The organism is Streptomyces sp. CA-106110 (assembly GCF_050936285.1).
In the GTDB taxonomy this organism is placed as follows: Bacteria; Actinomycetota; Actinomycetes; order Streptomycetales; family Streptomycetaceae; genus Streptomyces.
Genome location: NZ_JBNJNB010000002.1, coordinates 1 through 115,343, shown reverse-complemented (window position 1 = coordinate 115,343; position 115,343 = coordinate 1). Strand labels below are relative to the sequence as shown.

Below are 115,343 nucleotides of genomic sequence, written 5' to 3'. Positions count from 1 at the left end.
TGTGCGGATGCGGTCGCATCCTCGGTAGCCGCCGTCACCGGACAGCCGGGGGTGGTCTCGAGGCAGTGTTGTGGCGAGAGTTTCGCGGAAGACGACCACATCGTTGCGGTTTGCGGGCCAGGCGTCCCCGACGGCGACAACCCGCCTGTCGCGGGCCCGGCAGAGGATCTGCACGTTCACGCTGCGCCGGTAGTTCTTGCTCTTCGCAGTGCGCTGCTGGTCGTGGACAGGGATCAAGGTGCTGTCGACGACCCGCAATTCACAACGGTCGGCGGGCCGGGGGTCCGAGGAGCTGGGCGAGGGGTGCAGCGAGCCGCGTCATGACCCGGTGGGCGGCGGCGTGGGAGATGCCGAAGAGGGATGAGGCGACCCCCGTGGTGTGGACACTCTGACAATGGATCTTGCAGATCCGAGGGAAGGTGTCCTGGTGGGACGTAGGTCTCCGTATCCGGTGGAGTTCAGGAACGATGCCGTCGCGCTGTACCGCGCGGCGGGCGGGAAGCGCACGTATGCGGCGGTCGCGGCGGATGTCGGGGTGACCGGCGAGACCCTGCGGAGCTGGGTGCGCCAGGCCGACGAACACGCGGGCCGCGATCACGGGCGCGGCGAGCAGAGCGCGGAGAGCCGGGAGGAGGAACTGGCCCGGCTGCGCGCGGAGAACGGCCGGCTGCGCAAGGCAGAGAAGGAATGGGAACTCGAGCGGGAGATCCTGCGTCGGGCAGCCGCCTATTTCGCGAAGGAGATGAAGTGAAGACCCCTCCCCAAGCTCTGCGAGCAGGGGATACCCCATGCTGGGACTTCGTCTCCGCCCACGCAGAAGTCTTCGGCGTTCAGCGGATATGCCGGGTCCTGCAGGTCTCGCGCTCGGGCTACTACCGGTGGCTCGCCGGCGCGAAGGCCCGTCGAGAGCGGCAGGCCGCCGACGACGCCCTGCTCGTGGAGATCCGCGAGATCCATACCGAGCACAAGGGCACCTACGGAGTCCGGCGCATCCATGCCGAGCTGCGCGGCTTCGGGCACACCATCAACCGCAAGCGCGTCGAGCGCCTGATGCGCCGGCACGGTATCGAGGGCCGGCACCTACGGCGCCGCAAGCGCACCACGGTCCCCGACCGGCTTGCACCACCGGCCCCGGATCTCGTCCAACGCAAGTTCTCCGCCAGGCAGTTGAACGAGAAGTGGTACGGCGACATCACATACGTGCAGGTCGGCGGGACGTGGCTGTATCTCGCCTGCGTCATCGACATCTGTTCACGCCGGGTGCTCGGCTGGTCGATGGCCACTCACATGCGCACGGAACTGGTCATCGACGCCCTGGAGATGGCCGTGGCGACCCGCGACGGCCACGTGGACGGGGTGATCTTCCATGCGGACAGGGGCTCGCAGTACACATCGGCCGCGTTCGCGCAGGTCTGCGACGGTTTCGGGATCCGCAGGAGTATGGGCCGGGTCGGCTCGAGCTACGACAACGCCCTCGCCGAGTCGTTCTGGCAGGGACTCAAAAGGGAGACGATGCACCAGAGGCTGTTCTTCACGATGCGTCAGGCGAGGCTGGAGATCTTCCAGTGGCTCACCTACTACGTCCGCAGGCGCCACAGCGCCCTCAACTACCTCTCGCCAGTCGAATTCGAACAACAGTAGCAGAGAGCACGTAAACTCACACTCGCAGCATGAACCCCCATGTCCACACTCCGGGGGACGCCTCAGTTATCCGCGGCGCCCCACGCCCGAGGTCAGGCAAGCGGTCCGTAGCGGCGACCACTCATCAGCACGCCAGAACTGACAGGCCCGTCAGGCAACGGGAGTCGCAGATCGGCGAATCGAGCGCGAGACCCGTGCCTTCCGCCGGGAAACCAGCAGCACCGGTCTCGACCGGGCTTTCCGCCTGACCTGCCGATGAACCACTGAGCGGCCGACTCATACACCGCTCATGAAGACGTGAACCAATACCTAGGTAATCGACATCGCTCCCTTGGCAGCCGAAGTCATGTGACGGATGACCGGGACGGCCGCCCGCACCCCAGTATTGAGGCGTCGGTCGAAGCGGGGCGGACGGCGTGAAAGCACGCCGCCGTCCGTCGGCGGAAGACGACCAGGTTCACCTCAGGGGAAATTCCTGTGAACCCGGCTTCGACGCCTGCCCTTCGCGACTTCCAGTGAACTCAGAAAGTAAGGAAACCAACATGTCTGCCATTTCCGGAGACCAGGCGATCCGGCCGTTCACGTTCGAATTCTCCGACGCGGAGCTCGAGGACCTGCGTGCGCGGATCAAGGCGGCGCGGTGGCCCGAGAAGGAGACCGTTGCGGACCAGTCGCAGGGCGTGCAGCTGGAGACGATGAAGGAGCTCGCGCGGTACTGGGCGGAGGAGTACGACTGGCGCAAGGTCGAGTCGAAGCTGAAGGCCCTGCCGCAGTTCATCACCGAGATCGACGGTCTGGACATCCACTTCCTCCACGTCCGCTCCAAGCACGAGGATGCCCTGCCGCTGATCGTCACCCACGGCTGGCCGGGCTCGGTCGTCGAGCAGCTGAAGATCATCGACCCGCTGGTCAACCCCACCGCGCACGGCGGCAAGGCATCGGATGCCTTCCATGTGGTGATTCCCTCGATGCCCGGCTACGGCTTCTCGGGCAAGCCGACCACCACCGGCTGGAGCCCCGAGCGCATCGCCCGTGCCTGGGGCGAGCTGATGAAGCGCCTGGGTTACACCAAGTACGTCGCCCAGGGCGGCGACTGGGGAGCGATCGTCACCGACCTGATGGGTGCCCAGGAGCCCGAGGGCCTGATCGGCATCCACACGAACATGCCCAAGGTGATTCCGGCCGACATCGACGCTGCGCTCCTCGTGGGCAACCCGCTGCCTGCGGGCCTGTCGCTCTCGGACGAGGAGAAGACGGCGGTTGAGCAGCTGGACTTCGTGTACCGGCACGTCTACTACGCCTACATGATGGGCTCGCGCCCGCAGACTCTGACCGGGCTGGTGGACTCCCCGGTCGGCCTGGCGGCCTTCCTGCTCGACCACGACGCGGCCAGCCTGGCCCTGATCTCCCGGGCCTTCGCCGGAGTCACCGAGGGCCTGAGCCGGGACGACGTTCTGGACAACATCACCCTCTTCTGGCTGACCAAGACGGCGATCTCCGCGGCCCGCCTCTACGCCGAGAACAAGACCTCCTTCTTCGGCATTAACGACGTGAAGCTGCCGGTTGCCGTGAGCGTCTTCCCCGACGAGCTCTACCAGGCCCCCAAGAGCTGGTCCGAGCAGGCCTACCCCAACCTCATCCACTACAACAGGCTTCCCAAGGGCGGCCACTTCGCCGCCTGGGAGCAGCCGCAGCTGCTCGTCGATGAGGTTCGCGCCGGCTTCCGGCCGTTGCGCTAAGAGTCATCACGCAATGCTGTGATGCCCGCCCGATGTCTGTGCGGGGCTGGCATGCCTGGGTGGCGTGTCAGCCCTGCACAGCGTCTCTGATTGGCTTAGTGAGCCTGAGCGTTGCTCAGCCTTGGGAGCCAATCGCCTTCGTGCCCTGGTACTGAACGACAGGAGCCGCCAGCCCGCGTGGCACGTCCCTCCGGACGCTGGTCGACCGGGCCGCAAGACCCGACCGAGGAGGGTGCCCGACGTCGCCTGGGCGCCGGGCGTGCGCGTAGCACTCTGCCACAGGTTCACTACAGTTCGCTCATCCAACTGGTGAGCCTCTCACTGAGGCGGCCTGGCGTACGGTGCCGAGTACCTACATCGTGTGCGAAGCCGACGCGGCGATTCCGGTGCCTCTCCAGGAGGCCATGACTCAGCGTGCCCAGCGTACGCGGCGGTTGGACTCCGCGCATTCACCGTTCCTCTCCAACCCGGCCGAGTTGGCCCGCATCCTGCGGGAGGAACTCGGCGGGTAGAACGGCGGCGCGGTCGGCGTCCCGGTGGGACCGTTTGACCGGCTTCTTGAGCGCAAGCCCGGGTGTTCACGCCCGGTTTCTGTACGCCAGACGCCGTCCGGGACGTGGCTGGTCGACGAGCCCGCCACTGAGGCGTCCGGTCGGGTTGTGGCGTACTGCCGTGTTTACTCCGCCGACCAGAAGGCGGACCTTGACCGGCAGGTCGCCCGCGTGGTCCAGGGGGCTACCGGTCTCGGTTTGCCGGTCGCTGAGGTGGTGACTGAGGTCGGATCGGGGTTGAACGGGGGCAGCCGCAAGCTGCACCGCCTCCTGTCCAACCCGGACGCCGCTGTGATCGTGGTCGAGCACCGCGACCGGCTGGCTCGGTTCGGCGTCGAGCATCTCGAAGCAGCGTCCGGTCGGCGTCTGATCGTCCTCGACCTCGACGAGACCGCTGACGACCTGGTGTGCGACATCACTGAGGTGCTGACGTCGATGTGCGCGCGCTTGTACGGGCGCCGAGCGCCAAAGAGCCGGGCCGCCCGCGCGGTGGCCGTGGCGATGGGCGGGGCCGCCGAGTGAAGAAGTTCCAGCCGCAGCCGGGTTTCGTGGTGCAGGCGTACCGCCGTGTGCGTGGTGAGGCGCAAGCACGGTTCTGAGGGGGCTGGGGCCCGGTGACGGGCCCCAGCTACCCGACTGCCGCTGCACGTCCGGACCTACGCATGTCATGCCTGCGGTCTCGTCCTCGACCGGGACGCCAACGCGTCCCGTTACCTTGCCGCCCTCGCGGCGGCCTGCACGACTGGTACCGCAGTGACCGGAGACCAGGACGTCGTCAAGGTGTCGAAGCGTCGTGGAGCCGACCACAAGACCCGCGCCACCCGCCCCAGCCGCAAGGCCATGGCGGGGCGGGCAGGTGGCGCAATCCTGCCACGTCAGCGGCGGACAGAAGCGAGAGACCGTACTCAAGCCGAAGCCCTCATGCTTTGGTGATGTGACGGACCTTCCAGGCGGGAAGGCCCGGAATGCTGAGAGCCGCTGAGGCTCTCAGCAACGGAGTGGTCAAATGACCTAGCCGAACGTGCGACGCCGATCGCCTAGGTAACCCGACCGTCGGACGGTTGGGGCCGGGGGGCGGTGCAGCGACCCCTGGCGGTCCACCTTCGACAGACGTCGTCGCCGACCTGCCGCAGTCGGGTGCCGGGGACGGCCGAGCACCCCGGCGAACAGGCCACACAACTGGTCGTTGCCGACGCCCGCCTCCACCCCGGTCGACGGGAAACCAGCAGCACCGCGGTCTCGACCGGGCTTTCCGCTTGACCTGCCGATGACCCACTGAGCGGCCGACTCATACACCGCTCATGAAGACGTGAACCCATACCTAGGCAATCGACATCGCTCCCTTGGCAACCGAAGTCATGTGACGGATTACCGGGACGGCAGCCGCACCCCAGTATTGAAGCGTCGAACAGGGGCGGACGGCGTGAAAGCACGCCGCCGTCCGGCGGCGGAAGACGACCAGGTCCTTCGCCCCAGGGGAAACGAGCTGCGTGGCCGCGTCACCCTCGTGGACGCGACCGGCGCCGGAGGGTGTGCGCACAGCCGTGCATCCGTGCCTGGTCGCAGACCTACCGGAACGGCGGATCGGCGCATTCACGCCGCGAAAGCCCGAGATGGGATGCAGTCGGGCCCCAGGAGTTGCAGCCGTCAGATTTTCCGGTGCTGCGCTGCCCCGATGAGGCGATTCCCACACTTCTCGGCAGTCCGTTCGACCTGCCGAAAGGATTCTGTTGTTGTGTCAATTCTGGAAAGTGCCATGCTCCAATCCGCATTTGCGGGCCTCGATGCCCCGTGCCCGCCGGAACTCGCCGACCCCGCGAAGGGCCGGCACCGTGGACCGGCAGCGCCCGAACGCCCGCGGGACCTCGGGCTTCCCGGCCAAGGGCGGCATCGCCGGCTCGTAGCCCCCACTTCTCCACGGAGGCGGAGGTGACGCGGCTGGCCTTCCGGACCGAGTGTCCCGTCCGGACACGGCATGCGGACGACACGAACGACCAGGGCAGCTGGCGAAGCCCACGACAAGCCCCTGCGGCGCGACGCATCCGTGCTGACCGTGGCACCGGCAGCACGGAGATCCTCGACCCGATGTGCCCTGGCATTGCGATCTACCGGCTTCCCGCCGCTGCATCGGATCCAGTCGAATTCGCCGCGCGGTTCGAGTGCGAGGCTCTGCCGTTCCTCGACCGGCTGTACGCCGCCGCGCTCCAGCTGACTCGCGACCGCGCAGCCGCAGAGCACCTGGTCCAGGAGACGTACCTGCGCGCTTTCGAAGCGTTCGGCGCGTTCACCGGCCGGACCGGTCTCAAGGCCTGGCTGTTCCGCGTCCTGGCCGACACCGCGCTCGAGCTCGGCGCCTGCAGCCGGCGGCAGCGTCGACCGCACCGGACCGCCTCGACGGGCCGGTCGGAAGCCGAGCGCCCCACGACCCCCGCTCTCGCGACAGTTGAGACGCGGGCCCTGGGCCGGCTGTCCGACCAGGAGGTGAAGGCAGCGTTTCGGCAACTCCCGCGGGAGGCCGCAATAGTCGTGCACCTCGCCGACGTCGAGGACTTCACGCACCGGGAGATCGCGGAGATCCTGGGCATCCCTCCGGAGACCGAGGCATCCCGGTTGCGCCACGGACGGCAACACCTGCTCCGGCTGCTCACCGACGCCGCACGTCGACACGGCCTCCCCGCCTGACGAGGACCTCGGGATCCCCTCTCCCGGCTGCTGCCCGCGGGCACTTCGCCGCTCGCCGGACGACGAATCCGCGGCGCAGGCCGCCGACGTGGAGCGGCTGCACGGGAGGGGGGTGACGGCCTGGACCGGCCGGGCACCGGCCGGTCCTGCGCCGGCGTGGCCCTGTGAAGTTGCCCGGGTGACTCGGCCCGGGGCGTGGCCTGGCGATGGATGGGTTTTCGGCACCCGCAACGCAATGCCAGTCGCAGCAGCACGGCTGATCATCATGCCGGGCTGATGGCCAGTCCTGCCAGAGTGCCGACTTTGGTGCAGCGACAGACATCGCGTGAATCATCGCTCACCCGTTCTCACCAGGGCGGATGAGGTTATCGGCAAGGGCAGGGCTGCCCACGCCTGGATGACCGCTGGTGCCGCGACATGAGGCACTGGCTTGACATATTAGACAGACCTGTCTACCCAAGATTGGGAGTGTGCACATGAGCCGGGCCATCAGATCGGCCGCGACCCAAGCGAGCCGGTCCGCACGCAGTAGCGAGATCGATGACGGGCTGGAGGCCGGCACCCGGTCCGAGCCGAGAGGCGGGCGCCTGTCCGGCACACCGGCGCTGTACCTGCTGACCTCGGTGTTCGTCTCGCTGCTGGCCTCGTCCAGCGCGCCGACGCCGCTGTACGCCCTGTACCAGGCACGATGGGGGTTTTCGCCGATCACGACGACCATCGTGTTCGGTGTCTACGCGGTTTCCGTGCTCGTGTCGTTGCTGACCGTGGGCAAGCTGTCCGACCATGTCGGCCGCAGGCCCGTGCTGATGGTGGCGCTGCTGATCCAGGTCGGGACGATGCTGCTGTTCGCCACGGCTGACGGCGTGCCCTCGCTGCTGTTCGCCCGCGTCGTGCAGGGCCTGGCGACCGGCGCCGCGATCGGCGCGGTCGGCGCAGGCATGCTCGACATCGACGCCAGGCGCGGCCAGTTGACCAATGCCGTGTCGCCGACCATCGGCACGGGGGGCGGCGCGCTGGTGTCGGCCCTGCTGGTGCGCTACCTGCCCGCGCCCACGCATCTTGTCTACTTTCTGTTGCTGGCGGTGTTCGCGCTGCAGGCGATCGGCGTCGCCCTGATGCGTGAGACGGTCACGCCGGCACCTGGTGCGCTGGCCAGCCTCCGGCCCGAGTTCAAGCTGCCGCGGGCGGTCCGCGCGCACATGCTGGCCGCGGCTCCCGTGCTGTTCGCCGGGTGGGCACTGGCTGGGTTGTACGGCGCACTCGGTCCCGCGCTCGTCGCCAAGCTGACCGGGGGGAGTGCCGAGGTGCTCGGGGGCCTGACCCTCTTCGTTCTGGCCACCGTCGCCGGGTTGGCGGTGGTCGTGCTGCGCAACGCTCAGCCGGGAACGATGATGCTGATCGGGATCGGCGCGCTGCCCGTGGGCGTCGTTGTCACCCTCGTCGCGCTCGCTGTGGTGTCGCTGCCGCTGTTCTTCGTCGGCACCGCGATCTCGGGTGCCGCCTTCGGTGCCGGGTTCCAGGGCGGCATACGCACGGTCGTCTCGCGGGTCGCGCCGCACGAGCGAGCTGGTGTGTTGTCGCTGCTGTACGTGATCTCGTACCTCGGCTTCGGTGTGCCGGTCGTGGCCGCCGGTTTCCTGACTGTGCACGGCGCGGGTCTGCTCGGCGCGACCAGGGACTACGGTTTCGCGATGATCGTGCTGGCGGTGGCGGCGCTGCTTGCGCTCGCTCGGTCCCGACGAGCCTCCCGGCCTGTAGATTGAATGCTTCCTTCCCTGAAGGGGAGGGGATTCCTGGCTCAGGCGGCCCGCTGAGGCGGCGCCTCAGCGGGTCTTACGCCCTTGGCGCCAGCCGGGTTCAGACCTGCCCGGACCAGCATCACGCGAGCGGAGTTCTTGTCCCTGGGCGACACAACTCCGCATGCGGTGCAGGCATACGTTCTCTGCGAGAGAGGTATGCACGAGGCGCCCGTGTTTACGGGCCATGTCCACAAGGGCCGTCTTCGCGGCGCCGATCGCGGCGTCTGCCGCCTTGCGGGCCATCGACGACTTCGCCGGGAACCTCGGAGACGGAAGTCCTCCACCGCAAGCGCATCATGGTCGCGGACCACGGACTTGGCCCACTTGCGGGCAGTATCCTGCCGCTGCCGCGCGACCTTCTGGTGCAGCTTCGCCGCATGCCGCCGCGCCTGGCGGTAACCGGCCGAAGCAGCCTGGCCGTGCGCGGGACGGCAGCGGGCCATCATCTGCTGATAACGGGCGAGTTTCTGCGCAGCCGTCTTCCCGTGCTGCAGGGGCCTGTCGATTAATAACTCCCTGGATCTACTCGTGTGGGACGGGTGGGGTGTGGCCGGCGATCGCGGCGAGTTGCTGTGCGGAGGTCACGGTGAGGCCGCCGGTGGGCACCGTGTGGCCGAGTGCGGCGAGGACGGGAGCGGCGTCTCGGAGGGTTGCGCCGATCCTGTTCTTGGACAGGCCGGTCGCTTCGGCAAGCGGTGCCTGTGTCATGGACCAGCGCTTGTGTAGGAGGAAGACGATGACCGGCTGCCCGTCCGCGAGATACGTCTTGACCTGGTCGTTGATGTAGTGGAACTGTGCATCCCGGTCCGGGTGTCGGGCACCCTCGGTCATGCGCGAGGTGCCCTGCAGGGAGAACCCTTCGGCCTTCAGTAGCGCGGCCACCGTGTCGTGGCCGACCCTGTGGCCCTGGCGGGACAGCTCCGCGGCCAGGACACGGGTGGACTTCACCGTCCACCGCAGCGGCGACTCCGGGTCTCCCCGCTGGCCCGGCTCGACCAGGGCCAGCAAGGCCGGGACCAGATCCGGGTCAACGTCCCGCAGCCGCCTGTGGCCCGCACCCGCCGCCCGAACCCCGGCCATCGGGCTCCTCGCCGAGTTCCAGCTCCCGCAGCCCACGCGACACCGTGGACTCCGCCATCCCCGTAGCACCAGCCACCAGGCGAATCCCGCCGTGCCCCCGCACACGGGCAGCGGCCCCCAGGACCAGCCGTCGCTGCCGCTCATCCAGATGCGGCAGCAACAACTCCAACGCCTCCGCCAGCCCCGCCTCGATCCCCTCCGGCACACCCGCATCCTACGGGCCAACAGGCCCCAGAAACCCAGGAGTTATTAATCGACAGGCCCCTGCCTGTGCTGCGCCGCCGCGGAGTCGTTCCACTCGGTCCTCAAGGTCGAGTACGTCCGCTGGTGACATCATCCGCAACAGTGGTGGCCTCGAGGGCCTCCTCGGGCTTGGTGACGTCCATGCGCAGCGCAGTGACGTCCCGGTCGGCAACTGTCGCAGGGTCGTGGACGCTTGCGTAGACCTTGCTTGCCCCGTGCGCGATCAGCGCATGAGTAGACGCACGGCCGATGCTGCGGTTGGCCTCCGTGACCAGGGCTACTGACAGTGAGGATATGACTGGTGGTTCTGCTGGTGGGCCTGACTCGCCTACTGACTGACGTCATCGACTGTCCTGTTTGGGATTTGTCGGCTCATCGGCGGGGCCGCCATGCACGCGGCCGGACGGGCGTTTGTGACCTTATAGGAGCTTGGTCCAGAAGCCCCGTCACTGTCTTGTCCACCCGCCCGACCGGCGCGTGCCGCCCTCGGAACGGACACGCCACAAGGACGGACATGACCAGCATGACGCACGACGGCCCGCAGATCACCGGCGGTGTCGACACACACGGCCTAACCCATCATGCGGCCGTGATCGACACGGTGGGCCGGCACCTGGCCGACCGGGAGTTCCCCGCCACCATCCGGGGTTACCGGGACCTGCTGGACTGGATGCGCTCGCATGGCGAGCTCGTCGCGGCCGGGGTGGAGGGAACCGGTGCCTACGGCGCCGAGCTCGCCCGGGTGCTGACCGCCGCCGGCGTCACGGTCATCGATGTCGACCGCCCGGACCGCAAGACGCGGCGGATGAAGGGCAAGTCCGACCCGATCGACGCCTACGCCGCCGCGACGGCCGTGCTGTCCGGACGCGCCACGGGCATCCCCAAGAGCCGGGACGGCGTGGTCGAGGCGGTGCGGGTGCTGCGGATCGCCCGCCGCAGCGCCATCAAGGCCCGCACGCAGGCCATGAACCAGATCCGGGGCCTGCTGGTCTCGGCTCCGGCGATGCTGCGTGAGCAGCTCGCGGGTCTGGACCGGGCCGCGCTGATACGCACGCTCGCCCGGTTGCGGCCCGGCGACGACCTGTCCCACCCGCTGGCGGCGACCCGGGCGTCGCTGCGGCGGCTCGCCCGCCGTCACCAGGCGCTGGACGAGGAGATCACCGAACTGGACTGCGAGATCGGGCCGCTGGTGAAGCAAGCCGCCCCCGCCCTGCTGGAACTGTTCGGGGTCGGCCCCGAGACCGCCGGACAGCTACTGGCCTCGGCCGGCGACAACCCTGAACGCATGTGCTCCGAGGCGGCGTTCGCGCACCTGGCCGGGGTCGCGCCGATCCCGGCCTCGTCCGGCCGCACCCACCGCCACCGGCTCAATCGCGGCGGCGACCGGGCCGCGAACAACGCCCTGCACACCATCGTCCTCACCCGCATGCGCTTCGACGAACGCACCCGCACCTACGTCGAACGCCGCACCAAGGAAGGGCTGAACAAGAAAGACATCATGCGCTGCCTCAAGCGATTCGTCGCCCGCGAGGTCTACCGCGCACTGACCAGCACACCGACCAGGCAAATCAATCAAACCGACCTGGCTCCAGCGGCTTGACAGCCATAGGAGCATCCCTTTGATGTCCATCGTTCTTTCCTTTGCTGTCGCGTGTCGGCGCAGGCAGGCTGTTCGGGTTTTTGGACGGCGGTATCGAATCCCGGGCTCGAAGGCGGTTGCGGCCCGTGAACGAAGGCCAGCGGCAGCCGGACCCGTGACGCCGATGCCGTGGGCCTCCTCACATCTGGATGTTTGTCAACATCTGTGGTGTATGTTGAACGACATCCAGATTAATCCGCTAGAGACCGATACAACATCCTTATCGTTTCTGCGAAGTGCATCGCCGGCGCACGGCGGCGAGGTTAGGAGCTTTTTATGTTCGACATGAAGAATCTCAAGCGTCTAAAGAAGCTGGACCAGAACGCTCCGGCGTCCATGAAGGCATTCTGGGAGTTCGAGGAGGCGGCCTTTGCTGAGGGGGCGCTCACGGTCCGTGAGAAGCAGCTGATGTCGGTCGCTGTCGCGCTCACCACCCAGTGCCCGTACTGCATTGAGCTGCACACCACGGCCGCACGCCAGGCCGGGGCCGATGACGCGCAACTGACCGAGGCTGCCATCGTGGCCGCGGCGATCCGCGCCGGCAGTGCTGTGACCCACGCCACGCACCTCTACAAGGACTGAGGGAGCCGCTTTCCCGCCCGGTGCTGTCCGCGGCGGTGGTGGCCAGGCCCGGCCGCCGCCCCCGGCGTCGCCGGCGCACCGCCGTGCGCCGGCGACGCCGGGGGCGGCGGCCGGTGCATACCGGGGTGGCGGCCGGGCATCAACCGGGCGGTGTCCGGGAGGAGTTCGGTGCTGGTAATCGGCGCCCACGGACTCGGTCACGGTGTCGGTCGCTGGATGTCTCTTCCTCGATCATCAATTACAGCGGAGACCGTACAGACCCCCTGGACGTCGACTGCACGGCCAATGGGGAGTACCGCGTGGTGCGCTCCACGCCGCCGGGCTTCGAGTGCTCGATCATCTTCGGCGACGGGATGACTACCCGCCGCCCCGGCTCGACCGGGGGCCTGGTCTCCGATATGGAGCAGGTGGATGGGGGCCCGCAGGCTCGTGCGGTTACCTAAGCGATCGAAATCTCGGCTTCAGTGACTGCAGTCGCATGACAGATTACTGGGACGGTAGATCGACCCTACTGTTGATGGTGTCGCCAGAGCGGGAACGGGCGGCGCGGCGAATCCGCGCTGACCGCAGGAAGAGGCGGCCGGTTCGCCTTGGGGGAAATTCCTGGGAACCCTGCATCATCGACTCTGAAAGTAAGGGAAACCCGTGCCGCACCCTGGCGGCGTGCGGGCACGCCGCCAGGGTGCGGATGTTGTCAAGTGGCTGACGGTGGCAGTGAAAAGGCCGCCTGATGGAGTTTTTGATCTCAGGATTATCTCTGTAATCCTGTTTAATGGCAAGTGCCGTTCGAATGGCAAGTGCCGTTCGAGCTGAGGAGATACCGTGTCCAAGACCTACGACCCGCGCCATACGGCGGTCCTGCTGGTCGACCCCTACAACGACTTTCTGTCCGAGGGCGGCAAGATCTGGCCGCGTCTGGAGCCTGTAGCGAACGAGGTCGGCCTGCTGGACCACCTGCGCTCCGTGGTCACCTCCGCCCGTGAGGCCGACGTACGTGTGGTGTTCGTGCCGCACCGCCGCTGGGAGCAGGGTGACTACGAGACGTGGGAGCACCCCAACCCCACCCAGCGCGCCATCATGAAGCGTCACAGTTTCGCGCGCGGAACCTGGGGCGGGGAGTTCCACCCCGACTTCCAGCCGCAGCCCGGTGACGTTGTGGTCCATGAGCACTGGGCGCAGAGCGGCTTCGCCAACACCGACCTCGACTTCCAGCTCAAGCAGCACGGCATCACCCACGTCGTGCTGGTCGGCGTGCTGGCGAACACCTGCATCGAGTCCACCGGCCGTTACGCCATGGAGCTCGGCTACCACGTGACGCTCGTGCGTGACGCCACCGCGGCGCTCCTCCCCGAGATGATGCACGCCGCCCACGAGTTGAACGGCCCCACCTTCGCCCACGCCATTGTCACCACGGACGAGATCACCACCGCATTCGAGGGAGCGCACGCATGACACTGACCGGAGAACTGCTGATCGGGGCGGCCGGCGTGCTGGCCACCGCTGGGACGATGACGGCGTTCAACCCTGCCTCCGGAGAGCTCATCGAGCCCGAGTTCGCCCTCGGCGGCGCGGCCGAGGTCGACCGTGCGGTCCGCCTCGCCGAAGAGGCCTTCGACAGCTACAGCCACACCGGCCTGGCCGAGCGGGCTGCGTTCCTCGACCTGATCGCGGACAAGCTCGAGGCGGTCAAGGACGAGCTCGCCGCCCGGACTTCGCTGGAGACGGGCCTGCCCGCTGATCATCTCGCGGCAGAGACCCTGCGGGCCGCGGCCACGTTCCGTAAGTTCGCCACCGTGGTCCGTCAGGGCCGTTTCCTGCAGACGGCGATCGACCCCGCACAGCCGGACCGCCAGCCCACACCGCGTATGGACCACCGGCTGCAGAAGGTGGCCCTCGGCCCCGTGGTGATCTTCGGCGCCAGCAACTTCCCGATCTCCTACTCGGTGGCGGGCGGCGACACCGCCTCGGCCCTGGCGGCCGGCTGCCCCGTCATCCTCAAGGCCCACAACGCGCACCCCGGTGCCTCCGAGATCCAGGGCCGCGTGATCCAGCAGGCCGTCGCCGAAGCGGGACTGCACGAGGGCGTCTTCTCCCTCATCCGGGGAGCAGGCAACGAAATCGGCGAGGCACTGGTGGACCACCCCCTGGTCCGGGCGGTCACCTTCACCGGCTCCGAGGTCGGCGGCATGGCCCTGTACCGCCGGGCCCAGCAGCGTCGCGACCCTATCCCCGTGTTCACCGAGATGACCAGCGTCAACCCGACCTTCGTGCTGCCCGCCGCCCTGGCGGCCCGCGGCGCGGAGATCGGCAACAGCCTCATTCAGCGTGCCATGTTCAATGTCGGGCAGGCCTGCCTGAAGCCGGCCACCCTCCTCGCCGTGGACGGGCCCGGTTTCCAGGAGCTGCGCGAGGCGGCGTCGGCCGAAGTGGAGAAGGCGGCCGCACGGACCATGCTCACGCCGGGCATCCACGACGCCTACAACCGCAACGTGCAGCGGATGGGGGAGTGCGGCGCCACCCTGATCGGCGCGGGAGCGGCCCCGACCCGCGCATGGGACGGCCAGTCCCAGCTGTACGAGGTCACAGGTGACCAGCTTTTGGCCGAACCGGTCCTGCGCGAGGAAGTCTTCGGCCCTGCCGTCCTGCTGGTCCGGCTGACCAGCGTGGATCAACTCCTCGAGGTGGCCCGCGCTTTCCGGGGACAGCTCACGGCCGCCATGCACGCCGACGCGCCCGACCACCCCGCTGCCGCACGGCTTCTGCCGATCCTGGAGCGCCGCACCGGCCGCATCGTGATCAACGCCTTGTCGCTCCCGCAGGAGGTCTCCTACGCCTCCACCCACGGCGGCGCGTTCCCGGCCACCTCCGACAGCCGTTTCACCTCCGTCGGCATGGGCGCGATCGAGCGGTTCCTGCGCCCGGTCACCTACCAGAACTTCCCCGACGCACTGCTGCCCGAGCCTCTACGCGAGGGCAATCCACTGCATCTGTGGCGGCTCGTCGACGGCGAACTCGGCCAGCACTGACGCCTGCCCGGGCCCCGTCCGCCGAACGGGGCCCGGCCTGGTGCCGGGCCGCTTCGCTGTCCCGGAATGGAAGGAGTCCTCTGCATGACAACCACCGACCAGGCGGCCGGCAGTGACGACGACGCACGTGAAGACGTGCGCAGGAAGCTGCTGGGCGCATGGGAACTCGTGTCGTACACCGCCACGGACGCTGACGGGCAGGTCATCCACCCCCTCGGCGCCGCACCGTACGGGCTGATCGTCTACACCCCTCAGGGATACATGTCCGCCCAGCTGGGCCGCTGCGACCGCGCCCCCCTGGGATCGGATCGCCTCGAGGACGTGGCGGCGGAAGAACTGGCACGGGCAGCGGTCGGCTATGTCGCCTACGGCGGACTGTTCGAAGTCGTCGATCCCGCAACCGTCGAGCACCACGTCACCACCAGTCTCTTCCCGAATTGGATCGGACGGTCCCAGATCCGGACGGTGAGCTTCGAAGGCGCGCTCCTGAAACTCGGCATCGCCACTCCCACCCGCTTGTGGGGCGCGGACCGCACAGCCGAGCTCACCTGGCGCAAGCCGACCTGACCACCTGACCGCCCAGCCACGGTGCCGTGGCGGCGGTACCCGAACCGCGTCGGGCGCCCCCGCCTGGCACCGGGGGACGGGAGGGGTGGCGGCGCGGGCCCGGACCGCGGCCTTCCCGCCGACGGACAGCACGATCGGCCGGCTGACCGCGGTACAACTCGCAGGTGTCTTTGACCCGCTCCCAGAAGTCGGGGGTCGCGGCGTGGGGGGCCGGCGGGCCTTGTACGGCCCGAGGTCCAGGTCGGCGAGGATCCGGCCGATGCGGGAGGCGGGGGATCGGCGCGGACACGGGTGTCCGCCCAGCGTCTCTGACTGACTTAGGGAAACCGAGTGATGCTCAGTGCCTTGAGCCAATCGCCTTCGTGCCCTGGTGCCGTACGACCGCAGTCGTGAGCCCGCGTGACACGTCCCTCCGGACGCTGGTCGGCAAGGCCGTAAGGCCGCGCCGAGGAGGGTGTCCGACGTCGCCTGGGCGCCGGACGTGCGCGTCGCACTCTGCCACAGAATCACTACGACTCGCTAATCAAACTGGTGAGCCTTCGAAAGAGGAAGCCGCCAAAGGGACCGACCGGCGGAACTGCCGTGCAGCGGGGTCGCAGGCCTCGGTCACACCCCACTTTCCCGGCCGCCTGGTGACGGGGGAGGGCGGCACACGGCCGGCAGCCGGGCCGCGGGTCGCGATGCCCTTTCCTCGAGACGGCCCGGCAACCGGCCTCGGTCCCCACCGCCTTGGTGGCCTGCCCGCGCGTCGCCGGCACGCGTGCCGGCGACGCGCTGTCGTGCGGCCGGACGCCGCCGAGGCGGCGTGGCCTCGGCCCGCTCCCGTGCGGGGCCGGAGCATCCCATCGAAATGAGACAAGCAGTGATGAACGGAGCAGTAATGAACGAGGCATCCCGTACCTACGATGTGATCGTCATCGGCGCGGGGCCGGTCGGTGAGAATGTCGCCGAACGTGCCCGCGCCGCCGGACTGAGCACTGTGATCGTGGAGCGCGAACTCCTGGGCGGTGAGTGCTCGTTCTGGGCGTGCGATCCCAGCAAGGCGCTGCTGCGGCCGGTGGTGGCACGTGCGGACGCGCGGCGGGTCCCGGGGTTGCGCCAGGCGGTGGCCGGGCCGCTGGATGTCGCCGCAGTCCTCGCGCACCGCGACAAGATGGTCTCGTACTGGAAGGACGAGGACCAGGTCGACTGGCTGGACTCGGTGTCGGTGGATCTGATTCGCGGCCATGGCCGGCTCGCCGGCACCCGCCGGGTCGCTGTGCAGACCGCCGAAGGCCACACCATCCAGCTGACCGCCCGGCACGCGGTCGCCCTGTCCACGGGCACCAGTGCGGCCCTGCCCGACATCCCCGGGCTCGAGACTGTGCGTCCCTGGACCAACCGGGAGGCGACCAGCGCCGACCAGGTACCGGGCCGGCTGGCGGTGGTCGGCGGAGGCGTGGTGGCCGTCGAGATGGCCACCGCCTGGCAGGCGCTGGGTTCCCAGGTCACCATGCTGGTCCTCGAGAACACGCTGCTGGAGCGGATGGAGCCGTTCGCCGGCGAACTGGTCGCGGACGGACTGCGGGAGGCGGGCGTGGACATCCGCTTCGGCACGCAGGTGGCCTCGTTGGCCCGGGACGGCGGCCAAGGCGGCGAGGTGCGGATCACGCTGACCGACGGCGGCGAACTGGCCGCGGACGAGATCCTGTTCGCCACCGGCCGGGCCCCGCGCACCGCCGACCTCGGCCTGGAGACCGTGGGCCTCACCCCCGGCGACTGGCTCACCGTGGACGACACCTTCCGCGTGACCGCCATCGCCGACGGCTGGCTCTACGCAGTCGGCGACGTCAACCGCCGCGCGCTGATGACCCATCAGGGCAAGTACCAGGCCCGGATCGCCGGCGCCGTCATCGGCGCCCGGGCAGGCGGCGAGCCGGTGGATGACGCCCGGTGGGGCGCGCATGTCGCCACCGCCGACAGCGTGGCGGTGCCGCAGGTGATCTTCACCCACCCTGAAGTGGCCTCCGTCGGCCTGACCACGCGGGAGGCGGAGCGGGCCGGGCGCCGGGTGAAGGTAGTGGACTACGACCTCGCACACGTGGCGGGCGCGCACCTGTACGCCGAGGGCTACCGCGGCAAGGCCCGCATGATCATCGACCTCGACCGCAACACCGTCGCCGGCGTCACCTTCGCCGGCCCCGGCGTCGGCGAACTCGTGCACTCCGCCACCATCGCCATCGCCGGCGAAGTCCCGCTGGAGCGGCTCTGGCACGCCGTCCCCGCCTTCCCCACGATCGGCGAGGTCTGGCTGAGGCTCCTCGAAACCCACCGCGGCTGACGGCGGCGGGTGTGTGCGTGTGACGGACGGCGCTCTGGCGGTCGGACAGGCACGAACCCGCGGCGATCACGCAGCCCTCCCGGGCTTCCGTGGTCGCCGCAGGGCTCATGCCTGTCCGAGCGCCGAGGCAGCGGACCTCCCGACACGCGCGAGGCACTGCTCCGATTCGCCTCAAGGCGCTCTCGCCCGGGCACTACTGGCGCCGGCGTCCCCGGCGTCCGGGACGGCCTGGGGCGAGCGGAGGAAAGCCGGATCGTCCGCGGAGGCCTCCGCAGCCGCTCCGGCCCGCGGCAGCGGCAGCCCCCGGGACGTCGCCCCGTTCGTCATCACCTGGTGGCGGTGGCAGCAAGGCGCAGCCGCCGGGTCAGCGGTGCCACCGCGGCTCCTGCCGGACCGAAACGGAGGCCGTTCGCCGATCCTGTCGTGCCGACCTGCGCCACGAGGACGACGGCGCGGCGTGCGGACGGAGGGCGACGGCGCGGCGTGCGGACGACGGCGCGCGCGGGCACGCCGGCCTGCCACGGTCCGCGGACCGGCCGGTGTTCCCGCCGCCGGCCGGAGCGGGGCACCGGTGCCCCTCATGAGATGACTACCGCGGGCCGCGGACCTGGTCCCGCGAGGAGAGACAATGATCCGATTCGAATCGGTGAGCAAGGGCTACCCCGACGGGACCGTCGCCTTGGACCGCCTCAGCTTTGAGGCCGCGTCAGGAGAGATCACGGTCCTGGTCGGGCCCTCCGGATGCGGCAAGACCACGTCGCTGCGCGTGATCAACCGCATGGTCGAGCCCGACGCGGGCCGGGTCTGGCTCGAGGACCGGGACACCGCCACCATCGCCGCGCACGAACTGCGCCGAGGCATCGGCTATGTCATCCAGCAGGCAGGACTGTTCCCCCACAGGACGGTCCTGGACAACATCGCCACCGTTCCGCTGCTGACCGGCCGGACACGGCGTCAGGCCCGTGCCCGCGCCGCCGAACTGCTGGAGCGTGTCGGGCTGCCGGCCGAGCTCGGCCGCCGCTACCCCGCGCAGCTTTCCGGTGGGCAGGCCCAGCGCGTCGGAGTGGCCCGCGCCCTGGCCGCGGATCCGCCGGTGATGCTTATGGACGAGCCGTTCAGCGCCGTGGACCCAGTGGTCCGCGAACAGCTCCAGGACGAACTGCTGCGCCTGCAAAGCGACCTCGGCACGACCATCGTCCTCGTCACCCACGACATCGACGAAGCGGTCAAACTCGGCGACAAGGTCGCCGTGCTGCGCGCGGGCGGGAGGCTCGCCCAGTTCTCCACCCCCGCACACCTGCTCTCCCGCCCCCGGGACGCCTTCGTCGCCGGCTTCGTCGGACGCGACCGCGGCTACCGGGCCCTGGGCTTCGCCGCCCCCGGTGCCCTGCCCGTGGCCACGGAGCCGACCGTCCGGCTCGGCGAGCGGCTCGGCACGGCGTACGAGCGGCAGCACAAGGGCTGGGTCCTGGTCGTGGACGACCGTGACGTCCCGCAGGGATGGCTCTCCATCCCGGCACCGGCCAGGGAACAGCGCAGCGACCCCGTCACCGTCGGGCTGCTCGACCTCGGCGGAACCCTGGCCACGACACACGGAAGCCTTCGGGAGGCCCTGGACGCCGCGCTTTCCTCTCCCAGCGGCCGCGGCGTGGTCACCCACCCCGACGGGCGGTTCGCCGGAACCGTCACCCCTGCCCAGGTCCTGGCCCGCATCGAAGAACGCGCCGCCGAGGCCCGCGCAACCGCCCCGCACCACGCCGTCCATCCCGGGACCGGCGCGGCCGCCGCCGAGCCCGCACAGCGAGGTCCACGCCCATGAACCAGGTGTGGGACTACCTCACCGCCAACGAGAAGCAGATCCGGGACTGGACGGCGACCACGGTCTGGCTGGCGGCCGCGCCGCTCGCCGTCGCGTTGGCCCTCGCCCTGCCCTGCGGCTGGCTCGCCCACCGGTACCGGTGGGCGCACGCCCCCCTGGTCTCCGGCCTCGGCGTGCTGTACACCGTGCCGTCCTTGGTGATGTTCCTGACGGTCCCCGCCGTGCTGGGCACGCGGATCCTCGACCCGCTCAACGTCATGATCGCGTTGAGCGTGTACTCCTGGGCGCTGCTCGTGCGCAGCGTGGTCGACGCTCTGGACTCGGTACCGGCGGACGTCCTGGCCACGGCCGCCGCCCTCGGGCACACCGCACGGCAGCGGCTGGTGTCGGTGCAGCTTCCGCTGGCCCTGCCGGTCCTCGGGGCGGGCCTGCGTGTGGCCGCCGTCTCCAACGTCAGCCTCGTCTCGGTCGCCTCCGTCATCGGGACCTCGCAACTGGGCCAGCTCTTCCTGGCCGGCAACAACACCGGGTCGCTGCCGCCTCTGGTGCTGGGGCTGATCTGCTTCATGGCGATCGCCGTGGCCTTCGATGCGGTCATCGTCGGCCTGATCCGGCTGGCGACTCCGTGGCGTGCGGCGGTGGCGCGGTGAACCTCGCCTACGACAACGGCCTGCCCGGCCTGGACCGGGTGTTCACCTGGTTCAACGACCCGGGGAACTGGTGGGGACCCGGCGGGCTGCTCGCCCGCACCGGCGAACACCTCACGTACACCCTCCTCGTCGTCGTCCTCGCCGCAGCCCTCGCGCTCCCCCTCGGCGTGCTGATCGGCCACACCGGGCGCGGGACCGCCCTTGTCGCCGCGGCCGTCAACACCGCGCGGGCGGTACCCGCATTCGGGCTGCTGGTCCTGCTCATCGTGCTGCTCTCCCCGCACATGCCCACCCGGGCCGCGGTCCTGGGCGTCATCCCCCCGGACGCCGTCCCCTACGCCGTCCCCGCCCTGCTCGTCCTGCTCCTCATCGCCGTCCCGCCGATCCTGACCAGCACCTACGCCGGCATCCAGGCTCTGGATCCCGCCATCCGCGACGCCGCGCAGGGCATCGGCATGACACCGCTGCAGGTGGCGCTCACCGTGGAGCTGCCCTGCGCGCTGCCCCTGCTGTTTTCCGGGATCCGAAGCGCCACCCTCCAAGTCATCGCCACCTTGACCGTGGCCGCCTACGCACCCCTGGTCGGAGGACTCGGCCGGCTCATCGTCGACGGGCAGCAAAACCTCGCCGACCCCCGCTACGGGTATCCGGCCATGGTCGCCTCCGGCTTCACCGTCGCCGTCCTCGCGGTCGCCGTCGACGCCCTGCTGGGCCTGGCGCAGCGCCTGGCCACCTCCCCCGGACTCACCACCGTCCGCGCGCGCCCCCTGACCGGCCGCAGCCTTGCCCACAACCGGAGCCGGCGCGCCCTGACCGGCCAGCCTCCATCGAAGGATCTGTCATGAAACGCCTCCTGTCCGCCGCCCTCATGCTCCCCCTTTTCGCCGCGGTCGGCTGCGGCGCCTATGGATCCTCCGTGCAGCCCAGCGGCCCGGGGCCCAGGGCCGGCGCGGCCGCGGCGTCTGCCGGCGCCCTGCCCACCGCACCCGGCTCGGTCACCATCGGCTCGGCCGACTTCCCCGAGTCCGAACTGCTGGCCCACCTCTACGCCGACGCCATGAAAGCCCGCGGCGTCCGGACCAAGATCCACGCCGACATCGGGGAGCGGGCCGTCTCCATGGCCGCCCTCAAGGAGGGATCCATCGGAGCCATCCCCGAGTACACCGGCGACCTCCTCGCCTACCTGTCCCCGGCAAGCACGGCCCGCTCCCCCCAGGACATCTACGCCAGGCTCCGCCAGGCCGCCGGCGCCCAGGGCCTGACCGTCACCGCCTACGCGCCGGCGCAGGACGCCGACACCGTCACCGTGACCAAGGCCACCGCCGACACCTACCACCTGACCAGCATCGGCGACCTGAAGTCCGTGGCGCACCGGCTCACCTTCGGCGCTCCCGCCCCCACCCGGACCCTCCCCTATGGGCTGCCCGGGTTGAAGAGTGTCTACGGCGTCACCTTCCGGCAGTTCGTCCCTCTCGCCCCGACCGGGACGATCACCCAGAACGCGCTGCGGGGCGGCACCGTCGACGCAGCCGACATCTTCTCCACCGACCCCTCCGTCTCCCGCTACGGATTCGTCCCCCTGAAGGACCCCAAGCACATTTTCGCCGCCCAGAACGTCGCGCCGCTGTTCCGACGCGACGTCCTCACCCAGCCCATGGCCGACGCCTGCGACGCCGTCTCGGCGAAACTCACCACCACCGCCCTCGCCAAGCTGGACTCCCAAGTCGCCGACGGCGCCAGCCCGGACGCAGTGGCCACCCGGTGGCTGACCGCCACCGGCCTGGTCCACTGACCCACCCGGCCACCCCGAGGCGCCGGCGGCGTCGGGCTCCAAAACGGCCCGGCGCCGACCGCCGACGCTCCCCGAAGCCGCGACCCTCGGCACCCGGGCGCGCCCAGGCAGGCCGGCAGCAACGGCCCGGCGGACCTGTCGCCCGCCGCGCTGCCCTGCCCTTCCCGGGATCGGACCACGCACGGGATGCGTGTGGCGATGGCGTCGCGTAGCTGTGGCAGGGCCTTGGTGCCGGCGCCGTCCAGGAGCGGGCGCAGGGGACCGGACGGGGCCAGCACCTCGTGTGCGAGTGCGGCCGTGCCCATCGCCAGGATGCTCCCTTCGGGGAGGCCGACGGTGGTGGCGGGGAAGGGGGCGTTGCCTGTCCCGGCGAGCAGGGGGCCCGGTGAGACGGGCAGGACGGCCGAGGTGCCGTCGGGGAAGACCGCGACCGGTTCCGGCAGGCCGGCACTGGCGATGGTGCAGGTGAGCTCGACTGGGTCGTAGATCGCGATGGCGCATCTGGCGGTGAGCGGCTCGTGGTCGAAGGGGTCGATGGGAGGCATCGCGGCGCGTGCGGACACCAGGCGGGCTGCGGTGTCGCTGAGGCGGGCCAGGAGTTCGTCGGGCGGCAGGTCCAGGGCGGCGAGGGTGTGGACGGCTGTCCGAAGCAGGCCCATGGTAATGGCTGCGGGGATGCCCGGCCTGGCCACGTCGCCGACGATCAGCGCGGTCCGCGCGCCCGGCAGCCCGATCGCGTCGTACCACGCGCCGCCGCCCTGGGGGCCGGGAAGCTGCAGCGGGGAGATCTCCACGGTGGTCTGTGCGGTCGGCGACCGGGGCAGAAGTCTGCGCTGGACGGTGGACGCGATGATCCATTCGCGCATGTACTGGCGGGCGTTGTCGATGCACAGTGCGGCATGAGCGCACATCGCGGACGCCACTGTGACGTCGTCCTTTTCGAAGGGGGCTTCGTGCTGGTGGCGGTAGAAGCTGACCATGCCCAGAGCCTGGCCGTGCAAGGTCAGCGGTGCCACGATCATGCAGTGGGCTCCTGATCGTTTGAGCACGGTGGCCCGGACCGGGTCGGCGGCCAGCCAGGAGCTGTCCGCTCGATCGCGACGAGCCGCGGCCGGAGGTCGGACAGGACGCGCGAGAAGGGGGTGCCGGTGGGCAGGGGGTGCACGGTTCCGACCGGAAGACCGCGGATGCGGCCCCCAAACGCCGCGCGGCGCAGGGGAAGGTCCTGGGGGCGGGGGCGGGGGCCGGGGGAGGGTCCTCTCCGCGGACGACGTCCTCGGCCACCTCGATGTCGACACTGCCGGCGAAGCCGGGCACCACCGCCTCCACCAGCTCCCAGCACACGTCCATCCGGTGCCCCACCGGGGAGCGGACCGCATCCAGCAGGGCCAGGCGGTTGCGGGCGTTCTCCCGTTCGGTGACGTCGACCGCGGACATCACCAGTCCGCGCGCATCGCCGCGGGAATCCTCCAGGCGGAAGTAGGAGACGGTGAAGGTGCGGCTTCCGGGTCGGCCCGGCACCTGGACACTTCGCAGGAGTCGATCGACCGCCGGCTGGCCGCTGTCCAGGACTCCTTGCGCCACGGCGGCCTCGTCCTGGGGGCGGTCGAGTGCGTACGCCTCGGTGAAATGTCTGCCCAGCAGGTGTTGTGCCGCGCTGTCCTGCGGCCCGTGGGCGGTGGGGCACATGCGGACCACGCGCAGCTGGTCGTCGAGCACGTACAGTTCCACCGCGGACTGGGAGAACACGGTCTTCAAGACCGCCTGGTCCTGCCCCGAGACGGCATCGCGCGTCGCGATCACCTGCCACACCACGAAGGTGCCCTGCAGGGCTGGCTTGACCAGCACCGCGGCCGTCTCAAGGAACCGTTCTTGCCGCCAGGCGTCGTCCGCGGCGACCTCGCGCAGGAGCATGGTCACGGGCTGGCCGACGGCCTCCTCGGCGGACCACCCGAACAGTTCCTCCGCCGGACGTCTCCACTCGGCCACCCGTCCGCTCTCATCAATGAGCGCAAGCACCTCATTGTCGGGCATCCGAAAGCACCTCCGCCTGGCTCCCTGCCCGCCCCATGCCGGCGGGGCTCGCCTACCCGGCAGATACACCGGTGGGCTCATCTCCCAGAAAGCCCCGGTCCGGCCCATACGGCAACTGCTGTGCGGCGCCCGCTGGGACGTCGCCGCCGCGGTGCCACACCAGCACGGGCCGTCGGTCGCGATCCGGGCCGGGAGACCGCTCACAGCGGAGCGGCAACCGGCGGCAGCCGGGTCAGTCGTGCGCGGTGACGTTGGCGGTCAGACGCTCCAGGAGGGACTTGGCGGCGCCGACCTCCCAGTCGCTGAGGCCCACGGCCTTGCCTATGGTGGCGGGGATGGCGCGAGCGCGTTCGCGCAGCTCGGCCCCCTGCGCGGTGAGAGTGATCTGCACCGAGCGCTCGTCGCTCGCCTGCCGCTCGCGCCGGATCAGCCCGTGCGTCTGCAGACGCTTGAGCAGCGGCGTCAGAGTGCCGTAGTCGAGCTGCAACAGCGTGCCCAGGGTCTTGATGGGAAGGGCGCCGTGCTCCCACAGGACCAGCATCACCAGATACTGGGGATAGGTCAGATCGAGCTCCTCCAGCAACGGACGGTAGCGGTTCGTCAGCGCTCGCTGCGCCGCATACAGGGCGAAGCACATCTGGTCCTCGAGAAGCAGGCTGTTTTCGGGCGTCTGGACCTGCTCGACGTCTGTTTCGTTGCCCTCCTTGGTGCCACTCATCACGGCTCCTCTCTCCCGCTGAACCTTCACGCGCAAGGCTACTTTCAATAAGAGCGCAATGTTTCAACGCTCAATCTTATATCGTACACAAGGAAAACGGGTGATGGGGGTTGCCGGGCGCGGGGTCTGCGACGCGCTGCGGTGGCGTCGCCTTTCCGGGTTTGAATGCGCGGTGCGGCGAGTATCGGGATCGGATGCGCCCAAGGGCACCCGGTCCGGCGGACGACCACAGCCACACGCCCGGGCCGGGGGAGACAGGGAACGCGGGCGAGAGCGCACCCTAAACCGTTCGGGAGGCGCGCGGTGCCGGGCAGCGGGTTCACGGCCCGCTGCGACGCACTGATGGGGGAAGGGTGCGGTGGTCAGCCGCGGTGGGTTTCGAGGAGCCTCAGCCAGACCTCGCCGATCGTGGGGAAGGCGGGGACGGCGTGCCAGAGCCGCTCCAGCGGGACTTCGCCGGCGATGGCGATGGTGGCGGAGTGCACGAGTTCGCCGACGCCGGGGCCGGCGAAGGTGACGCCGGCGACGGTGTTGCGGTCGAGGTCGATGATCATGCGGGCCTTGCCGCGGTAGCCCTCGGCGTACAGGTGCGCGCCCGCCACGTGTGCGAGGTCGTAGTCCACTACCTTCACCCGGCGCCCGGCCCGCTCCGCCTCCCGCGTGGTCAGGCCGACGGAGGCCACTTCAGGGTGGGTGAAGATCACCTGCGGCACCGCCACGCTGTCGGCGGTGGCGACATGCGCGCCCCACCGGGCGTCATCCACCGGCTCGCCGCCTGCCCGGGCGCCGATGACGGCGCCGGCGATCCGGGCCTGGTACTTGCCCTGATGGGTCATCAGCGCGCGGCGGTTGACGTCGCCGACTGCGTAGAGCCAGCCGTCGGCGATGGCGGTCACGCGGAAGGTGTCGTCCACGGTGAGCCAGTCGCCGGGGGTGAGGCCCACGGTCTCCAGGCCGAGGTCGGCGGTGCGCGGGGCCCGGCCGGTGGCGAACAGGATCTCGTCCGCGGCCAGTTCGCCGCCGTCGGTCAGCGTGATCCGCACCTCGCCGCCTTGGCCGCCGTCCCGGGCCAACGAGGCCACCTGCGTGCCGAAGCGGATGTCCACGCCCGCCTCCCGCAGTCCGTCCGCGACCAGTTCGCCGGCGAACGGCTCCATCCGCTCCAGCAGCGTGTTCTCGAGGACCAGCATGGTGACCTGGGAACCCAGCGCCTGCCAGGCGGTGGCCATCTCGACGGCCACCACGCCTCCGCCGACCACCGCCAGCCGGCCCGGTACCTGGTCGGCGCTGGTCGCCTCCCGGTTGGTCCAGGGACGCACAGTCTCGAGCCCGGGGATGTCGGGCAGGGCCGCACTGGTGCCCGTGGACAGGGCGACCGCGTGCCGGGCGGTCAGCTGGATGGTGTGGCCTTCGGCGGTCTGCACAGCGACCCGGCGGGTGCCGGCGAGCCGGCCATGGCCGCGAATCAGATCCACCGACACCGAGTCCAGCCAGTCGACCTGGTCCTCGTCCTTCCAGTACGAGACCATCTTGTCGCGGTGCGCGAGGACTGCGGCGACATCCAGCGGCCCGGCCACCGCCTGGCGCAACCCCGGGACCCGCCGCGCGTCCGCACGTGCCACCACCGGCCGCAGCAGCGCCTTGCTGGGATCGCACGCCCAGAACGAGCACTCACCGCCCAGGAGTTCGCGCTCCACGATCACAGTGCTCAGTCCGGCGGCGCGGGCACGTTCGGCGACATTCTCACCGACCGGCCCCGCGCCGATGACGATCACATCGTAGGTACGGGATGCCTCGTTCATTACTGCTCCGTTCTTGTGTCACGCGGCCGGCTGCGTTGGCCTGCGTGCCCGTGGCGGTGTCTGCTGGATGACGGTTCGTCGCCGAAGGGACGTGCGCTGCCGCTTTGGTGACGGTGGTTCGGCGGCACCCGAGGCCGGACTCGGGGCGGCCGGAGGAAAGGGTTGTGGCCTGCGGCCGGTGGCGGCGTAACCGCTGTTCGGCCGCTGCCGGACGGGCGGGGAGGTCTGCCGCGCCGGGGAGGGGCGTGGCGGGTCTTGGCGGATCCGTCCGGCCGTGTGGCCGGCGCGGTGGGGTGGTGGCCGGACCGCTGGGCGGTGATGTGTGCCGGCACGCCCAGCGGTCCGGCGTCAGCGCCCGGGGCCCGGGCTGCCCGGCGCGCGGTGCGGCAGCCGGCGTGTGTTTGCTGCCAAGTCCGGTTCGGGTGTGCCGGTGATGCACTCGGGCTGAAGGGGGCGGCCGTGGTCCGGGACGGTCACGGCCGCTCGCACCGGTGCTGTCAGCGGCCGGCGAGCCGCTGCTTTATTTCCTGGAGCAGCCAGCCGTTGCCGTCCGGGTCGCTGAAGGTGAGGTAGCTGCCGTAAGAGGCGCGGTCGGTGTGCAGGCCGGCCAGCCGCTTCTGACCGGGACCGTCGTGCACGGCGTCGCCAGCATCGTGGCCGTGGTGGAGCAGGCCCCCGGCGTCGTGGAAGATCTCGCTGACCTCGATGCCGCGGGCGACAAGCTCCGCGCGAGCCTGCTCGACGTCCGAGACGATGAGGTACAGGCCCTGGGTCGAGCCGGGTGCGGCGTTGGTCATGCCGTCGCCGAAGATGATCGAGCACTCGGAGCCCGGCGGAGTGAAGTGCACCACCCGGAATTCCTCGTTGGCCGTGTAGTCCACGTCCAGGCGGAATCCCAGGGCCTCGTAGAAGGCCTTGGCCCGGTCGACGTCGGAGACGGGCAGTACGAGGAGTTCAAGCTTCAGGTCCATGAGGATGCCTTTCTTTCTGGTGTCGGTGAAGTTGTGCACGGTGGGCTGCAGCCGGCCGAGATGCCGGGTGCAGCGGACGCAGGGGTGCCCGTCGTTGCAGCCCGTCGCGGCGGACAGGGCAAGGGCCCTGAGGCGGCAGCGCGCGGGCCGATGCTCGTGATCGTCCCCGGCGCGATGCACCGAAAGCGGCCTGGCCGGGGGCGGGGCAACCGCCCGCCAACGGCTTCGCTGCCGAGTCCGCCGCGAGGACGGAGCCATGACGGGGGAGCGGTGCCGGAGAGCTCGTCCCCGGCCTGTCTGCTCGAATATACCTAGCACGCAAGTAAAGTTTGCGCGCGGCATATGTGAGGAAGGAAACAACCGCAAAGGCAAGGCAGCCCTGCTGCTACGCGCCCCATGGGCCGCAAGTCGGCTCACCAGCGGGCCGTGCCGCATCGCGCCCAGCGCGGGCGGCTGTGGCGGAGGCCACCCGCCGACCCGGCATGCCTGTGGCACTCTACCTTTTGTGCGATTTTCTTTTGCGCTCTATCCGTCACTCAATGCGGCCTCGTGGGCCCGCACGTCTCGCTCGGGCGACAGCCACGCCGCCGTGCATGTCCTCAAGAGCCTGATCGCCGCGCTGCTCGCGTGGGGCGTCACCGTCCGCTGGCTGCCCGCGCAGGACCAGTACCTGGCCGTGGCCGGTGCCCTGCTCATGGTGAACACCTCCACCGTCTACCGCTCGGTGAACCAGGCCCTGCACAGCGCCTTCACTCGGATCGCCGGGACCTCGCTGGCCCTCTTGGCGCTCTGGCTGCTCGGCTCGGCCGCCGGAACACTGGCCGCCGTCCTGGCGATCACCCTGGTCACCACGGGCCGCCGGGCCTCCGACAGCCGCCTGCAAATCGCCTCCAGCGCGGTACTCACCCTCGCCGCGGCCACCGCGGCCACCACAGCCCCGGTCGACCACGCGATCCTGGCGGCGATCGGCACCGCACTGGGCGGAGCAACCGGTATCGCGGTGAACGCTCTGGTCCTGCCGCCACTCCACCTCGCTCAGTCAGACACCGCCATCCGTGATCTCGCCCGGTCGATGGGTGCGCTGCTCCGCCAGATGAGCGGCGGCCTGTGCGAACCCCGGGACCTGGACCGCACCGACGTCTGGCTGGAGCAGGCCCGCGACCTGGAGCGGCTGGTCGGCGAGGCACAGCAGCACGTCGAGGAGGGCCAGGAGTCCTTGCGCTGGAACACCCGCTGCGCCCTCGGCCGCTGCGGCTCGGCTGCGCACAGTGAGCTGTGGCACGCTCTGCACGGCGTCTCGTTCCAGATCCGCGGCATCGCCCGGACACTCGCCGACAACGCGGACGACGGGGACACCCGCCGCCTCGGCCCGGTCTTCCTGGAGCGCTACGCCGAGCTGCTGGAGCTGGCCGGCGACGCGGTGGAGGCGTTCGCCGCGCCGCACGGGCCGCAGCCGGCCGACCAGGACGACGCCCGTGAGCGGCTGCGCGGGGCGCTGGACCGCGCCCAGTCCTGGCACGACACCATGACCGACCTGGTCGGACACGGCACCCTGGCCCGCCCGCATGCCTGGCACGTCTACGGCTCGCTGATGACCGACCTCGAGCGGCTGCTGATCGACCTGGAGCGCACCGACCCCCACGCCGCACACGCCCGCTGACCGGCCCGCCCGAGCGGGTGCACCCGTAGGGCCTTCAGGCAGGAAAGCGGAAGTCACAGGGCCAGCAGGGCTTGTTCGACGACCTCGGTCAGGGCCGGATGGATGTACACCACGCCGCGGCCCACCTGATCTACCGTCAACCCCAGGGCCATGGCCTGGATCAGCGGCTGTATGAGCGTCGCTGCCTGGGGGGGCCGATGATGTGAGCGCCGAGAATCGTGCGCCCGGCTGGGTCGGCCAGGACTGGCGAAGCCGGTGGTGTCCTCCAGGGCCCACCCGTATCCGGTGTCCGCATAGTCACGGACACTCACGCGGTAGTCGACCCCCGTGCCGGCGTGCTTCCTGCTCGGTGAGCGAACGCGCCGTGGCCCGCGACGGCCCTGCGCTCGCGGGTGTTGAGGGCGACATCGGGGCGGGCGTCGAGATCCCCGTCCCGGTCCGTCGCCCAAGGGCCGGCCCGAGCAGGCCTTCCCTGTCGACACTCGTATGAGGAACGTCCTGACCAGGCATGCTCGCGCGCAGGGTGAGCGGCCCGCAAGGAACGCCGGCACGCGCTCAAGCACCACGCTCAGCACGGGCCGGGTCGGTGACACCGCCCGCACTGCCCTCGCCCCGCCACTGGAAATGAACTTCATTTAGAAAAACCCGTGACCTTTGCCACTTTCTAAGCTGGCAACATTTACTTGTACGCGAGGTAAGTTGGCGATAGGTTTTCGATGTGTCGACGGAGGGCGGTATGGCGCCTTCGGTCGCAATCGCCTGTTGAGCCGGAAGTGAGGGTATTGCTGTGATTCGGGGCTTGAATTCATCGTGCTGCCCGTCTCCGACGTTGACTGGGTGACAGGCTTCTGCGAGGTGCCGGGGTTCCGCCTGGACGTCGACCGCACGGCCGGTGGGGGGTGCCGCGCGGTGCGCTGTACGCCGCCGGGCTTTGAGTGCTCGATCGTCTTCGGTGCCGTGACGACTGCCGCCGCCCCCGCTCGACCCCGGGGCCTGCACCTCATCGTCTCCGGCATGGAACAGACGGTGTGGGCCCTGCGGACTCATGCGGTTACCTAAGCGATCGAAGTATCCCCACCAGTAACTGCAGTCGCTTGACTGATTACGGGGATGGCGGCCGTGGTTCCACTGTTGACGGTGTCGCCAGAACGGGAACGGGTGGCGCGGCGAATCCGCGCCGACCGCGGGAAGAGGCGGCGGTTCCCTTCAGGAGAGATGTCCGGGAACTCGGAATCGTCGACTCTGAAAGTAAGGAAACCGGCATGCCTTCCCCTCCCGGAACGACGGTGATCCATTCCCGTTCGAGTTTTCAAGGCGGCACTCGAGGACCTGCGTGCGCGTGTCAAGGCCGCATGCCGGCCCGTGAAGGAGACCGCCGCCGGCCACTTGCAGGGCGTCCTTTCCGGCGAGCTCTACGAGGGCCTGAGGAGTTGGGCGGAGAAGGCCTGCCCGAACCGCGGTAAAGCTCCCGCCGTCCACCCTCGCCACCTCTCGAACAGGCGAATCTACGCCTTCCGTTTACATCGGCAGAAGCGCTGCACAGCCCTTCCCGATCTCTCATTCATTGCACGACAAGGAGACCAACATGTCCGCCACACCCGCGGCGATCCGCCCGTTCACGGTCAAGATCCCCGAGGCAGAGCTCACGGAACTGCGTGCGCGCATCGTTTCTGCGCGGTTGCCGGGGATGGAGACCGTCTCCGACCTGTCGCAGGGTACGAGGCTGGAAACGGTGAAGCAGATCGCGCGGTACTGGGCGTCGAAGTACGACTGGCGCAAGGTCCACGGCCCCGGCGTAGTTGATCTTTGATGGGTTTTGGGTTGTTTGTCCGTGGGGTGAGGTGGCAAGTTGCAAGGCGAGCACGGCCTCTGATGACCTTTCAGGTTCCTACGCCAGAAGATCGTCTCAGGAGCCGCGCTCGTGTCCGCATCCTCTCTGATCAGCCCTGTCCTTGGCCAGCTCACCGACCTCGCGCTGTGGGAGGCCGAGCTCGCCGCCGACCCTGCGGCAGCGGAGTCTGCGCTGGTCAGCAGGCTGCGCCAGGTCCCTGACCGGCGAGCGGAGCGAGGGCGGCGGCATCCTCTGGTGGTGATCCTGGTGCTGGCTGCGTGCGCGACGCTGGTGGTCGGCGGCGACTCCGTGACCGCGATCTGGCAGTGGGCCACCCGCGCCCCGCAGATCAAACTGGCACGCATCGGCGCCCGGTACGACCCGCTGGCCGGCCAGTACCTCGTACCCAGCGAACGCACCTTCCGCCGCGTGCTCGCCGACCTGGACGCCGACGCCCTGGACGCGGCGACCTGTGCTTACGTCACCGAAGTCGCGGCCGGAACCGCAACGGCGCCCGAGATCCCGTGCACCCCGGGGCCCATCGAGCGCGAACAGCGCCGCGCCGCCCAGCGGGCCGTGGAACACCCGGCGCCGGCCGGGCTCCTGCCCGCCGCGGCTTTCGACGGCAAGGCCCTGACCGGCGCCCGCACCGAATCGGGGCGGGTCTTCCTGGTCGGGGCGGTCGCCCACGCCAGCGGCGCGGTCCTCGGCCAGACCCAGGTTCCGGACAAGCGCGGCGAGGGCGAGGCGGCCCGCACCCTGCTGGCCCAACTCGCCTTGCCTGGATGGGTGTTCACCCTGGATGCCCTGCACACCACAAAGAAGACCGCCCGCCTGATCACGGACCGGCTCGACGCCCACTACGTCCTGATCCTGAAGGGGAACCAGCCGCTGGCCCGCGCCGCCGCCCAGGCGCTGCTGGCCGGCACCGACGCCGAGTGGACCGAGACCACCGAGGCCGAGGACGACCGTGGGCACGGGCGCACCGAGCGCCGCACGATCCGCACCGCCCAAGCCGACGACGCCCTCTTCCCCGGCGCGGGACAGGTCTTCCGCCTGCGCCGTGACACCGGCGGCCTCGACGGCACCTGGACCGGGAAGGAGATCGTCTTCGGCGTCACCAGCATGCCCGCCCACCTCGCCGGCCCCGCTCACCTCAACCACTACGAGAGGGCCCACTGGTCCATCGAAAACAAGATCCACTGGGTGCGGGACGTCACTTTCCACGAGGACAACTCCCAGGTCCGGACCGGCACCGCCCCCGAGCCCTGGCCAGCTTCCGCAACCTGGGCATCAGCACGTTCCGCCTCGCCGGACGAGCCAACATCGCCCACGCCCGCCGCGATCTCCTCAACCACAACGACGCCTTCGCCGTCTACGGCATCTGATCAACTACTACGAAGTCGGGCGTAACGGAACAACGCCGGGGCCGTGGCGCAAGGTCGAGGCGAAGCTGAACTCCTACCCGCAGTTCCTCACCGAGATCGACGGGGTGGACATCCACTTCCTCCACGTCCGCTCCAAGCACGAGGGCGCGCTGCCGCTGATCGTCACGCACGGCTGGCCGGGTTCGATCATCGAGCAGCTGAAGATCATCGACCCGCTGGTCAACCCCACCGCGCACGGCGGCAAGGCATCGGATGCCTTCCATGTGGTGATTCCCTCGATGCCCGGCTACGGCTTCTCGGGCAAGCCGACCACCACCGGCTGGGGCCCGGACCACATCGCCCGTGCCTGGGCTGAGCTGATGAAGCGTCTGGGCTACACCAAGTACGCCGCCCAGGGCGGTGACTGGGGTGCGGTCATCGTGGACCTGATGGCCCTCCAGAAGCCCCACGGGCTGGCCGGTATCCACACCAACATGGCCGGTGTGGTTCCGCCCGCGATCGACGCTGCGCTCTTTGCCGGCAACCAGGTCGACACCACCCGCTTCTCCCTGGAGGAGAAGCGGGCGGTGGAGCAGCTGGACTTCTTCTACAAGCGCGTCGGCTACGCCAACCAGATGGGCCGGCGCCCGCAGACCCTGGTCGGACTGACGGATTCGCCGGTGGGTCTGGCGTCCTACCTGCTCGACCACGACACGGCCAGCCTGGAGCTGATCTCGCAGGCCTTCGCCGGCCACCCCGGCGGCCTGAGCCGCGACGACTTCCTGGACAACGTCACGCTGTACTGGCTGACGGACACCGCGGTCTCTGCGGCGCGCCTTTACTGGGAGAACAAGTTCCAGTTCTTCGGCAGCAAGGGCGTCACCCTGCCGGTGGCCGTCAGTGTCTTCCCCCACGAGATCTACGAGGCCCCCAAGAGCTGGACCGAGAAGGCCTACCCCAACCTCATCCACTACAACACGCTCCCCACCGGCGGCCACTTCGCCGCCTGGGAGCAGCCCAAGCTCTTCGTCAACGAACTCCGCGAAGGCCTGCGGCCACTGCGCTGACCGCCCGCCCGGTCCCCACGGTCGCCGCCTCATCCGGCAGGCGCCTGGAGATCCCACGCACCAACCGGCCGCCCCTGCATCCGTAGATCCATCGAGGCGAGCCCCTACCACACCAGGAGATCCACCATGTCTGAGCTCATTCCGCCGCACTCCCGCCGGAAGTTCCTCTCCACCTCCGCTGCCGCCTCCGCCGCGGCGGTGGCAGGGTCCTTCGGACTCATCCCCGCCCAGTCGGCCGCAGCAGCCGACCTGCGCTCCGGCCACGGCACAGTGGCGGATTCGAGGATCCGTCCCTTCCGCGTCCACTTCCCAGAGCGGGACCTGGCCGATCTGCGCCGGCGCATCGTTTCTGCGCGGTTGCCGGGGATGGAGACCGTCTCCGACCTGTCGCAGGGTACGAGGCTGGAAACGGTGAAGCAGATCGCGCGGTACTGGGCGTCGAAGTACGACTGGCGCAAGGTCGAGGCGAAGCTGAACTCCTACCCGCAGTTCCTCACCGAGATCGACGGGGTGGACATCCACTTCCTCCACGTCCGCTCCAAGCACGAGGGCGCGCTGCCGCTGATCGTCACGCACGGCTGGCCGGGTTCGATCATCGAGCAGCTGAAGATCATCGACCCGCTGGTCAACCCCACCGCGCACGGTGGCAAGGCATCGGATGCCTTCCATGTGGTGATTCCCTCGATGCCCGGCTACGGCTTCTCGGGCAAGCCGACCACCACCGGCTGGGGCCCGGACCACATCGCCCGTGCCTGGGCTGAGCTGATGAAGCGTCTGGGCTACACCAAGTACGCCGCCCAGGGCGGTGACTGGGGTGCGGTCATCGTGGACCTGATGGCCCTCCAGAAGCCCCACGGGCTGGCCGGTATCCACACCAACATGGCCGGTGTGGTTCCGCCCGCGATCGACGCTGCGCTCTTTGCCGGCAACCAGGTCGACACCACCCGCTTCTCCCTGGAGGAGAAGCGGGCGGTGGAGCAGCTGGACTTCTTCTACAAGCGCGTCGGCTACGCCAACCAGATGGGCCGGCGCCCGCAGACCCTGGTCGGACTGACGGATTCGCCGGTGGGTCTGGCGTCCTACCTGCTCGACCACGACACGGCCAGCCTGGAGCTGATCTCGCAGGCCTTCGCCGGCCACCCCGGCGGCCTGAGCCGCGACGACTTCCTGGACAACGTCACGCTGTACTGGCTGACGGACACCGCGGTCTCTGCGGCGCGCCTTTACTGGGAGAACAAGTTCCAGTTCTTCGGCAGCAAGGGCGTCACCCTGCCGGTGGCCGTCAGTGTCTTCCCCCACGAGATCTACGAGGCCCCCAAGAGCTGGACCGAGAAGGCCTACCCCAACCTCATCCACTACAACACGCTCCCCACCGGCGGCCACTTCGCCGCCTGGGAGCAGCCCAAGCTCTTCGTCAACGAACTCCGCGAAGGCCTGCGGCCACTGCGCTGACCGCCCGCCCCGCACCGCGGACAGCCCAAGAAACCGGCCACAGCCGGCGACGTGCACAGTCCGCGCCCCACAGGTGCGGCCGGGCGGCTTTCACGCCAGCCGCCCGGCCGCACCGAACCGGGTTTCTTGCCGCCGCCCCTGGCGGGCAGGCGGCCCACGACCTGCGGCCGAAGCCGAAACCGGCTTCACAACCCCCACCGACAAGCAGCTTCGATACCGATTCGGCATCCGAGCCCGTACGGGAACGAGAACCACATGTTTGAAAACCGTGCCCTGGAAATCCTGATCATCGCGGCCGTCGTGCTGCTGCTCTTCGGAGCGAAGCGACTGCCCGAGACCGCGCGCGGACTGGGTAAGTCACTGCGCATCTTCAAGTCCGAAGTCAGCGCCATGAAGACGGACACCGCCCAGGCGGACACCGCGCAGTCGACCACCGTGCCGCGCGCAAGCATCCAGGCCGTAGCGGCCGAGACCGGCGGCAACCGGGTGGACGTCGAAGCGGAAACGACGAACCGACTCTGACCGCGCACCGCCGCCGCACCCGCCGGCCACCAGAAACCGAGGGCATCCGGTGAACGACACCCAACACACAGAAGCCACCGCTTTTGAGCAACTGCAGCATGCGCCTGCGCCCATGGACGTCATGCCGTTGACGGGGCACCTACGGGAGTTGCGCAACCGTCTGGCTGTCTCGGTGCTGGCTCTGGCGGTGACCACGGTCGTCGGATGGCTGGCCCATGACTGGCTGCTCGAGCAGATAACCGGACCGGCCTGTGCTTTGCCCCATGTCCACGGGGTGGGCCGCCCGACCCGGGAATGTCCGAACGGCCTGCTGGTCAACACAGGGATCCTGTCCCCGCTGTCGCTGAGTTTCAAGGTGGCGGTGACGGCCGGGTTCGTCATGGCCGCCCCGGTGTGGAGCTACCAGCTGTGGGCCTTCGTCGCGCCGGGACTGTACAAGCAGGAGAAGAGGTACGGGCTCGGCTTCACCGCGGCGGCCGTCCCCCTGTTCTGCCTCGGCGGATACCTCGCCTACGTGGTCTTCCCCAAGGCCCTGGAAGTTCTGGCGGGCTTCAACCCGCACGCCTTCTCCTTGTCGCTGCCCGGCGACGAGTTCCTGGACTTCCTCCTGCGCATGGTTCTCGTCTTCGGCCTGTCCTTCGAACTGCCGCTGTTGCTGGTTTTGTTGAACTTCCTGGGTATCTTCAGCGCCGCAGCTCTGAGGCGACGATGGCAGGTCATCGTCTTCAGCGTCTTCGTCTTCGCCGCGGTCGCCACCCCGACCGGCGATCCGATCACCATGACCGCCCTGGCCGTGCCTATCAGCCTGCTGTTCCTGCTTGCCCTGGCTGTGGCGACCGTCCACGACCGTGCGAAGACCCGCCGCAGGGCTGCGGACCCCGACAACGGGCTCGGCCCGGACGAAGCCTCCGTACTGGACCCGGCTCCCTCCCTGGTGGGTGCCGCCGGCCCGCACTCTCCACAACCGGTCCATAACACTGACCCCGAGGTCGTCCAGCCCACGGCCGCCCACCCCGACGACACCGTATGACCGCCGCGCTCGCAGTGTCTGCGGGGAACTGCCGGAACACGCCACAAACATCTGTCCGAACGTCTGAGGAGGCATAGGGTGATATTCGATGTGAGTCCCCTCGAGGTGGTTACCCTCGCCGTCGCCGCCGTGTTCATCTTCGGCCCGGAAAAACTCCCCAAGATGATCAGTGAAACCATGCGGGTCCTCCGCAAGTTCCGAGATTTTTCTGAGAGTGCCAAGCAGGACATCCGCAAGGAACTGGGCCCCGGATTCGAGGAATTCGACTTCCAGGACCTCAACCCCAAGGCCTTCGTCCGCAAGCAACTGACCGCTCCCGGAAACGACTACGGCCAAAGCGACATCCAGGGCCTGCGCCACGACATAGCGGAAAACACCCGGGAAATCACGGCATCGGTGCAAGCCCTCCACGCACACACACCAAGCAGCACCGGCGACCGGCCCACCACCTGACCACGAACCCCCACCTCCGCAGATCACCACCGCGCAGGGCCGTGCTCCCAGGCTCAGCGACACCATGCATCGCTGTGCCGGTGATCATCTGTGGTACGCCCTACCATTTCCCGCCCTTGAACTGCTCCTGGACTCGTCATGGCGATGAGGGTTCAGCGGTAGTCGACGGGTGAACTGATTGCCTATCCAAAATTTGAGGATGATGTCATGGCGTACGAAATCGAAAAGTCAGACGCCGAGTGGCGCGCAGAGCTCACCCCCGCTGAGTACAGGGTGCTGCGTGGCGCTACGGATGAAGCGCCGTTTACGGGAGAGTACACCGATACGAAGGAGAAGGGTGTCTACTCGTGCCGGGCCTGCGGTGCTGAGCTCTTCACTTCCGAGGAGAAATTCGACTCTCGTTGTGGCTGGCCTTCGTTCTACGACCCCAAGGACCTCGACTCTGTCGAAGTGGAACGCCATCAATCTCGGTTCGGCCAGGAAGCTCCCGTGATTCGGTGCGCTCGGTGCGGCTCATATCTCGGAGAGCTGTTCGAGGGTGAGGGATTTGCCACGCCGACAGACAAGCGATACTGCATCAACAGCCTCTCTCTGCGACTGAAGCCTGCCGATTCCGAATGACCTGAACCAGCTCGTCAGTCCCGAGCGGTGCCTGCACATCGAGCCGACGCCGTCGCAGGTGTGCGGGTGCCGACGCATCATTCACGCAGCCGCGGCCCTGATCGCTGATCTACGGCCGTGCTCGGCGCTCGCGCCGGCGTCTTCATCTGCACGGGGGCACCGGGACATCATGAACTGTCGTGCTGCTGCGTCCGGCCCGGCCTGTCTCCCGACCCGGCGATGGCGGCGCAGTCAGCGGCAGGATCCATCCGGCAGCACGCTATCCGGGGCGGGCCGGGGCGGCGATCGATTACTCGTCCGCCCCGGCCTCGGGATCAGATGGCGGTCAGGATGGTGCGCAGCCGCTCGTCCTCGCGGATGATGCTGTTCGCGACGCCTGAGCCGACGATGCGCCGGTCCTGCTCGGCGAGTTCGGCGACGCGCAGGCGCTGGTGGGTGCTCAGGGCGGTGGCACCGAGGGCTTGGAGGGCCTCGCAGGCGCCGGAGATGTCCGCTCCGGTTTCGGCGGAGTGGAGGGCTGCCTCGGCGAGTTGGCCGAGGTCGACGACGTCGGGTTCGGCGATGGCGAGCAGTGCGAAGGCGGCAGCAGGGGCCTTCTCGGGGTCGGCGAGCAGTTGTTCCAGTCGGGGGATCAGGGGCCGGGCGGCCGCGCCGAGGAGGGCGGTTGCGCGGATGGCGCGGACGACGGTCCACCGGTACCAGAGCTGGTTGCCGGTGGTGCGGTCGAGGACGGAGGCCAGGATCGTGACGGCTTCCTCGGCGTCGCCGTCGATCTGCCACAGGGCGGTGGCGATCGCGATGTCGCGGTCCAGTTGCGGGGTGGTCGGCTCGGCGTCCTCGCTGACGGCTGCCCGCAGGGCGGGGAGCAGTCCGGCGGCCGTCGCGCCCAGGGTGGCGGCGGCCTGGGCAGCCTCGGCGACCTCGCGCGGGCCGGCGGCGAGCGCCTTGGCGACGGCGTCGAGCAGGACGTCGGTCTCGCCGGTGAGGTCGTGGTGGGCCCGCGCCACCATCAGCGACCCGGCGGCGGCACGCAGCACGGCGCCGGCCTGCTCGCGCTCGGCCTGCGGGCCGGGGGCTGCCACGGCGGTGATGGCGGTGGCCGCGTACTGGAAGCGGGGCAGCACGGCGTACAGCTCGGGCAAGGCGGCAGCGGCCTGCGGGCCCCACTGGCGCAGCAGGTGGACCAGGTCGGCGGTCTCGTTGTTGCCGAGCCCGTCTGCGGCCAGGCGTGCGCGGACGGCGGCGAGCAGGGCCGGGTCGAAGGGGAAGGCGGGGGCCTGGAAGTCTCCTGCGGCGTCCAGCGCGCGGGGGCGCCGGTCGAGGTCCCGGGCTAGCAGCGGGGCGGCCTGTCGGGGCGCGACCCGGACGAGCACGGCCAATGCCTGGTCAGCCGCCTCGTCGTCGGGTTGGGCGGCGAGTTCGGCGAGGGCGGGCGCGGCTTCGGCGGCGACCGGGCCGAGCTTGCCGAGCAGGGTTGACGCCGGGTACTCGGCGGCGAGTGGGGCGATGGCCGGGACGAGTCGCTGGGGAGCGCTGCGGGAGAGGTAGCAGGCGTGGTCGGCCGCGGAGAGCGCCTCCGTCCGCACCTCGGGGCGGCCGTCGCGCAGGGCGGCGTCCAGCAAGGCGAAGGCGGTCTCGCGGTCTGCCTCGGTCTCGCGGCGCAGCAGGCTGTCGACGATCGCGTGCAGCGGCTCTCGGTGGTGCATGCTGTACCGGTCGACGGTGAATTCGCGGGCGGGCAGCAGGCCGAGCGCGGCATCGTGGTGGGCGTCGGTCCACGGCTCCCCGGCGGCCAGAGCGACGAGGAGCGCGGCCAGACGCAGCGGCGCGGGCGTGTCTGCGCCGAGCAGCGCGCGGGTCTCGACGGCGGCGCCGGAGAGGTCGACCCGGCCGAGGGCGATGAGCAGTTCGGCCCGGACACCGGGATCGGGCTCGGCCGTCCACCGGCTTCGCAGGGCGACCGGGGCAGCCTCGGTATTCCGGGTGTGGCCGAGCGCCCTGGCGGTGAGCAGCCGGACGTTCACGTCTTCATGTGCCAGCAGCGGTATCAGCAGCGGGATTTGGGTAGCAACGGCGGCCCGGACGGCGCCCGGCGCGATCTCCCATTCATCATCGCTCTCGGCCAACCCGCCGAGCAGGCAGAGGACTTCGGTCGTCCCGGGCCGGGCAGCAGCGGCGATCCGGGCGAGGTACGGGACGCAGTCCACGCTGGCGGAATACACCGTGCCCTGGTGGAGGATGCACGAGTACAGCTCGGAGATCGCCTCCTCGGCATCCCCGCCGCCCTCGGCGAGGGCGCGCAGCAGGTCGGGCAGGTCCTCGGCGGGGCCGTAGGCGTGCGAGACGGAGGCCCAGGGGTGGGCGTCGAGGCCGGCGAGGGCGTCAGCGAGATCCATGGCGTGATCTTCGCAGCCGGGTCCGACAGGACGGTCAGGGGCCTGTGGCGACCTGCGCCAGCGCGCTTGCTTCGTCCCCTTCAGCAACGTGCGTCCCCGCCCGCCCCGCGCACTGGCCGGGGACGGTTGGCGACCAGTGCCCTGAGACAGCAGGTGGACCTCCGACCGATCAGGTTCTGAAAAACGGCTCTTCTGTCGCTTCCGTGGGTGGGTTCATGCGGTGTGACGGCCTGGTAGGTGGGGGCGGTGGCCGCCGAGGCTGAGCATGGCGAGCGCGATGAGAGCGTCGGGGTCCTTGAAGCCGAAGGCGATGCGGGTGATCAGTCGGATCTTGGTGTTCATGCTCTCGACCAGGCCGTTGCTCAAGCCGTGTTCGGCGGCGGCGGTGATGGCGTCCCAGTGCTTGACGATGGACCGTTGCAGCTTGACGAAGGGCTCCAGGCGGGAGCGGCGAGCCCATGACACCCAGTCCCGCAGCGTCTCGGGTGTGTCGGGGCCGGCCTTCAGCGCGAGGCGTAGTCCTTCCTTGAGTAGGTAGGCGCGGTGAAGAACGGGATGGGCCTTGGCGATGAACTCCAGTTGCGCACGTTGGTGTTCGGTCAGGCCGGTGGGGTTCTTCCACAGCGCCCAACGGGCCTTCTTCAGCGCCTTGGACCCTGCGGTGACCCGGCCCTTGCCGCCGCGCTCGGCGTTCCACACCGCCCGGCGGACTTCGTCCAGAGCGTCGGTGGCCCACTGCACCACGTGAAAGGGGTCCATCACGCGGACGGCGTTGGGGCAGCGCTCGGCCACCACGGTGGCGATCCATTCGGCGGCGTCCGCGCTGACATGCGTGATCTTCTTCGAGCGCTCCTCGCCGAGGAGGTCGAAGAAGGACCGCAGTGTCTCCTTGTCCCGGCCGGCCGCCGCCCACACCAGACGGCTGCTGTCGTGGTCGACCACCACCGTCAGGTACTTGTGGTGGCGCTTGTACGAGATCTCGTCGATGCCGATCCGGCGCAGTCCGGCGAGCAGGTCCACACGCGCTTCGACGTCCGCCCACACTCGGGCGCAGATGTTGCCCACTGTGCGCCAGCCGATCCGCATCAGCTGGGTGACCGTGGTCTTCGCGCAGTGCGTGGCCAGCCAGGCCACGGTGTCGTCGAAGGCCAGGCTGTGTCCGGCACCGTGACGGGCCCAGGGCACATGGGCGACGACCACGCCGTGCTCGGGGCAGGACACACGCGGCGCGTCGGCCTCGATGAACACGCGGACCGCGCCCAAGTCCAGGGCCCGCCAGCGACGGCGGCCCTCACCGCTGTCGAACCTGGCACACCGGCGTTTGCAGACCCCGCAGCGTTGCCGCCGCCGCTTCGCCGGGTGGGCGTGGGCCACGATCACCACATCCTCGGCGCCCGCCTCCGCGCCGTCATCCTCCTCGGCCTCGACCAAGTCGATCACCGTGTGTTCGACTCCGAGCAGCCGAGTCCATATGCTTGTAGATCGCACGCCGTATCCAGGTTCTTCCGTTTCGTACTTTCAGCAGTCGAAACGTACCTGTGGTACGGCGTGTTGCGTTCATCGCCCCTGGTCAGCGACCCACGGAAGCGACAGGAGAGCCTGAAAAACGGCTACGCACGGGCATAGCGCACGGTCGGAATATCTCCCTCCCGCCAGTAGTCTTGGCCCTGCGCCGCGGTTGCTGCACCCGTACCGAGCGCGACGACGGGATCGTGCGCTTCGAGGTGCGCGGCCGGCACTTCAAGGGCGTCCTGGACGAGGACGGCAACGCGATCCCGGAAGGCGAGATGCGCGCGGACCCGTGGATCGTGCTCGAGCCCGTCGCCCGGGCCATCGCCGTCGCCGAACAACTCGAGGAGGGCGAGCGGCTGTTCACCCGCACCCTCTTCCGCGGCGCGAAGCGCACGATCACAGAACGCACCGGCCTGTCCTCCGAAGCCGCCGCGGAGCGCATCCGCGCGTTCACCTGCGAGTGCCGATTATTACGTCCTCGCAGGTCACGCGGCGTGTGCGTACTCGTGGAGGATGCCGCCGAGTCGATCACGTCGGCGGACGTCGAGGTAATGGAGTCGGTCCGGGTCAGTGATCGGTTCGGGGGCTGGCCGAAGCGGCGCCGCACTGTGCAAGATGCGGTGCGGCCAATGTCCGTTGTAGTACGCCTCGAACTCGTTGAGCGCGTGGAGCAGGTGAGCCTGGTTCCAGATCAAGGTGCGGTCGAGGAGTTCGTGCCGGCAGGTCTGCACCCAGCGCTCCATGATCGAGTTCATGCGGGGAACGCGGATGCCGGTGGTGACGATCTCGACGCCCTCGGCCTCGAAGACGGCATCGAACGCCCGGGTGTACTTGCTGTCGCGATCCCTGATCAAGTACGCGACGGTGGCGCCGACGTCCTGGAGGCCCATCATGAGATTTCGGGCGGCCTGGGTGACCCAGGCCGCGGTGGGATGGGCCGTCGCGCCGAGGATGCGGATACGGCGGTCGGCGTGCTCGATGACGGCGAAGACGTACACGGTCGCGCCGTTCAGGGAAGTGGCGGTGAAGAAGTCGCAGGCCAGGATCGCGTGGGCCTGGCCGCGCAGGAAGGCGGCCCAGGTCAGGCGGTCGCGTTCGGGAGCGGGTTCGATCCCGTGCGCCCGCAGGATCTCCCAGACGGTTGAGGGCGCGACCTTGATGCCGAGCATGGCGAGTTCACCGGCTTTCTCCGAGGATGCCCCGGCCTTCAGGCCGGGGAGGAATCGGACTCCTGCGGAGCAGGGCAGGGACAGCCGGATCGCCGTCAGGGCGATCCGGCGTCCACCCCGCACGGCCGTGATGCCGCCCACAACGGTCAAGAACTCTCAACTGTCAGTCCTCCCAGGTAGGTTCGGATGCATGACGACAGAAGCGACCACGAAGGACACCGGGCATGCCCGGTACACCTTCCGTGTACGCCTGTCGAAGACAGCCCGGCGCGCACTCGAAGCCGAGTGGGATCGCTGCCGCTGGATCTGGAACGAATGCGTGGCCAAGTCCCGGCAGGCCCACGCGCAGAGCAGAGCGGGCGGCGAGAAGTTGACGTGTGGTCCGGCGCAGCTGGACAGGATGCTGACCGACGCCCGCGGGGTGATGCCGTGGCTGGCTGAGGGCGCGAGCGTGCCGCAGCAGCAGGTGATTGGGGAGTTCGCCAGGTCGAGGGCGAAGGCGCTGAAGGACGTCAAGGACGGGCTTGCGCAGCACCGCCGGGCGGGGATGCCCCGCTTCAAGCGCAAGCGTGACAGCCGACCGTCGCTGAACTACACGCGGCGCGGTTTCCGTCTGAAGGACGGTCGTCTGCACCTTGCGGGCCAGATCGTGCTGAGCGTGGTGTGGTCGCGGGCTCTTCCGGCCGACCCGTCGAGCGTGCGCGTGTATCAGGACACGCTCGGGCATTGGTACGCCTCCTTCGTCGCCCCGGCCCAGGTCGAGCCGCTTGTGGAGACCGGCCACGTCCTGGGCGTGGACTGGGGTGTGAAGGAGACCGCGACCACCACGGATGACGCCTACGACCTTCCGCATGCCGAACACGGCAAGCGGTCCGCTCAGCGGCTCGCGAAGTACCAGCGGATGATGGCCCGGCGCCGGCGACCGAAAGGACAGCGTGCATCCACCGGCTACCGGAAGGCGCAGGCACAGGCAGCGAAGCTGCACAGGAAGATCGCGCGGCAGCGTGAGGACACCGGCCGCAAGTGGGCCAAGGCCGTCATGCGCGATCATGACGGAGTGGCGGTGGAGGACTTCCGCCCGAAGTTCCTCGCGAAGACCACCATGGCCCGCAAGGCGGCCGACGCGGCCATCGCGGCGACGAAGCGTGCCCTGATCGAGATGGGCCGCAAGCACGCACGGGACGTCCGTCTCGTGCACCCGGCGCACACCACGATGGACTGCGCAACGTGCGGGGCGAGAACCAAGCACGCACTCCCTCTCTCGATGAGAACGTATGCCTGCACCGTGTGCGCAGCCGTCTCCCCCAGGGACAAGAACTCCGCCCGCGTGATGCTGGTCCGGGCAGGTTGGAACCCGGACGGTGCCGAGGGCGTAAGACCACCTGAGCCGCTGGCTCCGGTGGCAGCCTGAGCCGTACATCCCCGCTCAACCCTGGAGGGTGGAGAATCCCCTCCCTTCAGGGAGGGGAGCCTTCAAGAGAACACGCCGGTCACAGGCCATGGATGGGGTTTTCGGGCTCTGTCCCAATTTCCGTGATGGGGCGTTCGTTGGGTTGGTCATTGGGCCGCCAGGACGCACGTGCGTAAGAGGGGGAAACCGGCCCGGCCGTACATCCTCCGCTTGATCAGCTTGGTCTTGGTGATGGTGCCCTCGACGACGCCGGTGCTCCAGGGCAGCGTGACCCCGGCCAGGACGGCCGACCAGTCCTGCTCGATCCCGCGGACGAAGGAGCGCAGTTCCGGCTGGTCGTCGGCGAGAACTGCGGTGGTCCACGCCCGTAGCCGGGTGCGGTTGCGCTCGCCCGGCCGGGTCACCAGCGCGGCGAAGCCGCGGACGTGCCCGGTGAGAGCGTCCAGTTCCGGGCAGACCTCCAACGCCTGTTTCAACTGCTGCCGGTCGCCGGGACGCAGACGCTGGGGATCGGACATGATCCAGGCGGTGAGCCGTTTGACCTTCGGCGCCTGCGCGGCCGGTGGCGCCTGCTGCGCGGCGATCAGCGGGGCGAGGTAGCGGCGGACCAGCTGGACGGTGCCGGTATAGCCCAGGGCCCGGATCTCCTCGCACAGCCGGGTCGGAGAGTGCATCCCCTGGTCCCACCGCCGGTGCAGGTAGGGCGTGAAGTCCTCCAGTGCGGTCACCCGCCCGCCCAGGGCCTTGGCCAGGACCTCCTCCACGCTTGCGGCGCGGGCGAAGCGGCGCACGGAGCGCATGCCCAGGCCCAGTTCGCGGGCGATCTCGCCCAGCGCGTAGCCCTGGTCCAGCAGGCCGTGCACGGCGGTGAACCGCTGCCGGGTCCGCTGCACCAGCACCCGGTCCTCGAACGCCGCCGCGATCACTTGGGCGGCGGCCCTCTCGCCGGGTGTGTGCGCCTGGGCCAGCCCCTCGCGCAGCGGAGCGCGCAACCGCGACACCGCCCGCTCGACGTGCTGGCCGAGGTTGTGCCACAGGTGCCAGCGGTCCGCGACGTGGACCGCGCGCGGCGCGCCCCGGTGGCCGCCCTCGTCGTAGGCGCCGTCCCGGTCCCGGCAGATCACCGTCACCCCCGGATGCGCGGCGAGCCAGTCGGCCACGGTGTCGGCGTCCTTGACGGGCAACAGGTCGACCGGGCGGTGGGTCTGGCAGTCCACCAGGATCGTGCCGGCCCGGTGGCCGCGGCCCAGGGCGAAGTCGTCGATCCCCAGGACGGTCGGCGTCGGCGGCGCGGGATCGGGAAGCGCCGCGAGCAGCCGCAGGAGGGTCATCCGGCCCACCCTGGCGTGCAGCACCGCCGCCAGCCGCGCCCCGGCCCGTCCGGACAGCACCACCGCGATCGCCGTGAGGGTGCGCTGCAGCGCGGCGGTCCGCCGCCCGTGCCGGAACGTCAGGTCGGGCACCTGCTCGGCGAACGTGCGACGCCGGCAGGCGGCGGCGTCGCAGAACAGCCGCCGCACTGACAGGTCGATCACCACCGGCCGGTAGCCGATCGCCGCGTCCGCCAGGCGTCGCCGGTAGCGGCTGTGCACCCGGGCCGAGGCCGTCCCGCAGCCCGGACACGCCACCGGCCCGCCACGCGTCTCCGCCGTGATCGTCAGGGCGCCGTCCGCCTCCTCGACACCCAGGACCCGGACCCCACTCAGGTGCGGGAACAGCAGGGGGAAGACCTGGCTACACACCTCGCACGCTGCCACCCCGGCCCCACCTGTCAACCATCACGGAAAGTGGGACAGAGCCGGTTTTCGGCACCCGCAGCCCCGCCCGGCCCGCTTGACTTCGACATGATCCGCAAGGCCGCCGCCGACTGGCGAGGCGATGCTTGCTCCGAGCATCACACGTGCCCGTGCGGCCTCGGTCAGCCCTTTTTGATCTCCCAGAACCGGAACACCGTGGAGGCGTCGAGGCAGTACTCGAGCCCGTAGACGTCGTCCCGTGTGACGGCGTACTGCTTGGCCTGCCAGACCGGGATGATCGGGAGGTCCGCGGCAACGATGTCCTGGAGCCTGTCGTACGCCTTGTCGGTCGACGAACGGTCGCTCTCGGCGGCCGTCTTCGGGATCAGCTCGCCCGTGATCGTGCTGTTGTCGTAGTGGTTGTCCAGCACGTTGCCCTTGCCGAAGAACGGTGCGGTGAAGTTGTCGGGGTCGGGGTAGTCCGGGACCCAGCCCTTCACGTAGACGCCGTACTTGCCCGCCGCGATGTCCTTCTCGTACTCGTCGAAGGCGACGGACTTGACGGTGGCGTCGAACAGCCCGCTGGCGTTGAGCTGCTCGGCGATCGTCTTCAGTTCCTCGTCGGTGGCGGGCCCGTAGCGCGAGGGCGTGGACCACAGCGTCAGTTTCACCTTGCCGGTGATGCCCGCGGCGTTCAGCGCGGCGGCCGCCTTGGTCTTCGAGGGGCGGTCGCCGTAGGTGTCGAAGAAGGACGTGTGGTGGCCGGTGATACCGGCCGGGATGATCGAGTAGAGCGGGGTCGCCGTGTCTTCGTACACCTTGTTGACGAGGGCACCGCGGTCGAGCAGGTAGGCGATGGCCTTGCGGACGCCGAGCTTGCCGGCCACCGAGTCGTCCATGTTGAAGACGAGGTGCTGGACTTCGGCGCTGGAGCCTTCGATGACCTCGATGCCGTTGCCGGTGGAGGTGTCGTTGGCGGTATCGGCGATGTCGGCGGCGGCGAGACCGCGGTAGGCCAGGTCGATCTGCCGGCCCAGGAGGGCGCTCTTCAGGGCCGACTGGTCGCTGTGGAAGAACCGGAGGGTCACGCCGGAGTTGCGAACCTTGGCGGTGCCCTTGTAGGTGGAGTTGACGGAGAAGACGGCCTTGTCCTTGCCGAAGGAGTCCAGTTTGTAGGGGCCGGAGCCGACTGCCTTGCCGTCCTTGCGCAGCGCGTCGGCGGGGTATGCGCTGTGGTCCACGATTGAGCCGGCGCCGGAGGCTATCTTGCTGGGGAAGGTGGCGTCGGCGTACTTCAGTTTGAAGACAACGGTCTTGGGGTCCGGTGTCTCCACCGAGTCGAGCATGGGAAACATGATCGCGGGTCCGGCGGAGTCGTTGATCTTCAGCATCCGGTCGAAGGAGAACTTGACGTCCTTCGAGGTGAGCGGGTGACCGTTGCTGAACGTCAGTCCGTCCTTGAGGGTGCATGAGTAGACCCTGGTCGCCGTGCCCGTGAACGAGCACTCTTTGGCGGCCTCCGGCTCGGGTTCCGTGCCGCCCTTGGGAAAGCTCAGCAGGGACTGGAAGACGTTGTTGAACAGCAGCCAGGATCCCGGGTCGTAGCCGGAGGCGGGGTCGGTGGCCAGGACGTCGTCGGACATCCCCATCACGATGGAGGAGCCGGTGCCCCCGGAGTCGTTCGTGGAAAAACCGCATCCGGTGAGCAGGCCGGCGGCCAGCCCCGTCGCGACGGAAAGGACCGGCCACTGGGTGCGCATGTTCACGTGCATGTGCCTTGTCTTCGGTTGTCGTTGGGTCCCGACTCCGCGCGTTCCGGGGCCGTGCGGGAGCCTCCGGAGCGTATCGCGAACACGGTGAAGGCCCCCAGGCGGGATGCCCGGTTACCTTGAAGCGGCCGGTCAGTTGCCCAAGCCGCGGCTGAGCTCCGAGCGCCCTGCAGTTGACCGCCACCATCGCCGCCGCCCCTGTGCGTGCCGACAACCTCCGTCACCCCATGCGACCTGCGCGTATTCGTGGATGAGGCCGCCGAGGCGGTCCCGCCGGAGGATGCGCGATGGGCCATCGGCGGCGGGCGGTTCGGGCGCGCCGATACTGTCGGGGGATCGCTGTCCGAGTGATCGGTGAGGCCGATGTCCGTTGTGGTGGCTGGCGTACTCGTCGAGGACGAGGCGCAGGTGCCGCTCGCCGGTGATCAGGATGCGGTCGGTGGCCTCGCGTCGGCAGGATCCGACCCAGCGCTCGGCGATCGCGTTCATCCGGGGCGTACCGGGGAGGATGGGCACCACGCGGGCGCCGACGGCGGTGAAGACCGCGTCGAAGCCCTCGGTGAAGTAGCCGGCGTTGTCGCGGATCAGGTACCGGATGCCGGCGGTGCGTGTGTCGTCCAGGCTCATCAGCAGGTTTCTGGCGCACTGGGTCGCCCAGTCGGCGGTGACGTTGCGGGTGACGCCGGCGATGTGCACCCGCCGGGTGTCGTGCTCGATGAAGAACAGGACGAACAGGCGGCGCAGGAAGACCGTGTCCACGTGGAACACGTCGGTCGTCCAGATCCCGGCGGCCTGGGCTTTGAGGAACTTCGCCCAGGAGCGGTCGGCGCGCTGGGGCGCCGGATCGGCACCGGCACGCTGCAAGATCTCCCACACCGTCGCGGCGGCGACCTTCCAGCCCAGGTTGAGCAGCTCGCCATGGATCCTGCGATACCTCTATCCGTCATTCTCGCGGGCCAGGCGCAGCACCAAAGCACGCAGTGCCTCGGGCTTGGGCGGGCGGCCCGGGCAGCGGTGCGGATAGGTCCACTTCTTCGCGACCAGTCTCGCGTGCCAGCGCAGCACGGTACGCGGGGTGACCAGCAGCTTCAGCGCCGAACGGTGACGCTTTCCCAGGAGCCGAAGCAGGGCTGCGAGCACCGCGCGGTCCCCGCCGGTGAAGACGGGCTTGCGACTGCTGCGCTGCAGGATGGCCAGCTGGTGCCGGAGCACCAGTATCTCGACATCCTTGGCCGCGGAGGAGCGGGCCAGCAGGCGCAGCCAGCCGAGCAGGAGGCAGCCGAATCGGTAGACCAGACGGAACGTCACGATTCCCCAGCGTGCGCGGACGGGCGCACGAGCACTTTCGATGTGATCACATCGTGACCCTGAAGCCGCAGCTCAGCACGGGTGACAGGGTTGTTGGCACCCACACCCACAGGCCGGTGTGCAGGGGCATGCCACCAGTCCAGCTCCTCGGGGAGGAAGGTCTGCTCCAGTGTTTTCCCGAGCGCTCGGGTCCTGAACCAGGGCTTTACCCTGGCTTTACCCGGATCGCTGCCCGTCCAATCCGGTGGATCGCCAGTCATCCGCGCTGGTGGCGCCGGTATTGCGCTCTACCCTGCCCTTGCCGGGATGCTGCTGTTGAGCCGGGATACGCGCTACAATGTGTGAGATATGGGTTAGCTTCCCACCTGAGGCACATGAGCGGAGGGGCACGTATGAGCGTGACCAACGTCGACCTGGATGACCAGGCCCTCGCCGAGGCCGCCGCGCTCCTTGGCACCACGACCAAGAAGGACACGATCAACGCTGCCCTCGCCGAGGTTGTTAAGCGCTACAAGCGCCGTCAGGCAGCCGAGCGGCTGGCCGAGCGCGGAGCACGCGGAGATTTCGAACCCACCCGGCGCGTACGGGAGGCACGTAAGGCCGCGCAGCGCGCCGAGGCCGCCGAGTGATCGCGTACCTGATCGACACCAGCGCATACATCCACCTGGCCACCCATCCGGCCGACATGCGCCGCTGGGAGGCCGAGATAGAAACCGGGGCCCTCGGCATGTGCGAGGCCACACGGGCAGAGGTCCTGTTCAGCGCCACCGGGCCGGCCGACCGGGACTCGATGGAGGCCGACCTGGCTGACCTGTTCGGTACGGTGCACGTTCCCAAGGACGTATGGCGCTGGGTGGACAGCGCACAGTACAAGCTGACGCAGACCGGCCAGCACCGGGCCGCTGGAGTCATCGACCTTGTACTCTGCGCGACTGCCGCGCACCACGGCCTGACCATCCTGCACCGCGACAACGACTTCGCGACCGTCGCCCGCGTCCTGGCTGACGTGGATCAGCACGACGTACGACGCTGACACCCACGATGCGCATCGCGTCGACACGTGGCCGCCCGTTCCACGTCTGCGCTCATGATCGCCTGGAAATGCCCAGACGGTGCTCGTGGCCACCTGGAAGCTTACGCTTCTCCGGATCCTGTAATGCGGAGCGTGAACCGCCCAGGAGTTCGTTGATGAGCTGAGAAGTCTCCATCTCCAGCGAGCAGTCCAAGTCCCGGTTGATCTGTTGCACGCGGGTGATCGCGGTGTGCAGTCCGGAGCGGTTCCCGCGTGCAGCCTCAAGACGCATCCAGTCCCGGTAGAGGAGCTCGGCCGTGGGGTCGACGTCGAGGCCGGTCGCGACGGCCTGGCGGGCGGCGCTGAGGTTGTGGTGGGGGCCTGCGGGGATGCGGTAGGTGGCCACGGTGTGTGCGACGTCGATGATCCGCGTGATCATTTCCTGAGCGTAGGGCTCGGCCCAGGGCAGCGGCCGGCCGCCGAACGGCTTGCCCCGGACCAGAGCCAGTGCCTTCTCCAAGTCGTTTAGGCCGGACGTGCCCAGCGGCAGCGCGCGTTCGACGAGCTGGCGGCTCAGGAGGCGGCCGTTACCCGGTCGACGGGCCGCCCGGCGGCGATGGTGTGCTGCGCCGCCCGGGAGTGCGGGCGGACAGCGAGGGCGTAGGCGATCACAGCGAGCCCTGCGCAGGCGAGGGTGACCAGGCCCAGTGGGCGGGCGGTGCCCGCGCCGCCGAGGCCGACGAGCGGGGCAGCCACCCCGCCGAACGCGAAGCGCGCCATGCCGAGCAGTGAGGAGGCGGTGCCCGCAATCTCGGGGTAGTGCGCGAGGGCGAGCGAGGTGGACGGCGGGGTGGTGGCGGCCACGCCGCTCACCATGGTGAGCAGGGACAGCACCATCGCGGCCAGCGGCAGGTGCAGGGCCGCGGTGACCAGGAGGCCGCCCGCACCGAGCAGGGTCAGGGCGAGGCCCAGAACGAGGGTGCCCTTCTCCGACCAGCGCTCCGACAGCCGTCCCGCGACGAAGCCGAACACCATGAAACCGGCGGAGTTCAGCCCGAACGCGAACGAGTAGCCCTGCGGGGACAGCCCGTAGATGCCCTGCAGGACGTAGGTGGCACCGCTGAGATAGGCGAACAGGGCCGCGTTGACGAAGCCGGTGATGAGGACCGCGCCGACGAAGAGCCGGTCGGACAGCAGCCGCCGAAAGTCGCGGCCGCTCTGGGCCAGCCCACCCCTGGTGCGCTCCTGCGGGGGCAGAGTCTCACGGAAAACCGTCAGGCAGGCGACCAGGATCACGGCCCCGAGCAGGGCGAGGAAGGCGAAGATGCCGCGCCAGTTGGTGAAGGCGGCGAGCTGGCCGCCCGCGACCGGCCCGACGATCGCGGCCAGTCCGCCGATCACGGTCAGGCGGCCGTAGTAGCGCATCAGCTTGCCGCCGGAGTAGAGGTCGCGGCCGGCGGCCTGGGCGATCACGATGCCCACCGCGCCGGCTAGGCCCTGCACGAAGCGGGCGGCGGCCAGTGACTCGACGCTCGGACTGACAGCGCACAGCAGCGAGGTGGCGATATAGGCGACGGCACCGGCCAGCAGGGGGCGGCGGCGGCCGAACCGGTCCGATAGGGGACCCGCGACCACCTGACCGAACGCCAGGCCGAGCAGACAGGCGGTGACCGTGAGCTGCGCGGCCGACGTCGAGGCGTGCAGCTCACGGGTAAGGGCGGGCAGTACCGGCAGGTAGAGGTCCATCGAGATTGGCCCGAAGACGGTCAGCAGCGCGAGAACGGCGGCCAGGGCACGGCCGGCCGTCCGCTCGCGCGGCGTGCTCGGGGTCACGGGGGTGCTCACACAGCTCCAATCGAACAGGGACGAGAAAACGGGCGTTCATCAGCGGCGTCCGGGCACCGCGGGACTCGACCGCTTTCCACACAACCGCGTTCCGCGGCCATCAGGGAGTTCCTGTGGAGGGGCATACCGGCAGTGCATGCCTGGCCTTGGTGCTGGGGTGTTCGGTCGCGTGGGCGACGGAAGGCCCGTGCCTGGCGGCGCCGGCGAGAGGGCGTGCGGCTCTCTCGCCGAACGCTCCTGCGGGTCAGGCGATGGTGGCGGTGTCGATGACGAAGCGATAGCGGACGTCGGAGGCCAGGACGCGCTCGTAGGCGTCGTTGATCCGGTCGGCGGAGATCACCTCGACGTCGGCGCCGACGCCGTGCTCGGCGCAGAAGTCGAGCACCTCCTGGGTCAGGGCGATGCCACCGATCATCGAACCGGTGAGGACGCGCCGGGCGCTGCCAAGGAGGAAGCCGTTGACGGTCAGGGGCCCGGGGGCGGCACCGACGTTCACCATGGCGCCGTCGACGGTCAGCAGGCCGAGGTAGGCGTTGGCGTCGATGTCGGCGCTGACGGTGTTGATGATGAGGTCGAACCGGTCGGCGAGCTCGGTGAAGGTGTCCGGGTCGGAGGTTGCGTGGTAGTGGCCGGCTCCGAGTCGGCGCGCGTCCTCCTGCTTCTTCAGCGACTGCGACAGCACCGTCACCTCGGTGCCCATGGCGTGGGCAATCTTGACCGCCATGTGTCCGAGACCGCCGAGGCCGACGACCGCGACCTTCTTGCCGGGTCCGGCGCCCCAGCGGCGCAGCGGGGCGTAGGTGGTGATGCCCGCGCACAGCAGCGGCGCGGCGGCGGCCGCGTCGAGACAGTCAGGGACGGACAGGACGTAGTCGGCGTCGACGACGACGTGGGTGGAGTAGCCGCCCTGCGTGGTGGTGCCGTCGCGGTCGGTACCGGCGTACGTGGGGACCATGCCGTTCAGGCAGTACTGCTCGTCGCCGCTACGGCAGTGGGCGCACTCGCCGCAGGAGTTGACCATGCAGCCGACGCCGACACGGTCGTCGACCTGGTACTTGGTGACGTCGACGCCGACCTCGGAAACAGTGCCGACGATCTCGTGGCCGGGGACGACGGGGAAGGGCTGAGGGCCCCAGTCGCCGTTGACGGTGTGGATGTCGGAGTGGCAGATGCCGGCGTACTCGATGGCGATGAGGACGTCGTTCGCGCCGACGGCACGGCGCTCGATCGTGGTGGGGGCCAGGGGCCGCCCGGCGGCGGGTGCAGCGTAGGCGTTGACGCGCATGCGGAAGTGTTCCTCGTTCAGGGGAGCGGTGGCTGGGTGGGGGCCAGGTGTCAGTCGGTGGCCGGGGCGGCGGCGTACTCCTCGTCGGTGACGGGAGTCAGCCAGTGGACGACGTCGTGGTCGGCGTCCGCCTCGTTGATGGCCAGGTGGACCATCAGCCGATTCGGCGCGGCGCCGTGCCAGTGCTCCTCGTCCGCCTCGAACAGGACGCGGTCGCCGGGCCGGATGACCTCGACCGGTCCGCCCCGGCGCTGGCACAGGCCGACGCCCTCGGTGACAAAGACGGTCTGGCTCAACGGGTGGCGGTGCCAGTGGGTGCGCGCACCGGGCATGAAGTGCACCAGGTTGGCGCTTACCCGGGACGGAGAAGGCGCGGCGGCGACGGCGTCGATGTAGACATCGCCGGTGAACCAGTCGGCGGGACCCTTGACGGTGTCGATCGAGCTTCGGGTGATCTGCAAGGTCATTTCTTTCTCTGCGGCATCGCGGGCCTGGGTGGCCGGGTCGCTCGTCCAAGGGGGCCGCGAGGGCGACGTGTCCCGGGACGAGCTGCGGCGTGAGGGGTCAGGGCTTGAGGAGGGCCTTGATGGCACGGCGCTCGTCCATGGCCTTGTAGCCCTCGGCGACCTGCTCCAGGGGCAGGGTGAGGTCGAAGACCCTGCCCGGGTTGATGCGGCCGGTCAGGACGCGGTCGATCAGGTCGGGCAGGTAGCGGCGCACGGGGGCGGGGCCGCCGCGCAGGCCGACGTGGGAGAAGAAGAGCTCCTGGCCGTCGATGGCGACCTCGTGCGGGACGCCGACGAAACCGACGTTGCCGCCAGGACGCGCGGAGTGCAGGGCCTGCTGCATGGCCTGGGCGGTGCCGACGCACTCCAGGACCGAGTCGGCGCCGATGCCGCCGGTCATCTCCTTGATCCGTGCGACGCCCGCCTCGCCGCGCTCGGTGACGATGTCGGTGGCGCCGAACTCCCGGGCGAGCTGCTGGCGGGACTCATGACGGCTCATCGCGATGATTCGCTCCGCGCCCATCTCCTTCGCGGCGATCACAGCGCACAGCCCGACCGCGCCGTCGCCGACCACCACGGCAGTGGAGCCGGGCCTGACCTCCGCGGCGTCGGCGGCGTACCAGCCGGTGCCCATCACGTCGGAGACGGCCAGCAGGCCGGGCCAGAACTCCTCGCCCGGCACCTCATCGGTGGCGACCAGCGAGCCCTGGGCATTGGGGATGCGCACGTACTCGGCCTGGCAGGCGCTCATGAACTCACGGTTCAGGCAGCTGGACTGGAAGCCGTTACGGCAGTTCGCACAGGTGTTGTCCGAGGTCGCGAACGAGCCGACGACGAACTGGCCGGGCCTGACCGCGGTGACCTCAGCCCCAACCTCCTCCACGAAGCCGACGTACTCGTGACCCATGGGGTGGGCCTCGCCGGTCGCGTCCAGGCCGCGCCAGGGCCACAGGTCGGAGCCGCACACGCAGGTGACGGCCGTGCGGATGACCGCGTCCGTCGGCTTGAGGATCTTCGCATCGGCCACTGTCTCGAAGCGCACGTCACCGGGGGCGTGGATCACTGCTCCGCGCATGGGGGTAATTCCTTCCGATCGCTAAAGGGAGAGGCCCGGTCGGGCCGCCGTAGCCTGACGCAGATACGCGAAGGGACGGTCGCCCTTCGCGTGCTGCCCGGAGCGGCCCCCGGGCGGCGGCGCCGCCTGGGGAGTGCCTCTTCCTCCAGGGAACCGATCATCCGCACGGTGAGCGAGTCACCAGTGAGAGGTGTACTGGCAGTACATCCCTCCTTCGGTGCGCAGGCCGTACCGTCGAAGACATGGACAACCGTGAGGAGGTCCGCGAGTTCCTCACCTCGCGGCGCGCGAAAATTAGCCCCGAGCAGGCAGACCTTCCGGCCGGCTCCAGGCGGCGCGTGCCGGGGCTGCGCAGGAGTGAGGTCGCCGCCCTGGCCGACATGAGCGTCGAGTATTACGCCAAGCTGGAGCGCGGCAACCTCGCTGGCGCCTCCCCGGCCGTCCTCGAGGCCTTGGCCCGCGCCCTGCAACTGGACGACGCCGAACGCGCCCACCTGCTGCACCTTGCCCAGGCCGCCGACGGCTCCGATCTCCTCACCCGCGCCCGCCGCCGCACCACTACCCGTCAGTGGACCCCGCACCGCAGCCTGCAATGGACCCTCGACGCGATCACAGCGGGGCCCGCGGTCGTGTGCAACGGCCGTATAGACATCCTGGCCGCCAACCCGCTCGCCCGCGCCTTCTACACTGACCTCTTCGCCAACGCCGACAACCAGCGGAACCTGGCCCGCTTCCAGTTCCTCGACCCGGCCTCCCGCCGGTTCTACCCCGACTGGGACCTGTTCGCCGACATGGCGGTGGCCATCCTGCGCCGCGAAGCCGGCCGCGACCCTCACGACAAGGGCCTGCACGACCTCGTCGGAGAGCTGTCCACCCGCAGTCATGACTTCCGCATCCGCTGGGGCGCCCACAACGTCCGCCGCCACGGCACCGGAACCAAGCGCTTCCGCCACCCAGCCGTCGGCGACCTCACCCTCGCCTACGAATCCCTGGACCTGGCAGCCGAACTCGGACTCAACATGACCATCTACAGCGCCGAACCCGGTTCCCCCTCAGAAGAGGGACTCCGTCTGCTCGCCTCCCTGGCCGCCACCGAGGAAGCCGCGGCTTCCAACTCGCGGACGCCGTCGGCTGACTGAGCGTCTTCCCTCGCATCACGCGATCCCTACCACCGACACCGCTGTACCGAACGTCCCCTAGCTGGGGGATCAGCGGCATATCGGTCCCGGCGTGCGCAGAGATGTGAGTCCTTGTTGCCGCAGTCGAAGAGCAATTCGTGACCGTCTGCGTGTTCTGCGGAGCACCTGGACGCCGCAGAACACGCAGTCACGCCACCGCGGGTGCGCGGCACCGGCGGCATCCCCCGCCCGTCCACGCCAGTGGGCGAGGTCGCTGTGAGCGGCCAGGGTGTCGGGATGGTCGGGCCCAGCACCCGCACGTAGTGCTCCAGGAGGTCAGCCGACGCGGCTGCGGCACCGGCCGCGTCCCCCGCCCGTCCACGTCAGTGGGCTCCAGCCCCGGCGGGCGTTCAATCATGAGGAGTCCGGCAGGAAGTCGTACACGTAGAGGCCTTGGTCACCGGCCACCGCCAGTCCTCGCCCGTCAGGCAGCCAGTTGCACGCGCGCAACGCACTGTCGGCCCGCATCATCGCCATCAGATTCTCCGTGCCGGACTCCCATATTCGTACCGTCGAGTCCCCGCTGATGGTCGCGAGCCAGGTTCCGTCGGGGGAGATTGCCACTGCATTCACCCGGCCGGTGAGAGTTCGGGTGGCGCGGCCGGTAGCTGTATCCCAGATGCGCACCGTCTCATCCCGGCCTGCGGTCGCGAGCCAGGTTCCGTCGGGGGAGATTGCCACTGCATTCACCCGGCCGGTATGGCCGGTGAGAGTTCGGATGGCCCGGCCGGTAGCCGCATCCCAGATCCGCACCGTCCCGTCGTGACCGGTGGTGGCAAGCCACGCGGCATCGGGGGAAGCCGCCACCGCGTACGCCCCGCCAGGGTGGCCGTTGAGAATTGGTGTGTCGCGGCCGGTGGCTACGTCCCAGATTCCCACTACCCAGTCCGCGCCTGCGGTGGCGAGCCAGGTTCCGTCGGGGGAGATCGTCACCGCATTCACTGGACCGGTATGGCCGGTGAGAGTTCGGGTGGCGCGGCCGGTAGCTGTATCCCAGATGCGCACCGTCTCATCCCGGCCTGCGGTGGCGAGCCAGGTTCCGTCGGGGGAGATCGCCACTGCATGCACCGGGCCGGTATGGCCGGTCAAGGTGCGGGTGATGCGGCTGGTGGCCGTATCCCAGATCCGCACCGTCCCGTCGTCGCCGGCAGTGGTAAGCCACGCGGCATCGGGGGATATCGCCACCGCGCCGATACCGCCCCTAGAGACACTACGCTGGGGGTTAGTATTCCAACCGGCCTCCCAGACTCGTACCGTCTCGTCTCTGCCTGCGGTGGCGAGCCAGGTTCCGTCGGGGGAGATCGTCACCGCATTCACTGGACCGGTATGGCCGGTGAGAGTTCGGGTGGCGCGGTCGGCAACCAAGTCCCAGAGCCGTGCCGTCTCGTCGTCGCCGGCAGTGGCCAGCCACGCGCCGTCCGGGGAAATGGCCACTGCATTCACCGGGCCGGTATGGCCGGTCAAGGTGCGGGTCATGCGGCCGGTAGCCGTGTCCCACATCTGTACCGTCCCGTCGTGACCGGTGGCGGCGAGCCAGGTTCCGTCGGGGGAGATCGCCACTGCACGCACTGGGCCGGTATGGCCGGTCAAGGTGCGAGTCATGCGGCCGGTAGCCGTGTCCCACATCCGTACCGTCCCGTCTTTGCTGGTAGTGGCGAGCCAGGTTCCGTCGGGGGAGATCGCCACCGTGACCGCCGCAACCGTGAGAGTGCGTCGTTGCGCCGGGTCGGGCAGGTCGGGCAGGGGCCATCGGTTGTACAGCGCGGGGTGGAGGGAACGCCACACGGTGGCCTGAGCGTGCCAGGCGCGGTAGCCACTCAGGCGACTGCGGAGCACAGCGGCCTGAGCGTGGGCGGGCGTGGTGGGAGTCAGCAAGTGCGCAGTGCGGGCGAGGTCGCGAGCCGCCTGCTGAGCGGCCGGAGTCGGGATCTGGGCGAGGTCAGCGATGGGCGCGGTCGCTGCGCGCCGGTCCAGGCGCCAGGCGATCCAGCGCAAGTCGAGGGCCAGCGCTTCGGCTTCGGGCGTACGGTCAGCGGCAAGGAGGTGGGTGACGAGGTTGTCGGCGAGGTATCCGTCAGGCATCGTCCACCACGCACGCGCCGGCCCGGTACCGCCGCCTGGCTGCGGCTGGGCGGGGGACACGTCGGCGCCAGCGGCGTCCACCAGCGCACAGTGCAGGCCTTGCAGGCGTTGGTCGCCCAACCCGGAGCGCAGAAAGTCTCGGATGACATCGTGGAGATGCACGCGCCCGCCGCCAGCGGGGTCCAGGTCGATGAGGGACAGACCGCTGAGCACGGCGCACAATTCCCTCGTCTGCACCACACTCAATCCGGCGGTGGTACCCCACAGGGCGATGACGAGGGCGACCGGGATGGTCTCGTCCTCGGTAAAGACACCGAGTTCGGTGAAACGGTCGTAGCCGCCAGGGGGCAGCAGGGTTGTGCCGGCCTCAACCGTGGCCCTCACTGCGGTCTGCCGCACCCGCGGATCGTTTAGGTCTACTGACGCGGCCGGATCCAGGCCGGCTGGCCCTCGGCGGCGAAGCTGTTCCAGCACGGCGGCTCCGGCTTCGGTCGGGCTGACCCCGGTCGATACCTGGCGGTGGATAAGGCGGTTGGCCAGACGCAGCAGCAGCGGCCAGCGGCCGGTGGCTTTGAGGAGACCGCGCTCGATCTCCTCCGGTAGCGCGCCGGAGATGTCGAAGGTGAGTACCTGCCGGGCCTGGGCGACCGACATCTCATCGACTCTAACCTGGTGGGCGCCGGCGGGCAGTAGCTCTGGCAGCCGGGTGGTGATGAGTCTTCGGCAGCGGGCACCGCCGACCAAGAACGGGGCTAGTTGGTCGGGTGTCCACACGTCGTCCAGGATCAACAACATTTCCGGGCGGGCATCCAGGAGCCGGCCTAGATGAGCACTGGCCAAATCGAGGTCGTCGAAGACGTGGGTATCGCCGGCGATGAACCGAGTGGCCTCGCCCACTTTGGCGGCGATCGCCGCACGGCTACGCACGTCTAAACCAAGCGTGATCCGGTAAATGCGGCCCTTGAATCGACGCTGCACTTTGCGGTTGGCCCACACCATCTCTGCCAGCGTGGTCTTCCCAAAGCGGGTCTTCGAATTTAGTGGGGGTGCGCCTCCCGGCGGCTCCGGCGTGTGGTTGCACAGCGTGACCGGAGTCGTTGGTTGGCTCGGTTCCGGAAGCCGAAGGCGTTACGCGCTTCGAGTTTGATGAGGCGGTTGTTGCCTTCGGAGGCGGCGTTGGTGATTCCAGTGGTCAGGTAGGTCTCGATGCCGTCCCACCACTGCTCGATGGTCTCGGCGAGGGTGACGAGTTCGGGCAGGTGGGCGTGGTCGGCGACGTGGGCGAGGAAGCGGTGGCGGGCGGCGGAGATCGCGGAGTGGTCGGGGGTGGTGTGGGCGCGGCTGACGGCGAGGTGCAGGAGGTCGCGCAGGAGTTCTTTGGCCTGCCAGGCGGTGTAGATCTGTCGGCCGTAGGTGCCCATGTGGTCCAACTCGACCTTAAAGAGGGTGTGTTGGTCCTCGGTGAGGTCTTCTTTGTTTCGGCGCAGGAGTTTGCGGACGGTGTAGATGCTGTCGCCTTTGCGGGCTCGGCGGCCGTGCTGCTTCCAGGTGAGGCGGCGGCGCAGGTCGGCGAGGTGGCGCTGGGCGAGTTGGACGATGTGGAAGCAGTCGACGACCACGGCCGCATGCGGCAGGGCACGCTGGACGGCGGCACGGAAGGTGGAGCACAGGTCGATGGCGACGTAGCGGACCTGCTCGCGCCAGGAGGCGGGCTGGGCGGTGAGCCAGTCGGCGACCGAGGCCGCGTTACGGCCCTCGACCTGGCCGAACAGCCCTTGTCCGCCGATCGCGTCGACGAAACCGATGTGCCAGGCGTCCGCGACGAGTTCCCACTTCTCCGTGGCCGGGTTCTGCTTCCACACCGGCTTGCCCCGCCGGGTCTCGTCGATCCCTATCGCCGAGGTCGCGGGCGGGGTCTCGGGCAGGACCTGGGCGGCGTAGTCCTCGAAGCATTGCTGCACGATCGGCCAGCTCAGGTGCAGGTCGCGGCCGGCCTGCACGACGGTGCGGCCGCCGTCGCAGACCGCGGCCCCCGCCGCCTGGCGCAGGGCGGTGGTGGTGCGCATCCCCGCGGGCACCGCGCGTATCGCCTCGGTGAACGAGCCGCGTGGGCACGCGGGGTCGGTGCAGTGCCAGCGTGCCTTGCGCCATCGGATGCTCACCGGGCGCCCACCGCTGGGCAGGTGTCTGGGCCGGGTGGTGCGGTAGTCCTTCAGCCGGGTGGCGAAGACCCCGCAGGCGGGGCAGGCCCGGGCGGAGTCCTCGTTCGTGACCACGTACACCGTCGAACCGCCCGCCCCATCGTCCTTGACCTGCGTCACACTCACCCCCTCCAGCCCCAGAAGTCGCGTTGCCGCCTCGTTGATCCCGGTATCGTCGATGTTCAAGCCCGTGGGGTTTCATGATCGGTTGCCTAGACAACAACCATGATCACGAAGGCCCGCGGGCTCCTTGCATCTGGGCCACCCGCACCCCAACCACCTCACACAGAGTGACCGGCCAGCCCGCCCGTCACCGCCGCACCCCCATCAAGTTCGAAGACCCCCCAAAGCCCCCAGCACCGTGGAGGCCAGCCGTCGCCGTAATGCCGACCGACCGCCGCCCCCAACGGCGGCACAGGGCCGCAGCCACCCGGGCGGCCTGCGCTCGGTCGACCACCCACTGCGGAATCTGCGGCGGGGCAGGCGGCCGCGGGTCGCCGGCGCCCTCAGCGGTTACCCCACCCTGAGTGCGCAAGCCCCACATGGCCAGCACGAAAGCTGCAACGAGGCCAGCTCCGAGCACATACCAGGCGTGCTGCCGGATCACGTCCAACGGCCCCGGCCACCGGTCCTGCCCCGTCGCGGCGTTCTCCGCCATTGACGTCAGGGCGCCAACCAGCGCGGTTACCACCGCCGAAGCCACTAACCCCGGCCAGCGACTGTCCCTCACGTACGCCCCCACCCGCCTCAGACCACGTCATGCGAGGCTACCCACCGAGCCCCGTCTGCAAGGCCGAGAGCAAACATCGTGATCCACCGGCATCCCACCGCAGGCAGGAATACCGCCGTGACAAAGACGGTGCCGCCGCCGCGAGCCACCCCCCATTGTGCCGGTGACCAGCCCTTGGGGGCGTCGCCACACATGCTCTAACCGGCGATGCGCAGGACCCCGTTGCGGGCGCGGCGCATCGCCGAGCCATTGACGCCGCGGGGGCGACCAGAGCACCCATCCCGTGTACCAGTTGACTCGTTGCACAAGCAACGCCCCTTCAATCAAGGACGGTTGATTCGGCGGCGTGTACGCGCCGGTGTGTTTCAGTTGGGTTGCTCCTGTCTGATCCCAAGCGCCACCAGCTGTTCCTGTGGCGTCTGGTATGCGAAGCCGGAGGTCGTGATGCCCGTTCCAGCGCAGTGACGCCGTCCGGATTTCCCGGCTTCCTGTGATGCCGGATCTGTACGCCGGACGCGACCCTTCGCGGAGACCTGACGTGGAGGGAACCACTTGATTGACAAGACCCAGACCTCGATCGGTGAGGCGATCGGCCGGATCACGAGCGGGAGCTCGGTCGCCGTGGGCGGGTTTGGGCGTTCCGGCGTGCCGGGCGGGCTCGTCGACGCCCTCCTCGAGTCCGGTGCCGACGACCTGCACGTCATCTGCAACAACTGCGGGCTCGACGGGTGGGGACTGGGGCGCCTGCTCGAGGCTGGCCGGATCGCGAAGGTGACGATGACCTACCTCGGCGAGAACAAGGCGCTCGCCCGGATGTTCCTCAACGGCGACGTGGAGATCGAGCTCGTGCCGCAGGGGACACTGGCCGAGAAGCTCCGCTGCGGAGGGGCGGGTATCCCCGCGTTCTACACGCGCACCGGGGCCGGGACCCTGGTCGAGCACGGAGGGGTCCCGACCCGGCACGACGCGCACGGTCAGGTCGTGGCCACGCAGGAGCCCAAGCCAACCGCCGAGTTCGACGGCATCACCTACCTGCTGGAGCGGTCGATCGTCCCCGACTTCGCGCTCGTCCACGCCGCGCAGGCGGACCGGTTCGGGAACCTCCGCTTCCGGGTCACTGCGCGGAACTTCAATCCGGTCTTCGCCACCGCCGGCGTGGTGACCCTCGTCGAGGCCGACGAGATCCTCGAGTCCGGGCGCCTTGATCCCGACGACGTCCACCTCCCCGGCGTGTACGTCGATCACGTCCTCCCCGCCGCTGGCGAACCGCCGATCGCCGAGAAGGCCACGGTCACCGATCCCGCTCGGAAGGGAGCCTGAGATGCCCTGGACCCGCCAGGAGATCGCCCGGCGCGGCGCCCTCGAGATCGCCCCCGGCGAGGCCGTCAACCTCGGCATCGGGCTGCCGACGCTGATCCCGAACCACCTGCCCGATGGCGCCAACGTGGTCCTGCACTCGGAGAACGGAATGCTCGGCGTCGGGCCATACCCGTTGCCGGTGGACCTCGATCCGGAGCTGATCAACGCCGGAAAGGAGACGGTCACCGCGCTGCCGGGCGCGAGCTACTTCGACTCCGCCGTCTCCTTCGCGATGATCCGGGGTGGGCGCATCGACACCGCCGTCCTCGGAGGGATGCAGGTCGCCCAGAACGGCGACCTGGCGAACTGGATGGTCCCCGGTGCGCTCGTCAAGGGCATGGGCGGGGCGATGGACCTCGTCAACGGCGTCCGCCGGGTGATCGTCCTCATGGAGCACACGGACAGGAGCGGACGCCCCAAGCTGGTCGACGCCTGCACGCTGCCGCTGACCGGGGTCGGGGTCGTGGACACCGTGATCACCGAGCTCGGCGTCTTCGACATCGCTTCCGACCACGCCGAGATCCGCGAACTAGCGCCCGGCGTGACGTTCGACCACGTCCGGCAGCGGACCTCCGCGGCACTCCGGTGAGGAGAATCACCGGGTACGGCGCGGTCCTGAACCTGCTGGTGCTGCTGGCGGTCGCCGTCAACCTTCGGCCGGGGGTCTCCAGCGTCGGCGTCGCGCTGCTGAGCCTTCCATCGCTTTCCTCGGGTTGACCGCCGCGGTGAAGTTCGCGTTGATCGGCGCGATCACCCGGGGAGTGGTACGTCGAGGACGTGATGCGGTCCGCGGCCCCGCCGATCCGGGAACAAATGGCGAGTTCCAGTGAAGAACGATGACCGTGCCGTCCAGAAGCCTTTCTGAGGTCTGAGGCGTCAGGCAGGTGGCCTGGCGATACCGAGTACAGAGAGGTGACCTGAGTGAGTACTGAGATCCAGCCGGCGACCCGACTTGAGCTCCGCACGCTGGTCGAGGAGTTCAACTGGAAGCTCGACCACGCTGAACCGGAGGGCTTCGCCGACCTTTTCACCCCGGACGGCTCGTTCGCGGCCGGGCCGAAGGAGCACGTCGGACACGAGGGGCTCGCGGCGTTCGCTGCCGCCCGGACCGCGCAGCCGAAGCTCTCCCGCACGATGGTCTGCAACCACCGGCTCGTTGCCGCGGACGACGACCACATCAGCGGCGCGGTGCAGTACATCCTCTTCATGAAGGACGAGGATGCGCCGCAGTCGACGGAGATCTTCGCCGTCGGGGAGTACTCCGACGAGTACACCCGTACCGGCGACGGCTGGCGGATCGCGAAGCGGACCTCCCGTCAGGTCTTCCAGCGCGCCAGCTGAGGGGCGGCCCAGCGACCGGTCCAGCGGCTGGGTCAGCTCGTTGTACCGATGCCGTGGCGCAGTGCGTAGGACGTGGCGTCGGCCCGCCCGCGGGCGCCGATCTTCCGGTACATGTTCGTGATGTGCCGGCCGACGGTGTCGATGCTGATCACCAGGCGGTTGGCGATGTCGCGGCTGGTGTTGCCCTGGGCGATCAGGCCGAGGATCTCCATCTCGCGCGGGGTCAGCCCATCCGGGCGCCCCTTCTCGTCGGCGTTCGCCTGCTGGACCATAGCCCGGGCGCCGGAGTCGGCGAGGTTGACGAGCAGACGCTGGGTTTGGTTGACGACCAGGCTGGGCGGCCAGATCTGGCCGCCCAGCCTGGCGATGCGCGTGCTCTGCGGCGCGAGCGGCCGGACCGTGGACGGATGCCGCTTGGGGCAGCAGAACTCGATCCAGTTCACCAGCCCGAGCTCGTCGCGCAGCGCGGCGGCCTCGGTCGCGGCCAGTTCCGCCAGACCCGGGTTGAGGCTCTCGACGGCGTCCGCCAGCCCGTCCAGGCACCAGACCGCACGCGCGCGGAGGCCAAGCCGCACCGCGATCTTCAGACTCTCCAGGTAGCGGCTCGCGGCGCGCGCCGGGTACCCGTTCGACTCGTCACCCCACGCGAGCAGGTTCAGGTACGCCGAGGTCTGCACCAGGTCGCCGACCCGGACCGCCTCGTCATAGCCGTGGTCGAGCAGGGTCTCGGCCTGCTCGTAGTCTCCCTCGTCAAGGAGGATCCGTCCGAGCTGCTGCAGCGGGAGGCTCGCGGCGCCGGTATCACCGAGCCCGCGGAGGGTCGTGGACGCGCTCTCCAGGCAGTCGCGGGCGAAGTCGGTCTGTCCCGGGACGCCGGCTGCGGCCGCGCCAAGCAGTGCCTGGGTCCGGGCCCGGCTCCACGGGTCGCCGAGCTCGTCGTAGATCGCCATCGCCTCCTCCAGAGCCGCGCGGGCCTTGGCGAAGCCGTCGACCTCCTGTGCCGAGGCTGAGTACCGGACCAGTGCGGTGGCTAGGCGCTGCCGGTCTCCGGTGATGCGCCAGAGCTCGACCGAACGGGAAAGGTCGTCGTAGACCGCCGTGTACGAGACCAGATGCGCCTGCAGGCCGCCCAGCGTCTGCAGGTAGACCGCGAGGTCCTCGGGCCGGTCATTCTCCGGCCGCCCGAGTTCGCGCACCAGGTCGACCCCGGTCGCCATCAGTCCGCGGTGCACCCAGTAGCGGAACAGCGCGTCGACGTACGGCCATGGGTCCGGCGCCTCCGGGGCCGACGCCCAGTTGCGGAAGAGGCCGAGCAGGTTCGCGTGCTCGTCGTCGAACCAGGCCGCGGCGACCGACCACTCGGCGCCGCGCTTCGCGTTCATCGCCAGCGCGCCCTCGGCGAGGTCCTGCTCGAAGGCCCGCATCGTCGCCGGCTCCGGCCGCGGCGGGTCGGTCATCTGGCGCAGCAGCGGGTGCGCCCGGATCCGGGCCCGCCCCTGGTTGCCGACCGCGGTGGCGACCAGGCCACGGCCGACCAGGGCGGTCACCGCGTCGACCGCGCGGGGCCTGTCGTCCCCGCCGGGGATGCGCCGGACGGTGGCGGTGTCGAGCCCGCCGTCGAGTGCGATGGCGAGGGCGAGGACCTCGCTCTGGAACTCGTCCAGCCCGTCGGTCGCCGTCCGGATGCAGGCGGCGAGTGACTGGTGCCGTGTCGCGGTGCCCGGGTCGGGGTCGCGCAGGATGTCCGAGCTCAGGTCGAGTTCTGCGGCCACCCCGGGAAGGGAAAGCGTCCTGGACTGCAGCCCGGCGAGGTGGAGCGCCAGCGGGTGGCCGGCGAGTCTGGCGGCGATCGAATCGCAGGCCAGGTCGTCGGCGGTCTCGAAGACGCCGAGGTCGGCGTGCACTCGGGCCCGGTCGTGGAGGAGTTCGATGCTCGCCGCGCGCGAGAGCGGGACCACCGGGATCGCGATCTCGCCGGGCAGGCCGAGCGGCCGTTCACTGGTGGCGACGATTCTGGCACTGGGGAACTGCACGGCGATGGCGGCAACGACCCGGTCGACGCGCCTGCCTGGCACGCCGTCCACGCCGACATGTGCCGGCCCCGATCCGTGGTGGGCACGCAGCCGCGCCGCGGCGGCCTGGATCGCCTCGTCGTCGGTCGCGTAGTCGTCGACCGGGATCCAGATCGGGCGCCCGCTTTCGGCTGCCTGCCACAGCAGCGCGCGCGCCACGGCCGACTTGCCGATGCCCGCGAGGCCGGTCAGGGAGACGACCGTGGTCTCGGGCGACTGGAGCGCGGAGCCGGCCCGATCGAGTTCGGTGGTGCGTCCGCGCAGGGGCCAATTCAACGTTCCGGGTCCGGCGCCCATTTATCCTCCTGTGCCTGCCCGGCCACTGTGTCACGGCTGGTCAACGGCCGGAGCGGTCCGGATCGGAAATGAGGAAAACCTGTGATGTGCGTCGTCGCTGCGCCCGTGAACATGACGGCGTCCAACCGAACCGAGACGATGAGGCATCCATGACTGCCGACCCACCGAACCGTCGCACCGCCTGGCCGTCGAACCTCGAAGCCCGCCGCGCCCACGGCCTTGCCGAGGTGGCACGGATCGCGCCCGTGCTCGAGGCCAGCGTCTTGGAAGCTCAGGAGCGAGGCTACCTCACCGACGCGGCCGTTGAGGCGCTCCGCAACTCCGGCGTGCTCGGGATCATGACCCCCGATGACCTGGGCGGCAACGAGGTCGACCCGGTCACCGCGTTCCTTATCGTCGAGGCGCTCGGCCGGATCGACCCCAGCACCGCCTGGACGTCGACGATCCTCCTGGAGGGTGCTGGCCAGCTCGCCACCCAGCTCCACGCCGACATGGCCGAGAAGCTCTTCGGTGGGCGGCTGCCGCTCAAGGCCGGTTCGCTCAAGCCGGGCAACGCGGAGCGCGTCGACGGCGGCTACCGCCTCTCCGGTCAGTGGGACTTCGTCAGCGGCATTCACCACGCCGACTGGGTTTCGGCGGCCTTCCTCGTTGAGGTCGACGGTGAGACGCAGCGGCGTTCGGCGCTCATCCCGACCTCGGAGGTGACGATCCTCGACGCCTGGCAGGTGCTCGGGATGAGGGCCACCGGGAGCACTGCCTTCACCCTCGACGACTGCTTCGTCCCCGACGACCTGATCTTCAACCCGATGAGCGGGGCCCGGCGTACCGACACCCGGCTGGCCCGGCTCGGGATGGTCCCGTACGTGCTCCAGATGCACTCCGGCATGGTCCTGGGCGCCGCCCGCCGCGCCCTCGACGAGATCCGGGACATGGCGCCGACCAAGCGCCGGGGCAGCCGGATCAACATCGGCACCAGCAACGCGCTCTCGGAGGAGTCCTGGTTCCAGAGGGAGTTCGGCGAGCTTGACGCCCGGGTCCGGGCCGCGCGCGCCTTGGCAATCGAGACCAACCAGAAGGTGCACGAGCGGCTGGTCGCTGGGGAGCCGATGGACCTCGAACTCCACGACACGATGCAGACTGCGTCCTCGCTGGCGGGCAGGACCGCGAACGACGCCATCGTGCGCTGCTACCGCTTCGCTGGCGCCGAGGCGATCCGCGAGGGTCACGTCCTGGGCCGCCTGCTGCGGGACATCAACACCGTGCTCGCGCACGGCGTCCTGGGCGAGGTCGGCTTCGAGATGCACGGCGAGTTCGTCCTCGGGCTGCAGACGCCCGAGACACGGCGCATGATCTGAACCGGGGACTCATGACCTCCGAACTGAGCAACGCCGGGCGAACCGGAGCCACGATCGAGTCGGGTCGTTTCCGCGAGGTCCTGGGGCACTACCCCACCGGCGTGAGCATCGTCACCGCCGAGCACGAGGCGGCCGGCAGGGTAGGGATGACCGTCGGGTCCTTCACCTCGGTCTCGATGGACCCGCCGCTGGTGGCGTTCCTGCCGGCGAAGGACTCGCGGAGCTTCCCGCTGATCCACGAGACGGGTCGGTTCTGCGTCAGCGTGCTGGCCGCGGACCAGCAGGAGGTGTGCCGGAGCTTCGCGACCCGCGGGGCGGACAAGTTCGCGGCGGCGTCGTGGCGGACCTCGCCACTGGGGTCGCCACTCCTGGAGGACGCGGTCGCCTGGATCGACTGCGAGATCTCGACCGTAATCGACGCCGGTGACCACTGGCTCGTCCTCGGCGCCGTACGGGATCTCGGCGTCGAGCGTCCGGTGACGCCGCTGATGTTCTTCCAGGGCGGCTACGGACGGTTCTCGCCGCGGTCGCTGGTGCTCGGCCTGGACGACGACCTGCAGGGGCACCTCCGGTTCGCCGACCTGACCCGGCCCCACCTGGAGCAGGTGGCGCGGGACTGCCTCGTTGAGACCCACGCGACGGCGGCGGCCAGCGGGCAGTTGATCCAGCTGGTCTGGGTCGGTGCCGGCCGCGGTGACGACGGGCCCGGCCGCGTCGGGCTGAGGCTCCCGATCCGGCCGCCGATGGGCGCGCTCTTCGTCGCCTGGGCCTCGGCGGAGGACCAGGCCGCGTGGATCGCGGGCGCGGAGATGACCGATGCGGGCCGGGACCGCTACACCCGCATGCTGGCCGACATCCGCGACCGCGGCTGGGTCGAGACTCCGGACAACGACCACATGCGCCGGGTGGAGGCGGCCGTGATGCGGCTCGCCGCTGACGGCCATCTCCCGGCCAACGAGCGGGCGCTCGAACGAGAGCTGGCGAGTTACGGCCGTGCCTACGGAGAACTCGCCGACGTCAGCAGCGGGCGGCCACCGCACGGCGTCTCGGTCCCGGTCTTCGACGGCACCGGCCAGGTGGCGTTCTCGATCGGCGCCCAGGGGCTCCACCGCAGGGGAGCGGCGTCGTCGTCGGAATGCCTGTGTCGGCTCTCGTCGGCGGCCGCCGCGCTGACCGAGCTGATCGGCGGCTGGACACCCGGAAAGACAACAATCCTAAGCAAATGAAAATCAATTGCGCGACACTAGGAGTGCAGATGGCCTTCCTTCGCAAGAAAGGCGCTGCCGCGGTCGCCGTGATCGCTGCGGTGTTCCTGCTGTCGGCGTGTTCGGTCGGCAACGACGACAAGAGCGCCGAGGGCGGCTCCACCAAGGTCGTCGTCACGGTCGCGCCGGTCGTCGACACCGCGCCGCTGTATCTCGCCCGGGAACAGGGGCTGTTCGAAAAGGCCGGCCTCGACGTCGACATCCAGATCGCGCCGAGCACAGGGGCACGTATTCCGGCGCTGATAGCCAACACCGCGCAGGTCGGCCTCATCGGCACAGCAGACGTTCTCCAAGCTGCCTCCGCGGGCATCCCGCTCCGCGTCATCGGAGAAACCACGATCACCACGAACGACCCCGCCGCCGACACCGGCAAGGTCTACGTCTCAGCCAAGAGCGGCATCACCGACCCCGCTCAGCTCAACGGCAAGACGGTCGCCGTCGGCGGCCTCGGTGGCGGCGGCGAGTTGTCGCTGCGCGCCGCGCTCGACCAATCAGGTGCCGACAGCAGCAAGGTCAAATTCATCGAAGTGCCCTTCGACAGCATGGTCTCCGCCCTCCAATCGGGGCGCGTCAACGCGATCAGTTCCGTCGCCCCGTTCACCGACGCCGCAGAAGCTGCGGGCTCGAAGTACCTCCTGTCTCCCGGAGCGATCTCGGTCCCTGGTGCGGCCCAGCAGATCGCGGTCACAACCGCGAAGTACTCCAGTGATCACACTGAAGTTGTCAAGAAGTTCGTCGACACGCTGAACAAGGCGACGATATATGCGACCGCGCATCCGGACGCTGTTCGGAAGATCCTTGGTACCTACACCAAGACGCCGGCGGATGTTGCCGCTCGCATGCAGCTGCCCGCCTTCGACCCCGCTTTCAGCAAGGATCGGCTGGGCAAGTGGGCTCAGCTCATGGAGAAGTACAAGTTCGTCAAGAACGACATCAACGTGTCCAAGCTAGTCGGGGAGAACTGACATGAAGGGTCTGGCCAAACGAGTCAGCAGTCACTGGACAGCGATCGCAGTCATCCTGGGGGCTTTGCTGCTCTGGCAGTTCGGAAGCGCTGAGGGTTTCCTGCCCGAGTCCGCTTTCCCGAGCATGACCGGCACGTTGCGCACCCTGGTTGACCTGTTCGGTGAGTCGCAGTTCTGGCACTCGTTTGGCCAGACCCTGATCAGCTGGGTCGTCGGCGTAGCGATCGCGATCGCGCTGGCGATTCCGCTCGGTCTCCTGCTCGGACGCCTCCCCTTCCTCCATGTCTCGTCGCGGCTTCTGATCGACTTCATGCGGACAATCCCGTCGGTCGCGGTCATTCCCCTGATCACCCTGCTGTTCGGGGCAACCATGGAGATGAAGCTCATCCTGGTCGTCTACGGAGCCTTCTGGCCGCTTCTGATCCAGACCATCTACGGCGTCCACGATGCCGACAAGGTCCTCATGGATACGGCTCGGTCGTACCGGGTCTCGGGCTGGCGGCGCGCTGTCTACGTGCTCTTCCCCTCGACCCTGCCCTACATCGTCACCGGCCTGCGCATCGCGATCGTCGTCGGCCTCCTGCTCGGCGTCTCCAGCGAAATCCTCGGTTCCGCGCCAGGCGTCGGGCTCGACATGGCCATTGCACAGAACGGTGGTGCACTCGAACTGACCTACGCCTACGTGGCCTTCATCGGCCTGCTCGGCGTAGCCGTCAACCTTGCTCTCAACAGCGCCACCAAGCGGATTCTCTGGTGGCACACCTCGGTCCGGGGGGACAACGCATGATGACGACGATCGGACGGCGCACCAGGAGCGTGCTCGCGGAGGCGTGGCTTCCCGCCGTACTGCTCCTGCTCTGGTGGGCGCTCAGCACCAACAGCACCTCGCTCTACTTCCCGCCGCTGAGCGACATCGTTCACCAGTTGTACGACGTGGTGACAACGCGCTTCGGGTCGGACATCCTGCCCAGCCTGCGCAACTTCGCGCTCGGCCTGGCCATCGCCATGGCCGCCGGGATCGCCCTGGGCCTGCTCTGCGGCTTGATCGAGGCGCTCCACCGGGCCTTCCAGCCGCTGCTGGAGTTCCTGCGCGCGATCCCGGGCGTCGCGATCCTGCCGGTCGCGCTCTTCATGTTCGGCATCGGCACCTCGATGAAGGTTGCCGTGATCGCGTTCGGCGCCTTCTGGCCGATCCTGCTCAACACCGTCGACGGCGTCCGCGGCGTCGACACCCTGATCAAGGACGTGGCCCGCTCCTACCACCTCCGGCGGCGTGAGCGCCTCTTCAGGGTCGTGCTCCCGGCGGCCTCGCCGCAGATCCTCGCCGGGGTCCGGATCAGCGTCTCGCTCGGCGTGATCCTGATCGTCGCGAGCGAGTACATCGCGTCGACCGAGGGGATCGGCTACATCGAGCTGCAATCGGCGCGTCAGTACCAGATGAGCGTGATGTGGGCCGCGCTGCTGCTGCTCGGGATCGTCGGCTACGCCGTGAACGTCGCGTTCCGGGTCGTCGAAGCCCGCCTCCTCAAATGGCATCGCGGCCTCCGCGGAACTCTCCTGGAAGGAAACTCATGACCGAGACGACCGTCATCACGCGGCAGTCCGCCGACCCGGCGCTCTCCGTCCGCGGACTCGCGAAGACCTACGGCACCGGCGAGAACGCGCGCATCGTGCTCGCGGACGTCACCTTCGACGTCTTCCCGGGGGAGACCGTTTGCATCGTCGGCCCCTCCGGTGCCGGCAAGACCACGCTGCTGCGCTGTCTGGCCGGCCTGCTGCCGCGGACAGCAGGAACGGTGATGCTGGGGGCGACCGAGGTGGTTTCCCCGCCGGAGCGCCTCGCCGTCGTCTTCCAGGACTACAGCCGCTCGCTGATGCCGTGGACCACGGTCCGCGCCAACGTGGACCTGCCGCTGCGCCGGATCAAGGAGCTCTCCAAGGCCGACCGGCGCCGCCGGGCCAACGATGCGCTGGCTAGCGTCGGGCTCGAGGGCTGTGAGGACCTGCACCCGTGGCAGCTCTCCGGCGGCATGCAGCAGCGGGTGGCGATTGCCCGTGCCCTCGCCTACGAGCCGTCGGTGCTGCTCATGGACGAGCCGTTCGCGTCGGTCGACGCACAGACGCGTGCCGACCTCGAGGACCTCACCCATGCGATCAAGGCACGCTACGACGTGACGATCCTGGTGGTGACCCACGACATCGAGGAGAGCGTCTACCTCTCCGACCGGGTCATCGTGCTCTCCGGTAGCCCGACCGGCGTGACTTCGATCGTGCCGATTGGGCTGAGCTACCCGCGCGACCAGGTCACCACCAAGTCCATGGCCGAGTTCGCCGAGCTGCGCGCGAAAATCCTCGGCATGGTCCGTCGCTCGGCGACCACCGGGGACGAGTCATGACAGCTACGGTGCGCTCCGCGGTGATCACGGAGTTTGGGGCGCCTCCGGCGCTCCGCGAGGGGCCACCGACCACCGGCAAAGAGGGCACGGTCGAGCTGCGGGTGATCGCGGCGTCCTTCAACCCGGTTGACCGGCTGATCACTTCGGGGCGCTGGTACGCCGGTAATCCGGAACTGCCGTACGTGCCGGGACGGGAGGGGGTCGGCTACGTCGTCTCCCCCTCCCCGCACGGCTGGAACAGCGGAGACCTTGTCTACTTCCGGACCCAGGGGATCGAACAGGGTTCGATGGCCGAACAGGTGCACGCCCACGTGGACAACCTGGTCGCCATACCGGACGGACTGGCGCCCGAGGTCGCGGCCGCCGTCGGGTTCGTCGGCACGACCGCCGCCCTGGCCTTGGGCATCCGGGGAGCGATGCGCGCCGGGGAGAGGGTCGTCGTTCTCGGCGCGACCGGCAGCGTCGGGCGCGCGGGCGCCCAGATCGCCGCCGAGCTCGGTGCCGGGGCGGTGGTCGCAGTCGGTCGCAGCGCAGTCGGATGGGACGACCCGCGGTGCTCCTACGTAGCCACCGACGAGCTCTGGCGCGAGGCGGCCGACGATGCCGACCGCAGGAACCTGCTCCGCGAGGCGATCCTGGACGCGACCGACGGCCCGGTCGACCTGGTGATCGACACGGTCTGGGGCCTGCCGGCCGAGGCCGCCGCCGGTGCGCTGGCGCAGGGCGGACGCATGGTCAACCTCGGATCGAGCGCCGGTGCCGAGGCCACCTTCTCCAGCGAGCTGCTGCGCGGCCGCACGCTGGACCTGCGCGGTCATACGAACGCCTCGATCGCCCCACAGGTTTTCGGCGACTACTGCCAGCAGGTGTTCGCCCTGGCTCGCGCCGGCCGCGTCGTGGTGCCCTCCAAGACGTTCTCACTCGCCGATGTCGGATCCGCCTGGAACCGCGTCGGCCTCAGTCCGGCAACCAAGGTTGTCGTCGACCTACGAAAGGAGAATTGATGACTGACAGTGTGCGCCACGGGCAGTACCTCACCCGCGCCATCGAACTGGCCTGGGCGGCGCGGGAAGCGGGCAACCGTCCCTTCGGTGCGGTCCTCGTCGACCCGGAGGGGCTCATCGTCGAGTCCGGCCTGAACGACGCGGTCGTGTCCGGGGACGTGACCGGCCACTCGGAGACCAACCTGGTCCGTGCGGCCACCCGGAAGCTCCGCGGAGCGGACCTGTCCGGCTACACCATGTACACCAGCGCGGAGCCGTGCCTGATGTGTGCCGGCGCGATCTACCTCTCCGGGATCGGGAGGGTCGTCTACGCGCTGCCGGCAAGCGAGCTCGGCGTGATCGCCGGCGCCGACTCGCCGGTGCGGACCGTGCCGACCGGTCTGGCCGAGGCTCTGCGAGACGTGCCCGACGGCCCGGAGATCGTCCACCACGACATGGGCGAGGCGGCTTCGTCCGTGCACCGCGACTTCTGGCCGGGTCCGCGATGACCGGCGCGATGGTGCAGCTCCGGGCGGCCGACGGCCACGAGTTCCGCGCGTACGTCGTGGAACCGACGGCGCCCGGGAACGGCAACGCGATCGTCCTGCTCCACGAGATCTTCGGCATCAACAGCTACATGCGTACGATGGCCGCCGAGTTCGCGGCGACCGGGCTGACCGCCGTCGTCCCGGACCTCTTCGCCCGCCAGGAACGCGACGTCGAACTCGGTTACTACGGCGAGGAGTTCGAGCACGCGATCGAGCTGCGCAACGGGCTCGACTTCGACCTCGTGCTGGACGACATCCGCGCGGCGATGGAGTGGGCCAGCTCCCGTCCCGGCAACGGCGGCAAGGTCGGGCTACTCGGCTACTGCCTCGGTGGCGGCCTCGCCTTCCTGGCCGCCTCGGCGCTGGACCCCGCGTGCGCCGTCAGCTACTACGGCGTCGGCGTCCAGGACCGGATCGAGCGTGCCTCCGGAGTACGGTGCCCGATCCTCTTCCACCTCGCGGAGAACGACCACTACTGCCCGCCGGAGGCGCGCGCGGTGATTGAGGACGCCTTCGCCCGCAACCCGGCAGCGGAGTTCCACCTCTACCCGGGCATGCCGCACGCCTTCGCGACGTACGGACGCGACACCTTCGACCAGCCAGCCACCGACCTCGCGTGGGACCGGACCACCACCCTTCTCAAGGACCACCTGTGAAGTTCGTCAGTTACTCCAGCGGAGGCACCGCCTCCTTCGGCCGGCTCCTCGACGACGACCGGATCGTGGATTTGGCCGACGCCATCGAGGGCGTCACCAGCCTGCGCGAGGCGCTCGCCGCCGATTGCCTCGCCGAGCTCGGCCGCGTGGACGCGTCCACGCGCGACCAGCACGCTCTTGCCGGCGTGACGTTGCTGCCTGTCGTCCCGGACCCGTTGAAGATCCTCTGCGTCGGGCTGAACTACCGCTCGCACCGGGAGGAGACATCCCGGCCGGCGGCCGAGCACCCGACCATCTTCCCCCGGTACGCCGACTCGCAGACCGGGCAGGGGGGACCACTGCTGAAGCCCGCCGAGACCGAGGAGTTTGACTACGAGGGCGAGCTGGCCGTCGTCATCGGGCGCCCGGGCCGACGCATCTCCCGGACCGCGGCGCTGAACCACGTCGCCGGCTACTCGGTCTACAACGACGGCTCGGTCCGCGACTGGCAGCGGCACACCAGCCAGTTCATGCCCGGCAAGAACTTCCCCAGTACCGGGGCGTTCGGCCCCGCGCTGGTGACCCCCGACGAGGTGGGCGAGCTGACCGAGCTGACGCTCACCACGTCCGTCAACGGCGAGGAGCGGCAGCGCGCCAGCATCGGGGACCTGATCTTTGACGTGGCCACCCTGATCGAGTACGTCTCGACCTTCACGCCGCTGTCCGCCGGAGACGTCATCGTCACCGGGACCCCGGCCGGCGTCGGGCTCTTCCGCGAGCCGCCCACCTTCCTGCAAGTCGGCGACAAGGTCGAGGTCCACATCGACCGCGTCGGAACCCTGGTGAACGTGGTCGCCGACGATGGAGCGTGACCGGGAGCCGGTGCTCGCGATTCAGGTGACCGGCGCCGGGTCGGCCGATGACCTGGAATGGGTCCCGGTTCCGGCACCCGCGCTGCGCGCAGGCGAGGTCCTCGTCGATGTCGCCGCGACGGCGGTCAACCGGGCGGACCTGCGCCAGCGCGCCGGCGCCTACCCGGTTCCGGCGGGTGCCAGCGAGATCCTCGGTCTCGAGTGCTCCGGACGAATCCTCGCGGTGGCTCCGGACGTCACCGGCTGGTCGGTGGGGGACCAGGTGTGCGCGCTGCTGGACGGCGGCGGGTACGCCGAACAGGTGGCGGTGCCGGCGACCCAGCTGATGCCGGTGCCGGTGGGCGTGACCCTGGAGGAGGCCGCGGCGCTGCCCGAGGTCGCCTGCACGGCGTACTCGAACCTGACGATGCAGGCCGGACTGGGGCCGGGACAGTCCGTACTGATCCACGGCGGGGGATCCGGTCTCGGCACGCTGGCCGTTCAGTACGCCGTGGCGCTCGGCGTGACGGTCCTGGTGACGGTCGGATCGGCACGGAAGGCAGAGGCGTGCGAGGCGCTCGGCGCGACAGCGATCAACTATCGGACCGAGTCCTTCCTCGACCGGGTCCGGGAGCTCACCAGCGGTGAGGGCGTCGACGTCGTCCTCGACTGCGTCGGCGGCCCGTACCTGGCGCCCAACATCGACGCGCTGAAGCTCGAGGGACAACTGCTCCTCGTCGGGCTCCTGGGCGGCCGGGCCGCGGAACTCGACCTTGAGGCGGTGATGCGGCGACGGCTGACCGTACGCGGCAGCACTCTGCGGGCGCGCTCGGCCGAGGCCAAGGCGGAGATCGTCGCGGGGACCGTCGCCGGGCTGTGGCCGCTCGTCGCCGGCGGCCAGGTGCGCCCGGTCGTCGACCGCGTCATGCAGGTCGAGGAGGCCGGGGCGGCGCATCGGCTCGTCGAGGCGGGCCAAAACATCGGAAAGGTCGTGCTCCGGGTCGCCTGACCGGAGCCGCACGAGCACGGGAGCAATCATGGGCCTGCACACCCTGCGCAAAATCGTCATGGGAACCCCGGACGTGGAGGAGACGTCGGCGTTCTACGACGAGTTCGGACTCGAGCCGCTCGGAGACGGCCGGTTCGCCACGACCGACGGCGGCGAGCAGCTGCGGCTGGTGCACACACCGGTACGGCGCCTCGCCGGGATGGTCGTCGGGGTCGACGACGCCGACGACATCAGCCGGGTCAAGTCGCGGCTGGACGCGCACGGCTTCGACGCCGACACCACCGAGGACTCACTCGTCGCGGTCGAACCGGTGACGGGCGTCAGCGTCCGGCTGGAGGTGGAGGAGCCGATCCGGCAGACACCGCACCGGACCCCGGTCATCCCGAATTCGCCCGGTCTGCTGATGCGGCGCAACGAGCGGGCCGACGCGCTGAGCCGGGACGACCGAGTCCGGCCGCGGAAGCTCGGGCACGTCGTGATCGGCTCGACCGATCTGGCGACGAGCATGCGCTTCTTCGAGGAGGCGATCGGGTTCAAGGCATCCGACCGCATCAAAGACCGCGGCTCCTTCCTCCGCTGCTCCACCGACCACCACAACCTGCTCGTGCAGAACACCCCGGTGAACTTCGTGCACCACAGCTCCTGGCAGGTCGACGACGTCGACGAGGTGGGGCGCGGTGCGTCGGCGATGCTCGAGCGCGATCCAGCGCGGCACGTCTGGGGACTCGGTCGGCACCACGTCGGGTCGAACTTCTTCTGGTACCTCCGGGACCCGTCTGGGACCTTCGCCGAGTACTACAGCGACCTCGACATGATCCTGGACGACCAGCTGTGGAAGCCGGAAGTCTTCGAGGGCCAGCTTGCCAGGTTCAACTGGGGCCCACCGCCACCGCCGTCGTTCCTCCGCCCGGACGACCTGGCGGAACTAATGACTGGGGCGCACGCGCCCAAGAAGTGAAGAGGACTGCATCACCATGCTCGAAGCGTTCATCATCGAGGGCATGTGGCTCTGTGCGGTCGGCCCGGGGCGCGGTGTCGGTGTTGCCACCGGTCCCTACCACCCAGCCCAGGACTGCGTGTCGGTCGCCGACTCGGCGGTCACCGCCGACCTGGCGCTCGTGCCAGCGGGCGTGGACCGTGTAGTGGTTGTGGCGAGCGCCGATCCGCTGCAGCCGGGCGCGGTCTTCACACGCGCGCCCCAGTTGAGGGTCACTCAGCCAGGCTCGCCCGCCCTGTCGTTCACCGCGCCGGATTTCACGTCGAGGGAGACGGTCGGCCGCGGCTCGGGCAACAGCGGCAACGGGACTTCGTCCAAGACCGTGCTGACCGACGCCAGCGCGGTCGTCGTGGCAGTTCCCCGGGACCGCAACGGCTCGTTCGAGCCCAAGCTCGTTCCGAAACACGCCAGGCGGCTGGCTGGGTTCAACGAGCAGATCCTGTCGCTGTATGCGCGGGGGCGCTGTCACGTTGACTGACCGGGTGGGATGATCTTCGGGTTGGTCACGCTGGGAGGGGTCGTCCGTGGACAGCGCGCCGCCGTCGTACAAGGGGCACCGGTACCCGGTCGAGGTGATCTCCCACTGCGTGTGGCTGTACTTCCGCTTCCCGCTCAGTTTCCGCGAGGTCGAGGAGCTGATGCTCCAGCGCGGCGTGCTCGTCTCCCACGAGACCGTCCGGCGTTGGTGTGCGAAGTTCGGGCAGGCCTACGCCAACGGCCTGCGCCGGAAGCGGCCCCGGCCCGGCGACAAATGGCACCTGGACGAGGTCTTCATCAAGATCAACGGGGAGCGGAAGTACCTGTGGCGGGCCGTCGACGCCGACGGCAACGTGCTCGACATCCTCGTCCAGAACCGGCGCAACAAGGCCGCGGCCAGGCGCTTCTTCCGTCGGCTCCTCAAAGGAATCGGGGCCGTGCCGAGGGTCATCGTCACGGACAAGCTCCGTTCCTACGGGGCGGCCCACCGGGAGGTCATGCCCTCGGTCGAGCACCGCTCGCACAAGGGCCTGAACAACCGGGCAGAGAACAGTCATCAGCCGACGAGGCAGCGTGAACGCGCGATGAAAGGCTTCCGCAGCGTCGGCGGAGCCCAGCGGTTTCTGTCCGCGTTCAGCGGTATCTCATCCCACTTCCGGCCCCGCCGCCACCTGATGACCGCCCCCGGCTACCGAGCCGAGATGACCACCCGCTTCGCGATCTGGGACCAGATCACCGGCGCCGCCGGCCAGCCCGCCGAGGCCTGAGCACCGGCCCCCCACCACGCCCCGACGCCCCGTCAGAGACCCACGCAGCCAACAACGTGACAGCGCCCGTCCGACCCCACCCGGCGGCCGCTCCATGTGCCGCGGGGAGGGGGAGTCGGATGACGGCTGACCAGGCCGCCTCTTGTTCAGGTTGCGCCGGTGTGGGGGCTGGACCTACGCGCTCCAGGGCACCCGGGCCAGCACGAGTCCGCGGACGTCGGCCGCGCCGGAGGCCCGCAGCCGCAGGGCGACGTGCTGGAGTTGGGAGCCGCTGGTGAAGACATCGTCGACCAGGACAATCGTGGCGCCTTTGATGGTGGCGGCCTCTGCGGTCCATTTCAGGGCGGCTGCGTGCGCGGCCGCGGCAGCGCGCTTGTCGTCGAGGCTCCGCATCGCCGAGCGGGGTGTTTCGTCGTCCTTGATCAGCAGGTGCGCGCCCGGGGGATTGAGGGGGAAGGTGCGGGTGACGTCCTCGGCGTAGGCGGCGTCCATGATTGCCTCGATGTGCTGAAGCGGAAGCCGCCCGCGGTGGGTGGGGTTGCCGATGACGTAGTCGACACCTTGCATCTGCCCGGCGTGGTTTTCCATCCAGCCGACGATGAGCCTGCCGAAGATCAGCGCCCAGCCGTGTTTGCCGTCGTACTTCAGCCGGTGGATCTTGTCACGCAGAGCACCGGAGTACATGGCGATGGCGTCGACGCGGCTGAACCCTCGCTGCTCCAGGGGCAGGGCACACAGGCGGTTGGCGCAGCTCTGGCCCTGGAGAACGGTCTGGGAGCACACGGGGCAGCGGGTCGTGGAGACGGGCTTAAAGGGTGCGGCCAGCGCAGTCGGAGCAGCCTCGCGCAGTGCCGGTGACGAGGTAGGCGCACACGGGGCAGTGCGGGAAGCCTGCCGGGTCGGGGAGAGTGGCGGTCACAGGCCGGCCAGGGCGAGCTGCCGGCGTTGCCGGCTGGTGCGCTGGATGTCGGCGGCGCTGCCGAGGCGGTCGATGATGTCGCTGGACTGGGTGACCTGGATGGCCCGCCGGTCGGCGATCATCTTCGCCGCCCAGGGCTGGCTGTCGGCGAGGGACTTGATCAGGAAGACGAGCTTGCCGTGTTCGGCGGCCAGCCTGGCCTGCATCTTGGCGCCAGAGGTGCTGGAGGCCTCGATGACGACGCTGCCCACCGTGGTGCCGCTGGTGACGACGTTGCGGCGCGGGAAGGTGTAGCGGGCGGGGCCGCTGGTGGGCCAGAACTGGCTCAGAAGCGCGCCGCCACCGTCGAGGATCTTCTGCGCCAAGTCCTTGTTCTCGGTGGGGTAAACGGGGGCGGCGATGCCGGTGCCCATGACGGCGAAGGTGCGGCCTTCGGCATGGAGGGTGGCCTCGTGCGCGGCGGAGTCGATGCCCCTGGCCAGTCCGCTGGCGATCACGACATCGTGCTCGACGAGTTCGCGGGCCATGCGTGCGGCGCGCATGAGGCCTTCCTTGGAGGCCTGTCGGGTCCCGACGACGGCGATGGAGCGGGCGTCACGCTGCTCGAGCTCGCCGCGGTAGAAGAGGAACGGCGGGAGGTTGGCGATGACCCTGAGGTTGGCCGGGTAGTCGACGTCCAGGACCGTGACCAGGCGTGCACCCGCCTTCCGGGCTGCGACCAACTCGGCATCCACCCGGTGGCGGGCGGCCTCGAGGTCGGTGAGCGCCTGCTGCAGCAAGGGCTGGTTCTTGCGCGCGGTTCGCGAGTCCTCACGCAGCCGGCCGTCCAGGAGAGCCGCGAGGTCGTCGGGGGTCTGGGCGTTGCGGGCGATCAGGCTCCAGTCGACCGAGGCGTCTCCGACGCGCAGGGCGCACAGGGACAGCAGATCGTGCTGGTGGGCGTTGACATCGAGGTCCATCAGGTGTCCTTCTACTCGTGGCCCCGGAATGTTCGAAGGATGGTGCGGTGTGCTTGGGCCACCCCCATCATGGCGTACGCGCGGCTCGCACGGGCTGGAAGGGGCCGCCCGCCAGGTCGGCGCTTACCCCGATATCGGATACCGCCGCGGCTGGCTCTCGCTTCCGCACGGGATGGCCTCCTGAACGACACCACGACTGTCGTCTCCTCACTGGGCAGATCCCCGCCCAGCCCACACGGTCGGGGACGGCGCGCCATCCGCCACCAACCTGAGATCCTCAGCCAGCAAGGCCGTCCCGGTCGTCGTCACGCCGGGGCGGCCTCGCCCTGTTCGTTTGGGGTCCCGAAACAGCCTGCAGATCTGAACAGACGAACTTGACAGGGAACACCGCCGGCCGGCGCATCTGGTGCCTGGTCGACGTCGGGCGCCGCACGGTGTGGATCGACCAGGCATCCACTGGCCACCCCAAGACCACCGACCGATTGGCCCGTGTGTTCCGTAAGACTGGACGCGGGAGCCCTGGCGGCTGCGCGGGCGGGGGTGCATCCGCCAGGGCTCCGGCATCGTCCAGGCCCAAAGCACGGGGGATGGCGCTGGACGACGCCCCCAAGGGAGGTCAGGAGAGGGGCTATGCGACCGCGATCAGTAGCACGGAGACGAGCGATCCGGCGATGACCGCCAGGGTCACGGTCTCGGCGACCAGCGCGCGTGGCTTTACGGAGTCACCTGCAGCTCAGCCCACACGCGCTTGCCCCACGGATGCACGCCAGTGCCCATGAAGTCGTAGCCCCATCGGGCGGCGACAGCGTCCACGAGGAGCAGCCCCCGGCCTTGCAGGACGTCCGCGGCGGGCGTGCGCAGCTCCGGCAGCCGGCGGGGCTCCCGGTCGACCACGGCCACGTACACCCGATCGTCCGCCGGGCGATTTACGGTCATACGGATCTTGGAGCCGCGCGCGTGCCGGACCGCGTTCGCGACGAGTTCGGACATCACCAGCGCCGCCGTCTCCGCATCGTCGACCAGACCCCAGGCAGCCAGCGCCACACGCGTCAGCTTCCGGCCCTCCTCCGCTGTCTGCGGAGCGCGGTCCCCTGTCTGGGTGTAGCCGGGGTACCCGGTGCTGCGGGGCTGTGCTGTGGTCGTGCGGGTCATGAGAGGACCTCAGTGGTGTAGCCCCCGGTCAGGGAGCCGGGGTGCTGGTAGAGAGCAAGGAGCGCCCGGCACTGCGCGGCCAGGTTCCAGATGTCCATGGGCGAGATGCCGATCCCGGCCTCCAGCAGGTGGCGGGTGCGGGTCATGACGTGCACCGCGGTGCGCTGCTGCTCGCCCTGCATGCGGGGCGCGTACGCCGCGACTTCGGTAAAGAGGAGCCGGACGTGCCCATGAAGGAGTTCGCCGAGCAGTGCGCGCTCTTCTTTCGGCACGGGCGCCGACGCCCCGAGGGCCGCCTCGTACGTCTCCCGGATCGTGTCCGCATCGACCACCTCCAGGGGCCCGGGTTTCCCCGGTCCGCCGGGCATCGCGGTCGCACGCGGCACGGCCAAGCCGCTACTTGCGGTCGTCACGGTGGCCTCCTGATCGCTCGTCACGTCACGATCCACGCAACCAGCCGAGCGGCGGTTAGTGCGACGCCAGCGCGATGCAAGAGCGATGTAAGTCGGGCCGAAGCCGCCCCTGTGGAGTGAACTCCAAGACAGGGGAAGAAGACAGACAGGCGGTACCGTTGCCGCACCCTGTTGGATGCCGCCCCGGAGCCGGTATGGCCGACCGCCGCAAGACCCCTAACGCCCAACTGCGCGCGCTGCGCGAAGACCAGTTACAGATGTCCCGCCACGAGTTCGCGCGGCGTGTCGTGGCGGCCGGGGAGGAGATGGGCGAGGCGGTCGCGTGCACCGCGCGTCTGGTGGCCGCGTGGGAAGACGGGGAAGTCCAGCTGCCCCGCGCCGTGTACCGTCGCATTCTCACCAGGATGACCGGCCGGACCATGGCCGAACTGGGCTTTCGGACCACCACCCTGGCCGCGGCGAACGGGCCCGTCTTGCGGGAGGGGGAACCGGTGGACCGCCGAGCCTTCCTGACCGACGGAGCAGGCGCCGCCGTGACCCTGTTCCCCCTGCTGTCCGGAGCGGACGACCAGCCCCCGGGCCGGATCGGTACCCGCAACGTCCGTGCCGTCCACCAGGCCGTCAGCACGATCTACGCCCACGACCACGATCACGGGTCAGCCGCGTTGCGCCAAAAGGCGTCCGAGGCGCTGCACCAGGCGTACGGCTGGATGCAGGACGGGCGGCTCACTGACCGCACGGAGCGCCAACTGCGCTCAGCAACCGGCCACCTGAGCATCGCCGCCGGCTGGCTTTCATACGACTCCGGCAGGCCCGCCGACGCACGCTCCCTGTATGGCGAGGCCCTGGCTGCCGCCCGGATCGCCGACGACCGCGCGCTGGAGGGGCACGCGTTCGGCTGCCTCGCCCTGCTGGCCAAAGCGTCCGGCCGCCCCCGCGAGGCGATCGCCGCCGCCCAGGGCGCCCAGAGCGCGGTCGGTATCTACGGCTCGCCAAGAATGCTGTCCCTCATGGCGATGCGCGAGGCCGGAGGATGGGCCCTGCTCGGGGACACCAGCGCCACGGGCGCCGCGATCGTCCGCGCTCACCACCTCTACGCCAAAGGCCCCAGCGAGGCGGACCCGAACTGGCTGGAGTTCTTCAGCCCGGTTGAAGGCTCCCCTCCCTGAAGGGAGGGGATTCTCCACCATCCAGGGCTGCGTGGGGATTCACGGCTCAGGCTGCCACCGGAGCCGGCGGCTCAGGTGGTCTTACGCCCTCGGCACCGTCCGGGTTCCAACCTGCCCGGACCAGCATCACGCGGGCGGAGTTCTTGTCCCTGGGGGACACGGCTCCGCACACGGTGCAGGCATACGTTCTCATCGAGAGAGGGAGTGCGTGCTTGGTTCTCGCCCCGCACGTTGCGCAGTCCATCGTGGTGTGCGCCGGGTGCACCAGACGGACGTCCCGTGCGTGCTTGCGGCCCATCTCGACCAGGGCACGCTTCGTCGCCGCGATGGCCGCGTCGGCCGCCTTGCGGGCCATGGTGGTCTTCGCGAGGAACTTCGGGCGAAAGTCCTCCACCGCCACTCCGTCATGATCGCGCATGACGGACTTGGCCCACTTGCGGCCGGTGTCCTCCCGCTGCCGCGCGATCTTCCTGTGCAGCTTCGCTGCCTGTGCCTGCGCCTTCCGGTAGCCGGTGGATGCACGCTGTCCTTTCGGTCGCCGGCGCCGGGCCATCATCCGCTGGTACTTCGCGAGCCGCTGAGCGGACCGCTTGCCGTGTTCGGCATGCGGAAGGTCGTAGGCGTCATCCGTGGTGGTCGCGGTCTCCTTCACACCCCAGTCCACGCCCAGGACGTGGCCGGTCTGAACAAGCGGCTCGACCTGGGCCGGGGCGACGAAGGAGGCGTACCAATGTCCGAGCGTGTCCTGGTACACGCGCACGCTCGACGGGTCGGCCGGAAGAGCCCGCGACCACACCACGCTCAGCACGATCTGGCCCGCAAGGTGCAGACGACCGTCCTTGAGGCGGAAACCGCGCCGGGTGTAGTTCAGCGACGGTCGGCTGTCACGCTTGCGCTTGAAGCGGGGCATCCCCGCCCGGCGGTGCTGCGCAAGCCCGTCCTTGATGTCCTTCAGCGCCTTCGCCCTCGACCTGGCGAACTCCCGGATCACCTGCTGCTGCGGCACGCTCGCGCCCTCAGCCAGCCACGGCATCACCCCGCGGGCGTCGGTCAGCATCCTGTCCAGCTGCGCCGGACCACACGTCAACTTCTCGCCGCCCGCTCTGCTCTGCGCGTGGGCCTGCCGGGACTTGGCCACGCATTCGTTCCAGATCCAGCGGCAGCGATCCCACTCGGCTTCGAGTGCGCGCCGGGCTGTCTTCGACAGGCGTACACGGAAGGTGTACCGGGCATGCCCGGTGTCCTTCGTGGTCGCTTCTGTCGTCATGCATCCGAACCTACCTGGGAGGACTGACAGTTGAGAGTTCTTGACCGTTGTGGGCGGCATCACGGCCGTGCGGGGTGGACGCCGGATCGCCCTGACGGCGATCCGGCTGTCCCTGCCCTGCTCCGCAGGAGTCCGATTCCTCCCCGGCCTGAAGGCCGGGGCATCCTCGGAGAAAGCCGGTGAACTGGCCGGGCTCGAAGCACTCGCCCGTGCAGACCTCGCCCAGCACGAGCGCGCCGCCGCCGGCGCCGAGCAGGCCGTTCTCCTGCACGGCACCCAGTTCCAGCGAAATCGGGCCCTGTACACGGCTGACGTCGCCATTCAACATGCGGTGAGGGAACGTCCCGAGCCGGAAGCCGCGGCCGAAGCCGCCGGGCGCGTCCTTCGCTACCTGCCAGAAGTTCGCTCCGACCGGCTGCTGCAGCAGCTGCACAACGTGCAGAGCGCGCTCCAGCGGCACGCCGCCATCCCGGCGGTCGCCGACTGGCTGGAGGAGTACCGCACGACAACCGGCGTCAGCTGAGGAGGAGACCGTGGCCCCGAGCACCCACGCCGACGTGATGATTCGCACCTACGGGCCGGGACAGGTCCCGCCGCTCGTGGACGTCGCCGCAGACATCTGGGCAGACGCTCATCCTGAGCTGGTCGCCAACCCCGGCGCGGCCACGGCCGGGCTCTCCGTGCCCGCCCTGCACCGCCAGATCACCGGCCACCTCAAGCGGGAGGGATTCGCCCTGGTGATGGCGTACGAAGGCGGCAGCGCCGTCGGATTCGCCTACGGCTTCCCCTGCACCGCCGACTACTGGTTCGGACCCGATCTCGTCGACCAGGTCCCCGCAGGCGCCCGCACCGATCGCCTCATGGGGCTGTGCGAGCTGGCGGTCCGACCGCCGTGGCAGTCCCGGGGAATCGGCACTCAGATGCACGCTGAGCTGCTGCGAGTAATCGCCCCACAGTGGTCCTCCCTGCTCGCGCTGCCCTCGAACCGGCGCGGTCAGGACTTGTACGCGAGGCTCGGCTATGAGTACGCCGGCCCGTACGTCAACGAGCCAGGAGGGCCCGAGTTCGATCTGCTCCTCCTGCACGTCAGCAACGCTTCCTGACACCAGCGTCCCGCCCGACAGACCCGCTCGAGCAGAAGGTTCACAGCTCCATCCACGGGCGAGGCTTCCCGCCAGTCAGGGGAACCCACACGGACTGGGCGGGCCCGTGTTGCTCAAGGTCTTCGAGCACAGCGGCTCCGAGGCGGACTTCGCCGGCGAGGGCCGCTACGAGCGGGTGGTGGGCAACCATGGCCTGCAGATCGCTCATGCGATTCTCCAGCCTCGTTCGGGCCGCACCAGTCAGCACGAAGAGCACACGCGGGAAGACCGGATACCAACGGAGCCAGGCAGGACCGGTGCCAGCCAGCTTGCGCCGGCCGAGGGGCTGGGCCTCGTGCTGGAACAGGCGCGCGTACTCGATCAGTTTCACGGCCAGCCGCTCGCCGCTCATGGTGCTAGGGCCTTGCTGGCACAGGCCGTTGGTATCAGGCATGGAGGTGGAGTTGGTGACGGGTGGCGGTCCCGGATTGATGTATGCCAGCGGGGCCGGGCGCGGGTGCCCGCGTACTGGTGGGGCGGTTCACATGGTGTGCAGGCCTTCGTTCTCCCAGGCCCGCAGGGTGGTGTAGTCGCGCTCGATGTCGGCGTGGTCGGTGGCGGCGAGGTAGGCGTAGCCGGGGGAGTTGAGCAGGTCGCGGGTGGGTTCGAGGAGTGTGTCGGGGGCGGCGGCACTGGCGACGTGCACGACGGTGGGCAGCTCCCCGATTTTGGTGAGGGCGCTGGTGTTGGGCAGGCCGTGGAAGTGGTTGATGAACTCGACGTTGCGCAGATGTCTCCCGTGCCATGTGTCGCTGGTGTCGTCGAAGTGGAGCAGGGCTGCCGGGTCGATGAGGGCGGCTGTGGTCAGGGATGTCTGGGAGGTGCCGCCGCCGTAGGTCTCCACGATGTCGGGTGCGGTGGCTCCGCCGAGGCGGGCGCCGGTCTCGATGAGGACGGGCCCGTCGGTGGTGAGCATGACCTCGGTGTGCGCGGGGGTGTCGGTGATGCCGAGCACGTCCAGCACCGAGAACGCGAAGGCACGCAGAACTTGCGCTTCGGGGCTGGAGGCGGGCACCGGTTCCTCGTAGTCGTAGATGGGGGTGGAGGCGGGGTCGCGGCGTTTGGTGTAGCGCCAGATCTCGGCGACGCGGTGGACGCCGCCTGAGGAGACGGAGTTGATGTAGTACTCCGTGCCATACAGCCGCTGCTGGACCAGGACGCTGGTGTTCGGCTCGTTGAAAATGTTGGGGGTGGCGAGGATCGTCGCGGCGGCCTGCGCCACTTGTTCGGGGGTGCTGCAGAAACGGACGTGGTCGCTGCCTCCGCTGGAGCGCGGTTTGACGACGGCGTCCCGCAGTCCGCAGGCGTCGGCCCAGGCGGCGGCTTCGGATGCGGAGCGGGCGGTGGTGGCGAGCGGTGTCGCCAGGCCTGCGGCGCGGACCGCGTCGGCCATGAGGGCCTTGTCGCGGCGCGCGTCGAGCTGCTCGGGCGTGTTGGTGGGCAGGCCGAGTGCCAGGGAGGCCCACTCCGCGAGGGTGACTCCGGACTCGGTGCCGGCGATGACGCGGCAGATGCGGCTGTCGCGCAGCCATGCGAGCAGCGCGCCGGTGTCGGGGGTGTAGCCGAGGTCGCGGGTGTAGTCGCTGGGGCGGAAGGACTGCAGCAGGTAGGGGGCAAGGTCGGTGTGCGGGCGGCTTTGGACGTGGATGCATTCGATCCCCGCCGCGTGCAGGCGCTGGGCCAGGGTGGCTCCGGTGGAGTATCCGTCGACGACGGCGATCCTCATGAGGGTGATGTCCTTTCGTGGAGTCGGGGCGGGCAGGGCTCGGCGCCCGGCGTGAGGGTCAGGGACGGGGCAGGGTCTTCAGGGCCCTGGCCAGAGGCAGGCAGGCCCAGGCCGCCAGGACGGCGGTGCTCATCAGCAGGGCCGCGACCAAGACACGTCCCCCGGCGTTCAGGGCGAGGGCGATGGCGAGCGGGGTGAGGGAGGCCAGGGCCGAGGCACCGCTGAGGACGGCCTGGTAGCGGCCGATGGCGCCGGCGGGCGCGGCGGTGGCGAGGAAGCCGCCGAGGGCCACGCTGAAGAGGATCTCGCCCGGGACCATCAACGCGGCGGCGATCGCGTAGCCGACGCCGGTGTGCTGCAGCGCCGCAAGGCCCATCGCGGCGCCCAGGATGAGGCTGCCCGCGGCCAGGATCGGTGCGAGCGGGTAACGCAGGTGGTCGTCCCGGCCGACCAGCAGCCGCGTCAGCGGCGGGCTGAGGACCAGGACCGCCACCGTGTTGCAGATCATGGCGGTGCCGTACGCGGTCGGGGGCAAGCCGTCCGCGTTCATCACCAGCGGCAGCACGCTGACCAGACCGTACGCGTTGATCATCGCGCCGACGGCGGCGACGGCGATCCACCGCAGTGCGGGGTCGGCCAGGACCTGCCGGAAGGCGAGTTGTGCCGCACCAGAGGCCGTGTGGGCGGGGCGGGGGGACAGGACCCGGCGGGCGATGACCGCGGCCACCACGCAGGCCACGCCGTTGAGGAGGAAGAGCATCCGGTAGCCGTGCTCGTGCGCGAGATAGCCGCCCACGCCGCCGCTCACGGAGACCCCGATGTTCGTCACCCAGTACATCCAGCTCTGGGCACGGGTGCGGTCGGCCTCGCTGGTGACCCGCTCGTTGATCTCGGCGGACACCGCTGGGCGGTGGACCTCCATGGTGCAGCCGAGGCAGAACGCGACCGCGATCAGTGCGGGCAGTGTGTGCACCACGGCCAGGCCGACGCACGCTGCGGCCGATGCCACCAGCCACAGGGTCAGGGTGGTGCGCTGGCCCATGCGGTCGGTCATCGCCCCGCAGACGGCCTGCCCGAGACACCAGCCGATCCCGAACACGGTCAGGGCGACGCCGGCCGCCGTGGTGCCGTGCTGGGCGCCGACGTAGTAGCCGAGGTAATCGAAGGCGAACCCCCGTCCCTTGAGGACGAGTGTGGCGCCCAGGAGCGTCGCGATGACGGTGCGGGACGAGCGCGCGGGACGCACGGGTTGGGGGAGTGCAACCTGCGGAGCGGTGAACGTCATGTGAGAGGGCCTGCCTGGTCAAGGAGGAGGGAGACGGGGACGGGTGGCCACCGCACGAGGCGCCGGCTGTGCGCAGCCCGCGCGGTGGACACAGGAGAAGGGGCGAGCGGGACGCCCACAAACCACTCCCAAGCGCCCCACGGGTACTACTCGGCGACACAAACTTCGCTGGCCCTGCACCGTGTGAGACACCCGGCGTGGGCCCGTCTCCCACGCCCTGAGGCGGCGATGTGGCGCGCCGATCCGCACCACGGGATCCGCGGCCCACACCCCGACCAGACGGGCGTGCAGAGCGGTCGGGCGGTGGATCCCGCTCGAGGGGACGGGAGGCGACATCACGGACTCGGCAGGTGGGAGCACCACGCCCGTACACGGTCAGCGCCCCCGGGCGCCCTCAAGGATCGAAGTGGCCCGGCCGGGCCACCACGGTCCGGCCGGTTTCCCTCCACACCAAGGGAGTCACCGCGTGATACATCGCCGCCGCGTCAAACGCGCCCTGCTGGCCGCCGCGCTGGGTCTCACCGCCGCCGCATCAGGCGTGGCCACCGCCTCGACCGCGCAGGCCTACGACACCGGCCACGGGAAGATCTCCTGCAGCGCGGTCAGGATCCACGTGTCGCCCTCCCGGTCCGCGACGGTGGTGGGCATCGGCTACCGCGGTGACCGGATCGACTACGACCAGTGGGCGTACAAGCGCAGCGAGCGCACCTGGTACACCCGCGGGACGGTCACCCGCCGCTCCGACGGCCGCAGGGTCCGCGGCTACGTCGTCTACCAGTGCGCCAACCCGTACGGGGGCTGGCCCGCGCCGACCCCGCCGATCCCCAAGTAGGCGGCGGCGGCGTGCGCTGGGCTGCTTCCGGCAGGCCGTGCTCATCCTGCGCTGGTTCCTCGACGGCACCCGCCTGGCCCAACTCGCCAGGGACAACGGCCTGTCGTCCTCCACCATCTACCGGTACCTGCACGAAGGACTGGCCGTCCTGGTGCCGGGGCACCGGATCTGCACACCGCGCTGGAGAGGGCGAAGGCGGCCGGGCTGACGCACCTGAATCTGGACGGCACCGTGGTCCGCACCGACCGGGTCGCGGCCCCCGGCCCCAACGGCGCGGACCTGTGGTGGTCGGGCAAGCACCGGCATCATGGCGGGAACGTGCAGGTCATCTTCACTCCTGACGGCTGGCCGATCTGGGTCTCGCCGGTCCGCCCGGGCCGCGAGCACGACACCACCTGCGCCCGCCGGCACGGCCTGCTCGACGCGCTCAACCGTGTCGCAGCGGAGCTGGGCGTGCCGACCCTGGTCGATCTCGGGTACGAAAACGCCGGAGACGGCTTCCGTCACCCGGTCAAGAAGCCTGCGGGGGGCGAGCTGACCGAGGCCCAGCAGACCTACAACAAGGTCGTCCGAGGCATCCACGGCGTGTGTGAACGGGCCAACTCCCTGCTCAAGACGACCTTCAAGGCCCTGCGGCGGGCCAGCCTCGACCCCGGCCGGATCACTCAGATCGCCGCCGCGGCCCTCGTCCTGCTTCAGCTCGAGTACGACCGAATCATCTGAACGATCACACAACGTCATGATCCATTACCAGGAAAGGCTCAGTGCGTGCCCTGCAGTGAATAGAGCCGACATGCCCATTTCTCCCCGTAAGTTTGCTCACGGCGCCGCTGCGGGATAGTTGAGGTGGTGGCCCGTGGGCTCCGGGAGTTCCAACTGAGGAGGCGGGGGGAAATATTGATGTCGAACAGCGGAGATTCATCGTCGCCAGTCGTCAACCCGCTAGTCCGGGATCTAGTCCAGGCTGGCAGCAACGTGCTGGCACTTGACGGCTACGTCGGTCCCGCCGAGGAAGGGAAGATCCGGCTGTACGCGGATCTCAGGCTCGCCCAATACGTTGAGATCCCAACTGACGATGTAGTCCGCATCGTGCAGGACACGAAGACACCAGAGAAGCCCTGCATTGTGTTCTTCAAGGGCACAGCCGAGGTGACTTACGTGCAGACTATGACGGTGCGGGCAGAGCGAGTCGCGGACATGATGCCCGCTGCAGGGTCGAAGTGCGCCGGTTGCAGCAGCTCCGGCGCGGCTGCACGGGAGGTCGGCAATGGAGGCGGACCCGCCTCCACCTGCGCCTCGTGCGACACCGATTTCGCTCTTTGCGAGTTCAAGGACGATCGCTGGCCCCATGTGTTCTGGTGCGCACTCAAATTCGTCTACTGCCGGCTGACCTGCTCACCCACCTTCCCCCCAATCATCTTCTAATACTCCAGCCGCCAGCCCGTCAGGGGACCGGCCCCCGCCGTCCACTACTGTTCGGCGATTTTGTCGATGCGCTCGCGGAGGAGGTCAGCGTGGCCGTTGTGCCGCGCGTACTCCTCGATCATGTGGGTGAGGATGTAGCGGAGAGAGAAGACGTTGTCTCGGTACCGCCCGGTGACGTCGGGGGACTCGGCGGCATCCACGATGTCGCGGGATCGGGCGCACTCCTCGTGCCAGATCGCGAACGCCTCGGACGGGTCTGCGGTGTCGACGTCGAAAGCGCCGCCGTCGCTTCGGGGCCAGTGCACGTCGCTGTGCTCGCCGTTCAACACGTTCCGGAACCAGGTCCGCTCGACGTCAGCCATGTGCCGGACGAGGCCGAGCAGCGACAAGCCCGAGGGCCGCACGGCCTTTTCCCTGAGCTGCTCGGCTGTGAGCCCCGCACATGCCATGGCCAGCGTGTCACGCTGGCGCTGCAGGAAGCCGGTCAGCGTGGTGAGCTCATCGGCCACCCGCGGAGGTTCGGTCCTCTCCCGGTTGTCCATCGGACCATCATGACAGCGAGGGGCGCACGGCAGTCGGATCTCTGCGGCTGACCTGCGCCGCCGACGACCGGCTGCCGCTCGGCGGTTCGGCTCGAGCCTTCGGAGTGTGGAGGCCGGCCTTGGCATGCGTCCGGTGGTGGCTCCGCCCTGCTCCCGTCGTCGGCCGACGCGGTGGTGCACGGCTGATGGTCTGCGGGGGAGCGTCGGTTGAACGTCGTCGTCTGGGCGTCAGTGGCGTCGACGCGGTGACCTGGTCGTCGATGCTGACGGGCGGTGCTCACTCGTTGCTGGCATGAGTGACGAAGGGCCATGTCATTCTCACGCCGACCACCAATTCACGCCGCTTCCGCAGTAGCACTAGCACGCCGCAGCACAGCCCGTGGGCTCATTCACCCCGGCTTTGTCGTACTCGATTCGCCCGTGCTGACCTACCGCCGGCCTGAAGACAGGCAGGAAGACGAGCTGATGACCTACGACGTTGTCGAGAACTTCTACAGAGATCTGCTCGACAACCTCCCGGGCCAGGTCATCGTCATTGAGAACCCCACCCCGCCAGCGGGCGTCATGGATCGCGCTGCTGTGTATGCGTTCAGCGTCGATGGATCGGGTCGCCAGGGGCTCTTTCCGCCTCGAGACAAGAAATGAGCCCGACCGGCTGTGCTGAATGGCCGGTCCGACTCTCCATGCACATTGAGATCAGGGCGGCGTCAGACCCATTCGACGCCCAGCTCGGGTGTGTCAATTTAACGGCTGATCTTGGTTGTTGAGCGGTCAGTTGTTGCTCGGGGTCAGGCGGCCCTCGAAGGCGATCTGGAAGGCGTTGAGTGGGGCCTTCCAGCGCATGGTCCACCGCTTGCGGCCCTTCCCGGTCGGGTCCAGGCTCATCAGCGCCATGTAGATGCACTTGAGGGCGGCGGCCTCGTTGGGGAAGTGTCCGCGGGCGCGAACGGCCTTGCGTATGCGGGCGTTGACGCTCTCGATCGCGTTCGTGCTGCAGATGACCTTGCGTATCTCGACGTCGAAGGAGAGGAAGGGCACGAACTCGGCCCAGGCGTCCGACCACAGCTTCACGATCGCTGGATACTTCTGGCCCCAGGACTCCTGGAACTCCAGGAACCGCTCCGTCGCCGCGTCCTCGCTGGGAGCGGTGTAGACGGGCTTGAGGGCCTTGGCAACCTTGTCCCAGTCCTGGCGGGCGGCGTAACGGAACGAATTCCGCAGCAGGTGAACCACACACGTTTGGACAATCGTGCGAGGCCAGACGGTCTCCACGGCCTCGGGGAGGCCCTTGAGTCCGTCGCAGACCAGCATCAGCACGTCGTCCAGGCCGCGGTTCTTCAACTCGGTGAACACGTGCAGCCAGTACTTCGCGCCCTCGCCGCCGTCACCGGCCCAGATGCCGAGGATGTCGCGGGTGCCGTCCACGGTCACGGCCATCACGACGTAGATGGGGCGGTTCGCGACCTGACCGTCGCGGATTTTGACATTGATAGCGTCCACGAACAGGACCGGATAGACGCGGTCGAGCGGCCGGTTCTGCCATTCGGCCATGCCGTCCATCACCTTGTCAGTGATGGTGGAGATGGTCTGCTTGGACACCTCGGCGCCGTACACCTCGGCGAGATGAGCCGATATCTCCCCGTGGGTGAGACCCTTCGCGGACAGGGACAGCACCATCTCGTCGACACCGGTCAGGCGGCGCTGCCGCTTCTTGACGATCTGCGGCTCGAAGCTGCCGGCGGTGTCGCGGGGCACCTTCACCTCCACCGGACCGATGTCGGTCAGTACGGTCTTCGCCCGGGTGCCGTTGCGGCTGTTGCCGTTGTTCTTCCCGGCCGGATCGTGCTTCTCGTAGCCGAGGTGATCGGTGATCTCGCCTTCCAGGGCGGACTCCAGCACCCGCTTGGTCAGCATCTGCAACAGCCCGCCCTCGCCAGTCAGTTGCAGTCCCTCACTACGTGCCCGGTCAACGAGCATCGCGACGAGCTGTTCGTCCGACGCGGCCGATGGCGTCGCATTGCCTGCCGACTCCTCCACGGACCCTTGCTCCATCGTCATCTCGCTCACGTGGCGTCTCTCCCTTGATCAGCAGATCCGCCGTTGATTAGACACTCCCCCCAGCTCTCGCAGCTCGTCTGTCCAGGAGCGGTGTTTCTGATCAGTGTCTGGTGCTTTTACCTGGGTTTATCAGTTTGATGTGCTGGTGTGGCCGGGTGGCGCGGGTGCTTCGGCCGGGGGTGCGAGTGTGGGTGGCGTCTTGATGTGTGGGTCCTGGCCTGCGGCTTGGTCAGTTGGTGGGCCGGGTGATCGGGTGGTGTCAGTTGTGGTGACCGGCGATCAGGTTCAGTGATCGCTGGTATAGGCGGCGTGTTCTGCGGGTGGTGGGTGGTGGTGCGGCAGGTGGGGCATGCTGTGGGGCTTCGGGGGCCGTAGCGGTGGATGGGCGTGGCGCACAGGGTGAGCCATTGCCCACGTGGTCGGCGATGCCGCCTACATCGGCGAGCACCTGCGCGAGCTCGGTGACCGGCTCTCCTGGGCGGGCTTGAACGAATCGCCAGGTCGCTGTAGGGCCGTCGAGTCCTGCAACACAGGTGCGGGGCAGTTGAAGTCGGCCGTGCGCAAGCACGGGGTGACATCCAGGACGGTACTGGCAGTGACTCTGATGCGGGCCGGAATCGTCCGAAAAGTCCGATGTTCTCATGTGCGCCCATGCATTCTTTTAGCCCATCCGCCCAATGGATAACGCACGATGACCGGTCCCATACTCCCTGAGCGAACTGCGTCCCGCCGGGACGCATCGACGAAATGGATTGCTTATGAGCAGTGCCGAGGAGACGGGTGCGTGCGGGCGCGAACTCCAGGGCGATCGCGACGGGCCCGAGTACACGGCCGAGGAGACGGGTGCGTGCTCGTGCGAACTCCACGGCGATCGCGATGAGCCCGAGTACGCAGAAGAAAAACGTACTGACTCGAAGGAGCCGTCCGCCTACGTTCCGCTCTGACTCCGCCCTCTAACCCCGACTGAAGGGTTCTCAGTCCATGAAGAGACGTGGGCGCTTGCGCGCTCCTGTTTCGGTCCTTATAGCCACGGGCCTCGGCGTGTTCGCCGCGGCTCAGACCCCCGCCATCGCCGCCGTTCCGGCGGCTGCGGCTCAGCCAACCGTCATGCAGCACTCCACGGGGTCGCCCGCCACGCGGGCCGAGGCCTCCCTGCTGGCGGCAACGTCCCCCGCTCCGGCACCTCAGGCATCGCATGCGTCAGCTGCGGCTGCAGGTGGTGTGACATCGATGTGCGCGACCCCGACGTCGAAGTTTGTGGCGCGGTGTTTCGCGATGCGGGTCAATGCCGTCAACGGCGGTAAGGGCCTTAGGGCTGCCGCCACCCCGCCTTCCGGTCTGGGGCCCAGTGACCTGGTCAGCGCCTACAATCTGCCGAAGGACGGGGGCGCCGGCGCGACGATCGCGATCGTCGACGCCTTTGATGATCCGAACGCGGCCTCCGACCTGGCCGTGTACCGGCAGCAGTACGGCCTGCCGCCGTTGAACCCCGGCCAGTTCATCAAGGTCAACCAAGAAGGCCTTCAAAGCAACTACCCGCGGGCCGACAGCGGCTGGGCGGGTGAGATCTCACTCGACCTCGACATGGTCTCTGCTGTCGCGCCCAAGGCCAACATCATCCTCGTCGAGGCCAACAACGCCATCACACCCGACCTCGGTGCCAGCGTGAACGAGGCCGTCGCGCTGGGCGCGGGCTACGTGTCGAACAGCTACGGGTCCGGGTACAGCTCCACACCCGGCAGCGGCGAGTCGGCGGCAGACCTGCAGGCGTCGAAGGAGTACTACGACCATCCCGGTGTCGCGGTCGTCGCCTCCAGTGGTGACGAGGAATACGGCGTCTCATTTCCCGCGTCCTCGCCCTATGTCACCTCCGTCGGCGGCACCTCGCTGGTCAAGGATCCGTCCACGGCACGCGGTTGGAGCGAGACGGCCTGGAACAGCCGCGGGTCCGACGGCCGGAATTACGGTCCTGGTTCCGGCTGCTCGACCATCGAGCCGAAGCCGGCGTTCCAGAAGGACACCGGCTGCACCAATCGCACCGTCGCCGATGTCTCGGCGGTCGCCGACCCGGCCACCGGCGTCGCGATGTACGACACTTACGGCGAGACCGGCTGGCTGCAAGCCGGCGGCACCAGCGCTTCCTCCCCGATCATCGCCTCGACCTACGCGGATGCCGGGCCGGTAGCCAAGGGGACGTATCCCAACAGCTACCCGTACGCGCACACCGACACTCTCAACGACGTGACGTCGGGTTCCAACGGCACCTGCACCCCTGCGTATCTGTGCACCGCGGGACCTGGCTACGACGGCCCCACCGGATTGGGCACGCCGAACGGGACCGCCGCGTTCAGTGGCGGGCCGGTCGGTACGCTCAGCGGCACCGTCACGGATGCATCGACCGGCAAGCCGGTCTCCGGGGCGAAGGTCAGCGTGTCCGGACCGTCTCCGGAAACCACGGCCACGGGTGCTGACGGCACCTACCAGTTGAGGCTGGCGCCTGGCTCCTATGACGTCACTGTGGCCGCCTTCGACTACACAGGCAAGCCGACGGACACCATTGTCGTCACCGCCGACAACACCAGCACGGCCAATATGACGCTAACCAAGGTGCCGACGGTGACCGTCAGCGGTACCGTCACCGACGCTTCCGGGCATGGCTGGCCGCTCTACGCCGCCATCAAGATCGACGGCACACCCTACGGCACGCTCTACAGCAACCCGGTCACCGGCACGTACTCCGTCCAGCTGCCGGAGAACGGCAGCTGGACGCTGCACACCACCTCCAACTACCCCGGCTACGCCGCGCGTGACACCAGCGTGACGACGAAGACCACGAGCGTGGTCCATAACATCGGGCTCACCGCCGGGCTACTGTCGGCGCACGGTTCCGCGCCCGGCTATACCGAGCACGCCTCGGGCAATACCGAGGCCTTCGACGGCACTACGCTGCCGGCAGGATGGAGTGCCGACGCCACCGAGGGACAACCCTGGCAGATATATACAAATCTGGGGGACAACCCTACGGGAGGCACCGGCAATCTCGCCATGGTCCTGGCTATGGATCAGAACCTCAAGCCTGTTCCGACTGACTCGGCGCTGCTCACTTCCGTGGTGACGGTACCCGCCTCCGAGACACCGTTCGTGTCCTTCGACACTGTCAGCATCGGCGGCATTATGGACCTCGACTACAGCGCGGACGGCGGCAAGACCTGGACGACCGAGAGGCAGAACATCGCGGACAAGCTCGGACTCCAGACGGTTGAGCTGCCCGCCAGCGGCAAAACGGTCTCGGCGCGCGTCAGGTTCCGTTACCAGGCCAACACCCCAAGCTCCCCGTTCGGCCTTGGTTCGGAGATCGACAACGTCCACCTGGGCGGCGCCTGGGTGACCCCGCAGACCGGCGACCTCATCGTCGGTAACATCACCGACGGCATGACCTCCAAGCCGTTGGACGGCGCGAGGGTGTCCGTCGCGGGCCGGCCGCAGCAGTCCGCGCTCAGCGCGCCCATGGCGGGCCTCGCAGGCCGGAGCGACGGGTTCTACTGGTTCTTCTCCTCACTGACCGGCCGCCAGACGGTCACCGCCACGGCGTACGGCCACGACCCCGCCTCCGCGAAGGTGAAGCTGGACGCCAACAAAGTCACCGGGGTCGACCTGACGCAGCACGCCGGCCGACTGGTAACCAGCAGCAGCCCGATCAGCGCGACCGTGCCGTGGCAGGGTTCGGCGACCCGCGACCTGACGCTCACCAACACCGGTGACGGTCCTTTGACGGTCAAACTCGATGAGTTCAGCGGTTCGACGACGCCCGCTCAAACGCAGGGCCCGGCGCTCGAGCGTGTGCCGATCAACAGGAACAGCCTCAAGACGCACGGCCTGCCGATCCCCACGTCTGTCGTGAACAGCACCCCTGCGCGGACGAACGCGAAGACCAACGAGACCAGCGGCGCAGCGACGACCTCGGGGCCGGACTGGACATCAATCGCCGACCTGCCCTCCGGCGGCTGGGCCATGGTGGCCGGCAGCTACCAGGGCACGCTGTACGCAGGGCTGGGCGCCAAGGGCGCGAGCTGGGACACGAACCAAACGTTCTATGCCTACGACCCGGCCGCGAAAGCCTGGCGCCAAAAGGCCAGCGCACCTTACGCCGCGGAATGGGGGCAGGGCAACTTCATCGGCGGCAAGTTCTACGTCACCGGCGGCATGGACGCCAGCGTCAAGTTCACCGCCAAGACGCAGGTCTACGACCCCGCGACCAACAGCTGGAGCACGGCTGCTGACAACCCCAGCCCGACGGTCGACAGTGGCGCCGCTGTACTGGACGGAAAGTTGTACGTCGTCGGCGGAATCACCACTACCGGTAGTACTCTCACCACTGTCTCCGCCGTCAAGGTCTACGATCCGAAGACCGACACCTGGAGCACGGCCCACTCCTACCCCGAATCGATCGAGGGTGAGTCGTGCGGCGCCATCGCAGGCAAGCTCTACTGCGCTGGTGGCGACAACGGCGCTGGCGACAACGGCATCACTACACCCGTCACTACAGACGCCTACGTCTACAACCCGTCCAGCGACACCTGGCAACGCGTCGCCGACATGCCCCTCGGCCTGGACACGGCGGCGTACAGCACAGCCGACGGACGACTGCTCATCTCCGGCGGTTCGCTCGGCGACGGGACGCGGATGACCAACGCGGGTTACGCCTACGACCCGGCGATGAACTGGTGGACACCGCTGCCCAATGCGCCCACGGCGTCTCTCGATGCGGTCGGCGCGCTCGGTTTCTACTCGATCGGAGGCTGGCAGTCGGACATGGCGGCTGGCTCGGTGCTGTCCGGCTACGACCAGGTCAGCCCGGTCAACGTGCCGTGGCTGTCGGAGAGCCGAGCGACACTGACCATCCAGCCCGGCCATCACGCAACCGTACGCGTACAGCTGAACGCGCGTGACGCCGCGCTGACGCGGCCGGGAACCGAGACCGCGACCCTCATGATGGAGACCAACTCCCAATACCCCAACGCCACCATTCCGGTCTCCATGACGGTACAGGCGCCATGACAGTACAGGCGCCGACGGCCCGGATGGAGATCACCGGCACGGCCAGCGCCCGCGACACACACCGGAAACCTCACGCCGCGGGGACCACAGTCCAGATCAACGGCCGGACAAGCCCCTGCAGGCTCACGACCCAGGCCAACGGCCAGTACGACCTGTGGCCGGACGCCACGGACAGTCCCGTCACGATCACCGTGACCAAGAACGGCTACCAGCCGGCAACCGAGAGGGTGCCACTGCATGCGGGCAAGAAGGTGACCATCAACTTCAACCTGACGTAAACGCAGCCACGGTCGCTCTACGTCGACCACGACTGAACCGATGGTGGGGCCGAGCGCTACGCGCCCGGCCCCACTCCGCGGTCCCCTTGGGCCCGGAGGCCGACCGAACTGAACAAGTGCGACCTCACACCTGGTATCGCGAGGAACGGGCGAGATCGCGATGGTGCTGGTAAGACGGCGCCGCGGATCGACGCTAACCAACGCGTATGGGAGCGTTGACCGTTGTCTCGGCGACACCATAAGGAGGGGTTTCAGTGGGACGAGGGGCACCCGACGCTGCACCGGAATGCGTGCCCGCGCGACCTCCACGCCTGGTCGGCCGCCGCGCCGAGCTGGAGTCGATCATCCAGGCGCTGACCGGCGCTGCGGCCACGGTGCTGATCGAGGGCGAGGCGGGCGTGGGCAAGAGCCGCCTGCTCCGAGAGGCGCTGCACACCCACGCCGTCCAGGCGCGCGGCCCCCTGGTTGCCATGTGCTTGCCCTTCAAGGAAGCGCTCACCCTGCAACCAGTCGTGGACGCGGTACGCCAGGCCCGCACAGGTCCGGCGGGGATCGAGTTCACCGCCCTGGCCGGGGCGCTACGGCCGCTGTTCCCGGAGTGGGCTCACCAGTTGCCGCCGGATCCGGGCCCCCTCGGCGACGCCGGCGCCGCGCGGCACCGGCTGTTCCGCGCGCTGGGCGAACTGCTGGAAGGGCTGGGTATCGAGATCCTGGTCATCGAGGACCTCCACTGGGCGGACGACGCGACGCTCGGCTTCCTGCTGTTCCTGGCCGCAGAGCACACTCGGCGCGTCAGCCTGGTGCTCACCTATCGCCCCGAGGAGGTGCCGGCCGGCTCCGCGCTGCGTTCGCTGGCCGCGCGGTCGACCACCGGGGCCGGGCACGTGCGCGTACGCCTCGCCCCGCTGTCGGTGTCCCACAGCGCCGAGCTGGTCTCCTCCATGCTCGACGACGAGCACGTCTCCGACGCCTTCGCCCGTCTCCTGCACCGGCGCACCGAGGGCCTGCCACTCGCCCTGGAGGAATCCGTCCGGCTGCTGGGTGACCGCCGCGACCTGGTGCGCTCCCACGGTGAGTGGGTCCGCCGCGCTCTGGAGGAGATCAGTGTGCCGCCGACCATCCGTGACGCCGTCCTGGAGCGTTTCGCCCGCCAACCCCCGGACGTGCGACAGGTGGTCCGCGCCGCGGCCGTCCTCACCGAGCCGGCCGAGGAGTCCCTGATCGCTCACATCAGCGCCCTGCCCGCACGGCGCGCCGTGGCCGCGGCGGCCGCGGCCCTGCGCAGCGGGACCCTCATCGAACAGGCCCCGGGTCGGCTGGGGTTCCGGCACATCCTGGCCGCTCGCGCCGTCCACGACGATATTCCGCTGCACACCCGCCGGGCCCTGCACCTACGGGCCGCCCAAGCCCTGGAGCAGACCAAGCCCGCCCCGCTGGCCCGGCTGGCACACCACTTCCGCGAGGCGGGCGCCAGAAACCGGTGGTCTCACTACGCCGAACGGGCCGGTGACCTGGCCCTGGCCTCCGGCGATTACCAGAACGCGGTCGCGATGATGCAGATGCTCCTGGCCGAGGGCGAGTTGCCGACCGAGGGCGTGGTGCGCTGGTGCCAAAAGTTCCCCGTCTTCGCCTGCACGGGATACCTGGGCGGGACGGACCTGATCCGCACGCTGCGCTCCCTGATCGACGATGCGGCCCTGGATGTCGTCGAACGAGGCCGGATACGCCTGCAGTTGGGCCGCATGCTGGTCCTCACGGGCCAGTACGGCGCGGGCGCCGCCGAGTTGCAGTGCGGGATCTCCGAACTCGCCGACCGTCCGTTGGAAGCGGTGGGCGCGATGAGTGCATTGGCCCGGACGGTGGCGCCGTGGCTGTCGGTGGCAGAGCAACGCCGCTGGTTGGACCGGGTCACCGAGTTGGCGCGGACAGTACTGCCGCAGGAGTACCGTCTGACGATGCTGGTCGAGCGGGTCACCGCGATGCTGGGCATGGGAGATCCCGCCGGATGGAAGGCCGCGCGGCAGATACCCGCAACCATCTCCTCCACCCGGGACGCGGTCGACCTGACCCGCGCAGACCTGAACATCGGTGACGAGGCGATACTCTGGGGCCATTACGGCGAAGCCAGACAACGCCTGACCGCCAGCCACCGTTCGGCCGTGGAACGGGGGTTTCTCCGGATGCGCGACCTGGCGGCCACGACCCTGATCCACCTCGATTGGCACACGGGGGCCTGGGAAGGACTCGCCGAGCGGGCCGCCGCTGTGGCCGCCGACGCCGGGGACGAGCCGCTGATCCAACTCGACGCCTCGCTTGTCACCGGTCATGTGACCGCGGCCGCCGGCGACCTGGACGCGGCCGCGGACCGGCTCACGCACGTGCTGGTCGACAGCCGTGCACGGGGCCTCTTCTCCATGTCGCTGGAGGCCGCCGCCGCGCTCGCCCGTGTGCGGTTGGCGCAGGGGCATCTGGACGAGGCGCTGAGGGTGACGGAGGAAGGCTGGCACGCCGTGCTGCGCAAGGGCGTCTGGCTGGCCGCGGCCGACATCGCCCCGATCCGCGTGCAGGTACTGGTCGCGGCGGGGCAGCAGGCGGACGCGGTTGAGCTGGTGTCCGCGTTCGCACGTGGCGCGCGCGGCTGCACCGCTCCCCTCCTCAAGGCGTCCCTGGCCACCTGCCGGGCCCACATGATCGATGCCCCACGGAAACCCGCACGAGCCGCTGCCGCCTGGGCTGCAGCCGCCACCGCCTGGGAGGCCCTGCCCAGGCCGTACGAGGGACTGCTCGCCCGGGAGGCGCAGGCGCGCTGTCTCGCCGCCGCCGGTGAGGGCGACGGGGCCCTCGCACTGCTGGTGGCGACTCGGGACGGACTGTGCGAGCTCGGCGCCAGGCACGACGCGGAGCGACTGGTCGGCGCCCTGAACTCGGCGGGTCCGAAAAGCGGTTCGCGTAACGGGCGGCGCGGTCCGCTCGGTTACGGCGACCAGCTTTCCCCCCGGGAGCTGGAGGTGGTGCGGTTGATGCTCGCCGGGTTGACCAACCCAGAGATCGCACGCACCCTGGCCCGCTCACCCAAAACCATCGCCGTCCAGCTGAAGTCCGCCATGCGCAAACATGGAGTGGCCTCGCGCACGGCGCTGGCCGTCAGCGTCATGCAGGCCGGGATCGAACCGGCCGTCCCGGCGGAAGAGACATCCTGAGGGGTGTCGGACGCACTGCGTCCGCCGCGTTCCAGCTTTCCTGCTCCCTCTCGTCTTCCGCAGGCCTGGGCTCAGCTTGACTCCCGAAACCCGCGACGCAACCGGAGCATTCTTCCCCCTCGCCACTTGGGTACAGGAGCAGCTGACCACAGCACCGCGGCAAGCCCTGAACAACCTCCACCACGCCCTGCTCAAACACAGCGGCAACAACCTCAACGACGACATCGCCGCCATCGCCATCCGCAAAACCGACTGACCGCATCCCGCAACCCCCGCCGCCCGCAACGAAGGCATCGCCGTCTGTTTCGAGCGCTTCCCCGACGTGGAGGTACTCCTGGACGACGACTACCTCGGCCTCCGCCGTGACCACCCTGGACAGGCCATCACACCGCCGAGGAAGCCGAACAAGAGCGCGCTGCCGCCGGTCCACGCACGGTGGGAACGCGACCGCCACTGGCACTCATCCGACCGCATCACCGTCGAACACGCCCTCGCCGACCACAACGCTGGAAACAACTGACCCGCTGGACCCACCGACGAGACCGGCTGCCCGCCACCTACCAGGCCATCGCCGGTCTCGTCTCCGACCGCACCGCAGCCATCTGAATAGCGGCCCGCAAACAGGCCAGCACACCCCATCCGCTATCACGCACCAACGGCGCGCTGCAGTCAGGAGGGTGAGGATCGGGGGAGTGTCCTCGAGGCGGGAGCGTTTCCAGCGCTGCTGACGGGGGCGGCCGCCGCTGCCGCGCCGGTACTCGTATCCGTCGGGCTGCTCGAGGTCGGGTAGGAGCCCGTGCCCGAGTGCGCTGATGAAGCTGTCGGCGTTGCTTCTCCGTGCGGTCGGCGCCGAGCTGTTCGGCAACCGCGCGCGAGCAACTCAAGGCCAGCGGGGGGTGGACAGTTCCAGATGGGTCTCCCTCTGTGCAAGGGGGCGGGTGGGTGAGTGGGGGCGGTGCGGGGGCTTGGAGCCGCGGTGGGCGGCGTGGCGCTCGGCATGGCGGTGTATCCGGTGTCGCACCAGGCGTGGCAGAGCTGCCCGGGCGGTGCGAGACGGGTCTCGCACCGCTCTTCGAAGTCCTCGGGTCTAAACGGGGGCGGTGGGCTGCTCATGCCGGGGCGTCCTTGATGCGCTCCGCCACCTGGCGGGCGGGCAGAATCGGGGTGGTCGTCATCAGCGCTGAACACCTGGCCTCCCGGATCTGACCCGGACTGGACGGGGGGATCTGGAAGTTGGTGGCGGGGCTGATCCGCCACATGCGGCCGTGCGGGTCGGTGACGGTGTAGTCCAGGAACTGGGGGTCGTCCTGGCGGCCGTTGTCGCTCCAGGTGAGGCTGACGGCTGTGAGGGCGCGGCCCAGCTGGGCGCAGCGTTCCGGGGTGGCGTGGCTCGTCGGCCTACGGGCGGGTGAGCTCGCGGTGTATGCGTTCGCTGGTCTCGCACGCTTCCCGGCGGGCCTGGTCGGCTGCGGCCTGCGGGCTGGCGGCGTATATCGGCTTGTTCCGCCCCACTGTGGCGGGTTGGCCGTATCTTGGGTGATGCCGTCTCCGGGGTGCCTCGACAGCTCCCCCGGAGGCGTCCTCGTTCAGGCCTTGGCCGCTGCGACCTCTCGCACCCGGCCGGAGAGCTCGCGCACTGCGCGGGTCTTGGCGTACGGGGCGAGGCCCTCGCGCATCGTGGCGAAATGGTCGTCACCGCGAACGCTGGACACGTGCTCGTAGTCGTCGAGGAACCGCGTCCACGACTCGCATGAGGCGTCGAGGTGCCCGTACCGGAGCTGCCGCTGCGCGAGCACTGCGTAGGCGTGGGCGCGTCCCTGCCGCTCCTGGGCGGGCTGGTGGCGGATGGACTGCTGCAACGCCGCGATACCGCCCGGGAGATCGCGTTCTTCCATCAGCACGTGACTGACGTGGAAGAGGTAGGCGGTCAGGTCGTAACCGCCGATCGCGTCGCGCCGGTTGTCCGCCTTGGACAGGGCGCTTTCGGCTTCACGCAGCCGGGCGTGCGCCTGGTGCCGGTCGCCGACCATGGACGCGGCGTGGGCTTGCTGCCCGCGAAGGAACGCCACCAGGCGGGGGCCGGCCGACGGTGCTACTTCGGCCGCGGAGTCGGCGAGCTCGAGCGCCATCCGCCCGTGCCCCAGGTTCGAGGCCTGCAGGGACATGCCGCGCAGCGTGCGGCAGTAGGTGACGTGGTCGCCCGCCTCGTCAGCGAGCCGCAGCGCCTTCACGTAGTACGTCTGCCCCAGGCCATGCGATTTCTCGTACATAGCCATCCAGCCCGTCAGGTACGTGAGGTCCGACGCGGCCGCGAGCATGTCCCGCTTCACCGCCTCGGAGGCCTGGGCGCGCAGCCAGGGAGCGACCGTGTTGACGAGGAAAGCGGCCGCCATCGGACGGGCGTGGCCTGCGCCGAACTCGTCGAGGATGTCGGCGATGCGCTCGGTCATGGACCGCACCGATTCGACTTGCGAGGCGCCGATCCGCGTTGTCGCTTTGCCTGGCGTGACCGGGTCGTCGGCGGCCCGCGCGGTCGCCTGGAACACGGGCACGCTGAGTGCCGCGGTGAAGAGGGTCGCGGCGAGCGCTCCGCGACGGGATGGGTCCATGTCCGCCCTTCCGAGGTCGATCAACTCCTCCACAGTGTTGACTGATTGGGAGCCGTCGCCTGCCACGGCGGGCGGGAAGCCTGCTTCCGTGTGAGTTACCAGCCGGCCGAGGCGCGCGGCCAGTGCCTCAAGGATTAGGGGCCTGACCTGGGGCCTTGGCGGCGTCCCCGCAATCCAGTGCGCCACGGCCGTCCGGTCGTACGTGAGCTCGAGTCCGGCCTGCGGGCCGAGCCGATTCACTTGCTGAGCTAATTGCGTGCGCGTCCATCGTGCCTGCTCAAGCAGCTCGGCCAGGGCAGGGTTGGGCGTGCGCTTCCTCCGGGCCATGTCCTCAACTCCCGACAGCTCCATGGCGCTCACAGGTGCGTTCACGGTGTTCACGGTTTCACCTGGCTTCCACGGTACCCGCAGAGCGTCACCGCGCGATTACCTCTTACGAGTAAAGGGACTGATCTCGGCCTTTGGGAGCAGGGGTGACCAGCGCACCAGCAGTGAGTAGAGGCGCCATCGCGCCGGGAGTCGACGCCTCCCAGCAGAGCGGGCGTCCCCGCCTCGCGCACGACGTGATGAGTGTGAGCTTCGAGGTGTCGCCGGAGCCGGGGCGGATCGTTGCGGAGCGCGACGCCCGGCGAGTGCGGATAGTTCGACGTACGGCCGCCGCCCGGCTCAGGTTCTGCGGGCTCGAGGACCTCGTCGACGACGCGACTCTGATCGTCTCGGAGCTGGTCACCAATGCCATCCAGCACAGCGGTGGGCGGCAAGTCACCCTCACCGTGGCCGTAGTTGACGGCTGGCTGCGCATCTCCGTCCAGGACGAGATGCCCGGCGAGCCGGCAGTCCGTACGGCCGGAAGCGACGCAGAACGCGGCCGCGGACTCTTCCTCGTTGAGAGCATCGCCGATGCCCACGGCGGCGCGTGGGGCACCACCGACGGCGGAGCCACCACCTGGTGCTCCCTCGCCCTCGCCCAGGAGGCAGCGTGATCACCCGCCCGCTCCCCTACAGCCCCTACCGGGGGCGCACCACAAAAGAGAGCACACCCGCCGAGCCGGGCCTGATCCCCTTCGTCATCCAACGGGAGGGCGAGGACGCCGCCCCGGCCAACCTGGTCCTGCAGAGGCTGGCCTTCGGCCGGTACCGCCTCTGCTACAGGGACGAGGACCCCCGGGACCGTGACCTGCACGGCGTGCTGATCGCGCGGTGCGCCTTCAACTCGGTGGACGAGCGGAAGATGCCGACTGGGAAACCTCAGTGGAAGCTGATGCACCCCTACCGGCAGATGATGACGATGCAGGCCATGCGCTGCCAGGTGTGCGCTGAGCCCGCCCGGACTCCGCTCGGGTACGTCTTCCTCGCCGGCCCCCACGGCGCGGACACCGACCGGGCGCCGGTCCTCACCAACCAGCCGCCGGTCTGCGCCCGTCACGTCCGCGCGGCCGTCCGCCTGTGCCCGCACCTCCGGATGGGCGCGACCGTCCTCCTGGCCCGCAGCGCCCCTCTGTACGGGGTGGCGGGCGTCATCTACGGCTACGGCGACAACAGCATCCAGGTCGTGGCGCGCCCCGACACACCCCTGCCGTACGGGCACCCGAACCTGTCGACCTTCCTCGCGTCGCAGCTCGTCCGTCGGCTGAGCGACTTCCGCGTCATGGACCTGGACGAGCTCGTCCGGGAGCTGGGCGCAGCCACCGCATAGACCTGCCCGGTGGCCCGGACGCCCCCGAACCGCGGCCATCGGGCAGACCCACCCCCGGCGCGGGGATCGTCTCCGACATTCCCCTGCGGCGACCCGCCTCCCCGCGCCGGGCACCACCATCCAACTCTCGCCCCGAGGCGAAGGGACTACGACGTGCACGAGCTCGTTGCAACACCGTTCGGACGGCGGCGCCTCATCCTGCGGCCCGGAAGCCCCAAGGCCGTGCAGCTGCCCGTAGCCAAGTTCGAGGAGCTGCTCGCCCTCGCATCAGTGCCCAGCATCGTGCCGGGATGGCTCGTCGACGCCGTCCGCGCACAGTGGAGCCTGGACCTGGCAGGCCGGGACGTGGCCGACGTCCTCCTGGTCCGTGAGCCGGGACCGTACGAGTTCAGCCGTGCCACATGGGAGATCAATCTCGGCTGTGACTACGACTGCGTGATGTGCTACCTCGGCGAGAAGCGGTTCGAGGGCCTGGATATGGCGGGCAAGCGGAAGTTGCTGGCCGTCATGCGCGACGCGGGCGTGATCTGGTTGCAGATCACCGGCGGCGAACCGCTCATCGACCCGGACTTTCCCGAGTCGTACCGGCTCGCTCACGAGCTGGGCATGCAGCTGGAGATCCTGTCGAACGGGTCCCGGCTCCACAAGGACCACATCCTGAACATGCTGGCCACGTATCCGCCGGCCAAGCTGTCGCTGAGCATGTACGGCGCGAGTGCCGAGACGTACGACAAGGTGACCCGGAACCGTGGCGCTTTTGACCGCTTCCGGATGGGGCTTTACAAGGCGGTTGAGGCCGGGCTGAACATCGACCTGAGTCTGATCGTCGTCCGGGAGAACGCCCACGAGGTGGACGCCATGCGGGCCTGGGCGCGGGAGCTTGGCGTGAAGTTCCGTGAGTACGCGAATATCTCGCCCACGATCCACGGCACCGCGGAGCCGCTGCCGTCGCAGTCCCCCCAGTACCTCACCAACCGGGCGCCGTTCACCGGCTGCCCCGCCGGCGTGACGTTCTTCCACGCCGACCCGTTCGGGCGGGCCTCGATCTGCAAGGTCGGCCGCGATCCGAACATCGACCTGATCGCCGAAGGCGTGGAGGGTCTCGCACGGCTCGGCGGGAACGCCGAGTCCCTGATGCTTCGCACCGGAGGATGCAGCGGCTGCAAGCTGTCCGGCACGTGCCGGGTGTGCAGGCCCATGGCCAAGGTCTTCCAGGCTGCGAAGGCACCGCTCGTCAACTACTGCCAACACGGAATGAGGTAGGCATGACTGCCGTCATGGTCGAGATCGCCAGCAAGCCCGTCACCGAGGACCCCGACGCGATCGTCCTCGTCGGCGACGTCGAGGAGCTGACCGCGGGCACCACCCCGGGCTGCGGTGACGACAACCCTTACAACTGACAGACCCATCCGCCGGTACAACTGATCCAGTTGCCGGGGCCGTGCGAGCGCGCGGCCCCAGCGCCGTCATCCCCACCTTGGAGGCTCCATGCCCACCCAGCGTCTGACGGAGTTGCCGGACGCCGTGACACGGTTGATCGAGAAGCACAGCGGGCCCGTGGTCGACGCCGGGACCATCAACGCGGGACGCAACAGCGCCATCGCCGCCCGCGTGCAGACCACCGATCGCACGCTGTTCGTCAAAGGCCTGCCGCTCGATCACCCCTGGGTCTGGACACAGAAGCGGGAGGCAGACGTCAGCCCCTACGTACGGGGCATCGCCCCTGAGCTGTACTGGCACGCCGAAGAAGACGGGTGGAGCCTCCTCGGCTTCGAGTTCGTCGAGGGCGGGCACGCCGACTTCACGCCCGGGTCATCGGACCTTCCGGCGGTCATGGCCACCATGACGCGGCTCGCTGCTGTGACGGCCCCGAACCTCGAGCTGAAGACGATGCCGCATCGGTTCCGGACCTACGTCGACGACCCCGCCGACCTGTCGTGGTTCGCCGGGAACAACCTTCTCCACACCGAGTGGAACCCGCACAACGTCGTCATGACCAGCGGCGGCGCCCTGCTCGTGGACTGGGGATGGGCATCGCTCGGCGCCGCCTGGATCGACCCGGCCGTGTGGCTGCTGTGGCTCATCGCCCGCGGCCACACCCCGGAGCAGGCCGAATGGGCGGTCGCCGCGCATCCGGCGTGGGGTTCGGCGCCGCCTGCCGGCCTTGACGCGCTCGCCCGTGTCCAGCACCGCATCTGGGACTCGATCGCGGCCGAGAGCACGGACGGCTGGGCGGAGCCGATGCAGGTCGCGGCACGCGCCTGGGACGCGCACCGCACGGCCAAACCCTGACCCGGCACGCCCGTTACACCTTCGGCCGCCTGCTACCGCTGGGGCCGAAGGTGTGACGAGTTGAGCTGAAGCTGGTGACCGGGGTGGACGACCATTCGAGGTTCTGTGTGATCGCCTCGGTGGTGGAGCGGGCGACCGGGCGGGCGGTGTGTGTGGCCTTCGCGGCTGCTTTGATGGCGTTCAGGTGCTGACCGACAACGGCAAGCAGTTCACCGGCCGGTTTGGGACGCCGGGACCGTCCACGGAGGTGCTGTTCGACCGGATCTGCCGACTGAACGGCATCAAGCATCGGTTGACCAAGCCTCGTTCGCCGACGACCACGGGGAAGATCGAGCGGTTCCATCAGTCGCTGGGCATGGACGCTGGACATCGAGGGCCGAGGAACCGTGTCCGTGGAGCAGGCAGAGTTCCCCAACCACGCACACGCACTCGTCACGCGCTACGCCTACATCCTGTGGGATGCGCTGAGCTGCCACGGCGGTATCCGCGTTGACTTCATGGTCACCAGCGCCGGCGCCCGCTACGCCCTCGAGATCAACCCCACGCTGGGCATGTCCCGAGAAGCCAACTTCGGCACCGGTGCGGGCCTGGTGGGATTGAGCCATACCGATGTGGTGCGGGCCTACCTCCACGAGGCGCTGACCCGGCCCGCATACGATGTTCCTCTGTCCGCGCCCGTCTTCACCGGAACGTCGGAGCCGCGGGACGCTGCCTAGTTCCCAGGAAGAGCACTGCTCGTGTCCGTGATCCACGACGTGCCCATGTGCCGACAACTCATCCCCGAAGAGGAATGGAAACGGCACGGCGGTTGGACACTCGGTGACCGCCTGGAATGGTCGGATCGAGCATGCGGCATGGCAGCGCTCCGGATGATCCTGCTCGCCTACACGGGCGCCTCGCCGACGGTCACCGAGTTGCTGAAGCTCGGCGAGAAGCGGGGCGCCCGCGTGGCGGCCGGCTGGTGCATGCGGCCATCGCTGAACTCGCACGAGAATTTGGCGTCGACAGCGAGGCGCATCCCGTTCCCGCCGAGGAGCTCGGGCAGCGTCTCGCCACCGCCCCGCTGATCATCTCCGTGACCGAACAGTTCCCCGAGGACGGCCGCCGCGGCGGTCACCTGGTCATCGCACACGGCTACGAGACGGAACCGGTCCCCACCGTGCACCTCCGAGACCCCTCGCGCTGGGGGCAGAGCCATGACCGGCTGCCACTCAGCCGTGTCGCCGCGTCCTACACCGGCCGCGCCATCACCTTTGAACACCTGACGAAGCGGGGACAGGCGTGAGCGACAACAAGCCGACCGAAGAGTCCACCGAAGGCAGGACGATCGCCATCCTCGGCGAGATGCTCGAGCTGGGCGACGAAGCGCCCCAAGCCCACTGGAACGTCGGCCAGATGGCAGGCGAGTACTGTGTCGACCTCGTAATCGCGGTAGGCCAGGACATGGCCAAGCAACTCGCCCTCGGCGCCGCGGCCGCCGGCGTTGAGACTGCCATTGTCGGCGACAACGAGACCGCGGCCGAGCTCCTGCAGAAGCTCTTGCAGCCCAACGACATCGTCCTCATCAAAGGCTCTCGGGGCGGCATGCGATGGCAGATCGCCCAGGCCATCACAGGCCAGGAGATCATCGGCATCCTTAGCTGACACGTCCACGTGCCAATCCGCAGTCACTTACTATGCGCGGACCGGGTGCCTCAACCAGTACGAGGTCGAAGAGGAGCAGCAAGGGGCACGGCGTACGTGCCGGCCGATGTCAGGGTGAGCTGCACCGAATGGGCCGCTCCGAACTCCTGTTACGGGGATCCCGACCGCTACTGCAATGGGCCCCTCCAACTGCTCCTGGCCCTAGCAGAACAACCGCACGAGCACAACGGGCACTACGAGCTCTCCTTCATGTTGGGCCGGATGGCGGACCGTCTCACGCCGTGACCAGGACTCTGCCCTCAGCGGTGCAGCCCATCGGGTGCTCAGCGGTCTGCGCACATCGCCGGAATGCGCAGTCGCTGTCCATTCGCGGGTGTGACCGTTGCGCACCAGTAGTGCGTATGCCTGCCGTAGTGCGCGACGGCAGTCGCAGTCTGCGGACTGCGCAGCGTCGGGGCCTGGCTGACGTCGTATGGTGCGCAATTGCTGTCTTACAAACGCAGACTTCGGCCGATCGGACTGCGCAACAGCGCTGACCTGCTGTGGTCGGGTTCATGGTCGGGGCTGAGACGGTCGTGGTCGGCCCGGTGGGGGCCATGGTCGGGCCTCGTGTTTGGCGTTGAATCGCCTGTGAGGGGCGGTGCGCGAGCGGTTACGGTGGTGATCACCGCACTCAGGCATACAAGGGGATCCATGCGAACGGCGATCCAAGTACGCACCTTTGGACTTTGCGCATGCGTATCGGCGCTCACCGTCGTCCTCGCCGGGTGCGGCTCCAGCGCACCCAGAGACAGTGGCCCGGACAGCGACCCTGCGAAGTCTGAGGCCCCGGTGTCCACCGGGCCGGCGTCGACGCTACCGGCTGACCCCGACGCCAAGGAGGAAGCGGCCGTCCTGGCCGCTTACGACGGTATGACGGCCGAGCAGGCCAAGGCGTACCGGCAGGCGTCCGAGAAGGGGACGGCGCTGGAGAGGTACGCCACCCTCAACGCGCTCGGCCAGATCCGCAACGATCTCACCCGGCTCAAGAAGTCGGGGGCCATTGTCCGGGGCGGGATCGGCCATGACGCCCAGGTGACTGCCCTTGACATGACCGCCGAGACCCCGAAGGCCTCGCTGTCGGACTGCATCGACCTCTCCAAATACGAGACGTACGACACTAAGGCGAAGAAGGTGATCCCGCTCCCGACTACTCAGCCGCTGCGGTACCGCGCGACGGCCACGGCGGAGCGGTGGGAGGGCCGCTGGATGGTGACCGACATCAACACCCAAGGGGGCGGCTCATGCTGAGGAGGGCGGCGCCCGTCGCCGTGGCACTGGCAGTCCTCCTCGCCCCCGCCGCGCAGGCCGACGGCGGCGGCACGGGCATCGGTACGGGCGACTGCGAGGCCGCGACGCTCTACGTCCGTGTGTGCGCCGAGGACAGCAGCACCACGCCCGGCTCGGGCAGTGGGCCGAGTGCGGACAGCGCTTCGAGTACTGGTGACTCAGACGGGCCGGAATGCACATACACCCGGCTGAATCCGCAGCCCCCGCCGGACAACTACTACTGGAAGGGACACCAGGGTGAGCAAGGCGCGGTCTACGGGGTGAACTGCCCTGACGGCCGAGGAGCATGGACGGTCTTCGTCCCGGAAGGGCAAGCCCCCGCAGCGCCGCAGATCGCCCCGACCGTCGTCGCCCAGCGCGCGGTGGACTCCATGAAACTCGTGGGCCCGAAGGTTGCCAGTCCACGTGCCGCCGGGACGTACGTGGTCGGGATGCCCATGTGGATGTGGGTGGAACCCTCGCCGACAACGTACGGCCCGAGCACTGCCACCGCGACGGCTGGCGGCGTGACCGTATCGGCCACAGCCAAGGTGACCAGGGTCAGCTGGGACATGGGCGACGGCTCCGCACCAGTCGTATGCAACGGTCCCGGCACCAAGTACACAGCGAGCATAGGCAAGGCGGTCTCACCGGACTGCGGCCACGTCTACACCACCACCTCCCAGAGCGCCGACGGACGGTTCCGCGGCACGGTCACAGCCACCTGGACCGTCGACTGGCAGGTCATCGGAGCCACCGGCGATACCGGACAGCTCACCGAGATCCGCCAGAGCCCCTTCACCGTAGAAATACACGAAGCCCAGGCCCTCAACTGACAAAAGGCAGGGGCCACGACGACACCAGCGCCACAGGAGCCTGGCGAGGCTGCCATGGCGGCAGCGCTACCAGATCTGCGGACAGACCGCGCGCCCCCCGTTCGATCACCACCAGTCCTGCTGTCGTGTTCGGACCGCTGATCTGCTCGCACGCGACGGCCTCGAGGGGGGTAGGCATTCGATCAGCCGCGCAGCGAGTCCATCCAGCTGACCTGCTGCCCCGGGTTCGTCATGGGTCGCCAAACGGGTGCTGAGGGCCCGTCTCGGAGAAGGTCGGTCAGCGAGGCGGCCAGCATGGGCACGCCGCGTAGGAAATCGGCTCGTGCGAGCTTGGCGCCGGCGTGGAGGGCGCTGATGCGGTTGTCGATGCCAGCGGGGCCGGTGCCGTCAAGGACGAACAGCAATCGCGGGAACACGGGATACCGGCGCCGCCATTCCTCCACCGGAACCTCGCTGCCGGGCCGGGCTCGGCCGACAGTCACGGGGACGTGCCGGTACAGTCGCTCGTAGGCGCTGATTTTCGCGGTGAGACGCTCGGGACCCATGGTGGCCCGGTCGACCTCCACGAACGCCCGCAGCATCGACCATCCATCGCCGTCCTTGGCCTCACGCCGGTAGTACAACAGGGCATCCGGTATGAGGGCTTCCCCGCCCCCGAGCGAGTGGTAGACCTCCGGGATCCAGTCCAGCGGCTGGCACACATCCCCGCAGCGGCGAGCGTCCTGCACGAACGCACGAGCAGTCTCCGTCACCACCAGGGCATGCCCCACACGCAGCCGGGCAGCGGTCCGGTCCGCACCCAACCTCGGCGGCCGCCAGTCCCGCAACTCCGGCCACTCCGAGGCCACTTCCGCCCCGTATTGGGTGACGAACCACACCCGCGTCCGGCCGGCCTGCGGCAACGTCACACGGTCGATCAACCCCTCACCGCGTAGCTTCACCAGCCGCCGCCTGGTCTGCTCGATCCGCACGCCAGGCGAGATCATGAGATGCACCTGCTCCGTGGTGGCCATCCGGTGCTGCGCCAGCACCGCCAATGCCAGCCGGTCCCCACCGCCCGCATCCCCGTTCACCATCGCTGTGCCCCTTCCATACAGTGCAACGCCACCCCTCCGGCGCCGCGTGTACGGCCACAGCAGCAGCGGGCCCCGACCAAGGCCCCGACCATCCAGGCCCGACCAGCGTCACGATGCGATAACCCCATCCCCGACCCCGCCCATAATCCCTCGGGAGACCCGGCCGACATCCCCGCCGACAACCCGTCCGCACCCACCCGGTACCTGACGGAGTATCCGCACGTCATCACGACGTTCGAGCATGGTCGGCAGCCCGACATCCCCCTATGCGCCTCTCGCAGGCTCCCCGAAGCAGAAGAAAGAGAAGGGTGGGGGCGGGCTGGGGCAGGCGGTCGGCGCGGCGGGGGATCGGGGTGCCCTCAGGGATCTCTTGCGCGTCGGCGGGGGCCTTCGCGCTCGACGCCGGGCAGACCCGGCGCACACAGGGACAGGGCGCGGCGTGCCGTCACGATCCCGCGCTGGTCTCCTCACCCTGCCCGCGCTCGTACAGGGCACGGGCCTCGTTCACGGCGCGCTGCCACGTACGGGTGACACCGCCGTGCTCAGGGGCCAGTTGCGCGGCAAGACCGCGGTGGTATCCGCCGGCCTGACGCAGCGCCTCGAGGGCCACGGCCACCGCTCTCTCACGCTGCTCGCGTCCCGGGCCGCCACCGTTGGCGCCGCGCCCGTCACCGCGCCTGCGGCCGGCCACCCCGAGCAGCCCGGTGCCGACATCCTCCTGCCAGGCCGCCCAGAAGGCTTCCACCGCTTGCTGGTCAAAGAAGTGCGTCCGGCCCACCGTGCACACGATCTCTGGATGCCGCCGCTCCTGGGGCAGTTGAAGGCGCTGGGCGTACCAGCGAGCGACTGTCGCCGCCGACGCACCCGTCAACTCCCTGATCCACGCACGGCTGACGACCCACCGGCCCTCATACACGCGACGCAACCGGTCGTCCCCGGCACCTGACACAACCACTCCCGCATCTCTCTCCGACAAGGTGCAGCACCGCCCACATGATCTGATATCCCCTACGATAGAAGAGCCTCGTCTGAGAGAAGAGGTTACGCTGGCGGGGAATTTCCGGCCCGGGTTTGCCGACCCTCCGGATCCACCGTTCCCCGCCAGCCCCAAAAACTCGAGAAAAGAATACCCAGCGCGCGCCATTCAAATTCCGCTTTTCCTCATTCCTCTTTTGCGCGCGGTCTGCTCCGCAGACGCGACGCGCCGCCGCTACGCGGCGGGAAATACGGGCGTGCTTCGCACGCCCGGAAAAGGGCGGGGCGCTGGCATCGCTACGCGATGCACAAAGAAAGAGGGGGCGGCCCGCTGATGCGGGCCGCCCCCTCTTTCAGTCGCGACGCTCCGCGCCGCTAGGCGGGGGTGCCGGGACTCTGCGTCGACCGGCACCCCCCGCGCCCCAACTGGGGCCGGATGCGGGCCGGGTAGCCATCCCGGCCCGCGCAGCTCTACAGGATCGTGTAGGCCACCGGCGGGTAGACGGCCTCGTCGTCCTCGTCCGCGGTGGTGTGGACGCCGAACGCGTTCAGGAACGCGGCCGGTTCGCGGTCTTCGATCAGCTCGGCCGCACGGGCCGCCTCGCACTCGTTCAGCGCACCCCACGTCAGGTCCCACGCCTGCACCGTGTAGGCCGGGCCGCCCTCCTCCTCGGCGGGGGAGCGCAGGTACATCACGCCGTAGCACAGCGTCTGAGCCAGCCCAACAGCCAGCAGGAAGGCGAAGTTGTCGAAGTATCGGGACTCCACGCCCACCAGGTCATCCGACCCGCCCTCGCCCTGCACCGTGACCGGCAGGGTGGCGCTCAACGGCTGCTCCTGGCCGTCCATACCCACCCCCAGCCGCAGGACGTGCTCACCCGGCGTCAGACGCGCCATCACCCGCGCGAGCACCAGGTGCGCCTCGTCCCGGGCCTCGGCGAAAACATCGAGAGAAACCGGCTTCAGCTTCATTGAATTTCCGCTCCTTGTTTCGTCTGAGAGAATTTTGCCCGAGAAGTTGCCGCTCCTTCGGACACTCTTATGCTATCTCTGCAATCTGATCCAATCCCATCGAATTCAAGCCAAGGGAAAGAAGAAATGAGACGACCAGGCTGGCCCAGCCAGCCGTTTTTCAGGAATTCGCGGAGCGAATTCCTGCGCTTGGATCGCGGAGCGATCCGATACACCGTCACGGAGTGACGGTGTATCAACTGCCGTGCGAAGCAAGGCAGTTGAACCGGCGCGTAGCGCCGGCGCGTCGTGTTCGCGGGCAAATCTGTACTTCGTTCGAG

At 69.2% G+C, this 115,343-nt stretch carries 99 protein-coding genes and 12 pseudogenes (1 of these 111 running past the window's edge); 71 read left to right on the top strand and 40 right to left on the bottom strand.

Annotated features, from left to right (window positions below; all coding sequences use genetic code 11):
- A protein-coding gene (locus tag ACQEXA_RS58165) for a transposase (RefSeq protein WP_432940595.1) crosses the window boundary here: on the bottom strand, nucleotides 1-258 show its 5' portion. Its footprint begins 201 nt before the window's first position; only the first 258 of its 459 coding nucleotides appear in the window; the start codon lies at nucleotides 256-258; its stop codon lies beyond the left edge, outside the window.
- A gap of 169 nt (nucleotides 259-427) precedes the next feature.
- Between ACQEXA_RS58165 and ACQEXA_RS58160 the strand changes: the two genes are divergently transcribed.
- From ACQEXA_RS58160 to ACQEXA_RS58135, 6 genes and pseudogenes are all read left to right on the top strand, one after another.
- Nucleotides 428-1,641 (top strand): IS3 family transposase gene (locus ACQEXA_RS58160; protein WP_433134896.1). Its coding sequence is split into 2 segments (ribosomal slippage): nucleotides 428-683 and nucleotides 683-1,641, totalling 1,215 coding nucleotides; the frame shifts between segments, so codons are not numbered across the junction.
- 542 nt (nucleotides 1,642-2,183) lie between these two features.
- Nucleotides 2,184-3,380, top strand: a complete 1,197-nt coding sequence (locus ACQEXA_RS58155) for an epoxide hydrolase family protein (protein ID WP_432940591.1) — start codon at nucleotides 2,184-2,186, stop codon at nucleotides 3,378-3,380.
- Nucleotides 3,381-3,688: 308 nt separating this feature from the next.
- Nucleotides 3,689-3,892, top strand: a pseudogene (locus tag ACQEXA_RS58150) (alpha/beta fold hydrolase); the annotation flags it as partial.
- 123 nt (nucleotides 3,893-4,015) lie between these two features.
- Nucleotides 4,016-4,453: pseudogene (locus ACQEXA_RS58145) on the top strand (IS607 family transposase); the annotation flags it as partial.
- 1,563 nt (nucleotides 4,454-6,016) lie between these two features.
- Entirely contained in the window at nucleotides 6,017-6,613 is a 597-nt protein-coding gene (locus tag ACQEXA_RS58140) for a sigma-70 family RNA polymerase sigma factor (protein WP_432940589.1), read from the top strand.
- A 476-nt stretch (nucleotides 6,614-7,089) separates the two neighbouring features.
- Nucleotides 7,090-8,376, top strand: a complete 1,287-nt coding sequence (locus ACQEXA_RS58135) for an MFS transporter (protein WP_432940587.1) — start codon at nucleotides 7,090-7,092, stop codon at nucleotides 8,374-8,376.
- A 35-nt stretch (nucleotides 8,377-8,411) separates the two neighbouring features.
- Here ACQEXA_RS58135 and ACQEXA_RS58130 read toward each other — a convergent pair.
- Nucleotides 8,412-8,903: pseudogene (locus ACQEXA_RS58130) on the bottom strand (transposase); the annotation flags it as partial.
- A 244-nt stretch (nucleotides 8,904-9,147) separates the two neighbouring features.
- A pseudogene (locus tag ACQEXA_RS58125) lies at nucleotides 9,148-9,697 on the bottom strand (ISAzo13-like element transposase-related protein); the annotation flags it as partial.
- Between the two features lie 552 nt (nucleotides 9,698-10,249).
- Here ACQEXA_RS58125 and ACQEXA_RS58120 point away from each other — a divergent pair.
- The 10 genes from ACQEXA_RS58120 (at nucleotide 10,250) to ACQEXA_RS58075 (ending at nucleotide 22,130) form a co-directional block, all read left to right on the top strand.
- Nucleotides 10,250-11,335, top strand: a complete 1,086-nt coding sequence (locus ACQEXA_RS58120) for an IS110 family transposase (RefSeq protein WP_433134895.1) — start codon at nucleotides 10,250-10,252, stop codon at nucleotides 11,333-11,335.
- 315 nt (nucleotides 11,336-11,650) lie between these two features.
- Nucleotides 11,651-11,956 carry a carboxymuconolactone decarboxylase family protein gene (locus ACQEXA_RS58115; RefSeq protein WP_359411135.1) on the top strand — a complete coding sequence of 102 codons (306 nt, stop codon included), beginning with the start codon at nucleotides 11,651-11,653 and terminating at the stop codon, nucleotides 11,954-11,956.
- A gap of 822 nt (nucleotides 11,957-12,778) precedes the next feature.
- Nucleotides 12,779-13,408, top strand: a complete 630-nt coding sequence (locus ACQEXA_RS58110) for an isochorismatase family cysteine hydrolase (protein WP_432940584.1) — start codon at nucleotides 12,779-12,781, stop codon at nucleotides 13,406-13,408.
- Nucleotides 13,405-14,982: an aldehyde dehydrogenase (NADP(+)) gene (locus ACQEXA_RS58105; protein WP_433134894.1), complete on the top strand. Its 1,578-nt coding sequence runs from the start codon at nucleotides 13,405-13,407 to the stop codon at nucleotides 14,980-14,982. Before ACQEXA_RS58110 ends, ACQEXA_RS58105 begins: the two co-directional genes overlap by 4 nt.
- A gap of 84 nt (nucleotides 14,983-15,066) precedes the next feature.
- A complete protein-coding gene (locus ACQEXA_RS58100) occupies nucleotides 15,067-15,549 on the top strand; it encodes a lipocalin-like domain-containing protein (RefSeq protein WP_432940578.1) in 483 nt (160 codons plus the stop codon).
- 880 nt (nucleotides 15,550-16,429) lie between these two features.
- Nucleotides 16,430-17,869: a dihydrolipoyl dehydrogenase family protein gene (locus ACQEXA_RS58095; RefSeq protein WP_433134889.1), complete on the top strand. Its 1,440-nt coding sequence runs from the start codon at nucleotides 16,430-16,432 to the stop codon at nucleotides 17,867-17,869.
- Nucleotides 17,870-18,497: 628 nt separating this feature from the next.
- On the top strand, nucleotides 18,498-19,688 hold the full coding sequence (locus ACQEXA_RS58090; protein WP_432940575.1) for an ABC transporter ATP-binding protein: 1,191 nt from the start codon (nucleotides 18,498-18,500) through the stop codon (nucleotides 19,686-19,688).
- Entirely contained in the window at nucleotides 19,685-20,338 is a 654-nt protein-coding gene (locus ACQEXA_RS58085) for an ABC transporter permease (RefSeq protein WP_432940574.1), read from the top strand. The genes ACQEXA_RS58090 and ACQEXA_RS58085 overlap by 4 nt, the downstream gene beginning before the upstream one ends.
- Nucleotides 20,335-21,183, top strand: coding sequence for an ABC transporter permease (locus tag ACQEXA_RS58080; protein WP_433134893.1), 849 nt, complete (start codon nucleotides 20,335-20,337; stop codon nucleotides 21,181-21,183). The genes ACQEXA_RS58085 and ACQEXA_RS58080 overlap by 4 nt, the downstream gene beginning before the upstream one ends.
- Nucleotides 21,180-22,130, top strand: a complete 951-nt coding sequence (locus tag ACQEXA_RS58075) for an ABC transporter substrate-binding protein (RefSeq protein ID WP_433134892.1) — start codon at nucleotides 21,180-21,182, stop codon at nucleotides 22,128-22,130. The genes ACQEXA_RS58080 and ACQEXA_RS58075 overlap by 4 nt, the downstream gene beginning before the upstream one ends.
- 308 nt (nucleotides 22,131-22,438) lie before the next feature.
- Here the strand turns inward: ACQEXA_RS58075 and ACQEXA_RS58070 are convergent.
- The 5 genes and pseudogenes from ACQEXA_RS58070 to ACQEXA_RS58050 form a co-directional block, all read right to left on the bottom strand.
- A pseudogene (locus tag ACQEXA_RS58070) lies at nucleotides 22,439-23,509 on the bottom strand (PP2C family protein-serine/threonine phosphatase); the annotation flags it as partial.
- A gap of 40 nt (nucleotides 23,510-23,549) precedes the next feature.
- Nucleotides 23,550-24,164, bottom strand: a pseudogene (locus ACQEXA_RS58065) (PAS domain-containing protein); the annotation flags it as partial.
- A gap of 232 nt (nucleotides 24,165-24,396) precedes the next feature.
- Nucleotides 24,397-24,882, bottom strand: coding sequence for a MarR family winged helix-turn-helix transcriptional regulator (locus ACQEXA_RS58060; RefSeq protein WP_433134891.1), 486 nt, complete (start codon nucleotides 24,880-24,882; stop codon nucleotides 24,397-24,399).
- A 362-nt stretch (nucleotides 24,883-25,244) separates the two neighbouring features.
- A complete protein-coding gene (locus ACQEXA_RS58055) occupies nucleotides 25,245-26,684 on the bottom strand; it encodes a dihydrolipoyl dehydrogenase family protein (RefSeq protein WP_433134889.1) in 1,440 nt (479 codons plus the stop codon).
- A 497-nt stretch (nucleotides 26,685-27,181) separates the two neighbouring features.
- The gene (locus tag ACQEXA_RS58050) at nucleotides 27,182-27,655 is read right to left on the bottom strand and encodes a VOC family protein (protein ID WP_433134888.1); all 474 of its coding nucleotides are present in this window, start codon (nucleotides 27,653-27,655) and stop codon (nucleotides 27,182-27,184) included.
- Nucleotides 27,656-28,160: 505 nt separating this feature from the next.
- On the opposite strand from ACQEXA_RS58050, the gene ACQEXA_RS58045 reads away from it, so the two are divergent.
- Nucleotides 28,161-29,315, top strand: coding sequence for a hypothetical protein (locus tag ACQEXA_RS58045; protein WP_433134887.1), 1,155 nt, complete (start codon nucleotides 28,161-28,163; stop codon nucleotides 29,313-29,315).
- A 53-nt stretch (nucleotides 29,316-29,368) separates the two neighbouring features.
- Here ACQEXA_RS58045 and ACQEXA_RS58040 read toward each other — a convergent pair whose 3' ends face one another.
- Nucleotides 29,369-29,626, bottom strand: coding sequence for a hypothetical protein (locus ACQEXA_RS58040; protein WP_433134885.1), 258 nt, complete (start codon nucleotides 29,624-29,626; stop codon nucleotides 29,369-29,371).
- Between the two features lie 1,274 nt (nucleotides 29,627-30,900).
- Between ACQEXA_RS58040 and ACQEXA_RS58035 the strand changes: the two genes are divergently transcribed.
- The 8 genes from ACQEXA_RS58035 to msrB all read left to right on the top strand — a co-directional run bounded on the left by ACQEXA_RS58035 (nucleotide 30,901) and on the right by msrB (nucleotide 37,658).
- Nucleotides 30,901-31,125, top strand: a complete 225-nt coding sequence (locus tag ACQEXA_RS58035) for an epoxide hydrolase N-terminal domain-containing protein (RefSeq protein ID WP_433134884.1) — start codon at nucleotides 30,901-30,903, stop codon at nucleotides 31,123-31,125.
- Between the two features lie 111 nt (nucleotides 31,126-31,236).
- On the top strand, nucleotides 31,237-32,559 hold the full coding sequence (locus ACQEXA_RS58030) for an ISAs1 family transposase (RefSeq protein WP_433134883.1): 1,323 nt from the start codon (nucleotides 31,237-31,239) through the stop codon (nucleotides 32,557-32,559).
- Nucleotides 32,531-33,580 carry an epoxide hydrolase gene (locus ACQEXA_RS58025; RefSeq protein ID WP_433135504.1) on the top strand — a complete coding sequence of 350 codons (1,050 nt, stop codon included), beginning with the start codon at nucleotides 32,531-32,533 and terminating at the stop codon, nucleotides 33,578-33,580. The genes ACQEXA_RS58030 and ACQEXA_RS58025 overlap by 29 nt, the downstream gene beginning before the upstream one ends.
- Nucleotides 33,581-33,706: 126 nt before the next feature.
- Complete coding sequence (locus ACQEXA_RS58020) at nucleotides 33,707-35,032, top strand: epoxide hydrolase family protein (RefSeq protein ID WP_433134882.1); 1,326 nt, start codon at nucleotides 33,707-33,709, stop codon at nucleotides 35,030-35,032.
- A 255-nt stretch (nucleotides 35,033-35,287) separates the two neighbouring features.
- Nucleotides 35,288-35,554: a Sec-independent protein translocase subunit TatA gene (gene tatA / locus ACQEXA_RS58015; protein ID WP_432940545.1), complete on the top strand. Its 267-nt coding sequence runs from the start codon at nucleotides 35,288-35,290 to the stop codon at nucleotides 35,552-35,554.
- Nucleotides 35,555-35,603: 49 nt separating this feature from the next.
- Nucleotides 35,604-36,584, top strand: coding sequence for a twin-arginine translocase subunit TatC (gene tatC / locus ACQEXA_RS58010; RefSeq protein WP_433134881.1), 981 nt, complete (start codon nucleotides 35,604-35,606; stop codon nucleotides 36,582-36,584).
- A 78-nt stretch (nucleotides 36,585-36,662) separates the two neighbouring features.
- Nucleotides 36,663-37,037, top strand: coding sequence for a Sec-independent protein translocase subunit TatB (locus ACQEXA_RS58005; protein ID WP_433134880.1), 375 nt, complete (start codon nucleotides 36,663-36,665; stop codon nucleotides 37,035-37,037).
- Between the two features lie 207 nt (nucleotides 37,038-37,244).
- Nucleotides 37,245-37,658 carry a peptide-methionine (R)-S-oxide reductase MsrB gene (gene msrB / locus ACQEXA_RS58000; protein ID WP_432940536.1) on the top strand — a complete coding sequence of 138 codons (414 nt, stop codon included), beginning with the start codon at nucleotides 37,245-37,247 and terminating at the stop codon, nucleotides 37,656-37,658.
- A 314-nt stretch (nucleotides 37,659-37,972) separates the two neighbouring features.
- Here msrB and ACQEXA_RS57995 read toward each other — a convergent pair whose 3' ends face one another.
- The 4 genes and pseudogenes from ACQEXA_RS57995 to ACQEXA_RS57980 form a co-directional block, all read right to left on the bottom strand.
- A complete protein-coding gene (locus ACQEXA_RS57995; protein ID WP_433134879.1) occupies nucleotides 37,973-40,054 on the bottom strand; it encodes a HEAT repeat domain-containing protein in 2,082 nt (693 codons plus the stop codon).
- A gap of 213 nt (nucleotides 40,055-40,267) precedes the next feature.
- Nucleotides 40,268-41,542: an ISL3 family transposase gene (locus ACQEXA_RS57990; RefSeq protein WP_433134878.1), complete on the bottom strand. Its 1,275-nt coding sequence runs from the start codon at nucleotides 41,540-41,542 to the stop codon at nucleotides 40,268-40,270.
- Between the two features lie 122 nt (nucleotides 41,543-41,664).
- Complete coding sequence (locus ACQEXA_RS57985; RefSeq protein ID WP_433134877.1) at nucleotides 41,665-41,904, bottom strand: hypothetical protein; 240 nt, start codon at nucleotides 41,902-41,904, stop codon at nucleotides 41,665-41,667.
- A 147-nt stretch (nucleotides 41,905-42,051) separates the two neighbouring features.
- Nucleotides 42,052-42,747 (bottom strand): annotated as a pseudogene (locus tag ACQEXA_RS57980) (integrase core domain-containing protein); the annotation flags it as partial.
- A gap of 178 nt (nucleotides 42,748-42,925) precedes the next feature.
- On the opposite strand from ACQEXA_RS57980, the gene ACQEXA_RS57975 reads away from it, so the two are divergent.
- Nucleotides 42,926-44,146 (top strand): RNA-guided endonuclease InsQ/TnpB family protein, encoded by a 1,221-nt coding sequence (locus ACQEXA_RS57975; protein ID WP_433134876.1) that lies wholly within the window; start codon nucleotides 42,926-42,928, stop codon nucleotides 44,144-44,146.
- 146 nt (nucleotides 44,147-44,292) lie between these two features.
- Here ACQEXA_RS57975 and ACQEXA_RS57970 read toward each other — a convergent pair whose 3' ends face one another.
- From ACQEXA_RS57970 to ACQEXA_RS57955, 4 genes are all read right to left on the bottom strand, one after another.
- Nucleotides 44,293-45,903 (bottom strand): ISL3 family transposase, encoded by a 1,611-nt coding sequence (locus ACQEXA_RS57970; protein WP_433134875.1) that lies wholly within the window; start codon nucleotides 45,901-45,903, stop codon nucleotides 44,293-44,295.
- 161 nt (nucleotides 45,904-46,064) lie between these two features.
- The gene (locus ACQEXA_RS57965; protein ID WP_433134874.1) at nucleotides 46,065-47,648 is read right to left on the bottom strand and encodes an ABC transporter substrate-binding protein; all 1,584 of its coding nucleotides are present in this window, start codon (nucleotides 47,646-47,648) and stop codon (nucleotides 46,065-46,067) included.
- 135 nt (nucleotides 47,649-47,783) lie between these two features.
- Complete coding sequence (locus tag ACQEXA_RS57960) at nucleotides 47,784-48,527, bottom strand: integrase core domain-containing protein (protein ID WP_433134873.1); 744 nt, start codon at nucleotides 48,525-48,527, stop codon at nucleotides 47,784-47,786.
- Between the two features lie 60 nt (nucleotides 48,528-48,587).
- Nucleotides 48,588-48,959, bottom strand: a complete 372-nt coding sequence (locus ACQEXA_RS57955; protein ID WP_433134872.1) for a helix-turn-helix domain-containing protein — start codon at nucleotides 48,957-48,959, stop codon at nucleotides 48,588-48,590.
- Nucleotides 48,960-49,351: 392 nt separating this feature from the next.
- On the opposite strand from ACQEXA_RS57955, the gene ACQEXA_RS57950 reads away from it, so the two are divergent.
- Both ACQEXA_RS57950 and ACQEXA_RS57945 read left to right on the top strand, forming a co-directional pair.
- On the top strand, nucleotides 49,352-49,588 hold the full coding sequence (locus ACQEXA_RS57950) for a type II toxin-antitoxin system VapB family antitoxin (protein ID WP_432940520.1): 237 nt from the start codon (nucleotides 49,352-49,354) through the stop codon (nucleotides 49,586-49,588).
- Nucleotides 49,585-49,992: a PIN domain nuclease gene (locus ACQEXA_RS57945; protein ID WP_432940518.1), complete on the top strand. Its 408-nt coding sequence runs from the start codon at nucleotides 49,585-49,587 to the stop codon at nucleotides 49,990-49,992. The genes ACQEXA_RS57950 and ACQEXA_RS57945 overlap by 4 nt, the downstream gene beginning before the upstream one ends.
- 52 nt (nucleotides 49,993-50,044) lie before the next feature.
- On the opposite strand, the gene ACQEXA_RS57940 is transcribed toward ACQEXA_RS57945, so the two are convergent.
- From ACQEXA_RS57940 to ACQEXA_RS57920, 5 genes are all read right to left on the bottom strand, one after another.
- The gene (locus ACQEXA_RS57940; protein WP_432940515.1) at nucleotides 50,045-50,491 is read right to left on the bottom strand and encodes a bacterial transcriptional activator domain-containing protein; all 447 of its coding nucleotides are present in this window, start codon (nucleotides 50,489-50,491) and stop codon (nucleotides 50,045-50,047) included.
- A gap of 53 nt (nucleotides 50,492-50,544) precedes the next feature.
- Nucleotides 50,545-51,816, bottom strand: coding sequence for a multidrug effflux MFS transporter (locus ACQEXA_RS57935; protein ID WP_432940513.1), 1,272 nt, complete (start codon nucleotides 51,814-51,816; stop codon nucleotides 50,545-50,547).
- A 244-nt stretch (nucleotides 51,817-52,060) separates the two neighbouring features.
- A complete protein-coding gene (locus ACQEXA_RS57930) occupies nucleotides 52,061-53,101 on the bottom strand; it encodes an NAD(P)-dependent alcohol dehydrogenase (protein ID WP_432940511.1) in 1,041 nt (346 codons plus the stop codon).
- A 50-nt stretch (nucleotides 53,102-53,151) separates the two neighbouring features.
- Nucleotides 53,152-53,562, bottom strand: a complete 411-nt coding sequence (locus tag ACQEXA_RS57925) for a (R)-mandelonitrile lyase (protein ID WP_432940508.1) — start codon at nucleotides 53,560-53,562, stop codon at nucleotides 53,152-53,154.
- A 103-nt stretch (nucleotides 53,563-53,665) separates the two neighbouring features.
- Nucleotides 53,666-54,682 (bottom strand): zinc-dependent alcohol dehydrogenase family protein, encoded by a 1,017-nt coding sequence (locus ACQEXA_RS57920; RefSeq protein WP_432940505.1) that lies wholly within the window; start codon nucleotides 54,680-54,682, stop codon nucleotides 53,666-53,668.
- A 242-nt stretch (nucleotides 54,683-54,924) separates the two neighbouring features.
- On the opposite strand from ACQEXA_RS57920, the gene ACQEXA_RS57915 reads away from it, so the two are divergent.
- Nucleotides 54,925-55,821, top strand: coding sequence for a helix-turn-helix transcriptional regulator (locus ACQEXA_RS57915; protein WP_432940502.1), 897 nt, complete (start codon nucleotides 54,925-54,927; stop codon nucleotides 55,819-55,821).
- 393 nt (nucleotides 55,822-56,214) lie between these two features.
- On the opposite strand, the gene ACQEXA_RS57910 is transcribed toward ACQEXA_RS57915, so the two are convergent.
- Both ACQEXA_RS57910 and ACQEXA_RS57905 read right to left on the bottom strand, forming a co-directional pair.
- Entirely contained in the window at nucleotides 56,215-59,025 is a 2,811-nt protein-coding gene (locus tag ACQEXA_RS57910; protein ID WP_433135501.1) for an NB-ARC domain-containing protein, read from the bottom strand.
- On the bottom strand, nucleotides 58,980-60,329 hold the full coding sequence (locus ACQEXA_RS57905) for an ISL3 family transposase (protein WP_432920902.1): 1,350 nt from the start codon (nucleotides 60,327-60,329) through the stop codon (nucleotides 58,980-58,982). The genes ACQEXA_RS57910 and ACQEXA_RS57905 overlap by 46 nt, the downstream gene beginning before the upstream one ends.
- A 1,096-nt stretch (nucleotides 60,330-61,425) precedes the next feature.
- Here ACQEXA_RS57905 and ACQEXA_RS57900 point away from each other — a divergent pair.
- From ACQEXA_RS57900 to ACQEXA_RS57885, 4 genes are all read left to right on the top strand, one after another.
- The gene (locus tag ACQEXA_RS57900; protein ID WP_432940499.1) at nucleotides 61,426-62,193 is read left to right on the top strand and encodes a CoA transferase subunit A; all 768 of its coding nucleotides are present in this window, start codon (nucleotides 61,426-61,428) and stop codon (nucleotides 62,191-62,193) included.
- Between the two features lies 1 nt (nucleotide 62,194).
- The gene (locus tag ACQEXA_RS57895; RefSeq protein ID WP_432940497.1) at nucleotides 62,195-62,821 is read left to right on the top strand and encodes a 3-oxoacid CoA-transferase subunit B; all 627 of its coding nucleotides are present in this window, start codon (nucleotides 62,195-62,197) and stop codon (nucleotides 62,819-62,821) included.
- On the top strand, nucleotides 62,818-62,949 hold the full coding sequence (locus ACQEXA_RS57890) for a hypothetical protein (protein ID WP_433134871.1): 132 nt from the start codon (nucleotides 62,818-62,820) through the stop codon (nucleotides 62,947-62,949). Before ACQEXA_RS57895 ends, ACQEXA_RS57890 begins: the two co-directional genes overlap by 4 nt.
- A gap of 204 nt (nucleotides 62,950-63,153) precedes the next feature.
- Nucleotides 63,154-63,573, top strand: a complete 420-nt coding sequence (locus tag ACQEXA_RS57885) for a nuclear transport factor 2 family protein (protein WP_433134870.1) — start codon at nucleotides 63,154-63,156, stop codon at nucleotides 63,571-63,573.
- A 32-nt stretch (nucleotides 63,574-63,605) separates the two neighbouring features.
- Here ACQEXA_RS57885 and ACQEXA_RS57880 read toward each other — a convergent pair whose 3' ends face one another.
- Complete coding sequence (locus ACQEXA_RS57880; RefSeq protein WP_433134869.1) at nucleotides 63,606-65,942, bottom strand: LuxR C-terminal-related transcriptional regulator; 2,337 nt, start codon at nucleotides 65,940-65,942, stop codon at nucleotides 63,606-63,608.
- 149 nt (nucleotides 65,943-66,091) lie between these two features.
- On the opposite strand from ACQEXA_RS57880, the gene ACQEXA_RS57875 reads away from it, so the two are divergent.
- The 14 genes and pseudogenes from ACQEXA_RS57875 (at nucleotide 66,092) to ACQEXA_RS57810 (ending at nucleotide 78,190) form a co-directional block, all read left to right on the top strand.
- Nucleotides 66,092-67,297 carry an acyl-CoA dehydrogenase family protein gene (locus tag ACQEXA_RS57875; protein ID WP_432940490.1) on the top strand — a complete coding sequence of 402 codons (1,206 nt, stop codon included), beginning with the start codon at nucleotides 66,092-66,094 and terminating at the stop codon, nucleotides 67,295-67,297.
- Nucleotides 67,298-67,308: 11 nt separating this feature from the next.
- Entirely contained in the window at nucleotides 67,309-68,523 is a 1,215-nt protein-coding gene (locus tag ACQEXA_RS57870; RefSeq protein ID WP_432940487.1) for a flavin reductase, read from the top strand.
- A complete protein-coding gene (locus ACQEXA_RS57865; protein WP_433134868.1) occupies nucleotides 68,439-69,527 on the top strand; it encodes an ABC transporter substrate-binding protein in 1,089 nt (362 codons plus the stop codon). Before ACQEXA_RS57870 ends, ACQEXA_RS57865 begins: the two co-directional genes overlap by 85 nt.
- Before the next feature lies 1 nt (nucleotide 69,528).
- A complete protein-coding gene (locus ACQEXA_RS57860) occupies nucleotides 69,529-70,314 on the top strand; it encodes an ABC transporter permease (protein ID WP_432940481.1) in 786 nt (261 codons plus the stop codon).
- Nucleotides 70,311-71,102, top strand: coding sequence for an ABC transporter permease (locus ACQEXA_RS57855; RefSeq protein WP_432940478.1), 792 nt, complete (start codon nucleotides 70,311-70,313; stop codon nucleotides 71,100-71,102). Before ACQEXA_RS57860 ends, ACQEXA_RS57855 begins: the two co-directional genes overlap by 4 nt.
- The gene (locus ACQEXA_RS57850; protein WP_432940475.1) at nucleotides 71,099-71,923 is read left to right on the top strand and encodes an ABC transporter ATP-binding protein; all 825 of its coding nucleotides are present in this window, start codon (nucleotides 71,099-71,101) and stop codon (nucleotides 71,921-71,923) included. The genes ACQEXA_RS57855 and ACQEXA_RS57850 overlap by 4 nt, the downstream gene beginning before the upstream one ends.
- Nucleotides 71,920-72,927: a quinone oxidoreductase family protein gene (locus tag ACQEXA_RS57845; protein ID WP_432940472.1), complete on the top strand. Its 1,008-nt coding sequence runs from the start codon at nucleotides 71,920-71,922 to the stop codon at nucleotides 72,925-72,927. The genes ACQEXA_RS57850 and ACQEXA_RS57845 overlap by 4 nt, the downstream gene beginning before the upstream one ends.
- Complete coding sequence (locus ACQEXA_RS57840; protein WP_433134867.1) at nucleotides 72,927-73,415, top strand: nucleoside deaminase; 489 nt, start codon at nucleotides 72,927-72,929, stop codon at nucleotides 73,413-73,415. Before ACQEXA_RS57845 ends, ACQEXA_RS57840 begins: the two co-directional genes overlap by 1 nt.
- 8 nt (nucleotides 73,416-73,423) lie before the next feature.
- A complete protein-coding gene (locus tag ACQEXA_RS57835; RefSeq protein ID WP_432940466.1) occupies nucleotides 73,424-74,110 on the top strand; it encodes a dienelactone hydrolase family protein in 687 nt (228 codons plus the stop codon).
- Nucleotides 74,107-74,961, top strand: a complete 855-nt coding sequence (locus tag ACQEXA_RS57830; protein WP_432940463.1) for a fumarylacetoacetate hydrolase family protein — start codon at nucleotides 74,107-74,109, stop codon at nucleotides 74,959-74,961. Before ACQEXA_RS57835 ends, ACQEXA_RS57830 begins: the two co-directional genes overlap by 4 nt.
- A complete protein-coding gene (locus tag ACQEXA_RS57825; RefSeq protein ID WP_432940461.1) occupies nucleotides 74,951-75,949 on the top strand; it encodes an NAD(P)H-quinone oxidoreductase in 999 nt (332 codons plus the stop codon). The genes ACQEXA_RS57830 and ACQEXA_RS57825 overlap by 11 nt, the downstream gene beginning before the upstream one ends.
- A gap of 28 nt (nucleotides 75,950-75,977) precedes the next feature.
- Nucleotides 75,978-76,907 (top strand): VOC family protein, encoded by a 930-nt coding sequence (locus ACQEXA_RS57820; protein ID WP_432940459.1) that lies wholly within the window; start codon nucleotides 75,978-75,980, stop codon nucleotides 76,905-76,907.
- A gap of 43 nt (nucleotides 76,908-76,950) precedes the next feature.
- Nucleotides 76,951-77,406: pseudogene (locus ACQEXA_RS57815) on the top strand (transposase); the annotation flags it as partial.
- A 64-nt stretch (nucleotides 77,407-77,470) separates the two neighbouring features.
- Nucleotides 77,471-78,190, top strand: coding sequence for an IS6 family transposase (locus ACQEXA_RS57810; RefSeq protein WP_432940456.1), 720 nt, complete (start codon nucleotides 77,471-77,473; stop codon nucleotides 78,188-78,190).
- Between the two features lie 174 nt (nucleotides 78,191-78,364).
- Here the strand turns inward: ACQEXA_RS57810 and ACQEXA_RS57805 are convergent, their stop codons facing one another.
- The 4 genes from ACQEXA_RS57805 to ACQEXA_RS57790 form a co-directional block, all read right to left on the bottom strand.
- Nucleotides 78,365-78,973: a ComF family protein gene (locus ACQEXA_RS57805; RefSeq protein WP_432940453.1), complete on the bottom strand. Its 609-nt coding sequence runs from the start codon at nucleotides 78,971-78,973 to the stop codon at nucleotides 78,365-78,367.
- Nucleotides 78,974-79,105: 132 nt separating this feature from the next.
- Nucleotides 79,106-80,068, bottom strand: a complete 963-nt coding sequence (locus tag ACQEXA_RS57800; RefSeq protein ID WP_432940450.1) for a DNA-processing protein DprA — start codon at nucleotides 80,066-80,068, stop codon at nucleotides 79,106-79,108.
- Between the two features lie 714 nt (nucleotides 80,069-80,782).
- Nucleotides 80,783-81,220: an ATP-binding protein gene (locus ACQEXA_RS57795; protein ID WP_432940448.1), complete on the bottom strand. Its 438-nt coding sequence runs from the start codon at nucleotides 81,218-81,220 to the stop codon at nucleotides 80,783-80,785.
- The gene (locus tag ACQEXA_RS57790) at nucleotides 81,217-81,633 is read right to left on the bottom strand and encodes a DUF6415 family natural product biosynthesis protein (protein ID WP_432940445.1); all 417 of its coding nucleotides are present in this window, start codon (nucleotides 81,631-81,633) and stop codon (nucleotides 81,217-81,219) included. Before ACQEXA_RS57790 ends, ACQEXA_RS57795 begins: the two co-directional genes overlap by 4 nt.
- A 194-nt stretch (nucleotides 81,634-81,827) precedes the next feature.
- On the opposite strand from ACQEXA_RS57790, the gene ACQEXA_RS57785 reads away from it, so the two are divergent.
- On the top strand, nucleotides 81,828-82,802 hold the full coding sequence (locus ACQEXA_RS57785; RefSeq protein WP_432940443.1) for a hypothetical protein: 975 nt from the start codon (nucleotides 81,828-81,830) through the stop codon (nucleotides 82,800-82,802).
- 46 nt (nucleotides 82,803-82,848) lie between these two features.
- Here the strand turns inward: ACQEXA_RS57785 and ACQEXA_RS57780 are convergent, their stop codons facing one another.
- On the bottom strand, nucleotides 82,849-84,069 hold the full coding sequence (locus ACQEXA_RS57780) for an RNA-guided endonuclease InsQ/TnpB family protein (RefSeq protein ID WP_433134866.1): 1,221 nt from the start codon (nucleotides 84,067-84,069) through the stop codon (nucleotides 82,849-82,851).
- 40 nt (nucleotides 84,070-84,109) lie between these two features.
- On the opposite strand from ACQEXA_RS57780, the gene ACQEXA_RS57775 reads away from it, so the two are divergent.
- Together ACQEXA_RS57775 and ACQEXA_RS57770 are read left to right on the top strand one after the other, a co-directional pair.
- Nucleotides 84,110-84,592 carry a hypothetical protein gene (locus ACQEXA_RS57775; protein WP_432940437.1) on the top strand — a complete coding sequence of 161 codons (483 nt, stop codon included), beginning with the start codon at nucleotides 84,110-84,112 and terminating at the stop codon, nucleotides 84,590-84,592.
- A gap of 10 nt (nucleotides 84,593-84,602) precedes the next feature.
- On the top strand, nucleotides 84,603-85,172 hold the full coding sequence (locus tag ACQEXA_RS57770) for an N-acetyltransferase family protein (protein ID WP_432940434.1): 570 nt from the start codon (nucleotides 84,603-84,605) through the stop codon (nucleotides 85,170-85,172).
- A gap of 40 nt (nucleotides 85,173-85,212) precedes the next feature.
- On the opposite strand, the pseudogene ACQEXA_RS57765 reads toward ACQEXA_RS57770, so the two are convergent.
- The 3 genes and pseudogenes from ACQEXA_RS57765 to ACQEXA_RS57755 all read right to left on the bottom strand — a co-directional run.
- Nucleotides 85,213-85,569, bottom strand: a pseudogene (locus ACQEXA_RS57765) (replication-relaxation family protein); the annotation flags it as partial.
- A gap of 123 nt (nucleotides 85,570-85,692) precedes the next feature.
- Entirely contained in the window at nucleotides 85,693-86,937 is a 1,245-nt protein-coding gene (locus ACQEXA_RS57760) for an ATP-grasp domain-containing protein (RefSeq protein ID WP_432940431.1), read from the bottom strand.
- Between the two features lie 58 nt (nucleotides 86,938-86,995).
- Nucleotides 86,996-88,222, bottom strand: coding sequence for an MFS transporter (locus ACQEXA_RS57755; RefSeq protein ID WP_432940428.1), 1,227 nt, complete (start codon nucleotides 88,220-88,222; stop codon nucleotides 86,996-86,998).
- Between the two features lie 777 nt (nucleotides 88,223-88,999).
- Here ACQEXA_RS57755 and ACQEXA_RS57750 point away from each other — a divergent pair.
- Both ACQEXA_RS57750 and ACQEXA_RS57745 read left to right on the top strand, forming a co-directional pair.
- Nucleotides 89,000-89,777: pseudogene (locus ACQEXA_RS57750) on the top strand (HARBI1 family protein).
- A gap of 252 nt (nucleotides 89,778-90,029) precedes the next feature.
- Nucleotides 90,030-90,479: a hypothetical protein gene (locus tag ACQEXA_RS57745; protein WP_433134865.1), complete on the top strand. Its 450-nt coding sequence runs from the start codon at nucleotides 90,030-90,032 to the stop codon at nucleotides 90,477-90,479.
- A gap of 44 nt (nucleotides 90,480-90,523) precedes the next feature.
- Here ACQEXA_RS57745 and ACQEXA_RS57740 read toward each other — a convergent pair whose 3' ends face one another.
- A complete protein-coding gene (locus ACQEXA_RS57740) occupies nucleotides 90,524-91,021 on the bottom strand; it encodes a DinB family protein (protein WP_433134863.1) in 498 nt (165 codons plus the stop codon).
- A 420-nt stretch (nucleotides 91,022-91,441) separates the two neighbouring features.
- On the opposite strand from ACQEXA_RS57740, the gene ACQEXA_RS57735 reads away from it, so the two are divergent.
- The gene (locus tag ACQEXA_RS57735) at nucleotides 91,442-91,666 is read left to right on the top strand and encodes a hypothetical protein (RefSeq protein WP_432940419.1); all 225 of its coding nucleotides are present in this window, start codon (nucleotides 91,442-91,444) and stop codon (nucleotides 91,664-91,666) included.
- A 126-nt stretch (nucleotides 91,667-91,792) separates the two neighbouring features.
- On the opposite strand, the gene ACQEXA_RS57730 is transcribed toward ACQEXA_RS57735, so the two are convergent.
- Complete coding sequence (locus ACQEXA_RS57730) at nucleotides 91,793-93,073, bottom strand: IS256 family transposase (RefSeq protein WP_432938879.1); 1,281 nt, start codon at nucleotides 93,071-93,073, stop codon at nucleotides 91,793-91,795.
- Between the two features lie 764 nt (nucleotides 93,074-93,837).
- Here ACQEXA_RS57730 and ACQEXA_RS57725 point away from each other — a divergent pair.
- From ACQEXA_RS57725 to ACQEXA_RS57700, 6 genes and pseudogenes are all read left to right on the top strand, one after another.
- Nucleotides 93,838-94,023, top strand: coding sequence for a hypothetical protein (locus tag ACQEXA_RS57725; RefSeq protein ID WP_433134862.1), 186 nt, complete (start codon nucleotides 93,838-93,840; stop codon nucleotides 94,021-94,023).
- Nucleotides 94,024-94,078: 55 nt separating this feature from the next.
- Nucleotides 94,079-98,137, top strand: a complete 4,059-nt coding sequence (locus ACQEXA_RS57720) for a Kelch repeat-containing protein (protein WP_433134861.1) — start codon at nucleotides 94,079-94,081, stop codon at nucleotides 98,135-98,137.
- Nucleotides 98,134-98,415 (top strand): carboxypeptidase regulatory-like domain-containing protein, encoded by a 282-nt coding sequence (locus ACQEXA_RS57715; protein ID WP_433134860.1) that lies wholly within the window; start codon nucleotides 98,134-98,136, stop codon nucleotides 98,413-98,415. The genes ACQEXA_RS57720 and ACQEXA_RS57715 overlap by 4 nt, the downstream gene beginning before the upstream one ends.
- A 254-nt stretch (nucleotides 98,416-98,669) precedes the next feature.
- Nucleotides 98,670-101,615 (top strand): helix-turn-helix transcriptional regulator, encoded by a 2,946-nt coding sequence (locus ACQEXA_RS57710; protein WP_433134859.1) that lies wholly within the window; start codon nucleotides 98,670-98,672, stop codon nucleotides 101,613-101,615.
- A gap of 76 nt (nucleotides 101,616-101,691) precedes the next feature.
- Nucleotides 101,692-101,871 carry a hypothetical protein gene (locus ACQEXA_RS57705; protein WP_433134858.1) on the top strand — a complete coding sequence of 60 codons (180 nt, stop codon included), beginning with the start codon at nucleotides 101,692-101,694 and terminating at the stop codon, nucleotides 101,869-101,871.
- A 3-nt stretch (nucleotides 101,872-101,874) separates the two neighbouring features.
- Nucleotides 101,875-102,221: pseudogene (locus ACQEXA_RS57700) on the top strand (transposase family protein); the annotation flags it as partial.
- Between the two features lie 980 nt (nucleotides 102,222-103,201).
- Here the strand turns inward: ACQEXA_RS57700 and ACQEXA_RS57695 are convergent.
- Entirely contained in the window at nucleotides 103,202-104,551 is a 1,350-nt protein-coding gene (locus ACQEXA_RS57695) for a hypothetical protein (protein ID WP_433135499.1), read from the bottom strand.
- A 146-nt stretch (nucleotides 104,552-104,697) separates the two neighbouring features.
- On the opposite strand from ACQEXA_RS57695, the gene ACQEXA_RS57690 reads away from it, so the two are divergent.
- From ACQEXA_RS57690 to ACQEXA_RS57635, 12 genes and pseudogenes are all read left to right on the top strand, one after another.
- On the top strand, nucleotides 104,698-105,207 hold the full coding sequence (locus tag ACQEXA_RS57690) for an ATP-binding protein (protein WP_433134857.1): 510 nt from the start codon (nucleotides 104,698-104,700) through the stop codon (nucleotides 105,205-105,207).
- Nucleotides 105,204-105,920, top strand: a complete 717-nt coding sequence (locus ACQEXA_RS57685) for a hypothetical protein (protein WP_433134856.1) — start codon at nucleotides 105,204-105,206, stop codon at nucleotides 105,918-105,920. Before ACQEXA_RS57690 ends, ACQEXA_RS57685 begins: the two co-directional genes overlap by 4 nt.
- A gap of 153 nt (nucleotides 105,921-106,073) precedes the next feature.
- Nucleotides 106,074-107,183, top strand: coding sequence for a radical SAM protein (locus ACQEXA_RS57680; RefSeq protein WP_433134855.1), 1,110 nt, complete (start codon nucleotides 106,074-106,076; stop codon nucleotides 107,181-107,183).
- 2 nt (nucleotides 107,184-107,185) lie between these two features.
- Nucleotides 107,186-107,320, top strand: a complete 135-nt coding sequence (locus ACQEXA_RS57675) for a hypothetical protein (protein ID WP_433134854.1) — start codon at nucleotides 107,186-107,188, stop codon at nucleotides 107,318-107,320.
- Nucleotides 107,321-107,408: 88 nt separating this feature from the next.
- Nucleotides 107,409-108,212, top strand: coding sequence for an aminoglycoside phosphotransferase (locus tag ACQEXA_RS57670; protein WP_433134853.1), 804 nt, complete (start codon nucleotides 107,409-107,411; stop codon nucleotides 108,210-108,212).
- Nucleotides 108,213-108,274: 62 nt separating this feature from the next.
- A pseudogene (locus tag ACQEXA_RS57665) lies at nucleotides 108,275-108,564 on the top strand (DDE-type integrase/transposase/recombinase); the annotation flags it as partial.
- 40 nt (nucleotides 108,565-108,604) lie between these two features.
- Entirely contained in the window at nucleotides 108,605-108,928 is a 324-nt protein-coding gene (locus ACQEXA_RS57660; RefSeq protein ID WP_433134852.1) for a hypothetical protein, read from the top strand.
- Between the two features lie 138 nt (nucleotides 108,929-109,066).
- Nucleotides 109,067-109,279: a hypothetical protein gene (locus ACQEXA_RS57655; RefSeq protein ID WP_433134851.1), complete on the top strand. Its 213-nt coding sequence runs from the start codon at nucleotides 109,067-109,069 to the stop codon at nucleotides 109,277-109,279.
- Nucleotides 109,280-109,287: 8 nt separating this feature from the next.
- Complete coding sequence (locus ACQEXA_RS57650; RefSeq protein ID WP_433134850.1) at nucleotides 109,288-109,497, top strand: hypothetical protein; 210 nt, start codon at nucleotides 109,288-109,290, stop codon at nucleotides 109,495-109,497.
- Nucleotides 109,494-109,856: a glutamate ligase domain-containing protein gene (locus ACQEXA_RS57645; protein WP_433134849.1), complete on the top strand. Its 363-nt coding sequence runs from the start codon at nucleotides 109,494-109,496 to the stop codon at nucleotides 109,854-109,856. The genes ACQEXA_RS57650 and ACQEXA_RS57645 overlap by 4 nt, the downstream gene beginning before the upstream one ends.
- An 831-nt stretch (nucleotides 109,857-110,687) precedes the next feature.
- Nucleotides 110,688-111,146 carry a hypothetical protein gene (locus tag ACQEXA_RS57640; RefSeq protein WP_433134848.1) on the top strand — a complete coding sequence of 153 codons (459 nt, stop codon included), beginning with the start codon at nucleotides 110,688-110,690 and terminating at the stop codon, nucleotides 111,144-111,146.
- A complete protein-coding gene (locus ACQEXA_RS57635; protein WP_433134847.1) occupies nucleotides 111,140-112,000 on the top strand; it encodes an ATP/GTP-binding protein in 861 nt (286 codons plus the stop codon). Before ACQEXA_RS57640 ends, ACQEXA_RS57635 begins: the two co-directional genes overlap by 7 nt.
- A 182-nt stretch (nucleotides 112,001-112,182) precedes the next feature.
- Here the strand turns inward: ACQEXA_RS57635 and ACQEXA_RS57630 are convergent, their stop codons facing one another.
- The 4 genes from ACQEXA_RS57630 to ACQEXA_RS57615 all read right to left on the bottom strand — a co-directional run.
- Nucleotides 112,183-113,076 (bottom strand): replication-relaxation family protein, encoded by an 894-nt coding sequence (locus tag ACQEXA_RS57630; RefSeq protein ID WP_433134846.1) that lies wholly within the window; start codon nucleotides 113,074-113,076, stop codon nucleotides 112,183-112,185.
- Between the two features lie 445 nt (nucleotides 113,077-113,521).
- Nucleotides 113,522-114,001 (bottom strand): hypothetical protein, encoded by a 480-nt coding sequence (locus ACQEXA_RS57625; RefSeq protein WP_433134845.1) that lies wholly within the window; start codon nucleotides 113,999-114,001, stop codon nucleotides 113,522-113,524.
- A gap of 521 nt (nucleotides 114,002-114,522) precedes the next feature.
- Complete coding sequence (locus tag ACQEXA_RS57620) at nucleotides 114,523-115,023, bottom strand: hypothetical protein (protein ID WP_433134844.1); 501 nt, start codon at nucleotides 115,021-115,023, stop codon at nucleotides 114,523-114,525.
- A gap of 105 nt (nucleotides 115,024-115,128) precedes the next feature.
- Nucleotides 115,129-115,343, bottom strand: a 215-nt coding sequence (locus ACQEXA_RS57615; RefSeq protein ID WP_433134843.1) for a hypothetical protein, incomplete at its 5' end; no start/stop codon positions are given.

Coding starts and splice junctions, on each gene's coding strand:
- ACQEXA_RS57730 (WP_432938879.1), bottom strand. CDS start 93,073: ATGGAGCAAGGGTCCGTGGAGGAGTCGGCAGGCAATGCGACGCCATCG.
- ACQEXA_RS58035 (WP_433134884.1), top strand. CDS start 30,901: ATGTCCGCCACACCCGCGGCGATCCGCCCGTTCACGGTCAAGATCCCC.
- ACQEXA_RS57725 (WP_433134862.1), top strand. CDS start 93,838: ATGAGCAGTGCCGAGGAGACGGGTGCGTGCGGGCGCGAACTCCAGGGC.
- ACQEXA_RS57825 (WP_432940461.1), top strand. CDS start 74,951: ATGGAGCGTGACCGGGAGCCGGTGCTCGCGATTCAGGTGACCGGCGCC.
- ACQEXA_RS58075 (WP_433134892.1), top strand. CDS start 21,180: ATGAAACGCCTCCTGTCCGCCGCCCTCATGCTCCCCCTTTTCGCCGCG.
- ACQEXA_RS57630 (WP_433134846.1), bottom strand. CDS start 113,076: ATGGTGAACGGGGATGCGGGCGGTGGGGACCGGCTGGCATTGGCGGTG.
- tatA (WP_432940545.1), top strand. CDS start 35,288: ATGTTTGAAAACCGTGCCCTGGAAATCCTGATCATCGCGGCCGTCGTG.
- ACQEXA_RS57920 (WP_432940505.1), bottom strand. CDS start 54,682: ATGCGCGGAGCAGTGATCCACGCCCCCGGTGACGTGCGCTTCGAGACA.
- ACQEXA_RS58120 (WP_433134895.1), top strand. CDS start 10,250: ATGACCAGCATGACGCACGACGGCCCGCAGATCACCGGCGGTGTCGAC.
- msrB (WP_432940536.1), top strand. CDS start 37,245: ATGGCGTACGAAATCGAAAAGTCAGACGCCGAGTGGCGCGCAGAGCTC.
- ACQEXA_RS58140 (WP_432940589.1), top strand. CDS start 6,017: ATGTGCCCTGGCATTGCGATCTACCGGCTTCCCGCCGCTGCATCGGAT.
- ACQEXA_RS57820 (WP_432940459.1), top strand. CDS start 75,978: ATGGGCCTGCACACCCTGCGCAAAATCGTCATGGGAACCCCGGACGTG.
- ACQEXA_RS57740 (WP_433134863.1), bottom strand. CDS start 91,021: ATGGACAACCGGGAGAGGACCGAACCTCCGCGGGTGGCCGATGAGCTC.
- ACQEXA_RS57915 (WP_432940502.1), top strand. CDS start 54,925: ATGGACAACCGTGAGGAGGTCCGCGAGTTCCTCACCTCGCGGCGCGCG.
- ACQEXA_RS57785 (WP_432940443.1), top strand. CDS start 81,828: ATGGCCGACCGCCGCAAGACCCCTAACGCCCAACTGCGCGCGCTGCGC.
- ACQEXA_RS57670 (WP_433134853.1), top strand. CDS start 107,409: ATGCCCACCCAGCGTCTGACGGAGTTGCCGGACGCCGTGACACGGTTG.
- ACQEXA_RS58060 (WP_433134891.1), bottom strand. CDS start 24,882: ATGAGTGGCACCAAGGAGGGCAACGAAACAGACGTCGAGCAGGTCCAG.
- ACQEXA_RS57755 (WP_432940428.1), bottom strand. CDS start 88,222: ATGACGTTCACCGCTCCGCAGGTTGCACTCCCCCAACCCGTGCGTCCC.
- ACQEXA_RS57655 (WP_433134851.1), top strand. CDS start 109,067: ATGGCAGCGCTCCGGATGATCCTGCTCGCCTACACGGGCGCCTCGCCG.
- ACQEXA_RS57780 (WP_433134866.1), bottom strand. CDS start 84,069: ATGACGACAGAAGCGACCACGAAGGACACCGGGCATGCCCGGTACACC.
- ACQEXA_RS58020 (WP_433134882.1), top strand. CDS start 33,707: ATGTCTGAGCTCATTCCGCCGCACTCCCGCCGGAAGTTCCTCTCCACC.
- ACQEXA_RS58090 (WP_432940575.1), top strand. CDS start 18,498: ATGATCCGATTCGAATCGGTGAGCAAGGGCTACCCCGACGGGACCGTC.
- ACQEXA_RS58155 (WP_432940591.1), top strand. CDS start 2,184: ATGTCTGCCATTTCCGGAGACCAGGCGATCCGGCCGTTCACGTTCGAA.
- ACQEXA_RS58105 (WP_433134894.1), top strand. CDS start 13,405: ATGACACTGACCGGAGAACTGCTGATCGGGGCGGCCGGCGTGCTGGCC.
- ACQEXA_RS57855 (WP_432940478.1), top strand. CDS start 70,311: ATGATGACGACGATCGGACGGCGCACCAGGAGCGTGCTCGCGGAGGCG.
- ACQEXA_RS58100 (WP_432940578.1), top strand. CDS start 15,067: ATGACAACCACCGACCAGGCGGCCGGCAGTGACGACGACGCACGTGAA.
- ACQEXA_RS57845 (WP_432940472.1), top strand. CDS start 71,920: ATGACAGCTACGGTGCGCTCCGCGGTGATCACGGAGTTTGGGGCGCCT.
- ACQEXA_RS57715 (WP_433134860.1), top strand. CDS start 98,134: ATGACAGTACAGGCGCCGACGGCCCGGATGGAGATCACCGGCACGGCC.
- ACQEXA_RS57840 (WP_433134867.1), top strand. CDS start 72,927: ATGACTGACAGTGTGCGCCACGGGCAGTACCTCACCCGCGCCATCGAA.
- ACQEXA_RS57695 (WP_433135499.1), bottom strand. CDS start 104,551: ATGGCCCGGAGGAAGCGCACGCCCAACCCTGCCCTGGCCGAGCTGCTT.
- ACQEXA_RS58050 (WP_433134888.1), bottom strand. CDS start 27,655: ATGGACCTGAAGCTTGAACTCCTCGTACTGCCCGTCTCCGACGTCGAC.
- ACQEXA_RS57760 (WP_432940431.1), bottom strand. CDS start 86,937: ATGAGGATCGCCGTCGTCGACGGATACTCCACCGGAGCCACCCTGGCC.
- ACQEXA_RS57875 (WP_432940490.1), top strand. CDS start 66,092: ATGACTGCCGACCCACCGAACCGTCGCACCGCCTGGCCGTCGAACCTC.
- ACQEXA_RS57835 (WP_432940466.1), top strand. CDS start 73,424: ATGGTGCAGCTCCGGGCGGCCGACGGCCACGAGTTCCGCGCGTACGTC.
- ACQEXA_RS58135 (WP_432940587.1), top strand. CDS start 7,090: ATGAGCCGGGCCATCAGATCGGCCGCGACCCAAGCGAGCCGGTCCGCA.
- ACQEXA_RS57895 (WP_432940497.1), top strand. CDS start 62,195: ATGCCCTGGACCCGCCAGGAGATCGCCCGGCGCGGCGCCCTCGAGATC.
- ACQEXA_RS57880 (WP_433134869.1), bottom strand. CDS start 65,942: ATGGGCGCCGGACCCGGAACGTTGAATTGGCCCCTGCGCGGACGCACC.
- ACQEXA_RS57675 (WP_433134854.1), top strand. CDS start 107,186: ATGACTGCCGTCATGGTCGAGATCGCCAGCAAGCCCGTCACCGAGGAC.
- ACQEXA_RS57620 (WP_433134844.1), bottom strand. CDS start 115,023: ATGAAGCTGAAGCCGGTTTCTCTCGATGTTTTCGCCGAGGCCCGGGAC.
- ACQEXA_RS57995 (WP_433134879.1), bottom strand. CDS start 40,054: ATGGATCTCGCTGACGCCCTCGCCGGCCTCGACGCCCACCCCTGGGCC.
- ACQEXA_RS58085 (WP_432940574.1), top strand. CDS start 19,685: ATGAACCAGGTGTGGGACTACCTCACCGCCAACGAGAAGCAGATCCGG.
- ACQEXA_RS57800 (WP_432940450.1), bottom strand. CDS start 80,068: ATGGACCTCGATGTCAACGCCCACCAGCACGATCTGCTGTCCCTGTGC.
- ACQEXA_RS57860 (WP_432940481.1), top strand. CDS start 69,529: ATGAAGGGTCTGGCCAAACGAGTCAGCAGTCACTGGACAGCGATCGCA.
- ACQEXA_RS57795 (WP_432940448.1), bottom strand. CDS start 81,220: ATGACCCGCACGACCACAGCACAGCCCCGCAGCACCGGGTACCCCGGC.
- ACQEXA_RS57870 (WP_432940487.1), top strand. CDS start 67,309: ATGACCTCCGAACTGAGCAACGCCGGGCGAACCGGAGCCACGATCGAG.
- ACQEXA_RS57950 (WP_432940520.1), top strand. CDS start 49,352: ATGAGCGTGACCAACGTCGACCTGGATGACCAGGCCCTCGCCGAGGCC.
- ACQEXA_RS58115 (WP_359411135.1), top strand. CDS start 11,651: ATGTTCGACATGAAGAATCTCAAGCGTCTAAAGAAGCTGGACCAGAAC.
- ACQEXA_RS57930 (WP_432940511.1), bottom strand. CDS start 53,101: ATGCGCGTCAACGCCTACGCTGCACCCGCCGCCGGGCGGCCCCTGGCC.
- ACQEXA_RS58095 (WP_433134889.1), top strand. CDS start 16,430: ATGAACGAGGCATCCCGTACCTACGATGTGATCGTCATCGGCGCGGGG.
- ACQEXA_RS57850 (WP_432940475.1), top strand. CDS start 71,099: ATGACCGAGACGACCGTCATCACGCGGCAGTCCGCCGACCCGGCGCTC.
- ACQEXA_RS57635 (WP_433134847.1), top strand. CDS start 111,140: ATGCTGAGGAGGGCGGCGCCCGTCGCCGTGGCACTGGCAGTCCTCCTC.
- ACQEXA_RS57975 (WP_433134876.1), top strand. CDS start 42,926: ATGACGACAGAAGCGACCACGAAGGACACCGGGCATGCCCGGTACACC.
- ACQEXA_RS58055 (WP_433134889.1), bottom strand. CDS start 26,684: ATGAACGAGGCATCCCGTACCTACGATGTGATCGTCATCGGCGCGGGG.